At 38.6% G+C, this 114,342-nt stretch carries 103 protein-coding genes, 18 tRNA genes, 2 pseudogenes and 1 riboswitch (1 of these 124 only partly in view); of the genes and pseudogenes, 77 read left to right on the top strand and 46 right to left on the bottom strand.

Features of this window, described 5'->3' with window-relative positions:
• The first annotated feature begins 72 nt into the window (after nucleotides 1–72).
• From NSR00_RS09605 to NSR00_RS09530, 16 genes are all read left to right on the top strand, one after another.
• A tRNA-Asn gene (locus tag NSR00_RS09605) sits at nucleotides 73–147 on the top strand.
• Between the two features lie 3 nt (nucleotides 148–150).
• Nucleotides 151–242, top strand: a tRNA-Ser gene (locus NSR00_RS09600).
• 13 nt (nucleotides 243–255) lie between these two features.
• Nucleotides 256–330, top strand: a tRNA-Glu gene (locus NSR00_RS09595).
• 1 nt (nucleotide 331) lies between these two features.
• Nucleotides 332–407, top strand: a tRNA-Val gene (locus NSR00_RS09590).
• Between the two features lie 108 nt (nucleotides 408–515).
• Nucleotides 516–592: transfer RNA gene (locus NSR00_RS09585), tRNA-Met, on the top strand.
• A 2-nt stretch (nucleotides 593–594) separates the two neighbouring features.
• Nucleotides 595–670: transfer RNA gene (locus tag NSR00_RS09580), tRNA-Asp, on the top strand.
• Between the two features lie 5 nt (nucleotides 671–675).
• Nucleotides 676–751 (top strand) — tRNA-Phe (locus NSR00_RS09575).
• Between the two features lie 16 nt (nucleotides 752–767).
• Nucleotides 768–840 (top strand) — tRNA-Thr (locus NSR00_RS09570).
• Nucleotides 841–852: 12 nt separating this feature from the next.
• Nucleotides 853–937, top strand: a tRNA-Tyr gene (locus NSR00_RS09565).
• A gap of 4 nt (nucleotides 938–941) precedes the next feature.
• A tRNA-Trp gene (locus NSR00_RS09560) sits at nucleotides 942–1,015 on the top strand.
• Between the two features lie 11 nt (nucleotides 1,016–1,026).
• A tRNA-His gene (locus tag NSR00_RS09555) sits at nucleotides 1,027–1,102 on the top strand.
• A 12-nt stretch (nucleotides 1,103–1,114) separates the two neighbouring features.
• Nucleotides 1,115–1,189: transfer RNA gene (locus tag NSR00_RS09550), tRNA-Gln, on the top strand.
• A gap of 16 nt (nucleotides 1,190–1,205) precedes the next feature.
• Nucleotides 1,206–1,280: transfer RNA gene (locus tag NSR00_RS09545), tRNA-Gly, on the top strand.
• A 5-nt stretch (nucleotides 1,281–1,285) separates the two neighbouring features.
• Nucleotides 1,286–1,359: transfer RNA gene (locus NSR00_RS09540), tRNA-Cys, on the top strand.
• A 9-nt stretch (nucleotides 1,360–1,368) separates the two neighbouring features.
• Nucleotides 1,369–1,457 (top strand) — tRNA-Leu (locus NSR00_RS09535).
• A gap of 26 nt (nucleotides 1,458–1,483) precedes the next feature.
• Nucleotides 1,484–1,567: transfer RNA gene (locus tag NSR00_RS09530), tRNA-Leu, on the top strand.
• Nucleotides 1,568–2,084: 517 nt separating this feature from the next.
• Here NSR00_RS09530 and NSR00_RS09525 read toward each other — a convergent pair.
• Nucleotides 2,085–3,755: a glycerol-3-phosphate dehydrogenase/oxidase gene (locus NSR00_RS09525; protein WP_340788338.1), complete on the bottom strand. Its 1,671-nt coding sequence runs from the start codon at nucleotides 3,753–3,755 to the stop codon at nucleotides 2,085–2,087.
• A gap of 396 nt (nucleotides 3,756–4,151) precedes the next feature.
• Nucleotides 4,152–4,712 carry a glycerol-3-phosphate responsive antiterminator gene (locus NSR00_RS09520; protein WP_063387204.1) on the bottom strand — a complete coding sequence of 187 codons (561 nt, stop codon included), beginning with the start codon at nucleotides 4,710–4,712 and terminating at the stop codon, nucleotides 4,152–4,154.
• A gap of 368 nt (nucleotides 4,713–5,080) precedes the next feature.
• Between NSR00_RS09520 and NSR00_RS09515 the strand changes: the two genes are divergently transcribed.
• From NSR00_RS09515 to NSR00_RS09435, 17 genes and pseudogenes are all read left to right on the top strand, one after another.
• A complete protein-coding gene (locus tag NSR00_RS09515) occupies nucleotides 5,081–7,126 on the top strand; it encodes a sigma 54-interacting transcriptional regulator (RefSeq protein WP_066250993.1) in 2,046 nt (681 codons plus the stop codon).
• A gap of 115 nt (nucleotides 7,127–7,241) precedes the next feature.
• Nucleotides 7,242–8,237 (top strand): dihydroxyacetone kinase subunit DhaK, encoded by a 996-nt coding sequence (dhaK, locus tag NSR00_RS09510; RefSeq protein ID WP_117017387.1) that lies wholly within the window; start codon nucleotides 7,242–7,244, stop codon nucleotides 8,235–8,237.
• 54 nt (nucleotides 8,238–8,291) lie between these two features.
• The gene (gene dhaL, locus NSR00_RS09505) at nucleotides 8,292–8,921 is read left to right on the top strand and encodes a dihydroxyacetone kinase subunit DhaL (RefSeq protein WP_117017386.1); all 630 of its coding nucleotides are present in this window, start codon (nucleotides 8,292–8,294) and stop codon (nucleotides 8,919–8,921) included.
• A complete protein-coding gene (dhaM, locus tag NSR00_RS09500; RefSeq protein WP_063387208.1) occupies nucleotides 8,918–9,310 on the top strand; it encodes a dihydroxyacetone kinase phosphoryl donor subunit DhaM in 393 nt (130 codons plus the stop codon). Before dhaL ends, dhaM begins: the two co-directional genes overlap by 4 nt.
• A gap of 24 nt (nucleotides 9,311–9,334) precedes the next feature.
• Entirely contained in the window at nucleotides 9,335–9,598 is a 264-nt protein-coding gene (locus NSR00_RS09495; protein WP_066250986.1) for an HPr family phosphocarrier protein, read from the top strand.
• 294 nt (nucleotides 9,599–9,892) lie between these two features.
• A complete protein-coding gene (locus tag NSR00_RS09490; RefSeq protein WP_340788333.1) occupies nucleotides 9,893–10,720 on the top strand; it encodes an MIP/aquaporin family protein in 828 nt (275 codons plus the stop codon).
• Nucleotides 10,721–10,755: 35 nt separating this feature from the next.
• Nucleotides 10,756–12,246, top strand: coding sequence for a glycerol kinase GlpK (gene glpK / locus NSR00_RS09485; RefSeq protein ID WP_311066448.1), 1,491 nt, complete (start codon nucleotides 10,756–10,758; stop codon nucleotides 12,244–12,246).
• A gap of 399 nt (nucleotides 12,247–12,645) precedes the next feature.
• The gene (gene tnpA / locus NSR00_RS09480) at nucleotides 12,646–13,062 is read left to right on the top strand and encodes an IS200/IS605 family transposase (protein ID WP_094246129.1); all 417 of its coding nucleotides are present in this window, start codon (nucleotides 12,646–12,648) and stop codon (nucleotides 13,060–13,062) included.
• A complete protein-coding gene (locus tag NSR00_RS09475) occupies nucleotides 13,063–14,343 on the top strand; it encodes an RNA-guided endonuclease InsQ/TnpB family protein (protein ID WP_340786889.1) in 1,281 nt (426 codons plus the stop codon). It abuts the gene before it with no gap.
• Nucleotides 14,344–14,400: 57 nt separating this feature from the next.
• Complete coding sequence (locus NSR00_RS09470; protein WP_340788329.1) at nucleotides 14,401–14,724, top strand: hypothetical protein; 324 nt, start codon at nucleotides 14,401–14,403, stop codon at nucleotides 14,722–14,724.
• Between the two features lie 372 nt (nucleotides 14,725–15,096).
• Nucleotides 15,097–15,761, top strand: a pseudogene (locus NSR00_RS09465) (LysE family translocator).
• A gap of 182 nt (nucleotides 15,762–15,943) precedes the next feature.
• Nucleotides 15,944–17,170, top strand: coding sequence for an IS110 family transposase (locus tag NSR00_RS09460; RefSeq protein WP_044897903.1), 1,227 nt, complete (start codon nucleotides 15,944–15,946; stop codon nucleotides 17,168–17,170).
• Between the two features lie 835 nt (nucleotides 17,171–18,005).
• Nucleotides 18,006–18,440, top strand: a complete 435-nt coding sequence (locus tag NSR00_RS09455) for an RrF2 family transcriptional regulator (RefSeq protein WP_063387215.1) — start codon at nucleotides 18,006–18,008, stop codon at nucleotides 18,438–18,440.
• Between the two features lie 82 nt (nucleotides 18,441–18,522).
• The gene (gene mnmA / locus NSR00_RS09450; protein WP_082829590.1) at nucleotides 18,523–19,635 is read left to right on the top strand and encodes a tRNA 2-thiouridine(34) synthase MnmA; all 1,113 of its coding nucleotides are present in this window, start codon (nucleotides 18,523–18,525) and stop codon (nucleotides 19,633–19,635) included.
• A gap of 139 nt (nucleotides 19,636–19,774) precedes the next feature.
• The gene (locus NSR00_RS09445; protein ID WP_340788325.1) at nucleotides 19,775–20,719 is read left to right on the top strand and encodes an LLM class oxidoreductase; all 945 of its coding nucleotides are present in this window, start codon (nucleotides 19,775–19,777) and stop codon (nucleotides 20,717–20,719) included.
• A 43-nt stretch (nucleotides 20,720–20,762) separates the two neighbouring features.
• The gene (locus NSR00_RS09440) at nucleotides 20,763–21,407 is read left to right on the top strand and encodes an SDR family oxidoreductase (RefSeq protein ID WP_340788322.1); all 645 of its coding nucleotides are present in this window, start codon (nucleotides 20,763–20,765) and stop codon (nucleotides 21,405–21,407) included.
• 234 nt (nucleotides 21,408–21,641) lie between these two features.
• Nucleotides 21,642–22,295: a sugar phosphate isomerase/epimerase family protein gene (locus tag NSR00_RS09435; protein WP_340788320.1), complete on the top strand. Its 654-nt coding sequence runs from the start codon at nucleotides 21,642–21,644 to the stop codon at nucleotides 22,293–22,295.
• 119 nt (nucleotides 22,296–22,414) lie between these two features.
• Here the strand turns inward: NSR00_RS09435 and NSR00_RS09430 are convergent, their stop codons facing one another.
• From NSR00_RS09430 to efeO, 4 genes are read right to left on the bottom strand one after another with little or no spacing between them, the layout of a single operon-like run.
• Nucleotides 22,415–24,028, bottom strand: a complete 1,614-nt coding sequence (locus tag NSR00_RS09430; RefSeq protein ID WP_340788317.1) for an FTR1 family iron permease — start codon at nucleotides 24,026–24,028, stop codon at nucleotides 22,415–22,417.
• The gene (locus NSR00_RS09425; RefSeq protein ID WP_340788316.1) at nucleotides 23,967–24,173 is read right to left on the bottom strand and encodes a hypothetical protein; all 207 of its coding nucleotides are present in this window, start codon (nucleotides 24,171–24,173) and stop codon (nucleotides 23,967–23,969) included. Before NSR00_RS09425 ends, NSR00_RS09430 begins: the two co-directional genes overlap by 62 nt.
• 32 nt (nucleotides 24,174–24,205) lie before the next feature.
• Nucleotides 24,206–25,504, bottom strand: coding sequence for an iron uptake transporter deferrochelatase/peroxidase subunit (gene efeB, locus NSR00_RS09420; protein ID WP_340788315.1), 1,299 nt, complete (start codon nucleotides 25,502–25,504; stop codon nucleotides 24,206–24,208).
• Between the two features lie 3 nt (nucleotides 25,505–25,507).
• Nucleotides 25,508–26,359 carry an iron uptake system protein EfeO gene (efeO, locus tag NSR00_RS09415; RefSeq protein WP_340788314.1) on the bottom strand — a complete coding sequence of 284 codons (852 nt, stop codon included), beginning with the start codon at nucleotides 26,357–26,359 and terminating at the stop codon, nucleotides 25,508–25,510.
• Nucleotides 26,360–26,896: 537 nt separating this feature from the next.
• On the opposite strand from efeO, the gene NSR00_RS09410 reads away from it, so the two are divergent.
• The 4 genes from NSR00_RS09410 (at nucleotide 26,897) to NSR00_RS09395 (ending at nucleotide 32,248) form a co-directional block, all read left to right on the top strand.
• Nucleotides 26,897–28,747 (top strand): sigma-54-dependent Fis family transcriptional regulator, encoded by a 1,851-nt coding sequence (locus NSR00_RS09410; RefSeq protein ID WP_340788311.1) that lies wholly within the window; start codon nucleotides 26,897–26,899, stop codon nucleotides 28,745–28,747.
• 154 nt (nucleotides 28,748–28,901) lie between these two features.
• The gene (locus NSR00_RS09405) at nucleotides 28,902–29,894 is read left to right on the top strand and encodes a thiamine pyrophosphate-dependent dehydrogenase E1 component subunit alpha (protein WP_063387224.1); all 993 of its coding nucleotides are present in this window, start codon (nucleotides 28,902–28,904) and stop codon (nucleotides 29,892–29,894) included.
• A 26-nt stretch (nucleotides 29,895–29,920) separates the two neighbouring features.
• Nucleotides 29,921–30,955, top strand: a complete 1,035-nt coding sequence (locus tag NSR00_RS09400) for an alpha-ketoacid dehydrogenase subunit beta (RefSeq protein ID WP_063387225.1) — start codon at nucleotides 29,921–29,923, stop codon at nucleotides 30,953–30,955.
• 75 nt (nucleotides 30,956–31,030) lie between these two features.
• Entirely contained in the window at nucleotides 31,031–32,248 is a 1,218-nt protein-coding gene (locus NSR00_RS09395) for a dihydrolipoamide acetyltransferase family protein (protein ID WP_340788308.1), read from the top strand.
• A 151-nt stretch (nucleotides 32,249–32,399) separates the two neighbouring features.
• Here NSR00_RS09395 and NSR00_RS09390 read toward each other — a convergent pair whose 3' ends face one another.
• From NSR00_RS09390 to NSR00_RS18070, 7 genes are all read right to left on the bottom strand, one after another.
• Entirely contained in the window at nucleotides 32,400–33,842 is a 1,443-nt protein-coding gene (locus NSR00_RS09390; RefSeq protein ID WP_063387227.1) for a sigma-54-dependent transcriptional regulator, read from the bottom strand.
• 18 nt (nucleotides 33,843–33,860) lie between these two features.
• Complete coding sequence (locus tag NSR00_RS09385; RefSeq protein ID WP_340788306.1) at nucleotides 33,861–35,510, bottom strand: sensor histidine kinase; 1,650 nt, start codon at nucleotides 35,508–35,510, stop codon at nucleotides 33,861–33,863.
• Nucleotides 35,511–35,512: 2 nt separating this feature from the next.
• Nucleotides 35,513–36,661, bottom strand: coding sequence for an iron-containing alcohol dehydrogenase (locus NSR00_RS09380; protein WP_063387229.1), 1,149 nt, complete (start codon nucleotides 36,659–36,661; stop codon nucleotides 35,513–35,515).
• A gap of 259 nt (nucleotides 36,662–36,920) precedes the next feature.
• Entirely contained in the window at nucleotides 36,921–38,408 is a 1,488-nt protein-coding gene (locus NSR00_RS09375) for an aldehyde dehydrogenase family protein (protein ID WP_063387230.1), read from the bottom strand.
• Between the two features lie 2 nt (nucleotides 38,409–38,410).
• Nucleotides 38,411–39,430 carry an alcohol dehydrogenase AdhP gene (gene adhP, locus NSR00_RS09370; RefSeq protein WP_063387231.1) on the bottom strand — a complete coding sequence of 340 codons (1,020 nt, stop codon included), beginning with the start codon at nucleotides 39,428–39,430 and terminating at the stop codon, nucleotides 38,411–38,413.
• A 296-nt stretch (nucleotides 39,431–39,726) separates the two neighbouring features.
• Nucleotides 39,727–40,875 carry a ribulokinase gene (locus NSR00_RS09365; RefSeq protein WP_445659563.1) on the bottom strand — a complete coding sequence of 383 codons (1,149 nt, stop codon included), beginning with the start codon at nucleotides 40,873–40,875 and terminating at the stop codon, nucleotides 39,727–39,729.
• Nucleotides 40,876–40,917: 42 nt separating this feature from the next.
• Nucleotides 40,918–41,352, bottom strand: a complete 435-nt coding sequence (locus NSR00_RS18070; RefSeq protein ID WP_445659562.1) for an FGGY family carbohydrate kinase — start codon at nucleotides 41,350–41,352, stop codon at nucleotides 40,918–40,920.
• A 207-nt stretch (nucleotides 41,353–41,559) separates the two neighbouring features.
• Between NSR00_RS18070 and NSR00_RS09360 the strand changes: the two genes are divergently transcribed.
• The 3 genes from NSR00_RS09360 to NSR00_RS09350 all read left to right on the top strand — a co-directional run bounded on the left by NSR00_RS09360 (nucleotide 41,560) and on the right by NSR00_RS09350 (nucleotide 44,761).
• A complete protein-coding gene (locus NSR00_RS09360; RefSeq protein WP_117016928.1) occupies nucleotides 41,560–42,648 on the top strand; it encodes an alcohol dehydrogenase catalytic domain-containing protein in 1,089 nt (362 codons plus the stop codon).
• A 19-nt stretch (nucleotides 42,649–42,667) separates the two neighbouring features.
• Complete coding sequence (locus NSR00_RS09355; RefSeq protein WP_340788303.1) at nucleotides 42,668–43,906, top strand: MFS transporter; 1,239 nt, start codon at nucleotides 42,668–42,670, stop codon at nucleotides 43,904–43,906.
• A 90-nt stretch (nucleotides 43,907–43,996) separates the two neighbouring features.
• Complete coding sequence (locus tag NSR00_RS09350; RefSeq protein WP_066250948.1) at nucleotides 43,997–44,761, top strand: DeoR/GlpR family DNA-binding transcription regulator; 765 nt, start codon at nucleotides 43,997–43,999, stop codon at nucleotides 44,759–44,761.
• A gap of 163 nt (nucleotides 44,762–44,924) precedes the next feature.
• On the opposite strand, the gene ssuE is transcribed toward NSR00_RS09350, so the two are convergent.
• The 4 genes from ssuE to NSR00_RS09330 all read right to left on the bottom strand — a co-directional run bounded on the left by ssuE (nucleotide 44,925) and on the right by NSR00_RS09330 (nucleotide 46,889).
• Entirely contained in the window at nucleotides 44,925–45,464 is a 540-nt protein-coding gene (ssuE, locus tag NSR00_RS09345) for an NADPH-dependent FMN reductase (RefSeq protein ID WP_340788301.1), read from the bottom strand.
• A 279-nt stretch (nucleotides 45,465–45,743) separates the two neighbouring features.
• Nucleotides 45,744–45,992 (bottom strand): hypothetical protein, encoded by a 249-nt coding sequence (locus NSR00_RS09340; RefSeq protein ID WP_340788299.1) that lies wholly within the window; start codon nucleotides 45,990–45,992, stop codon nucleotides 45,744–45,746.
• Between the two features lie 47 nt (nucleotides 45,993–46,039).
• Complete coding sequence (locus tag NSR00_RS09335) at nucleotides 46,040–46,504, bottom strand: class I SAM-dependent methyltransferase (protein WP_340788297.1); 465 nt, start codon at nucleotides 46,502–46,504, stop codon at nucleotides 46,040–46,042.
• 76 nt (nucleotides 46,505–46,580) lie between these two features.
• The gene (locus NSR00_RS09330) at nucleotides 46,581–46,889 is read right to left on the bottom strand and encodes a hypothetical protein (RefSeq protein WP_340788295.1); all 309 of its coding nucleotides are present in this window, start codon (nucleotides 46,887–46,889) and stop codon (nucleotides 46,581–46,583) included.
• 362 nt (nucleotides 46,890–47,251) lie between these two features.
• On the opposite strand from NSR00_RS09330, the gene NSR00_RS09325 reads away from it, so the two are divergent.
• The 3 genes from NSR00_RS09325 to NSR00_RS09315 all read left to right on the top strand — a co-directional run bounded on the left by NSR00_RS09325 (nucleotide 47,252) and on the right by NSR00_RS09315 (nucleotide 51,156).
• Entirely contained in the window at nucleotides 47,252–47,644 is a 393-nt protein-coding gene (locus NSR00_RS09325) for a VOC family protein (RefSeq protein WP_063387239.1), read from the top strand.
• Between the two features lie 87 nt (nucleotides 47,645–47,731).
• A complete protein-coding gene (gene trpB / locus NSR00_RS09320) occupies nucleotides 47,732–48,895 on the top strand; it encodes a tryptophan synthase subunit beta (RefSeq protein WP_340788291.1) in 1,164 nt (387 codons plus the stop codon).
• A 2,187-nt stretch (nucleotides 48,896–51,082) separates the two neighbouring features.
• Nucleotides 51,083–51,156: transfer RNA gene (locus tag NSR00_RS09315), tRNA-Gly, on the top strand.
• A 119-nt stretch (nucleotides 51,157–51,275) separates the two neighbouring features.
• Here NSR00_RS09315 and NSR00_RS09310 read toward each other — a convergent pair.
• Nucleotides 51,276–51,941: a B3/B4 domain-containing protein gene (locus NSR00_RS09310; RefSeq protein ID WP_063387241.1), complete on the bottom strand. Its 666-nt coding sequence runs from the start codon at nucleotides 51,939–51,941 to the stop codon at nucleotides 51,276–51,278.
• 82 nt (nucleotides 51,942–52,023) lie between these two features.
• Here NSR00_RS09310 and queG point away from each other — a divergent pair, with 82 nt between their 5' ends.
• Genes queG through trmL form a run of 3 tightly spaced genes read left to right on the top strand, consistent with a single transcriptional unit; the run spans nucleotide 52,024 to nucleotide 54,624 of the window.
• The gene (queG, locus tag NSR00_RS09305; protein WP_063387242.1) at nucleotides 52,024–53,157 is read left to right on the top strand and encodes a tRNA epoxyqueuosine(34) reductase QueG; all 1,134 of its coding nucleotides are present in this window, start codon (nucleotides 52,024–52,026) and stop codon (nucleotides 53,155–53,157) included.
• Nucleotides 53,158–53,197: 40 nt separating this feature from the next.
• On the top strand, nucleotides 53,198–54,118 hold the full coding sequence (locus NSR00_RS09300) for an amidase domain-containing protein (RefSeq protein ID WP_186439328.1): 921 nt from the start codon (nucleotides 53,198–53,200) through the stop codon (nucleotides 54,116–54,118).
• A 32-nt stretch (nucleotides 54,119–54,150) separates the two neighbouring features.
• Nucleotides 54,151–54,624, top strand: coding sequence for a tRNA (uridine(34)/cytosine(34)/5-carboxymethylaminomethyluridine(34)-2'-O)-methyltransferase TrmL (gene trmL / locus NSR00_RS09295; protein ID WP_063387243.1), 474 nt, complete (start codon nucleotides 54,151–54,153; stop codon nucleotides 54,622–54,624).
• Nucleotides 54,625–54,812: 188 nt separating this feature from the next.
• On the opposite strand, the gene NSR00_RS09290 is transcribed toward trmL, so the two are convergent.
• Entirely contained in the window at nucleotides 54,813–55,925 is a 1,113-nt protein-coding gene (locus NSR00_RS09290) for a glycerol dehydrogenase (RefSeq protein ID WP_144597056.1), read from the bottom strand.
• Between the two features lie 449 nt (nucleotides 55,926–56,374).
• On the opposite strand from NSR00_RS09290, the gene NSR00_RS09285 reads away from it, so the two are divergent.
• Both NSR00_RS09285 and yhbH read left to right on the top strand, forming a co-directional pair.
• Nucleotides 56,375–58,270 (top strand): PrkA family serine protein kinase, encoded by a 1,896-nt coding sequence (locus NSR00_RS09285; RefSeq protein ID WP_063387245.1) that lies wholly within the window; start codon nucleotides 56,375–56,377, stop codon nucleotides 58,268–58,270.
• A gap of 199 nt (nucleotides 58,271–58,469) precedes the next feature.
• The gene (gene yhbH, locus NSR00_RS09280; protein ID WP_327856423.1) at nucleotides 58,470–59,636 is read left to right on the top strand and encodes a sporulation protein YhbH; all 1,167 of its coding nucleotides are present in this window, start codon (nucleotides 58,470–58,472) and stop codon (nucleotides 59,634–59,636) included.
• A gap of 269 nt (nucleotides 59,637–59,905) precedes the next feature.
• Here the strand turns inward: yhbH and yidC are convergent, their stop codons facing one another.
• Entirely contained in the window at nucleotides 59,906–60,682 is a 777-nt protein-coding gene (gene yidC, locus NSR00_RS09275; protein WP_340788281.1) for a membrane protein insertase YidC, read from the bottom strand.
• 480 nt (nucleotides 60,683–61,162) lie between these two features.
• Here yidC and NSR00_RS09270 point away from each other — a divergent pair, with 480 nt between their 5' ends.
• The 3 genes from NSR00_RS09270 to NSR00_RS09260 are packed head-to-tail and all read left to right on the top strand — an operon-like array spanning nucleotide 61,163 to nucleotide 64,361.
• Nucleotides 61,163–61,723, top strand: coding sequence for a biotin transporter BioY (locus tag NSR00_RS09270; protein ID WP_340788279.1), 561 nt, complete (start codon nucleotides 61,163–61,165; stop codon nucleotides 61,721–61,723).
• A gap of 11 nt (nucleotides 61,724–61,734) precedes the next feature.
• On the top strand, nucleotides 61,735–63,216 hold the full coding sequence (locus NSR00_RS09265; RefSeq protein WP_340788277.1) for an AMP-binding protein: 1,482 nt from the start codon (nucleotides 61,735–61,737) through the stop codon (nucleotides 63,214–63,216).
• Entirely contained in the window at nucleotides 63,213–64,361 is a 1,149-nt protein-coding gene (locus NSR00_RS09260) for a thiolase family protein (RefSeq protein ID WP_340788275.1), read from the top strand. Before NSR00_RS09265 ends, NSR00_RS09260 begins: the two co-directional genes overlap by 4 nt.
• 201 nt (nucleotides 64,362–64,562) lie before the next feature.
• On the opposite strand, the gene NSR00_RS09255 is transcribed toward NSR00_RS09260, so the two are convergent.
• On the bottom strand, nucleotides 64,563–65,180 hold the full coding sequence (locus NSR00_RS09255) for a DedA family protein (RefSeq protein WP_066250903.1): 618 nt from the start codon (nucleotides 65,178–65,180) through the stop codon (nucleotides 64,563–64,565).
• A 99-nt stretch (nucleotides 65,181–65,279) separates the two neighbouring features.
• The gene (locus tag NSR00_RS09250) at nucleotides 65,280–65,519 is read right to left on the bottom strand and encodes a hypothetical protein (RefSeq protein WP_144597064.1); all 240 of its coding nucleotides are present in this window, start codon (nucleotides 65,517–65,519) and stop codon (nucleotides 65,280–65,282) included.
• A gap of 196 nt (nucleotides 65,520–65,715) precedes the next feature.
• On the opposite strand from NSR00_RS09250, the gene NSR00_RS09245 reads away from it, so the two are divergent.
• Nucleotides 65,716–66,291: an NAD(P)H-dependent oxidoreductase gene (locus NSR00_RS09245; RefSeq protein WP_144597066.1), complete on the top strand. Its 576-nt coding sequence runs from the start codon at nucleotides 65,716–65,718 to the stop codon at nucleotides 66,289–66,291.
• Between the two features lie 81 nt (nucleotides 66,292–66,372).
• Entirely contained in the window at nucleotides 66,373–67,197 is an 825-nt protein-coding gene (locus NSR00_RS09240) for an aldo/keto reductase (protein ID WP_094244595.1), read from the top strand.
• A 1,083-nt stretch (nucleotides 67,198–68,280) separates the two neighbouring features.
• Here the strand turns inward: NSR00_RS09240 and NSR00_RS09235 are convergent.
• Both NSR00_RS09235 and NSR00_RS09230 read right to left on the bottom strand, forming a co-directional pair.
• Nucleotides 68,281–68,754 (bottom strand): thioredoxin family protein, encoded by a 474-nt coding sequence (locus NSR00_RS09235; RefSeq protein ID WP_094244596.1) that lies wholly within the window; start codon nucleotides 68,752–68,754, stop codon nucleotides 68,281–68,283.
• Nucleotides 68,755–69,053: 299 nt separating this feature from the next.
• Nucleotides 69,054–69,473: a disulfide oxidoreductase gene (locus NSR00_RS09230; RefSeq protein ID WP_063387257.1), complete on the bottom strand. Its 420-nt coding sequence runs from the start codon at nucleotides 69,471–69,473 to the stop codon at nucleotides 69,054–69,056.
• 158 nt (nucleotides 69,474–69,631) lie between these two features.
• Between NSR00_RS09230 and NSR00_RS09225 the strand changes: the two genes are divergently transcribed.
• On the top strand, nucleotides 69,632–70,054 hold the full coding sequence (locus tag NSR00_RS09225) for a CBS domain-containing protein (protein ID WP_063387258.1): 423 nt from the start codon (nucleotides 69,632–69,634) through the stop codon (nucleotides 70,052–70,054).
• Between the two features lie 296 nt (nucleotides 70,055–70,350).
• Nucleotides 70,351–72,099: a phospho-sugar mutase gene (locus NSR00_RS09220; RefSeq protein WP_340788270.1), complete on the top strand. Its 1,749-nt coding sequence runs from the start codon at nucleotides 70,351–70,353 to the stop codon at nucleotides 72,097–72,099.
• Nucleotides 72,100–72,441: 342 nt separating this feature from the next.
• Here the strand turns inward: NSR00_RS09220 and NSR00_RS09215 are convergent, their stop codons facing one another.
• Together NSR00_RS09215 and NSR00_RS09210 are read right to left on the bottom strand one after the other, a co-directional pair.
• On the bottom strand, nucleotides 72,442–72,687 hold the full coding sequence (locus NSR00_RS09215) for a YhdB family protein (RefSeq protein ID WP_063387261.1): 246 nt from the start codon (nucleotides 72,685–72,687) through the stop codon (nucleotides 72,442–72,444).
• Between the two features lie 155 nt (nucleotides 72,688–72,842).
• The gene (locus tag NSR00_RS09210) at nucleotides 72,843–73,280 is read right to left on the bottom strand and encodes an Rrf2 family transcriptional regulator (RefSeq protein WP_063387262.1); all 438 of its coding nucleotides are present in this window, start codon (nucleotides 73,278–73,280) and stop codon (nucleotides 72,843–72,845) included.
• A gap of 179 nt (nucleotides 73,281–73,459) precedes the next feature.
• Here NSR00_RS09210 and hmpA point away from each other — a divergent pair, with 179 nt between their 5' ends.
• Together hmpA and NSR00_RS09200 are read left to right on the top strand one after the other, a co-directional pair.
• Nucleotides 73,460–74,680, top strand: a complete 1,221-nt coding sequence (gene hmpA, locus NSR00_RS09205) for an NO-inducible flavohemoprotein (RefSeq protein ID WP_340788269.1) — start codon at nucleotides 73,460–73,462, stop codon at nucleotides 74,678–74,680.
• A gap of 233 nt (nucleotides 74,681–74,913) precedes the next feature.
• The gene (locus NSR00_RS09200) at nucleotides 74,914–76,329 is read left to right on the top strand and encodes a SpoVR family protein (protein WP_340788267.1); all 1,416 of its coding nucleotides are present in this window, start codon (nucleotides 74,914–74,916) and stop codon (nucleotides 76,327–76,329) included.
• Between the two features lie 73 nt (nucleotides 76,330–76,402).
• Here the strand turns inward: NSR00_RS09200 and NSR00_RS09195 are convergent, their stop codons facing one another.
• From NSR00_RS09195 to NSR00_RS09185, 3 genes are read right to left on the bottom strand one after another with little or no spacing between them, the layout of a single operon-like run.
• Nucleotides 76,403–77,092, bottom strand: a complete 690-nt coding sequence (locus tag NSR00_RS09195) for a TerC family protein (RefSeq protein WP_063387265.1) — start codon at nucleotides 77,090–77,092, stop codon at nucleotides 76,403–76,405.
• A 52-nt stretch (nucleotides 77,093–77,144) separates the two neighbouring features.
• On the bottom strand, nucleotides 77,145–77,420 hold the full coding sequence (locus NSR00_RS09190; protein WP_340788265.1) for a YkvA family protein: 276 nt from the start codon (nucleotides 77,418–77,420) through the stop codon (nucleotides 77,145–77,147).
• Nucleotides 77,383–77,826 carry a sporulation protein gene (locus tag NSR00_RS09185; RefSeq protein ID WP_340788263.1) on the bottom strand — a complete coding sequence of 148 codons (444 nt, stop codon included), beginning with the start codon at nucleotides 77,824–77,826 and terminating at the stop codon, nucleotides 77,383–77,385. The genes NSR00_RS09190 and NSR00_RS09185 overlap by 38 nt, the downstream gene beginning before the upstream one ends.
• A gap of 170 nt (nucleotides 77,827–77,996) precedes the next feature.
• Here NSR00_RS09185 and NSR00_RS09180 point away from each other — a divergent pair, with 170 nt between their 5' ends.
• The 3 genes from NSR00_RS09180 to NSR00_RS09170 all read left to right on the top strand — a co-directional run bounded on the left by NSR00_RS09180 (nucleotide 77,997) and on the right by NSR00_RS09170 (nucleotide 82,020).
• Nucleotides 77,997–79,247, top strand: a complete 1,251-nt coding sequence (locus NSR00_RS09180; RefSeq protein WP_340788261.1) for an IS4 family transposase — start codon at nucleotides 77,997–77,999, stop codon at nucleotides 79,245–79,247.
• Between the two features lie 511 nt (nucleotides 79,248–79,758).
• Nucleotides 79,759–80,787: a sporulation integral membrane protein YtvI gene (gene ytvI / locus NSR00_RS09175; RefSeq protein ID WP_063387477.1), complete on the top strand. Its 1,029-nt coding sequence runs from the start codon at nucleotides 79,759–79,761 to the stop codon at nucleotides 80,785–80,787.
• 141 nt (nucleotides 80,788–80,928) lie between these two features.
• Nucleotides 80,929–82,020, top strand: coding sequence for an AI-2E family transporter (locus NSR00_RS09170; protein WP_340788260.1), 1,092 nt, complete (start codon nucleotides 80,929–80,931; stop codon nucleotides 82,018–82,020).
• 75 nt (nucleotides 82,021–82,095) lie between these two features.
• Here the strand turns inward: NSR00_RS09170 and NSR00_RS09165 are convergent.
• The 8 genes and pseudogenes from NSR00_RS09165 to NSR00_RS09130 form a co-directional block, all read right to left on the bottom strand.
• Nucleotides 82,096–82,169: transfer RNA gene (locus NSR00_RS09165), tRNA-Pro, on the bottom strand.
• A gap of 60 nt (nucleotides 82,170–82,229) precedes the next feature.
• The gene (crcB, locus tag NSR00_RS09160) at nucleotides 82,230–82,592 is read right to left on the bottom strand and encodes a fluoride efflux transporter CrcB (RefSeq protein ID WP_063387269.1); all 363 of its coding nucleotides are present in this window, start codon (nucleotides 82,590–82,592) and stop codon (nucleotides 82,230–82,232) included.
• 12 nt (nucleotides 82,593–82,604) lie between these two features.
• A complete protein-coding gene (crcB, locus tag NSR00_RS09155; protein WP_339230243.1) occupies nucleotides 82,605–83,012 on the bottom strand; it encodes a fluoride efflux transporter CrcB in 408 nt (135 codons plus the stop codon).
• A gap of 86 nt (nucleotides 83,013–83,098) precedes the next feature.
• On the bottom strand, nucleotides 83,099–83,389 hold the full coding sequence (locus NSR00_RS09150; RefSeq protein WP_340788257.1) for a hypothetical protein: 291 nt from the start codon (nucleotides 83,387–83,389) through the stop codon (nucleotides 83,099–83,101).
• A gap of 186 nt (nucleotides 83,390–83,575) precedes the next feature.
• A complete protein-coding gene (locus tag NSR00_RS09145; RefSeq protein WP_063387272.1) occupies nucleotides 83,576–84,619 on the bottom strand; it encodes a ribonucleotide-diphosphate reductase subunit beta in 1,044 nt (347 codons plus the stop codon).
• Nucleotides 84,620–84,631: 12 nt separating this feature from the next.
• Nucleotides 84,632–86,896, bottom strand: coding sequence for a ribonucleoside-diphosphate reductase subunit alpha (locus tag NSR00_RS09140; protein WP_340788253.1), 2,265 nt, complete (start codon nucleotides 86,894–86,896; stop codon nucleotides 84,632–84,634).
• Between the two features lie 136 nt (nucleotides 86,897–87,032).
• Nucleotides 87,033–87,211, bottom strand: a riboswitch (cobalamin riboswitch).
• Nucleotides 87,212–87,344: 133 nt separating this feature from the next.
• The gene (locus tag NSR00_RS09135) at nucleotides 87,345–87,785 is read right to left on the bottom strand and encodes an Hsp20/alpha crystallin family protein (RefSeq protein ID WP_340788250.1); all 441 of its coding nucleotides are present in this window, start codon (nucleotides 87,783–87,785) and stop codon (nucleotides 87,345–87,347) included.
• Nucleotides 87,786–88,450: 665 nt separating this feature from the next.
• Nucleotides 88,451–89,582 (bottom strand): annotated as a pseudogene (locus NSR00_RS09130) (IS256 family transposase).
• A 305-nt stretch (nucleotides 89,583–89,887) separates the two neighbouring features.
• Between NSR00_RS09130 and NSR00_RS09125 the strand changes: the two are divergent.
• Genes NSR00_RS09125 through NSR00_RS09115 form a run of 3 tightly spaced genes read left to right on the top strand, consistent with a single transcriptional unit; the run spans nucleotide 89,888 to nucleotide 91,296 of the window.
• Complete coding sequence (locus NSR00_RS09125; RefSeq protein WP_340788248.1) at nucleotides 89,888–90,328, top strand: TnpV protein; 441 nt, start codon at nucleotides 89,888–89,890, stop codon at nucleotides 90,326–90,328.
• Nucleotides 90,256–90,801, top strand: coding sequence for a hypothetical protein (locus NSR00_RS09120; RefSeq protein ID WP_340788246.1), 546 nt, complete (start codon nucleotides 90,256–90,258; stop codon nucleotides 90,799–90,801). The genes NSR00_RS09125 and NSR00_RS09120 overlap by 73 nt, the downstream gene beginning before the upstream one ends.
• 42 nt (nucleotides 90,802–90,843) lie before the next feature.
• The gene (locus NSR00_RS09115; RefSeq protein WP_340788244.1) at nucleotides 90,844–91,296 is read left to right on the top strand and encodes an N-6 DNA methylase; all 453 of its coding nucleotides are present in this window, start codon (nucleotides 90,844–90,846) and stop codon (nucleotides 91,294–91,296) included.
• A gap of 258 nt (nucleotides 91,297–91,554) precedes the next feature.
• On the opposite strand, the gene NSR00_RS09110 is transcribed toward NSR00_RS09115, so the two are convergent.
• The 3 genes from NSR00_RS09110 to NSR00_RS09100 form a co-directional block, all read right to left on the bottom strand.
• Entirely contained in the window at nucleotides 91,555–92,844 is a 1,290-nt protein-coding gene (locus NSR00_RS09110) for a globin-coupled sensor protein (protein ID WP_130158449.1), read from the bottom strand.
• A gap of 708 nt (nucleotides 92,845–93,552) precedes the next feature.
• The gene (locus tag NSR00_RS09105; RefSeq protein WP_063387284.1) at nucleotides 93,553–93,759 is read right to left on the bottom strand and encodes a DUF1657 domain-containing protein; all 207 of its coding nucleotides are present in this window, start codon (nucleotides 93,757–93,759) and stop codon (nucleotides 93,553–93,555) included.
• Between the two features lie 75 nt (nucleotides 93,760–93,834).
• A complete protein-coding gene (locus NSR00_RS09100) occupies nucleotides 93,835–94,050 on the bottom strand; it encodes an alpha/beta-type small acid-soluble spore protein (protein ID WP_063387285.1) in 216 nt (71 codons plus the stop codon).
• Between the two features lie 249 nt (nucleotides 94,051–94,299).
• Here NSR00_RS09100 and NSR00_RS09095 point away from each other — a divergent pair, with 249 nt between their 5' ends.
• On the top strand, nucleotides 94,300–94,545 hold the full coding sequence (locus NSR00_RS09095) for a hypothetical protein (RefSeq protein WP_063387286.1): 246 nt from the start codon (nucleotides 94,300–94,302) through the stop codon (nucleotides 94,543–94,545).
• A 324-nt stretch (nucleotides 94,546–94,869) separates the two neighbouring features.
• Here the strand turns inward: NSR00_RS09095 and NSR00_RS09090 are convergent, their stop codons facing one another.
• From NSR00_RS09090 to NSR00_RS09070, 5 genes are all read right to left on the bottom strand, one after another.
• Nucleotides 94,870–95,067 (bottom strand): hypothetical protein, encoded by a 198-nt coding sequence (locus tag NSR00_RS09090; RefSeq protein ID WP_063387287.1) that lies wholly within the window; start codon nucleotides 95,065–95,067, stop codon nucleotides 94,870–94,872.
• A 126-nt stretch (nucleotides 95,068–95,193) separates the two neighbouring features.
• Nucleotides 95,194–96,237, bottom strand: a complete 1,044-nt coding sequence (locus NSR00_RS09085; protein WP_340788241.1) for a YheC/YheD family endospore coat-associated protein — start codon at nucleotides 96,235–96,237, stop codon at nucleotides 95,194–95,196.
• Nucleotides 96,227–97,579, bottom strand: coding sequence for a YheC/YheD family endospore coat-associated protein (locus tag NSR00_RS09080; protein WP_340788239.1), 1,353 nt, complete (start codon nucleotides 97,577–97,579; stop codon nucleotides 96,227–96,229). Before NSR00_RS09080 ends, NSR00_RS09085 begins: the two co-directional genes overlap by 11 nt.
• Nucleotides 97,563–98,672, bottom strand: coding sequence for a YheC/YheD family endospore coat-associated protein (locus tag NSR00_RS09075; RefSeq protein WP_340788235.1), 1,110 nt, complete (start codon nucleotides 98,670–98,672; stop codon nucleotides 97,563–97,565). Before NSR00_RS09075 ends, NSR00_RS09080 begins: the two co-directional genes overlap by 17 nt.
• 53 nt (nucleotides 98,673–98,725) lie before the next feature.
• Complete coding sequence (locus tag NSR00_RS09070) at nucleotides 98,726–100,087, bottom strand: YheC/YheD family endospore coat-associated protein (protein ID WP_082829491.1); 1,362 nt, start codon at nucleotides 100,085–100,087, stop codon at nucleotides 98,726–98,728.
• Between the two features lie 120 nt (nucleotides 100,088–100,207).
• Between NSR00_RS09070 and NSR00_RS09065 the strand changes: the two genes are divergently transcribed.
• The 11 genes from NSR00_RS09065 to NSR00_RS09015 all read left to right on the top strand — a co-directional run bounded on the left by NSR00_RS09065 (nucleotide 100,208) and on the right by NSR00_RS09015 (nucleotide 111,280).
• Complete coding sequence (locus tag NSR00_RS09065) at nucleotides 100,208–101,335, top strand: DUF445 domain-containing protein (protein ID WP_340788232.1); 1,128 nt, start codon at nucleotides 100,208–100,210, stop codon at nucleotides 101,333–101,335.
• Between the two features lie 107 nt (nucleotides 101,336–101,442).
• A complete protein-coding gene (locus NSR00_RS09060; protein WP_340788229.1) occupies nucleotides 101,443–103,068 on the top strand; it encodes a spore germination protein in 1,626 nt (541 codons plus the stop codon).
• A gap of 24 nt (nucleotides 103,069–103,092) precedes the next feature.
• A complete protein-coding gene (locus tag NSR00_RS09055) occupies nucleotides 103,093–103,326 on the top strand; it encodes a hypothetical protein (RefSeq protein WP_066248956.1) in 234 nt (77 codons plus the stop codon).
• A gap of 15 nt (nucleotides 103,327–103,341) precedes the next feature.
• Nucleotides 103,342–104,451: a GerAB/ArcD/ProY family transporter gene (locus NSR00_RS09050; RefSeq protein WP_340788226.1), complete on the top strand. Its 1,110-nt coding sequence runs from the start codon at nucleotides 103,342–103,344 to the stop codon at nucleotides 104,449–104,451.
• Nucleotides 104,448–105,650 carry a Ger(x)C family spore germination protein gene (locus tag NSR00_RS09045; protein ID WP_340788223.1) on the top strand — a complete coding sequence of 401 codons (1,203 nt, stop codon included), beginning with the start codon at nucleotides 104,448–104,450 and terminating at the stop codon, nucleotides 105,648–105,650. Before NSR00_RS09050 ends, NSR00_RS09045 begins: the two co-directional genes overlap by 4 nt.
• 122 nt (nucleotides 105,651–105,772) lie before the next feature.
• A complete protein-coding gene (locus NSR00_RS09040) occupies nucleotides 105,773–106,123 on the top strand; it encodes a YlbF family regulator (protein ID WP_066248950.1) in 351 nt (116 codons plus the stop codon).
• A 179-nt stretch (nucleotides 106,124–106,302) separates the two neighbouring features.
• Nucleotides 106,303–106,719, top strand: coding sequence for a GreA/GreB family elongation factor (locus NSR00_RS09035; protein WP_063387297.1), 417 nt, complete (start codon nucleotides 106,303–106,305; stop codon nucleotides 106,717–106,719).
• Between the two features lie 176 nt (nucleotides 106,720–106,895).
• On the top strand, nucleotides 106,896–108,125 hold the full coding sequence (locus NSR00_RS09030; protein ID WP_340788220.1) for an ROK family transcriptional regulator: 1,230 nt from the start codon (nucleotides 106,896–106,898) through the stop codon (nucleotides 108,123–108,125).
• A gap of 95 nt (nucleotides 108,126–108,220) precedes the next feature.
• Nucleotides 108,221–109,084 carry a Cof-type HAD-IIB family hydrolase gene (locus NSR00_RS09025; RefSeq protein ID WP_311066420.1) on the top strand — a complete coding sequence of 288 codons (864 nt, stop codon included), beginning with the start codon at nucleotides 108,221–108,223 and terminating at the stop codon, nucleotides 109,082–109,084.
• 97 nt (nucleotides 109,085–109,181) lie between these two features.
• Nucleotides 109,182–110,675 carry a coproporphyrinogen III oxidase gene (locus NSR00_RS09020; RefSeq protein WP_130158840.1) on the top strand — a complete coding sequence of 498 codons (1,494 nt, stop codon included), beginning with the start codon at nucleotides 109,182–109,184 and terminating at the stop codon, nucleotides 110,673–110,675.
• 368 nt (nucleotides 110,676–111,043) lie between these two features.
• Complete coding sequence (locus NSR00_RS09015; protein ID WP_340788216.1) at nucleotides 111,044–111,280, top strand: hypothetical protein; 237 nt, start codon at nucleotides 111,044–111,046, stop codon at nucleotides 111,278–111,280.
• Nucleotides 111,281–111,429: 149 nt separating this feature from the next.
• On the opposite strand, the gene NSR00_RS09010 is transcribed toward NSR00_RS09015, so the two are convergent.
• The gene (locus NSR00_RS09010) at nucleotides 111,430–111,615 is read right to left on the bottom strand and encodes a YhzD family protein (RefSeq protein WP_066248936.1); all 186 of its coding nucleotides are present in this window, start codon (nucleotides 111,613–111,615) and stop codon (nucleotides 111,430–111,432) included.
• 180 nt (nucleotides 111,616–111,795) lie between these two features.
• On the opposite strand from NSR00_RS09010, the gene NSR00_RS09005 reads away from it, so the two are divergent.
• Together NSR00_RS09005 and NSR00_RS09000 are read left to right on the top strand one after the other, a co-directional pair.
• A complete protein-coding gene (locus NSR00_RS09005) occupies nucleotides 111,796–113,034 on the top strand; it encodes a metallophosphoesterase family protein (RefSeq protein WP_165381992.1) in 1,239 nt (412 codons plus the stop codon).
• A 13-nt stretch (nucleotides 113,035–113,047) separates the two neighbouring features.
• A protein-coding gene (locus NSR00_RS09000; RefSeq protein ID WP_340788214.1) for an ATP-binding protein crosses the window boundary here: on the top strand, nucleotides 113,048–114,342 show its start. Its footprint extends 1,684 nt past the window's final position; 1,295 of the gene's 2,979 nt are visible here — the first part of the coding sequence; it begins with the start codon at nucleotides 113,048–113,050; the stop codon falls past the right edge of the window.

Raw genomic sequence — 114,342 nt, 5'->3', positions numbered from 1 at the left:
TTCAATTTGATTCAGCCTATAGAAAATGAGGCATTCTACATAATAGTAATATCAGCTAGTCTTCTTTTACATTCCGCAGTAGCTCAGTGGTAGAGCATTCGGCTGTTAACCGAACGGTCGCAGGTTCGAATCCTGCCTGCGGAGCCATTTGGAGAGCTGTCCGAGTGGTCGAAGGAGCACGATTGGAAATCGTGTAGACGGTCAACGCCGTCTCAAGGGTTCGAATCCCTTGCTCTCCGCCAGAATGAAATTTTTGGCCCGTTGGTCAAGTGGTTAAGACACCGCCCTTTCACGGCGGTAACACGGGTTCGAATCCCGTACGGGTCACCATGGAGGATTAGCTCAGCTGGGAGAGCACTTGCCTTACAAGCAAGGGGTCGGCGGTTCGATCCCGTCATCCTCCACCATGTACATAGTAAATAAAATGAATATTAATGAATTTCGGCGCTAGGGCCACAGCATGTTATGATATGTATACATAATTTTTGTGTGAAGAGTGTTTATTGTTTTATCGGCGCGGGGTGGAGCAGTCCGGTAGCTCGTCGGGCTCATAACCCGAAGGTCGCAGGTTCAAATCCTGCCCCCGCAACCAATGGTCCCGTAGTGTAGCGGTTAACATGCCTGCCTGTCACGCAGGAGATCGCGGGTTCGATTCCCGTCGGGACCGCCATAAAAGGCTCGGTAGCTCAGTCGGTAGAGCAAAGGACTGAAAATCCTTGTGTCGGCGGTTCGATTCCGTCCCGAGCCACCATTATATGTATACATATGCCGGTGTAGCTCAATTGGTAGAGCAACTGACTTGTAATCAGTAGGTTGGGGGTTCGATTCCTCTCGCCGGCATTTTTTACAATCGGAGGGGTAGCGAAGTGGCTAAACGCGGCGGACTGTAAATCCGCTCCCTTAGGGTTCGGCGGTTCGAATCCGTCCCCCTCCACCATGATAGGGGCATAGTTTAACGGTAGAACAGAGGTCTCCAAAACCTCCGGTGTGGGTTCGATTCCTACTGCCCCTGCCATTTATAAGATGGCGACTGTGGCGAAGTGGTTAACGCACCAGATTGTGGCTCTGGCATTCGTGGGTTCGATTCCCATCAGTCGCCCCATATTAATATCATTGGGCTATAGCCAAGCGGTAAGGCAACGGACTTTGACTCCGTGATGCGCTGGTTCGAATCCAGCTAGCCCAGCCACCTTTTAAATTTAAGTGCGGAAGTAGTTCAGTGGTAGAACACCACCTTGCCAAGGTGGGGGTCGCGGGTTCGAATCCCGTCTTCCGCTCCAATAATGGCGGCATAGCCAAGTGGTAAGGCAGAGGTCTGCAAAACCTTTATCCCCGGTTCGAATCCGGGTGCCGCCTCCATTATTACAAGCCGGGGTGGCGGAATTGGCAGACGCACAGGACTTAAAATCCTGCGGTAGGTGACTACCGTACCGGTTCAAGTCCGGTCCTCGGCACCAGTGAGGAATTGCATCAATATCATTACGCCGATGTGGCGGAACTGGCAGACGCGCACGACTCAAAATCGTGTTCCCTTGCGGGAGTGTGGGTTCGACTCCCACCATCGGCATCATACATTGATTTATCAACCTTTCTCGTATAAAACGAGAATTTTTTTATGCCTACATTTTTAAAAAATCAAGCGTAAAATTTTTAAATCTGTAAATTTAAGGCACGAACAAAAAATTTTTTCGTGCTTTTTATATTGGCTCTATACTAAATGTTGGGGTAAAGAATTTCATTAAAATTAGGTTCTATGTCAATTGTTGGGGTGCACTGGATGTGAAATGCTTGATACAACTGTTATAAGTTAGACCTTGCATTACTTTGCGATATCCACTTCTTAAAAACTTTTTACATAATAAGCTTTCTTTAATATGATTTTTTGTATTTACGAATTTAAGAAATAACTGGTGCAAAGTTAAACACCACCATTATCGAAAAAAATCCCCTCATAAGTAAACAGTAAATTGATGAATATTTACTGTCTCCTTATAGGGGGATGCTGTCAAAATTCGGCTACTTTTTCCTTTTCGTTCAAATAACCGGATAATAAAAGCCTTTGCTGTCATTATATATTTTGTCTATTATTGTTTTTCATCAACAGGCGTGACGGCGTCGTGCAGATATGTTTCTAATTCTTTGCGATAACGGTTTTGCTCCTCTTCTGTCCACTCCAAGTTTTTCGCCATATATTGAATAACGGATTCCTCCCATTGGTGAACTGAATGAATTTCAAAAAATAACGATCCCGTTCTCCGGATAAAGAAGTCCTCCGGTTTTACGACCATCTCTTCTTCCAAACCATATTGAAGCTGGGCTAAAACATCAATCGGTAATTGAAACTCATCTCTTACTTTCTTTAAATCAACTGCCAGTTCAAACACCCGGTCTACATTCGTTCCATATAATCGGACCAATCTTTCCGATTGTTTTCTGCTAAATCCCAATTTTTCTCCCTGTTCAACTTTTTTAGTTACGAACGATTCAAAATTTGTTGAACCTCCGAAATTTCCTCCGGAAATCGGCAGGTTTTTCGTTCTGCAAGGGGAAAATGCTTCGTTTTCTTCCTCTTTTAATAATTTGGCAACAAGATCAACGATCGTTTCTGCCATTTTACGGTATCCTGTTAATTTTCCGCCGGCAATGGTAATAATACCTGAATCAGACGTCCAAATTTCATCTTTGCGTGATATTTCAGAAGGACTTTTTCCTTCTTCATGGATTAATGGTCTGAGCCCGGCCCAGCTTGATTCAATATCTTCCACGGTGATATGGACCGTTGGGAACATATAATTAATGGCCTTAATAAGATAATCTCGATCTTCAACAGTCATTTTAGGATGTGCAATATCCCCATCATAGAAAGTATCTGTTGTGCCAACGTAAGTTTTTCCATCACGCGGAATGGCAAACACCATTCGTCCATCAGGTGTATCAAAATAGATCGCTTGTTTTAATGGGAATCGGCTTTGGTCAAAAACAAGGTGAATTCCTTTTGACAAAATCAAATGTTTTCCTTTTAAAGAGTGATCTTTTTCCCGTAACGTATCGACCCAAGGGCCTGTTGCATTTATAATTTTCTTTGCGAACACTTGATATGATTCTCCTGTTAATTGATCAACAACTTTTACACCTACGGCTTTGCCTTGTTCATAAATAAATTCGTCTACCTTTGCATAGTTAATCGCTTTTGCACCGAATTCGACTGCCTTTTTCATAACTTCAATCGTCAAGCGGGCATCGTCAGTTCGATATTCGACATAATATCCTCCGCCTAATAATCCATCTTGCTTTAATAAAGGTTCTTTATCAATAGTTTGCTTCGCATTCAACATCGTTCTTCGTTCGCTTTTCTTCACGTCAGCAAGGTAATCGTAAATTTTCAGTCCAATGGATGTGCTCCATTTACCGAATGTTCCTCCTTTATAAATCGGAAGAAGCATCCATTCAGGTGTAGTTACATGCGGGCCATTTTCATAGACGATCGCGCGTTCTTTCCCAACTTCAGCGACTAACTTCACTTCCAGCTGTTTTAAATAACGGAGGCCTCCGTGCACAAGCTTCGTGGAACGGCTTGAGGTTCCTGCGGCAAAATCCTGCATCTCAAATAAAACTGTTTTCATTCCACGTGTTGTTGCATCAAGTGCAATTCCTGCACCTGTAATACCACCGCCAATAATGATGACATCAAACTGTTTTCCATCGACGTCTTTTAATATTTCTTGTCTTTGATAAGCAAATACATTTTTGTTCATTTGTTATTCCTCCTGTGATCCGTCAAAAGTCCTAAAAAAAGAGACCACATACACACTACGCTTCTTCTACAGACGTAATGCTATGTGGTCTCTCCTTGTCTCCAACCGAATATTAACTTTGAATGTATTATAGCATATTCTTCATCTTCTGAAAATTCTTTTGTATGCGAATTTAAAATTCAAAGCTTTTCCCCATAATGAACTTTTCTTTATTCAGTTGATGAAGAATCAGTGTTTGAAAACGCTATTGACACCATCGCACAAGCCATTTTTTTCATTCAATTGATGAAGATGGCTTGCGTCTTTCATGTCTTCTACAGCGTTTCTGAAACTGAATGTCTAAAACTGCCGCCAAAACCTAAAGCATCGAAAAATTGGGTAGGCATTCAAAATAAATTATGACTGTTCAAATTCTTTCCATAATTGCTTATTGGATGTTGTCACGGCTGCAGCACCAGCTTGTAAAGCATTGTTGACATCGTCAATACTGCGGATAAATCCACCAGCAAAGATCGGGATTTGAATTCGTTGATGAATTTCAGCAATAATGTTCGGCATGGCGCCAGGTAAAACCTCAATCACATCGGGTTTTGTTTTTTCTAATAAGGAATAGCTTTTTTCTAAAGCGTTTGAGTCAATGAGAAAAACTCGTTGAATGGCCAATACGCCTTTTTGTTTCGCTTTCAAAACGACACTTGCTTTTGTCGAAAGCAGTCCATAGGGCTTGAAGGACTGGCATAAATATTCGGTTGCGTATTCATCATTTTTAAGACCATGTATTAAATCAACATGCAATAACAAGTTTTTACAATGCTGCTTAGAAATATTGACGATATTTTTCAACTGGGCAATATGGACATCTAATAACACACCATATGCATAGGAACTCTGAAGAAAAATTTCAAAATCCTTCATATTGCGAATCGCTGGAATAATTTTTTGATCTTTATATTCCATTGTTCGTTCCACCTTTTTTATTATTGGCAAAAAATCAGTGTGAATTCAGCTTTCAAACTTAATTGAAACAGAGAAGAGGTCTTTGCTTCAAGTCTCTAGAAAAAAAGAAATCCACAACAAAACACCCCTTCATCCAAACGACTAAAGGGAATTGATGTGGATCTCCTTCTCTCCGCTACAATTTATTAACTTATTAATATTGTACCATAAACAAAAGCGCTGTCAAAGCAATGAGAACATCCACGCATGATCGTTTACAGGGTGAAAAAAATTTTTTAATCGTGAGATTCATAACTACTATCTATTTCAAAAAAATTTCCAGTAATCCTGTTAACAAGTATATTAAAATGGAAAAAGGAGGGGATTTCATGTTCATTAAATTAACAGTTTACAAAAAGAACGGTCTTCATGTCCGGATGGCAGCAGCTTTTATTTCGCTGCTTCAAAATCTCATACAAAATAAAGAGATATTAAAAAAGACGTACGTTCTCTATCAGGATAAAAAAGTTCAAGTGAATAATCTATTATCTTTAGTGTCCTTAAAGATTGGACAAGGAGAGGAATTTATCCTGCATTTTGAAGAAAAAATAGACGATCAAATCGTCCAGCAGATAAAAGATTTTTTTGAACAAACGGATCTTGAAGATTCCCAGCAAGCAGAAACAGATCGACTTCTCATGGAAAATTCCATTACCCTTCATGAGGCCATATCTGCTTTACCGAATGGAATCGTCGTTGTGAATAGCGACAATATCATCACTTATGTCAATGCAGCTGCAGCAAAACTTTTGGAAAAAGATCCTCATGAGCTTATCAATCAACGCGCTGACGAAGTGATTCCCCATTCAAGATTGCATGAAGTACTGAAGACAGGAAAAATGGAATTATCCAAAAAGCAAGAAATCAACCATCATACATTGTTAACAACCCGTTCGCCAATTATTTTTAATGGAAAAACGATTGGGGCTGTTGCTATTTTTCAAGATATATCTACCATTGAGAAAATCAGTAAAGAATTGAATGAAGTAAAAGAGCTGCAGCAGCGACTAAATCTTGTTTTAAAATCTGTCTCAGATTTAATCGGATTAACAGATAAAAATGGAAATTTTATATACAAAAATGATGAAATGGATGTTTTGTTAAAAAAATTAAACAGTGTCCCAAACATTCAATCAATAATCGGGCAACATGAATGGGAAAATATTAAAAGCACTCAAAATCAGATTATGAAACTAATTCAAGTAAACCAACAATCTAGTTATATTACAAAAATAAATCCTATTTTCGTTGACGATGAATTTCGCGGAACAGTTGCCACCATGACTCCATTCGATGATATTAAAAAGCTCCTCGAAAAAATTGATCTAATGGAGCAAAGAACGAAATATTTGGAAATGGAGCTGTCCAAACATCAAGGATTTGATGAAGCATTTCATAAGATCATAGGAAACAGTGAGACATTAAAAGATTCCTTAACAATCGCCGCAAAGGTTGCAAAAACAAATTCGACAGTGATTATTACAGGAGAAAGCGGAACAGGGAAAGAACTTGTTGCTAAGGCCATTCATGAAGCAAGCGACAGAAAGAATAACCTATTTATTCGAGTGAATTGTGCAGCCATCCCTCCTCAATTAATGGAGAGCGAATTATTTGGTTATGAAAAGGGAGCCTTTACAGGAGCGTATAAAACACATCGAGGAAAATTTGAACTCGCTAATAAAGGTACGATTTTTTTAGATGAAATCGGTGATTTAAGTTTGGATTTACAAGCAAAAATTTTACGTGTACTGCAGGAAAGGGAAGTGGAAAGAATTGGCGGATATGCGCCCATTCAGCTTGATGTTAGGGTAATTGCCGCGACTCACCGTGATCTCAAAAAAATGGTAGATGAGGGCAGTTTTCGCGAGGATCTTTATTATCGGTTGAATGTTGTACCAATTCATCTGCCGCCTTTAAGGGCAAGAAAAGAAGATATTCCGCTTTTGGTGGAGGCGTTTCGAAAACAATTGAATGCTAGATTGGGAAAAAATATCAAAGGGTATGAAAAAGGATTTATGGAAGCATTGTGCAGTTACCATTGGCCAGGAAATATTAGAGAATTACAAAATGTAATTGAACGGTTATTTAATCTCGCAGATGAAGAAATTTTGCGATGCAAGGATTTACCTTACTACATCTCGAACCCTCAATGTCAAGAAAATAAAAAAATAATGCAGAAACAGAGTATCAATTTTGGCAACGAAGTGCTGACCTTCAAAGAATATGAAAAACAAATTTTTTCGTTTGCTTGTCAATATTACCCAAGCTATAACCAATTAGCGAAAGCGCTTGGGATCACTCATAAAACGGCAGCTAAAAAAATAAGAGAATATGGATTGGAGCATTTAGTTGGGAAAAAGTATCAAATGGATTGATATTTTTTCCCAATGAACTCGCCATAAAAATATGAAAACGCATCCGTAAAGCGCTTTCGTTGTTGGCATCATTTTTGCATTAATAAAAAGTGCAAAGTTAAGAGGAGGTATGTCTATGAAAAAATTAATCAATGATCCTAATCAAGTAGTTGAAGACATGTTAGCAGGGATGGTGGCGGCTCATTCTAATCGAATGAAGAGATTGCCAAATACAAACGTAATCGTAAGAAAAGATGCACCTATTCAAGGAAAAGTTGGCTTGGTTAGCGGTGGAGGAAGCGGTCATGAGCCTTCACATGCTGGTTATGTAGGTAAAGGCATGCTAGACGGAGCGGTATGTGGAGAAGTGTTCACTTCCCCAACCCCAGATCAAATTTTTGAGGCGATTCAAGCGGTTGATAGCGGAAATGGGGTGTTATTGATTATTAAAAATTACACTGGCGACATTATGAATTTTGAAATGGCTGCCGAAATGGCTGAAGCAGAAGGAATCAACGTAGCAAAAGTGGTTGTGAATGATGATGTAGCTGTGGAGGATAGTACATATACGACAGGCCGGCGGGGAATAGCAGGTACGGTTTTTGTTCATAAAATTGCCGGTGCATTAGCGGAAAAGGGTGCAACGCTAAAAGAAGTAGAAGCAGTAGCTAAGAAAGTTGTGGAAAATGTGCGGTCAATGGGAATGGCCTTAACTCCATGCACTGTTCCAGCAGCAGGAAAACCTGGCTTCGAGCTCGGAGAAAATGAAATCGAAATTGGAATGGGGATTCACGGAGAACCTGGCATTGAAAAAACACAAATCCAGCCAGCGGATGAAATCGCACAAATACTTCTTGAAAAAATTTTAGATGACTTAAAACTTGAGGAAAACGACAAGGTTGCGGTCATGATTAACGGTCTAGGTGCAACACCATTAATGGAATTATATATTATGAACAAAAAAGTCTCTGAGGTCCTAAAGGATAAGAACATTTATATACATGAAACGTTTGTTGGCGAATTTATGACATCGCTTGAAATGGCTGGCTGCTCTATTTCGTTATTAAAATTAGACGATCAACTCATTGAGTTGTTAGACGCACAAGCGGATACAATCGCATTCAAAAAATAGCAATCTCGCTTTCTTGCAGTCTGTCTATAGAAGGAATATGAGGAGAGATGATCAATGACATTTGACGTTGAACAGGCTAAAAAATGGATCATAACTTTTAACGATAAAATTCAGGAAAATAAGGAGTATTTAACGGAGCTGGATCAAGCAATTGGCGATGGAGACCATGGATTAAATATGGCACGAGGATTTCAGGAAACCGTCAAGAAAATTACAGAAGGCAAATATGATGATCTTGGTTCTTTGTTTAAAGATGTTGGTATGACTTTAATTGCTAAAGTAGGCGGAGCTTCAGGTCCGTTATATGGAACAGCTTTCATGAAAGCTTCTCTTGCTTTAAAGGGTAAAAAAGAAGTTGATATAAAGGCTTTAGTTGAGGCATTAGCAGCATCATTGGATGGGTTAAAAGTTAGGGGAAAGGCACAAGTAGGAGATAAAACGATGATCGATGTTTGGGAGCCAGTCATTGAGTATATGAAAAATCGTGAAACGATTCATTCTAAAGAGCTTACTGATTTATCTAAAGAGAAGATGGACGACACAAAAGAGCTTGAGGCAAAGAAAGGCCGTGCGGCTTATTTAGGAAAGCGTTCTATTGGTCATATTGATCCTGGGGCAGCTTCATCGTATTTATTGTTTGCTTCCTTAGCTGAATTGCTCGAAGAAGGAGAGGTGGCCCAATGAAATATGTAAGTCTTGTCTTAATTTCACACAGCTATGAAATTGTAAGCGGCCTAAAAAAGCTTCTGAATCAAGTTCAACCTGAAGTATCTGTAGCCATCGCTGGAGGGGTTGAAGGAGATATCGGAACAAATGCATTAGACATTAAGGAAGCAATTGAATCAGTCTATTCTGAGAAAGGCGTTGTCGTTTTGTTTGATTTAGGGAGTGCACTCATTAATGCTGAAATGGCTATTGAGATGCTAGAGAACAATGAAAACATTATAATAGCCGATGCTCCTCTCGTAGAAGGAGCTTATGCAGCGGTCGTTGAGGCTGGTTTGGGAAGCTCGATTGAAGAGGTCGTTCGAGCTGGCGAGAGTGCAAAGGAACTTGTCAAAATCAATGACTAGCGAGAAAAATTAGGAGTGAACTCAATGATCGAAAAAGAGATTACAGTGACCATTGAAAATGGTCTGCATGCCAGACCAGCAGCAGATTTTGTGAAAAAAGTAAACCAGTATAAAAGCAAGGTTGAGTTAATGATCGGCGACAGAAGGATTAACGCGAAAAGTATTCTTCAGCTTATGAGCGTTGCCATAATGGAGGGACAGACGATCAAAGTGATGACTGATGGAGAAGATGAGAAAGACGCATTAGCGTTTATTGATTTTTTTCTCCAATCAGGTAAAGAATCGTAATCAAGCCTTTGCTTTTGAATTGTTGCAAAATTCATATTAGGTTCATGGGTCCCATTTCCTTTAACTTACTTCAAAACAAATAATATCATAATTCAAAAAAAGTGATTGACAACGCTTTCTTTTTGTAATAATCTGAAATCAAGTTAATATTTGTGATGGAGAAATGGAGATCCACAGTAATTCCCTGTATGCAGCCTGCATACTAAGGGGGAATTTGCTGCGGATCTTTTTTATTGACCAAAATTGTAGTCTTTTCGCAAGAGAAAAAAATATATGAAAAAGGAGGAAACTTTGATGTCTGCATTTTTAGGTGAGCTAATTGGCACCATGATTTTGATTGTTTTTGGGGGTGGAGTTGTCGGCGGTGTTGTACTTAAAAAATCAAAAGCTGAAAATTCAGGCTGGATTGTTATTACGATGGGATGGGGTCTTGCCGTAGCGATGGCGGCATATGCTGTAGGTCAATTTAGCGGAGCCCATCTTAATCCGGCTGTAACCATCGGATTAGCTGCAATCGGTTCTTTCCCATGGAGTGATGTACCGACCTATATTATTGCCCAAATGATTGGCGCATTTATCGGTGCTGTGATCGTTTATTTGCACTATTTGCCCCACTGGAAAGCAACCGATGACCAAGGTGCAAAATTAGCCGTATTCTCAACAGATCCTGCAATCAAAAATCCTGCAGCGAATCTTTTAAGTGAAGTCATTGGTACATTCATTTTGTTGCTTGGATTGTTGGCACTTGGAGCGAATAAATTTGCAGAAGGAATGAACCCGTTCATCGTTGGATTTCTCATCGTTGCAATAGGTCTCTCCTTAGGCGGAACTACGGGTTACGCCATCAATCCTGCCCGTGATTTAGGTCCGAGAATTGCTCATTTTATTCTGCCGATTCCAGGTAAAGGAAGCTCTAACTGGGGTTATGCTTGGATTCCTGTTGTAGGGCCGATTATTGGGGGAACGTATGGAGCGTTATTTTATAAATGGGCTTTTGAAGGAGTCAGTACCTCTGCTTTTTGGATTTTCACAATTGTTGTAGCAGTTATCGTTGTGGCAGCGCTAGTAAGCAATAAAGAACAAAGCTTGAATGTCTATAAGAAAACGAAAGCAACACTTTAAGTTTATAATTTTAATAAAAAAATGAGGTGAAGAAAATGGAAACATATGTTTTAGCTCTAGACCAAGGAACGACAAGTTCACGTGCGATCATTTTTAATAAAAAAGGGGAAATCGTTCATATTTCACAAAAAGAATTTGCGCAATATTTTCCTAAACCAGGCTGGGTAGAGCATAATGCCAATGAAATTTGGGGTTCCATCTTATCCGTCATCGCCACTTCCTTGTCTGAGTCAGGAATAAAACCTGAGCAAATTGCAGGCATCGGAATTACGAACCAACGCGAAACAACGGTTGTTTGGGATAAAAACACAGGTCAGCCGGTATATAATGCCATTGTTTGGCAATCACGGCAAACGGTAGATATTTGTGAGGAGTTAAAGGCGAAGGGATTAAATGATACATTTCGTGAAAAGACAGGTCTGTTAATTGATGCATACTTTTCAGGAACAAAAGTCAAATGGATATTAGATCATGTTGAAGGGGCTAGAGAAAAAGCGGAAAGAGGAGAGCTTTTATTCGGAACAATTGATACTTGGTTAATTTGGAAGCTCTCGGGTGGAAAGGCGCATGTGACGGATTATTCAAATGCTTCAAGAACATTAATGTTCAATATTCATGAGCTGAAATGGGATGATGAACTGTTAGAAATTTTAACTGTGCCTAAATCCATGCTTCCGGAAGTACGTCCATCTTCAGAAATTTATGCACATACAGTTCCGTATCATTTCTTTGGGCAAGAAGTTCCGATTTCTGGAGCGGCTGGGGATCAGCAAGCAGCACTATTCGGTCAGGCTTGTTTTGAAGAAGGCATGGCGAAAAATACGTACGGTACGGGCTGCTTTATGCTTATGAACACGGGCGAAAAAGCTGTTGCTTCTAACCACGGACTATTAACAACGATTGCTTGGGGATTAAACGGAAAAGTGGAATATGCTTTAGAAGGAAGTATTTTTGTTGCAGGATCTGCCATTCAATGGTTAAGAGATGGACTTCGTATGTTAAAAAATGCTGCTGATAGCGAACAATATGCAGAACGTGTAGAATCCACAGACGGTGTATATGTAGTACCGGCGTTTGTCGGGCTAGGAACACCGTATTGGGACAGCGATGTTAGAGGAGCTATATTTGGTTTGACACGGGGAACGCAAAAAGAACACTTTGTTCGTGCAACTTTAGAGTCCCTTGCCTATCAAACAAAAGATGTGCTGACTGCTATGGAAGCGGATTCGGGTATTTCCTTGAAAACCTTGCGTGTAGATGGCGGGGCAGTAAAAAATAATTTTCTAATGCAATTCCAGAGCGATTTGTTAGGTGTCCCTGTTGAACGTCCTGTTGTCAATGAAACTACTGCTCTTGGAGCGGCTTATTTAGCCGGCTTGGCAGTAGGATATTGGAAAGATCAATCAGAGATCGCGACACAATGGAACATTGACCGTACATTCGAACCATCTATGAATGAAGAAAAACGTAACAAATTATATGAAGGCTGGCAAAAAGCTGTAAAAGCTGCGATGGCTTTTAAATAAGGTTCTATGTCAATTGTTGGAGTGCACTTGATATGAAGTGCACTTTTTTTATGTATGGAAGGTAGATCAGTGAGCATTATTCCTTATTTCTGAGACGATCAAAGTTGCGGAAAAACCATAAAAAATTTTTTCTCGGTATAAGTTATTCATCTCAAAGTGTATTCAGCTTACTCTAACTTACGGATATAATTTTATATGAAGTATAGTATAGTATAGTTATTCTAAATTCTTTAGTATACTTCAATGAAAAAGGAATCCAAAGTTAGGATAGACAAGCGAGAATCTTCCCCTTTTTAAAGGGGAGATGAATCGCTTTTTTTATATTTTATAAAGACTATATGTGGTTTATTAAAGATTGAAATAATTGGTTTTTTTGTATATTTTTGATATACTATATGTATGAAGAAAACAAATTTAATTCACGCAAGAACTTGTGTTTATAATGTTAATTATCATATTGTATGGTCTGTGAAATATCGAAAGAAGGTTTTGACACAAGAGGTTGAGTTATATCTCAAGAAAATTTTTAAAGAGATTGCAGAAGAAAAAGGTTTTCTGTTGCAGATGGTAGAGGTGGGTGAACAAGATCATATTCATGTATTTGTATCAGCTCATCCAAAAATAGCACCTTCTTATATTGTCAAAATGTTAAAAGGGATTTCAGGGAGAAAAATTTTTCTGCAATTTCCTGAAATCAAACAAAAATTATGGAAAGGAGTATTATGGAACTCTAGTTATTATATTGAAACCGTTGGCTCTATTAGTGAGGATGTCATAAAACGCTATATTGCTAACCAAAAGAAAGGTGGTGACTAAATGAAAAAGGTATCGTATTTCACCTATAAAGCGAATCGAACCAATCAAATCATCTTATATCACTTGTGTTATGCCAGTCGTAAGTTATGGAATGTGGGGAACTATGAAAAACGGAATTGGTCGAAAGAACAAGGTGTACCGTTCCCGAATTGGTATGAACAGAAAAAACGATTAAAAACACATTTTTGGTATAAACAATTACCTGCTCAATCAGCACAAGAGGTCTTAAAAGTCTTGCAAGAAGCGTGGGTGTCTTTTTTCAAACTAAAGGAAAGCAATGGAATAGATAATCCACAACCACCACGATTCAAACATCAAAACTTTAATGTCCGTTTTCTAAATAACAGTTTCAAATTGGTGGAGAACAATACCAAAATTCGTTTACCCATTCCAAAGGCTCAAAAAGCCTTTTTAAAAGAAACGTATGGATTGGAAGAAAGTTATCTTTATATCCCGATTCCGAAACATATCGAAATCGAAAAGATAAAACTGATGGAAGTGAAACCCATCAGTCGAAAAGAATATACGATTTATCTGATTCAAGAATACAAAGATGTACCATTGAAACAAAAGAATAGCACGAAATTTTTATCGATTGACTTAGGGATTGCCAATGCGATGACTTGTTATGATTATCAAGGAAAAGCACACATCATTTCAGGAAGGCAATGGCTATCCGTTGAACGCTACTTTCATAAACAAATCGCCCATTTTCAAGCGATTGGTTTCGCTCAACAATGTGCTAAAGGAATACAATACCCGAAACCTTCCAGACGTGTGTTACAACTTTATCAAAAGAAAAGAAAACAAGTGCATCACATGTTGCATTGTATGACAAGAAAAGTGATTGATATTGCTCTGCAACAAGGAGTCGAAACGATTGTGATTGGTGACATTACAGGTATACGAGAACAAGCGAAATTCAACAAGAAAACGAATCAAAAATTGCATGGTTTTCCGTATGCGAAAATCATTCAAATGATACGGTATAAAGCGCAGGAGCAAGGAATAGATGTTCGTTTATTAACCGAAGAATACACCTCTCAAGCATGTTCAGTATGCCAAATGTTCCCTTGTGAAGAAAACGCAAAGCCGAGTAATCGGATTCATCGAGGGTTATATGTATGTAACGACTGTCATACAACCATCAATGCGGATGTGAATGGTGCTATCAATATCAGCAAAAAGTATCTGAAAGAGATTAAGGCTTTATCTCAATCAGTAGTGGTGTTGGACACGCCGACTGTGTATACGTTTAACGGACAACAGTTCGTTGCGTAGAACAGGAAGCTCGTCATTTCAATGACGAGTAGTTCACATTACAGAAGACCAAGTGTTTTGGATGATTTTCCAAATTTAAAGGAAATAGAGGATGAAAATTCATTTGAAGGCGCGGAGAATTATATCCACACTGTAATAATTTCAGAGGAAAAATTAGAAGAAAATATTGTCGGTCGAATTATTGAAGTAATTGAAGGATTAGTGGAGCATAAGCCAAATTGTGACAATAACAATTCATTTTATATTAGTAAATTTCCTGATCATTTTGAGGCTGGTGCACATTTAATAGAATATATTAAACCTATTTTAAATAAGATGAATTTTGGAATTGATCTAACATATATCACTGATAAACATTTCAATTATTTAACTCAAGAATAATTTTTTCATTAAAAGTAAAAGCGGTATCAAAAATGGAGATCTACTTTTAACTTCTGCTGAACTCGGGGGAACGAAAGTAAGGAGTCCGGAGAAGCTAAAGGCAGAGCGATAACCCCGCCTTCTTGTACTAAAATTTAAGTTCGGCATTGGATGTATCAAGGATTCCTGCTGAATGTAGGAATCCCTTTTTGACACGATTCCGCACTAGAAAATCTGATTAAGTATTTCTCAAAGTATCCCTTGTGAAATAGTTGAACATGAGAAAATAAATTTGATGGCTAAAAAAGGATAAAACATGTGGTAAAATAGTGAAAATTAAAAATTAGAGGAGCGTCGGCTGTTAGTGAATTAAGTGGAAAAGGGGCTGTACAGATGTTTGGAATAACTGGTTACGGAATTTATTTACTTATGGCCATATTTATGAATTTAACCCCTGGCACTGACACTATGTATATTATTAGCAGAAGTATATCACAAGGCAGAAAAGCAGGTATTTACTCTGTACTTGGAATTTTAACGGGTTCTCTTTCATCCACACTTTATTAGCTGCTTTTGGTTTGTCTATTATTTTAGCAAAATCTATTGTATTATTTACTGCAATTAAAATAATGGGTGCTGTTTATTTGGTTTATCTTGGTATAAAAATGTTGTTTCAACATTCATCCCTAGCATTTGAAGCTTCAGCATTACAGCATTTAGAATTCAAAAAGATCTATATGCAGGGAGTTATAACCAATGTTACAAATCCAAAAGTGGCGTTATTCTTTATTTCTTTTCTCCCGCAATTTATTATGACAGACAATCCTTACGGTCCCATTCCCTTTATGATTTTAGGAATTTCGTTTATTATTACAGGCACTCTTTGGTGTTTAATCGTTGCATATTTTGCTTCATTCGCAACCGAAAAACTAAGGGAAAACACAAAAATAGCAAACCTATTAAACAAATTATCGGGGATTATTTTTATAGGATTAGACCCCCATGCCGCAAAAGCGGCACCAGCAGATGATGAAAATAGTTCGTCCATGTATACTTAATCTTAGGCTGGCCAGCGAGGTCGTCTTACCTTGGTGCCATGAGCCCGTTAATTAGACAGACCCCGACGACCTGGTGCACCACAGACTGTTGCTCCCTGGGGAAGCACGCGGGATAGAATGACGTGTATGGTCGTTGCACCGCCAGCCTGTGTTTATTACATGTTAGGCATGGGGGAACGAACATGGACATTATCCATACTCATGTTTGTGGATTAGACGTTCATAAGAAGAACGTCGTCGCTTGTATTATTACTCCGGATCATCAAGAGATCCGCACGTTTTCTACCATGACTGAAGACTTGCTTATGCTTGTAGACTGGATCAAGGCGCATGGCGTCACTCACGTGGCCATGGAAAGTACAGGTTCCTACTGGAAGCCAATTTATAACCTGTTGGAGATGGAAGACATCAAGATTTTAGTGGTCAATGCCAAACATATCAAAAATGTGCCTGGTCGCAAAACAGATGTAAAGGATGCCGAGTGGATCGCTGGACTCTTACGCCATGGATTGCTACAAGGTAGTTACATCCCTGACCGCCAGCAACGGGAGTTGAGGGAACTCATCCGTTATCGTCGCAGCCTGATTGAAGAGCGGGCTCGCGAAATCAACCGCATCCAGAAGGTACTGGAAGGGGCTAACATCAAACTCTCCTCGGTGGCGACCAATGTGCTGGGCAAATCGGGTCGAGCCATGATCGAGGCTTTAATTAATGGTGAAACTGACCCCGATGTGCTATCCGAACTGGCTCAGCGCCGTCTCAAACGGAAGAAAGAGGAGTTGAAAAAGGCCCTGAAGGGCCTCATCGGCCCTCATCAACGCCTGATGCTTAAAACCCAGCTTGAGCATATTGATCACTTAGATGCCTTGATTGAAGAACTGGATGCTGAAATCAAGGAGCGGATGCGCCCTTTTGAAGATGACCTGGAGCGGTTAGATACGATCCCCGGCGTTGGTCGGCGCACAGCGGAGCATATTTTGGCTGAGATTGGCCCTGACATGACACAGTTTCCTTCGGCAGCTCACTTGTGTTCATGGGCAGGAGTCGCCCCAGGGAATAACGAAAGTGCCGGAAAACGAAAGTCAGGGAAAACCCGCAAGGGAAACCAGAAGCTTCGTAGCACCCTGGTGGAAGCCGCCCGTGCCGCTGCTAGGTCCAAACACACCTATCTATCCAGCCAGTACCACCGTATTGCTGCACGCCGGGGGGCCAATCGTGCAGCGGTTGCGGTCGCTCATAGCATCCTGACTATTGTCTACCATCTCCTCAAAAAGAAGCAGACTTACATCGAACTTGGTCCACATTACTACGAAGAACGCAAGCGCCATCAAGTCGCCAGACAAGCGATTCGGAAGTTGGAAACACTAGGGTTTAAGGTCATGGTAGAGCCGTCAAATCAAACAGCGTAGTTAACCGAAACAGTAACCATCAGGTGCATAAACATGACTTATTCCAGCAAATACCAATCTGCTGGTGTTAACACCCCCTGGATTTTTTGTGCTTTTTTCATGGACTTAAATTTTCGGGATAGGAATAAAATTATTTCAAACGAAAGCGTCTCAATAAATTTAGACGGGGTTTGCACAAGCAAAAGTATAAACTAGGCGAAAACCGCATGGAAATTCCGTAATTTTTGCACCAGATTGGAAGCAGATTACTCGGACTTATGCAAGATAAAACTTTCCGTACTTATGGAACTCTAAATACCGCCAACTGGATAAGCGTGGAAAAAATAAAATGAAAGCTCTCTGCTCCTCTTTGAGATTCACCTTTTCAAAGAGGAGTATTTGTTTTGATAGTATTCTTTCTTAACTAGCAGGTTGCTCTCTGATGTCAGTCTATATAGACACAATGAGCAGATAATTGTATAGTAAATCTATCGATCATGTCTATAATGAAATAGCAAAAGGTTTCTGCCAATGTGAAGATTTTTTACAAAGAATTTTTTAATCGTTGCGCTACATGTAAACACTGTACATGACTAACTTTGATCGTTTGGAAATGAATCGATGCTCTGGCAAAGCTTCAGCAATCGCAGCTCATATAGTTGAATGGAATCATGATTAAAATGCTAATTTTTGTTTTTTTCTAATGAGCTTTATATCGCTTATTATCATTACTACTCGACACTAAATTTAGGCCAATGATCCGAATTTTTTTATTTGCGGCTGATGAAAAGAAGTAATTTTAAGTTGACAATATAAACTGTAATCATTATTATTACACTTAGGAGGAAGGTTCAATATGAATAGCGATTTTTCGATTGCCGTTCACTGCGTTGCGTATCTGGCTGAAAAGCAAAATCAGCGAGTAACCAGTGAAGACATTTCTCAAAGTGTTTCTGTCCACCCAGTAAGATTAAGAAAAATTTTAAGCATATTAAGAAAAGAAAATATAATTGCTTCTAAAGAAGGGGCAAAGGGCGGATTTTCGTTAAACGCTCAGCCTGAACAAATTACGTTAGACAAAATTTTTAGAATCACTAGTGAGGAAACGCTTGTGCCGAAATGTCCCGATTCCAATGACAACTGTATAATAGGCAAACATCTGTCAGATGTACTCATTCGTATTTTTCATAATGCAGAAGAACATTTTTTAAACTATTTAAAAGGTGTGACGGTTCAAGATATCATTAATGAAATTCATAATAATAGCTCAAAAAGTTCGTTTCATGCCTGAAACAAAATAGTTTGTTGCGGCAAAAATTTTTTTTAAATAAAACTGTAATCAAAAACGTTTCAGTTTAAGGAGGTGAATGATGATGAAGAAAAAACGAGTAGTCGTCGGAATGTCTGGAGGAGTGGATTCCTCTGTAGCTGCTTACCTTCTTAAAAAAGAAGGGTACGACGTCATCGGGGTATTTATGAAAAACTGGGATGATACGAATGATGATGGTGTATGTACGGCAGCTGAGGATTATGAAGATGTTAAACGAGTTGCCAACCAACTCGGGATTCCTTACTATGGCGTCAACTTTGAAAAAGAATATTGGGATCGTGTATTTACGTATTTCATGGATGAGCTGAAGCGAGGCCGAACACCGAATCCAGATGTAATATGCAATACTGAAATTAAATTTAAAGCGTTTGTTGACTATGCTCTTTCACTTGATGCGGATTATATCGCAACGGGTCATTACGCAAGAATCAACAGAGAAAATGGCCAAATCACCTTGCTGCGTGGAAAAGATGCGAATAAAGATCAAACGTATTTTCTTAGCCAGCTAACGTCGGACCATTTGTCTAAAGTTCTGTTCCCGCTGGGTGAGTTAACGAAGGGTGAGGTGCGAAAAATCGCCCAAGAATTGAACCTTATTACCGCCAATAAAAAAGATAGTACCGGAATCTGTTTTATTGGAGAACGAAATTTCAAAAACTTTTTAAAGAATTTTTTGCCGGCACAGCCTGGAGAAATTCGTTCGCTTGATGGAGAAGTGCTCGGTACTCATGATGGTTTAATGTATTACACAATCGGCCAACGAAAAGGGCTTGGCATCGGCGGCAAAGGAACAGGAGAACCTTGGTATGTCGTCGATAAAGATTTAGACAACAATGTTTTACTTGTTGCTCAAGGCAAAGACCATCCGGCATTGTTCTCTACTGGACTGATTGCATCTAACCTGAACTTGATAAATGGGGATGTTCGTCTTAGTACGTTTGCATGTACAGCTAAATTCCGCTACCGTCAAGAGGATCAAAAGGTGCGTGTCCATATTCGTCCGGATGGAACGGTGTTTGTAGAATTTGAAAAACCAGTTAAGGCTGTGACACCAGGGCAAGTAGCGGTATTTTATGAAGGTGAGATTTGTCTTGGCAGCGCCATTATTGACAAAGTGATAAAAGACGATGCTGCTATTGCCGCGGCTGCATCATAAAAAGTTCGTTACAGATATAATATATGTTTTTGTACAAATTATAAATATTGTTCATATCTGTAAAACAAATTATTTTAAACAGGGCCTTTCCTTTATATTTTATATACGGCCCACCTTTTCTTTAGGAGTGGTAAAAACAATGGAAAAATTTAAGAATCATAAAGGGTATTCACGCATGTATCAAGAGAACAAACTGACTTTAGGGCTGTTCTTTCCGATTGAATCGTATATGGGAGACGTCCCTGAGATGAATATCGAAAAGCAAATGAAGCTGGCAAAACGAGCAGAAGAGCTGAATTTCGCTTCATTGTTTGTGAGAGATGTGCCGCTGCGCGATCCAAATTTCGGAGATGTTGGACAAATGTATGATCCGTTTACGTATTTAGGGTATGTTGCGGCTCACACCGATAAGATTGCTTTAGCAACTGGAAGCATTATTTTAACGCTGCGTCACCCACTTCATGTGGCAAAAGCGGCAGCTTCTGTAGACAGATTATCTGGTGAAAGACTCATTCTCGGCGTCGCAACTGGTGACCGTCCAATCGAGTTTCCAGCATTTTCTGTGAATCCAGAAGAACGGAGCGAATTATTCCGAGAATCAGTAGCTGCTATAAGAAAGGTTTGGCGTGACCATTTTCCGACGATTAACACGACACGAGTGCATATGACAAGTGGAGATATGCTGCCAAAACCAAAATTGTCAGATATACCATTAATGGTAACAGGTCAAAGTGGACAATCTCCTGAATGGATTGCTGAACATAGTGATGGATGGATATACTATCCGCGTGGAATTAAGTTTCAAAAAGCATTAATCGATAATTGGCGTTCGCTAACAGAAGAATTTAAGCCATTTTCCCAATCTCTTTACATTGACTTAACGGAAGATCCAAATCATGTACCAATTCCGATACATCTTGGATTCCGTACGGGACGAAATTTCGTAATCGAATTTCTTGGAGCTTTACAGGATGCAGGTGTGAACCATGTCATCATCAACTTAAAATATGGACAGCGTCCAGTCGAAGAAGTGATTGAAGAATTAGGCGAGTATGTGCTTCCACATTTCCCTGCTTTAACATGATAAGAAAATTTAAAAACCATCAATATGAGAAAGGATGGATATGATGAAAGTTTTGGTCATTGGAGCCAACGGGCAAGTAGGACAACAAGTAGTAAATATGCTTCATGCGCATGAACAGCATTCTGTTCGTGCAATGGTTCGAAAGCAAGAGCAATTGGAGGATTTTCAGAAAAAAGGAATTGAAGCGGTGCTCGCTGATTTGGAAGGCACTGTCGATGAAATTGCCGAAGCGGCCAAAGGCTGCGATGCGATCGTATTTTCAGCTGGTTCAGGGGGACACACAGGGGCTGATAAAACATTGCTGATAGATTTAGACGGCGCTGTAAAAGCCATGGAGGCTGCTGAAAAAATCGGAATTGAACGTTTTGTTATCGTGAGCTCATTCCAAGCCCATAATCGTCAGAACTGGCCGGAAAACCTTAAGCCATATTATGTAGCCAAACATTATGCCGACAGTGTGTTGATGAATAGCGGCCTAAATTATACGATTATTCGTCCTGGTTATCTAAAGAATGAAAAAGGTACAGGACTGGTTACCGCAGCCGAAAACTTACCTGTTGGTTACATTCCTCGGGAGGATGTAGCAAGAACGATTGTTCAAGCTCTTGATGAACCAAATACGTATAGAAAAGCATTCGATTTAATGTCAGGAGATAAAGAAATTAGCGAAGCGTTGAAATCACTGTAATGTACCGTTCAATGGAAAAGAAAGGGAGAAATTAGAAAATGGCTTACCCTTTTTACGCAATGGATTTTGCTTTCTATAATTCAATGGGTATTTATAGTTTTGAAGCTAGATGTGAAATGTTAAAGGAAATAGGCTATGACGCAACCCATTTATCCGTCTGGCACGGAGAGCGATGGAGAGATGTAGAAAAGCTCAAAAACGTTAAAGGAGAAATATGGGCTGGACGTCGCAGGCGTGTACGTTGTGTTAGATCTTTCACTAGGCGAGGACCATCCAAGAAATGCAGGCATTTTAAAGATGCTGGAGATTATGGAAGGGTGCAGCACGGTTGAGCTGGCGATTCAATCTGTCGGAGAGCATATCCGCCCTTCAGATCCAAAAGGGGACGACATCGCAGTAAAATGGCTGGAAAAAGCATTGAAGATTGCCGAACGAAGAAATATTAACATTTTGCTTTACACGCATCTATCCTTCTGGATTGAACGCCATGAAGATGCAGTGAGACTATGCAAACGCCTGAATCATTCTAATCTTGGAATTGTCTTTTGCGGCTACCATTGGTATGCGGCAGATGGAACAAATCTAAAAGGAACGATTCAAGCGGTAGCTCCTTACTTAAAACAAGTAAACATGTCCGGCAGCAGCCGCAATCCGCACGGTTTTGGCGGAGTGGCAACAATCGAGCCTTTGGATGTTGGGGAGTTAGATAATTTTGCGTTGCTTGGACAGTTAAAAAAGATCGGTTATAACGGAATGATCGGCTACTTAGGTTGGAGTGAAGGCGGCGACGCTTATAGTAAGCTGAGACGTTCACTCAATGCGTTCCGTGATATGGAGCGTAGAGTTGAGGCACACCCGCACTGGGCGGATTTAAAATTAACTCCATAATGAAAAATATTGAGGTGCTAGTCGAACAATAATAAAGTTCAACTAGCACCTCGTGCATTCAGCCAATGTACTGCGGTATTCACCGAAGTACATTTTTTTATTGAAGCTTTTAAGATCCTTTATTTTTCAACAACTGCCTTTTCATTTACAGCCGTTTTTTTCACATACATTGTTACGCCGATGATGATAAGAATAAGAAGCAGCTGCGGCACTACTGTTTCAATCGTCGGATAGAAACCGATTGGTTCAATATAAGGAACATTCGGCAATGAATGTGTTGGCAGCGTGTTTGCTATCTGCATGGCATGAATACTGATTCCGAGCATTTTGAATGATAATACATAAATAAGCAGCGTTGCGCCCATAAAGAACGGCCGGACGGGAATCGCTGAACTAAAGCGGATGATAATAAACCCGAGGATCACTAAGATCGCCATGGCGATAGCGATTCCTAAAATTAACTGGCTGATTTCCATCGACGGAGCCATTCCGGCATAGAAAATAATTGTTTCGGCACCTTCGCGAAAAATTGAGAGAAAACTTAGCAAGGCCATGGAAAACAAGCTTCCTTTTGCCAATGCGTGTCCGAGATGCTCTTTAATATATTGATTCCAGTGGGCGATATTTGACTTTTTGTGAAGCCAAGCGCCAACCGTCAGCATCATTACAACAGCAGTGATGCCGACGATTCCTTCGATCGATTCGCGGCTTCCGGCAACAGTTATTTTGGAGAAAAACATGTTCATGACAACAGCTAGAATAGCACTAGAAATGATGCCGCATAAAACGCCGATCCAAATCCAACCTTGTTTGTCGGCATGATTCGTTTTCTTCAAAAATGAAAGCAAACCGGCGATGATTAAAAGAGCTTCAAATCCTTCACGCAGTAAAATAAGCATAGCATCTATATACGTATAGCTTGTTTTGGCTGCGATGAGCTGAAGGGAATCATACAATTCACTAATCATCGTTTGAGCTTTTTCTACGTTTTTATTGTCAGACTGCAATAAACTGATTGCGGAGGGAATTTCAGTTTCCATGCGATTGTATAGGGAGTAGTCTTTTGTCCGAACCTCCCCTTCAACTACCGGCCATATAAGCAATATTTTGTTTAAATGTTCTGATGCCTCGGATGGGTTATGATCTTTTAGCGACTGTACGCTTTTTTCCAATAAATCTGTTACATCACTTAATGTGTATTCATTTCCAGCGGATTTCCCCGCATTTTTTCCGCTTAAAAAATTTTCAATAGAAGCTGTCAGATCCTTGAGGCTCTTTAAAGCCTTCTCTTGATCAGGCGGAGTTTGCGTCAGTGAAATTCTTAACAAAGCAAGCTGTGTTTCAATTTCGCCATACGAAACAACGCTTTCGGTACGAACAATGTTCTCGTTTGCCGTCCAAGTGGAAAGTAATTGCTGATATTTCATGGCCGCCTGATCAAAATTATTGTTTTGAATCATTTTTTCGATTTCATCAATAAATTGATACATCTGTTTTAGCTTTTCTTTTTCTTTTTGCGGATCTGTCGGATTTTGTTCTTCTTCGTACGAAGTAAGCGCTTTTGATAAAGCGGACAAATTTTCACTTATTTTCGTAGCATCTTTTTCAGATTGAGCCAGGGCGTTTTTCGCATTTTTTAACTGTTTATCGACTTCAGCTGTTTTTTTGCTATCAACAGCTTTTACTTCGTTCCATTGCCTGTGAGAATTGTTCCAAATTGTCCTGTACGACATCCCAGTTCGCTTCCTTTGTTTTCATGATGGCATCGCCTATCAAAACATATAAATCATCAAGGTTCTCTGCGGCTACGGCTTTATTTGAGAAAATACCCATTGTGAAAAGAATTGCGAAGGCAATAAGCCCTAATTTTTTATACATCAGCTTCAACTCCTATGAAAGAGAGAAAGGGATTATGAAAATAACGTTTCTCCAATATATCCGCCTTTTTTTACTCCAGGAAAACAGGCAAATACGGCACTTCCTCGATGGACGATATATTCGTTTAATTCATCCATTTGCGAAAGCCGCTTTTGAATTGGGATAAATTGCTTGCTTATGCTGCGCTGAAAGCTGATAAACAATAATCCGGCATCAAATGTTCCAGTTTTTGCATCTATTCCATCCGCATATGAATAAGAACGGCGCAAAATTTTCTGTTTTCCGTCACCGTGAGCGACTCGAACATGGGCGGTCATTGGAATGTAGTATTCTCCGTTTTCATCCTTCTTTTCAAAATCCGGCGGATCGAACTCATTTTTTTGCCCAAGGTATGCACCTGAATCCCGATATCTGCCAAACGTATTTTCTTGTTCCTTTAAAGTAGTCCGATCCCAAACTTCGATAAACATTTGAATCCGCCTTACTACTAAATACGTTCCGTTCACGAGCCAATCAGGTCCGTCACCGGGCTGCACCCAAACGTATTGATTCATTTCAGCAGAATTTTTCACATTTGGATTCACTGTTCCATCCTTAAAGCCAAATAAATTTCGCGGCGTTTCCTTTTTCGGACTCGCTTGCTTTGTACGCTGGAAACCGGCCTGTGCCCAGCGAAGAACCGCTTTGCCGCGGGCAATTCTCGCTAAATTTCTAACCGCATGGAAGGCAACCTGCAAATCATCCGAGCATGCTTGAATACAAAGATCTCCGCCTGTCCACTGCTCTTCCAATGAATCAAGCGGAAACTTCGGCAGTTCTTTTAGTTCATCCGGCTGCTTTTTTTGCAAACCAAATCTATCCTTGTTGTTTTTTGTAAAAAGCGTCGGGCCGACGCCGAAAGTAATGGTTAAATTTGACGCATTAAGTCCTGCAGCTTCCCCCGTATCATCTGGAGGAAGGTATTTATTATTAGCTGGATCTCCAACCGATTTGCCTTCTGTCATAGCTGCGGCAGCCTTCGTCCATTCTTTAAAAAGCTGAATAGGCTCGTTTCTGCCTTCAGCCGTCACGTCAAATGCAGCAAAATAAATGTGGTTTTGCACTTCAGTTGCAATGCCTGCCTGATGTTTTCCGTAAAACGGAACAACCGCATTTGTATTTTCTTTTTTTTGAGAGGTCGGCAACACGTCAGCCAATGCTAGCGCTCCACCAATGCCGGATGCACCGATTAGCACGCCGACTCCTCCGATGCCCGCAGCCTTCAACACATCTCGTCTTGATACGTTCTTGTTAAAGACAGATGTCGTTTCTTTTTTATCAGGTTCAGACATTGGTTATCCCTCCAGTACAACCCCTAGTTTAGAAAGAGGCTCTGCCAGTTCATTGATCGATTGGCTCAATTCTTTTACTTGATCCTTGGTCAGATCAGTATATGAAATATACCCGTCGCCTTTTTTATATTTGTCAAGAAGTGCATAAACTGCTTGAAACCGCTGTTCGATTTCCTTAGCGAGCGCCTCATCCTTTTCCTTAAGGGCAGGGCTCATTAATTCATAAATCTTTTCAGCACCCTCAACATTGGCAACAAAATCGTATAAATCTGTATGGGAATAACGATCCTCTTCCCCTGTAACTTTTGATGTTGAAACTTCATTTAAAAGGTCGACTGCGCCGGTGATCAAAAGATCGGGTGTCACATCAACAGTTTCAACTTTTGCGCGCAAAAGCTTCACATCTTTTATAAGCTGCTCAGCATATTTTTCATAGCCTTTCGTTGTATTTTCAACCCAGAGTCCCTTTTCAATCCGGTGATAACCTCCCCACTCTGCATCAGGGACATCACCTTCACGAGCGTCAATTTTCGGATCGAGTTCTGCAAACGCTTCAGCAATTGGTTCAGAACGCTCATAGTGCATGCGAGCCGGCGCATAAAGTTCTTTTGCTTTTTCCACATCCCCAGCGATCACTGCATTGGCAAACTCTTCTGTCTTTTTAACAAATTCATCTATTTCAGCGATCGCAAACGTGCGATAATCTGTAGATATTTGATTTAAATCAACTTGGGAGCTTTCTTTCGCTGTCTCTTTTTTTGCCGGTTCCGTTGTTGAACTTTCATTTGATTGGGAACAGCTAAACAACAAACTGCTTGATAAAAATAATATGACAGGCAATTTATAGCGCTTCATGCGATCAACAACAACCCCTCAAATTAATGATTTTCATTCTCAATTATATTGAGAATGAAAATCAACTTCAATAGTTTTTTCCTGTTACTAGAACTTAAAGGTGAAAATTGTATGTCAATATTGCTCGCTAGATACGCCTATACGTTTTACTGCATGAAAATATTGAATGACTAACATCCTCGAAATGCAAATGTTAAGATACTTCCAGAATTTCAGTTTTTCAGTTTCATATATTTGATTATGACGAAAAATCATTTAATCAATGTTTGGTCAACACAACGTTTCATTGTTTTCACCGCATCATAATAATCTGATTTTGACAATGAAAAGTTCCATGGCTGTCGCTTGGATCGTTTTCATTTTCACGATGACCTATGAAGCGTTTATCTAAAAAACTTTTCCAGACAAGTCGCTATCTAAAATAAAAAACTGTTCAACAGTAAAAGCTTTAATTCAACGATTAGCGTATTTTAAAAGGAATTTTGCATAAAAAGTCGAATGTTCATATTGGTGGAAAATGTGGGAAGGAGGAGAAAAATGAGTATCGTTGATCCTTTGAAACACGAAATTTGGCGCCGTTTTGTTCGGGAGGGAGTATTGGATCATGGGAGGATGAATAAAAGAATTGAAGAGTCATGGTATATTTGCCGCCGACAAAATGTCGATCCTTACGATGGAAAAGGAAGGATTGTGCTCGATTCGCAGCTGTTGACGGAAAGAAGGAAAAAGAATCAAAGATTGCTTCAAATTGCTGCTCCGATATTAGAACATTTGGAAAAAGTGTTTCAAGAAACGAAATCAATTCTTCTTCTCGCTGATAGTAACGGATACATTTTGTATATGAACGGCCATAAACAGGCCATGAACAAGGCAGAAACAATCAAATTTATTGAGGGGGTGAAGTGGACTGAAGATGAGGTGGGGACGAACGCAATTGGAACAACATTGAGGATTCGTGAACCTATTACGGTTACTGGGTTAGAGCATTACTCTCTTGCTTCTCAGCAGTGGGTATGTTCAGCCACGCCGATCTATGACGAAAAAAAAGAACTTGTCGGAATTATCGACTTATCTTACCCCATCGACTGCTCTCAATTTTCCAACCATGCCTTAGCCACTGTTGTCGCTGCAGCGTATACGATTGAACAACAATTTCACATGAGAAAAAAGGACGATATGTTGGAGTTGCTTAAATATTCATCGAAAGTGAAAAATCCTCATTTCCCTTCAATGATATGTGATGATCAAGGGAAGATTGTATGGATCAACCATTGTTTACGTTCTTCCTTCGCGAGCATGATGGATCAACCGCTTGAAGAAATTTGTGATAAAAATTGGCGAATCAAAACGAAGACTCCTATTTTTTCTTCCATTTACCATGATTTGATTGGCTATGAAGTTACCCTGCAGAAGACGAATCATCATGAAGCTTTTCCATTTCCTACAACAATTTATCACTTTGAAGGAGTAGTTGGAAAAAGCTTATCATTTCAAAATCTTCTGAAGATCTGTGAAAAAGTTGCAAAAACGGAGTCGACTGTTTGTATCATGGGAGAAACAGGAACAGGAAAAGAACTCATTGCTCGTTCGATTCATCAAAATAGCGTGAGAAAAAATGAGCCGTTTGTTGCAGTAAATTGCGGAGCTATTCCAAAGGAATTGATCGGCAGCGAGTTATTTGGTTACGTTGACGGAGCATTTACAGGAGCCAAACGGACGGGACATAAAGGGAAATTTGTTCAGGCTGACGGCGGAACCATTTTTCTTGATGAAATCGGCGAAATACCGTCGGAAATGCAAGTAGCGCTTTTAAGAGTGCTTCAGGAAAAAGAAGTTGTACCGATTGGCGGGGAAAAGCCCGTTCCTGTTGATATAAGAGTCATAACTGCAACACATCGCAATTTATACAAATTAGTAAAGGAAGGAAAGCTGCGTGAAGATTTATTTTACCGCATTTATGTATGCACGCTTAACGTTCCGCCATTAAGAGAGCGTAAAGAAGATATCCCATTCTTTATTGAGTATTATTGTCAAAAAAATGATTGGCTCATTTCTTTTCCAGATGATGTCATACAGTTGTTTTCAGCTTATCACTGGCCCGGAAATATAAGGGAGCTGTTTAACGTGCTCGAGCGTATACGAGTGGAATATGGAGACCGTATTCCATCCATTTCCCACTTGAAATCCATGCTGATTGCTTGGGAGCAAGAACAGGAAAATTCCGAAACATTCCATAAAGGTAATTTGTCGTATCGGGATCAGCTAGAAAGAGAACGCATTCTAAATATGTTGAAGAAAACAAATGGAAATATTGGTGAGGCGGCTGCTGCGTTAAATATCTCTCGAAGTACACTGTATCGCAAATTAAAAAAATATAAATTGAGCTAATTTGCGACAAAACGATAAAAATTAGGACAAAATGAGATGAAAAAAATATTTTTTATAAAGCGCTTACAAAGAATGTTGATTTGTAAGCATTTTTTTATTGGCATGATAGTTGCAAATGAAAAAAGTGAAGCCAATCAAATAGGAGGTTATCTTTATGACGATTGCCAAATCAACATCTACTCCCATTACACAAGAAAAAGCAAAATGGATATTTCAGAAAATGCATGAAATTCGCCAGTTTGAGGACAAGGTTCATGAAATTTTCAGCAAAGGAGTGCTGCCTGGCTTTGTCCATTTATATGCTGGCGAGGAAGCGGTCGCTGTAGGAATTTGCGCGCATTTAGATGACAAAGATTATATCACAAGTACGCATCGCGGACATGGACATTGCATTGCCAAAGGCTGTGATTTGAACGGAATGATGTCTGAAATTTACGGAAAGGCAACAGGATTGTGCAACGGAAAAGGAGGATCGATGCATATTGCCGATGTTGAAAAAGGAATGCTTGGGGCCAACGGAATTGTCGGCGGGGGGTTCCCGCTAGCTGTTGGGGCAGGCCTGACAGCAAAATTGAAGAAGTCGGGAGCGGTTGCAGTTTGTTTTTTCGGAGACGGCGCGAACAATCATGGAACATTTCATGAAGGTATTAATCTTGCAGCTATATGGAAATTGCCTGTTGTTTTTGTGGCGGAAAACAACGGATATGCAGAAGCGACCCCATTTGAATATGCATCCAGCTGTAAAAACATTGCGGATCGGGCTCAAGCCTATAATATCCCGGGAGAAGTGGTCGACGGCAAAGATGTGGTAGCTGTATATGAGGCGGCAGAAAGAGCAGTTGCACGAGCTCGAAATGGAGAGGGCCCGACATTAATTGAATGTAAGACATATCGGAATTACGGACATTTTGAAGGTGACGCCCAGACTTACAAATCTGCGGAAGAAAAACAAAAGCATTTACAGGAGAATGATGCAATTGCAAAATTCCGCCATTACATTCTTTCCAATCAATTAATATCCGAACAAGAATTATTAAATATCGAACAACAGGTAACAAAAGCGGTTGAGGAGGCGGTACATTTTGCTGAAAAAAGCCCGTTTCCGTCTGCTGAGGATCTTTTAAAGGACGTTTATGTATCTTATTAAATCAAAGGAGTTAGGAGGAACGAAAAATGGCAAGAAAAATTTCTTTTTCTGGTGCGGTCAATGAAGCTATGAAGCTGGCAATGCGCAAAGATCAAAATGTTATTTTACTTGGAGAAGACGTTGCAGGAGGAGCGAATGTGGATCATTTGCAGGACGATGAAGCTTGGGGAGGAGTAATGGGGGTTACGAAAGGTCTTGTTCAAGAGTTTGGAAGAGAAAGAGTGTTGGATACGCCTATTGCGGAGGCCGGCTATATTGGTGCAGCAGTTACCGCCGCAGCAACAGGACTAAGACCGATTGCCGAATTAATGTTTAACGATTTTATCGGCAGCTGCTTAGATGAAGTTATGAACCAAGCGGCAAAACTTCGTTATATGTTCGGAGGCAAGGCGAAGGTGCCTGTAACGATACGAACAATGCACGGTGCCGGCTTTCGAGCGGCGGCGCAGCATTCCCAAAGCCTGTATGCCCTTTTTACCCATATACCCGGTTTAAAAGTCGTTGTTCCTTCTACACCGGCGGATGCGAAGGGACTGTTGCTTACCTCCATCTTTGACGATGATCCCGTTATCTTTTTTGAAGATAAAACACTTTATAACCTGAAAGGAGAAGTAGAGGAAGGATTTTATACGATCCCGTTTGGAAAAGCGGATATCAAGCGGGAAGGCAGCGATTTGACCATCGTAGCGATAGGGAAGCAAGTGCACACGGCCTTGAAGGCTGCCGACATATTAAAAACGAGAGGAGTCGAAACGGAGGTAATTGATCCGAGAACACTGTCCCCGCTTGATGAAGAAACGATTTTATCTTCTGTATCGAAGACAGGCCGGTTAATTGTCATTGATGAGGCAAATCCTCGCTGCAGTGCAGCTGCTGACATTTCCGCTCTTGTAGCAGATAAAGGATTTGATTATCTGGATGGACCAATTAAGCTGATTACGGCTCCGCATTGTCCGGTTCCTTTTTCGCCTGCGCTGGAGGATCTTTACTTGCCGACACCGGAAAAAGTGCTTAAGGCAGCGGCTGAAATAATTGGAGACGAAGCGATCGTGACCGCATAAAAAGCTGTGCGTGTTGATGAATGGAGACATCAACACGCATAGCATTTCTAGTATTCATCAAAGGAGAGATGAAACATGACAGTTGAAATTATCATGCCAAAGCTGGGAATGAGCATGGAAGAAGGAACGGTAGTAGAGTGGTTAAAGAAAAAGGGCGATCCAGTAAAAAAAGGAGAACCAGTTGTGGTGATCAGCTCTGATAAGATTGAAAAGGATATCGAAGCACCGCAAGATGGCGTGTTATTAGAGATTGCTGCCGAGCAGGATGAAACAGTGGAAGTAGGAAAAGCCATTGGCTATATCGGTCAAGAAGGGGAGGTAATCAACAACATAACGAACGATGCTGCCCAAGAAGTGGCGACAACCATTTTGAAAGAAGAAAGCTTATCTTCTCAAACAACAATTCGCGTTTCACCTGCCGCCCGAAAACTAGCACGTGAAGCCGGGATTGATTTGAGCAGTATTTCGGGTTCAGGGCCAAAAGGAAGAATTACAAGAGCGGACGTTGAAAAAGCGATTCAATCGAAAAAAGCATCCCCCCATTTAGAACCTGAACAAGAAGTAGTAATCTCGACAAATAAGCCGGCGGAAAAGCAAGAAGATATTGCAGTAAAAACTGTCACTGGCATGCGTAAAGTGATTGCATCAAGGATGTTTACAAGTCTGCATCAGACAGCACAGCTGACGATTCATATGAAAGCCGATGTGACCTCTTTATTTGAACTGCAAGAAAAGATTAAAAGCGAACTGCAGGATGAGCAGAATTTAAAATTGACTATTACTGACTTTGTAGCCAAGGCGGTCATTCTGTCGCTGCGAAATCAAAAGCAAATGAACAGTTTGTATGAAAATGGGCAGATTCAAACGTATGATTCAGTGCATTTAGGCATTGCTGTTGCACTGGAGAACGGGCTCGTTGTGCCGGTTTTGCGCCATGCCGACAAGCTTTCCTTAAACGAAATTTCGAAAAATATCAAGGAACTAAGTAAGAAGGCAAGAGAAGGAAATGTAAGCAGCGAAGAAATGAGCGGCTCGACCTTTACGATCACCAGTTTAGGGGCTTACGGCGTTGAATTTTTCACCCCGATTTTGAATCCTCCGGAAGTGGGCATTCTCGGAGTAGGAACAGCTGCGGATACGGCAGTATTTTCAGGAGATACCATTCAAAAGAGAAAAATTTTGCCGCTCAGCTTAACGTTTGACCATCAAGTAATTGATGGAGCTCCGGCAAGCCAATTTCTCGGGCTGGTGAAAAAATATTTAGAAAAGCCGTATCAGCTTTTATGGCTGTGAGTTTTCGGCTTTCAAGCTTGCTTGATTTTTTCACTATAAAAGTAATGCGTTAATAAAACAAGCGGATCTTTCATGATCCGCTTGTTTTAGCTTACGGGCAGCATTTAATTCTCATTCACAATAATTTTTATTTATTTAAAAAGTGCTTAATTTAAATTTTCCCTTTTTCATTAAGCAAATATCGTAGCTGCCGAGTTGTAATGTTTAGTGCTTCTGCTGTTTTTTTTCGATCTCCTGTATGTTTTTTAAGTGATTTGAGGACAAATGATCGGCCAATTTGTTTTTCTAATTCTTTAATGGAATCCAATACTTGTTCAAGGTCGATGTCATCTTGCTGCTTCCATAACGATAAAATATGTTTCGTCCAATTCGATAAATAAGCTTCTAAATCATCATGAACTGTGCTAGCTTTTGGAAATTTTGTTAGTTGGAAGCTGAAGCTGGTTTTTAATTTGTCGGGTAAATATTTTGGCGTAATTATGTCTGTCTCTCCATCTGCCAATGTTGCGGCTCTTTTGACAATGTTAAATAGCTCTCTTACATTTCCCGGCCAGTTATAGTTTTTCATTAGTTCAATGCTTTCATCTGAGAATGTAAGATGTGAAGCGTTTATCTTTTTTAGAAAATAATCCAAAAACAGCGGGAGATCTTCTATTCTGTTTCGCAGTGGGGGAATTCTTAATTTCACTACATCTAAACGATACAATAAATCTTCTCGAAACGTTTTTTCTTGGACAGCCTCGGCCAAATTTTTATTCGTGGCCGCAATGATCCGTGTATTCGTTTTACGGATCGATTCACCGCCTACTCTGAAATATTCCCCCGTCTCTAGTACTCTTAGCAGCTGTACTTGAATGGCCTGGCTTGCTTCACCAATTTCATCTAAAAACAGTGTACCGTTATTGGCTATTTCAAATATTCCTTTTTTCTGTTTAATGGCTCCAGTAAAAGCACCTTTTTCATGCCCGAATAATTCACTCTCCAATAACGTTTCGGAAACAGCTCCGCAATTTATTCGGACAAATGGTTGATCGTATCTTAAGCTCATGTTGTGAATAAAATGGGCAAGCACCTCTTTGCCTGTTCCTGTTTCTCCTTCAATTAATACATTTATGTTTTTCTTAGCAATTTTTTCCGCCAGCTTGACTAATTCATTCATCTTTTTATTGTTGCCGATAATAAATCCAATCGTATCGGCCAGTTTGTCGGTGTTTGCTGGTGAAGAAAATTTCTCGCTATTTAATAAATCTTCTAATGTTTTCTCTAATTGGCTTATATCATCGAACGGTTTTTCAATATAATCATTTGCACCATTCTTAATGGCCTCTACAGCCGTTTTCACTGTGCTGTATCCTGTCATAATGACAGCTTTACAGGAAGGATGAGCTGTTTTTAATTGCTTAAGCAAATGAAGACCATCTGTACCAGGCAGCTTTACATCAATTAGTGCTAAATCAAAGGAATGGAGCGAAATTAAGTTGGAAAAATCTTCAGCATTCAAACCTACCTTTACATCATATCCTTTTTCTTCTAAAAGATGTCGAAAAAAGTTTCCTACTTCACGTTCGTCGTCTATTACTAGTACCTTTTTCATTGCAAATCATCTCCCTTTCTATTCGTGTCTAACTGGGAGCTTTAAAATAAATTCACTGCCTTCTCCGTATTTACTGTTCACGACAATTGTACCGCCGTGTGTTTCAGCGATCCCTAAACTAACGGACAACCCTAGTCCAGTGCCTTTTCCTGGACTTTTCGTGGTAAAAAAAGGATTAAATATTTCCTGCAAATGCTGGTTTTGAATTCCGATTCCATTATCTGTTATGGACAGTGTGATCCATTTTTTGTTGTCTTCAATTATTTCTTTTGTTTCAATCTTGATGATCTTCTTCGGTATATTTTTTTCTTCCAAGGCATCCTTTGCATTAATTAACAAGTTTAAAATGATCTGTCCGATTTGCTGAATATTTCCTTTCACATGATCTATATGCTCAGCCAGTTCTTTTTGAATGATGATATTTTGTTGCTTAAACTGGTCGCTAAAAATTCCTAATACTTGTTCCACCGCTTCATTGATAGAGCATTCTTCAAACACATATTCATCTTGACGAGAAAAAGTAAGTAAATTTTGGATAATGGATTTACACCTTTTTCCACATAAATATATGTCTGATAAAAGTTTGTAGGAGCGGTCGTCCTGTTTGAATGATCTTAATAAAAGCTGAGAATTGCCAAGGATAGCTGTTAAAGGGCTGTTCAGTTCATGTGCGATTCCGGCTGCCATTTCTCCAATAGCCGCTAATTTTCCAGACTGAATTAGTTGAGCCTCCATCTTTCGTTTTTCTGTAATATCGATAATGTAGATGATATATGAATAAACCTCATGCCTCCTATTAAAGATCGGAAATGAGCGGAATTCAAAGACGTGATTTTTTAAATGAAACTCATCAATAATATTTTCTTTGACTGAGAGATATTTTTCCTGAGTAGCTTCCTTTTTATCGATTTCTAATAACTTGTGTATATTCTGTCCGATAAGATCGGTTTTAAAATATTCTTTTGCAGAATCATTCGATTTTAATATATTTCCTTCTAAATCTGTAATAAACATCATATCTGATACCGCACGAAACGTTTCTTCCCATTCTTTTTTGGCTGTTAAGACTTTATGATAAAGACGGACATTTTCGATGCAAACGGCAATTTGATCGGATAGCTGCTGAAAAAACGCAAGGTCCGATTCATCGAAATGATTGATTTTTTTGCTTCCAATGCTTAAAAGACCGATAGCCGCTTCTTTGCTTACGAGGGGAATGACTAAGACGCTTTGAATACCTAATGATTGATACGCCTTTTTTTCAATGAAATAATGAAGATCATTATTCATTTGGTAAAAAATTTTTTGTGACGACTCAATTGCCTGCCAATATAAAGAATCTTTTTTTGGAAAAACAAATCCAATAGGAAAATATAAAGAATTGGGAGGATATACATTTGTTAGCGTAAGCTTATCATGTTCATATAAAGATAAGCTGATTCGTTCAAGCGGAAAAAAAACTTTTAGCTTTTCAAATATATTTTTGAGCATTTCATCTATTGACATATCGATATTGAAGCTTCTATTTACCTCATTTATCACCTCTAGCTGCATGTTTTTCTTTTTGAGCTCTTCAACCATGATTTTCAATTCATTATAGTAGCTTTTTTTAGAAGACTGGACGCCAGTCAGCTTGCTGATCATTTCTTCCCGATCTTTTAGCAACATTTCTACCAAGCCTTTCTGAAAAGTTCTTCAATAATTTCGACAGTGACATCCCTTGGATTTGTGATCATACATGCATCATTTAAAGCAGTTAAGCTCATTTGAGGAATTTCTTCTTTTTTTACATGAATTTCAGAAAGCCTTTGCGGAGCTCCAACATCTTGAATTAATTCCTTCACAAGGTCAATCGCCTTTTTGGCTGCTTCCATTTTCGATATGTCGCAATCATTTAATCCAAGGAGATACGCAATATCTGCAAATTTTTGAGGATTTGCTAAATAATTAAATTCCATGACATGAGGCAATAAAATAGAATTCACATCGCCATGCAAAATAGGATATCTGCCACCAACTGCATGAGACATGGCATGAACAGCTCCTAAAATGGCATTGGAAAAGGCAATTCCAGCTTGTAAACTTGCCATTGCCATATTGGTTTTCGCCTCTTTATTTAATTTAGAGGCGACAGAAGGCCGTAAATATTTAGCGACAAGCGATATAGAATTTTTGGCATGAACATCAGTTAGCGGTGTTGCGGCCAAACTAATATACGATTCAATCCCATGTGTTAAAACGTCGATTCCTGTTGAAGCAGTTAAATGGGAACTTTTTGTCACGAGTGTTTCAGGGTCAATAATAGCAATATCTGGTATTAATGATTTTGAAATAATGGTCATCTTTTTCTGTTTTTCTGTATTTAAAATAATAGAAAATTGTGAAACCTCTGATCCCGAGCCGGCTGTAGTAGGAATCATGATTTGAGGCGGGAGGGGATGCTTAATTTTGTCGACGCCTTCATAATCATGAATGACTCCGCCATTTGTCGCTAACAGAGCAATAGCTTTGGCTGCATCAATAGCGCTGCCTCCGCCAATCCCGATCACCGAATCGCATCCATATTTAAGATATATATTTCGCCCTTTATCCACTTCTGTATCCTTTGGATTAACCGTAATATCAATGAATGTCTCGTATTTTAAACCGGCTTTCACGCAGCTATCAATGACTACATCCAGCCAGCCGGCCTCCGAAATACCGCGATCACTGACGATGAGCACGTTGGATGCGCCCAAACGTAAACAGCAGTTGCCGACTTCAGAAATGGAACCGTTTCCAAATATTATCTCCGGCATGACAAATTTATGAATGTTCATTATGTCCCCCCTTTAACATTGACAGTTTTTCCATAAATACATAATTCCATATAAAAATAAAAAAATCCTTTTAATATGTAAAAGGTAAACAAAATATGTAAGTGGCAAGCAACAATTCATTGCTTACCACAACATATTGAAAGTAGCCGGCATCCGCCAGCTACTTTCAGACAAAAATACGAAATCAAGTAGAGAAAAACGATTTGTTTTTCTCTACTTGAATTATTTAGGGGCCTATCGAGCACTCCCCTATTTTGTATTAATTCTGGGCAATCCAGACGCTTTTCACTTCTGTATAGTTGTCTAATGCATAGGATCCCATTTCTCTTCCTATGCCGGATTCTTTATATCCGCCGAACGGACTTGCAGCATCAAAGACGTTGTAACAGTTTACCCAAACTGTTCCAGCACGGAGCTTGTTAGCAATGTAATGAGCTTTTGTAACATCGCGCGTCCAAACGCCTGCTGCTAATCCATAATTTGTATCGTTTGCACGTTCAATCAACTCGTCTATATCTTCATATGGCAAAGCAGCGATTACCGGTCCGAATATTTCTTCTTTTGAAATGGTCATAGAATCTTCAACGTTGGCAAAAATAGTCGGCTCTACAAAATACCCTTGTTCGGAAGGTTTTTGTCCTCCTGTTAAAAGTTCAGCACCTTCTTCCAGCCCTTTTTCAATATATCCAAGGACTCGGTTTTGCTGCTCGGAAGAAACAAGCGGTCCCATTTCTGTATCTGCTTTTAGTCCAAATCCTTGTTTAATAGATTTTGCATGGGATACCATATCAGCCACAACATTGTCATACTGTTTCTTCTGAATGAAGACGCGGCTGCCTGCACAACAAACTTGTCCTTGGTTGAACATGACGCCATTTAAAGCACCCGGAATTGCTTTTGAAAAATCAGCATCAGGCAAAATGATGTTCGGTGATTTACCGCCTAGTTCTAACGTAACGCGTTTAAGAGATTTCGAAGCGTTTGCCATAATTAATTTTCCGACTTCAGTTGAACCTGTGAAGGCAATTTTATCAACTTGTGGATGTTTGACTAATGCATCACCTGCTGTTTCACCAAATCCGGGAACAATATTGACAACACCGGCAGGAAAACCGGCTTCTTCAATAAGTTCAGCTAAATATAAAGCTGAAAGAGGTGTTTGTTCAGCTGGCTTTAATACAACTGTACAACCGGTTGCAAGCGCGGCGCCAAGCTTCCACATTGCCATGAGCAATGGAAAGTTCCAAGGAATAATTTGCCCTACGACGCCAACTGGTTCATGACGTGTATAGTTAAAATACGGTCCATTGACTGGAATTGTTTGTCCGACAATTTTCGTAGACCATCCAGCATAATAACGCATGTGTTCAATTGCCAACGGTACGTCGGCATTGATTGTTTCACGAATTGGTTTCCCATTATCCAATGTTTCTAGCTGAGCCAGTTCTTCTTTATTTTCCTCCATTAAATCCGCCAGTTTATACATGAGCCTGCTTCTTTCTGCTGCGCTCATTCTTGACCACGGTCCTCGGTCAAACGCTTCTCTGGCTGCCTTCACAGCGCGGTCGATATCTTCAGCATCTCCTTCATAAACTGTTGCCAATCTTTCTCCCGTTGCAGGGTTAGGAGTGTCAAATGTTTTTCCTGAAGCGCTTTCAACAAAGCTGCCGTTTATATACATTTTTTTCTTACCGGATAAAAACTTTTCAACTTTTTCTTTTAATTTAGGGGCTGCAATTGAGCTCATCATCAATCCTCCTTCAATTTTAGTACGATACGACCGTTGATTTTTCCTTTTTCCATTCTTTCAAATACTTCATTTATTTCTTCTAATTCAGCGGTTTCAACAATTGGACGGACTTTTCCGCGAGCAGCAAAATCTAATGCTTCCTGCATGTCCTTTCTTGTACCGACGATGGAACCTTTAACGGAAACGCCGTTTAATACTGTATCGAAGATCGGAATAGGCAGATCAGCATTTGGCAGACCGACAACAACTAATGTGCCTCCCCGTTTCACTGACTGATAGGCCTGTTCAAATGCTTTTTTATTCACCGCTACACTAATAGCAGCATGAACTCCGCCAACTTGATCATGTATCGCTTTGACAGGATCTTCTTTTAAACCGTTGATTGCAATATCTGCACCTAAATCCTTGGCTAATTTTGATTTTTCATCACTGATATCAACAGCTACCACATTAAGTCCCATCGCTTTGGCGTATTGTAATGCAATATGACCAAGTCCTCCAATACCGTAAATGGCCACCCATTCACCTGGCCGAGCACCTGATACTTTCAACGCTTTATATGTCGTTACGCCTGCACATAAAATTGGCGCTACTTCAACTGGATCTAAGTTATCAGGAATTTTCGCCACATAATCTGCGGGAGCTTTACAGTATTCCGCATATCCGCCATCAACGGAATATCCGCCATTCAATTGATGCGGGCAAAGTGTTTCTTGACCAGTTAAACAATATTCACATTCACCACATGCAGAATATAACCATGGGATGCCGACGCGATCTCCCACTTTTATTGATTTAACTCCCTTTGCGACTTCTACAACAATTCCGACTCCTTCATGCCCCGGAATTAACGGCAATTTCGGTTTAACCGGCCAGTCACCATGGGCTGCATGTAAATCCGTATGGCACACACCGCATGCTTCGATCTTAACTAAAACTTCACCTTCCTCTAGTTTGGGTCTTTCCACCTCTTTAATTTCAAGTGCTTTTTTAAATTCGTTAACTACTGCTGCTTTCACTCAAATCAACCCCTTTCATTTTTTTCGACTTTATATCATGCAAGAACCGTACCAAAATTGAAAGCGCTTAATTTGCGGAATATTAGAAAAATACAAAATAGATTTTTGCCGAATTTTTGGCAGACTTGAACAAAATATTGGCAGAATTGTTGCGTGAAAAGAAAAAGCAGGTTGTTCGAGTGGGAAACCTGCTAAAAATATAGTGTTCAGTTTTTGCTCAAGCATGAATGATCATATTGCTTTCGGCACTGACGATATGCTTCCATGCAGATATTTTTTGGGGCGACATGTTCGGATTAAAGAGATTTTAAATCCTTCATCCAACTTTTTTTCGTAATTCCGAAATAATTGTGTAATTGCTGATATATTTGAAATAATTTTTTATATTTTTCTACATGGCTGAGAATTGGTTTGTAAGTTTTCAAAATTGGTTGTTTCATCTTTTCAACAGCCTCTTCTACGCTATCATATCCTCCATTTTCCTTGCCAGCTGCAACAGAGCCAAGAATGGCAGCGCCAACTGCAGGGGTATAATCGCTGGCTGAAACAATAATCTCTTTATTTAAAACGTCTGCATATATTTGCATGAGTAAATCATTTTTTTGGGGCAAACCACCGCAAGCAAATATTTCATTAATTTTTAATCCTGCTTGTTCATAATTTGAAATAATGATTTTTGCGCCAAATGCTGTAGCTTCCATATATGCTCTATAGATATCCTCAGGTTTGGAAGCGAGGGTCAGTCCTACAATCATTCCTGAAAGATCTGCATCTGAAAGTATAGATCGGTTTCCATTATGCCAATCTAATGCAATGAGACCAGATTGACCAGGCTCTAGGTGAGATGCCTTTTTTTCCAGTAAATCAAATACTGAAATTCCTTGTTCTTTCGCTTCTTTCATCAATGATTCCGGAACTTGTTTTGCAAACCAGCCAAATAAATCGCCTACAGCGGATTGTCCGGCTTCGTATGCATATAATCTTGGGATAATAGAATTTTTTACTACTCCCGAAATACCCGGTATATGAATTTCTTTTTTGCTCAGCATAATATGGCAAGTGGACGTCCCCATTACCATTGTCAATTGATGCGGTTTGGATGAACCGACTCCTAATACTGCGGAATGAGCATCGATAATGGCAACGGCGACAGGCAGATTTTTCGGCAATCCTAAAAGACTTGACATTTCATCAGTGAGGACCCCAGCTTTTTCACCAATATATCCAATTTTACCTTTTAACTTTGAAGAAACAATGTTTTTAAATTCAGGATGGAGCTTTTCGAAAAATTGCACGGGAAAACCGCTGTTTTCATTCCAAAAAGCTTTGAAGCCTAACGAGCAATTGCTTCTGACAACTTTCCCTGTTAACTGTGAAACAATCCAATCTCCTGCTTCCAAAAATAAGCTAGCTTTTTCATACACTTCACGATCTTTGCAAACCATTCTGTTGAAATGTTGTAGCCGTAATTTTTTAGCCAGCTTTCTTTATGTGAAGAAGCTAATTTGAACATTTCTTCTGTTTCTTTTTTCGGTCCATGATGCTTCCATAATTTTACCCACGCATGGGGATTGTTTTGAAATTCCTTGTGAAAACATAATGGTTTTTCCTTTTTCATCTACTGCGACCATAGTAGATGAGGTGAAATCAATGCCAATACCAATAATTTGTGAAGAGCTGATATTTGCATCTTTTATAGCATGAGGAATTCCTTTCATAATGACTTCTAAATAGTCGCCCGGATGCTGAAGAGCATAATCCCTGGGTAATCTCGTCCCATCGTTCGTCGGAAGCATCTCTGTAATCACTCCATGCGCATATGGAATGACACATTGTCCTTTAATAGACCCATCGTCAATGTTTACTATTAAAACTCTCCCAGATTCAGTACCGAAATCAATTCCAATAGTATATTTTTCCATACCAACCACTCCATGAAAATGCTTTCATTGTACTGATTATATTAAACTAATAAAATAAAATTTACAAGCAAAAAATTAATATAATCGAGCAAAAATAAACATATTTTTGTTCATTTATATTGACAATTTAAACAATATCGGATTATATTCATTATAAACAATCAAAAACAAGCAAGAAAGAACATAAATGAACATGGAGGATTAAGGATGACAGATGTGATTCATTCAAAGGCTTATAGGTTAATAGAGCCTGGAAAATTTAAAGAAACAATTATTGAACATAAAGTAAAGGAAGGTGAAGTAGTCGTCCAGCCTATTTTAGCCAGTATTTGTCATGCAGACTTAAGATACTATACCGGCAAAAGAAGAAAAGAAGCTCTTAACCAAAAGCTTCCGATGGCATTATTTCATGAAGGGATTGGAGAAGTAGTCATTTCAAAAGATGAGTTTATACAAGTTGGACAAAAGGTTGCAATTGTGCCAAGCATCCCTGGTTACAGATTAGAACAAAAGAAAAAAGAAGATTGTTGTGAATCCTGCAGGAGAAATGTCGCAGATAACTATTGTAAAACTGGAGTGTTTTTAGGAAGCGGATATGATGGCATTGGTCAGGAGTTTTTAGTATTGCCAAGCGAAAATGTTGTACCAATTCCAGAAAAGCTGAAAGATGAGATTGCTGTATTAGCAGAGTTATGCTCAGTTTCACTGCATGCACTGAATCATTTGAAAGAAGAAGATTTTCATAAAGGGAAAATTGCTGTGTTCGGCGATGGACCAGTAGGATATTTAACAGCCGCAATGCTATATCATTATTTTCATATTCCTAAAAGCCAGCTATTAGTGTTTGGAGCAGTGGAAGAAAAACTGAATCAGTTTGATTTTGCCACTGTACACTTAGTTAACGATTTTCCTTTTTTAGAAGCTAAAGGGGTGACAGTTGCAATTGAATGCACAGGTGGCAAGTTTAGCGAAAGCGCTATCAACCAAGCGATTGATTTATTGGAGCCTGAAGGCAAATTGATTTTAATGGGGGTGACAGAGCAGCGTGTACCAATTAATACAAGAGATGTATTAGAAAAAGGGTTGCAGCTTTACGGAAGTTCCAGAAGTTCAAGTGAAGATTTTAAAACTTTGATGCAAGCATTTCTAAATGAAGATTATCAGAAAACTCTCTCTAAGTTGATACCGGAAAAAAGCATAGCAATCCGAAACGCAGAAGATTTAAAAAAGGCAATGGATGAAGCTGCTGAACATAAAGGGTGGAAAAAAACATATTTATCTTTTTCATGGAACTAAATAAAAGGGGTGTAAAATAATGACACAAGTAACTGGAGTGAAATGGACTGAAAAATTAGGTATACCTTCTTCGATTGCATGGGGTTATTTAGGGATTTTAATTTTCATGATGGGAGATGGACTGGAAATTGGCTGGCTAAGTCCTTGGTTAATTGATCAAGGATTTACAGTTCAGCAAACTAGCCTATTGTTTTCGGCTTATGGGGTGACAGTCGCTGTTTCTTCGTGGCTGTCCGGAGTATTAGTTGAAGCGCTTGGTACAAAAAGAACGATGTGGCTAGGGGTGTTATTTTATATACTGGGAACAATTGGATTTTTGAGTTGTGGGCTGCCGAATTTGAATATTTGGTGGATGGTTCCGTTTTATGCATTAAGGGGCTTGGGATACCCGCTGTTTGCATACTCTTTCCTAGTATGGATTGCTTACCGTGCCGATCAGGAGCGTCTCGGAACAGCTGTCGGCTGGTTTTGGTTTGTATTTACAGGAGGTTTAAATGTTTTAGGGGCTTATTATTCCGTAGTTGCAATCAAATTATTTGGGCACTATACTACGTTGTGGTCATCAATCTTTTGGGTCGTATTAGGGGCGATAATCGCATTAATAGTTAATAAAGACAAATTAGAACCAAATCAAGGAAGTTCTGCAAAAGAAAAATTATATGAGCTAATAAAAGGTGTCACAATTGTCAAGGAAGAGCCGAAAGTATTATTAGGCGGCATTGTTCGTGTCATTAATACTACTGCGCAGTTTGCATTTCCTGTTTTTTTGCCTACTTATCTTGCTGGACACGGAATTCCAACATCTACATGGTTGGCTATTTGGGGGACAATTTTTACAAGCAATATTTTATTTAATCTATTTTTTGGATATATAGGGGATAAAATTGGCTGGCGCAATACCATCATGTATTTTGGCGGTATTGGCTGCGGAGTTACTACTTTAGCTATATATGATTTTCCAGAGTGGTTTAATGGTAATATTTGGATCGTTGGCTTAGTAGCCATTTTATGGGGCGGATTGTTAGCGGGATATGTTCCGTTGTCTGCTTTAGTACCTTCGTTGGTGAAAGAGGACAAAGGAGCTGCAATGTCTGTTCTAAATTTAGGCGCTGGTTTGCCTGTTTTTGTTGGTCCTGCTATCGTTGGCCTGTTAATTGGTTCAATAGGAAATGCAGGAGTTATTTGGGTGCTGGCAATACTTTATTTTGTAAGCGCTATATTAACCAAATTTATTACATTGCCTGAAGAAACGAAATAACAAGATCTGAAAAAACATAGTCGATTGAATTCCTAAAGAAAAGAGAATAATATAAGAATAGAAAAATTTAAATTGTTAGGAAGTTCGACTATGTTAGCTCTTGAAAGGCAAAAAAAAATAGTAGAATACGTAAAGGAAAAGAAATTTGCTACTGTGGCTGAATTGGCTGTATATTTTCATGTCCATGAGGCAACGATTCGAAGAGATTTGTCGCTATTAGAATCAGAGGGAAAATTGAGAAGGACCCATGGCGGCGTTGTCATTGAGGAAGATAAAGTAAAATCGGAGCCGTCTTTTCAGGATCGGGAAACCGTTCAGTTCGAGGAAAAACGAAGAATTGGCATGCGTGCTGCACAGTTTATACAAGATGGCGAAAATATTATACTAGACTCAGGAACAACGACCGTTCATATTGCTGAAGCGATATTAGATAGAAAAAACATAACAGTGATTACAAACGATATAAATGTTGCGGCAAAGTTGCGTTTTTCAAATGGGATTAAAGTTATTGTAACAGGTGGTACGCTATATCCGGAAAGCTATATGTTAAATGGACTCATTGCTGATGAAGTGTTAGGCAATCTCCATGTGGACAAAGCATTCATCGGAACGCCAGCCCTTCATCACAAATTTGGCCTTACTCATTTTGATGAACAGATTGCTGCAACGAAGCGTTCTATGATAAAAGCTGCGAAGAGCGTCTATGTTGTAACGGATCATACGAAAGTAGGAAGGATTGCTTTGCATACTGTTGCCAGTCCAAATCAAATTGATGCGGTAATTATAGGCTCTGAATTAAGTGAGATTGAAATCAAAAAATGGGAAAATAGTGGCGTTAATCTTCATCTTGTATAAAGGAAAATTCAATATTTTACTCAAAATGCTTTCATTTTTCATTAACAATAATAATGAAAAAAGCAGATTGCACCGTACGGGCAGTCTGCTTTTAATTTACTAGCGGCAATTTTGCGAAATCAAGAACGAACAAAAAAACCTCTGAGTTTCGATTAGGAGCTGATCATGCTTTTTGTCCATTTAAAGCATTCGCAAATTCCTCTACTGCTGCGTCCAATCTTTGCACCAGCTCTTCAGACAAGCTGTATTGTTCATTTTCTTCTCTGGTTACCCAGGCATCAACGGCATAAACGCCTCCTAGAATAAATCTGCCTCCCATTGTGGATAACACTGGTTTTAGCGCATAATCTATAGATAGAAGGTGAGCCAATGTGCCACCGATAAACAACGGAAGTATTGTTTTGCCCAAAAGCCCTTTTTGCGGAAGTAGGTCAAGGTATGTTTTCAATACGCCTGTATAAGCTGCTTTATACACTGGGCTTGCGATGATAATTCCGTCAGCTTGTTCCACTTTTTGGTTGGCGTTCAGAATCGCCTCGCTGTCAAATTTTGCTTTGATTAAATCTTCCGCAGGCAGCTGTGCTACTTGAATGTAATCAATCTCAATTCCTTTTTGCTGCAATTGCTGTTCAGCATATTGGATTAATCCATTTAATCTTGATGATGGAAACGGACTTCCATTGATAATTACAACTTTGCTCATGTACTACTATGCTCCTTTCTACGATTCTAAAAAAACATATAAATCTTATTGAAATAGTTCGCTTTATGCTATCATCATTTTTATATTCTGTCAATATATGGAGGCTCTTAGCTGTTATTCTAATAGCCTTTAATTTGAGCATAAATCAAGAGAAAATAAGAAGCAACTTTAAGCTCTTGGAGATTTAGCTTTTTCCAAAATTTTTTTGAGAAAATTACATATTGTTCACTTTCTTTTAGATTCAACAATTCGCGAAGATATGAGACGCCTCTTTACGTGTTATTCTTTAATCCCGATGACACGAATTCGCTTATAATCGGCAAACCAGATGCCATTTTTATATATGACGTTTTTCAAGTTGTTTTCCACGTTTGTGAAGATAAGATTTTTTGTTTCGTTTGTCAAACTGTTAAACAGGCTGCCAGCGAACATTTCTATCCAATTTTTTACCCCATTCTCCCCATGTAATGGCGTTGGACGGTCAAAATGCTGGGCGAACACGACACGGAACCCCACTTCTTCCATCAACGATGAATATTCACCAATGCTTGGGAAATACCAAGGAAATTGGTCTGCTAATTCCTCCATGCCCAATTTATTGAATTATTTCGGATGGCATCGGTAATTATTTTGACATTGCCTTTGCCTCCGAATTCCGCTACAAAACGGCCGTTCTCCTTTAAGGCCTGGTATATATTGATTAACGCCTGTTTTGGCGGCTTGATCCAGTGAAGAACTGCATTGGAGAAAACGGCATCAAACTCGTTGCGGTATCCAAGATTTAGAACATCCTTCACCTCAAAGGTTAAACCGGGGTATTTTGCTTTAGCCTGATTAATCATATTTTCTGATTTATCAATTCCGACGACGTCAACTCCTAATTCGTAAAGCTTCCAGGCTAAATCTCCCGTACCGCAGCCGAGGTCAAGAATACGTTCACCTTTTTTTGGCTCCAACAGATCAAGCAAATGCTCTCCAAATTTGGAAACAAATGAATGTTTTGCATCATACAAAGCTGCATTCCAACTGTCTTTTTTCATGTGATAGGATCCCTTCTTTCATTTGTAGTAAAAATATGGGGGAATTTTGCAAAATGCATTTCAATGGAACATTTGCTTATTTTTGGCCATTTCTAAACGGTTCCAGTACTTCATCCACCCATTGACGAAATTTTTCATACGCTTCCTCATTTGTTTGAACATTATCTACGAACACACCTTTGAATTTATCATAATAATGTTCTTTATTTACAAATAATTGTTGAAATTCTTCCTCTTTTAAATCATCAAAAAATAAATCCATTGTACCATCAGTTCTTTCCCAGGCAATTCCTTCGATGAAAGGGGAAAATTCATCTTTAAAGTTGTCTACATGTAAATGATTCCCGGTGTAATTTTTCGAATGAAAGTAGTCATTCTTCTTCATGAGTGTGTCCTCCAAATTGATTTTTACATAATTTGAATATTTTGCTAAGTATCTCGTTAAGAAAGATTACACAATATAACAAGATGTTTCTTGTTTACCAATTTGAAGAGCAATTTCGGAGCAGGTAACCTGCATCACGCTGTGCTTTTTAACTCCATTTTATATTTTAGAATATTTCAATTGTTTCTAGTAATGCTCTATTTCAAAAAAGATTGTAGCTTGGCCCTAGGAAAATGCGATGTTGAATCATTACACAGAAACAGGAGGCACTCCTCTTCTTAAAAACAAGGTGTCATTCCCTTATGGTAAAATGGACGAGAAGAATGTTTATCCCTACAATCTGGCAAAGGCGGGTAAAAAAGATGAAAAAAATAATCCCTCATATTTATTTGCATAACTGTAAGGAAGCGTTGCAATATTATCAGCAAGTATTTGGAGGAGAACTTAAAAATGTAGAGACATCCGATGGAAAAGAAATGTTTAAAGGCCACGAAGGAAAATATATTCATGCCGAGCTGCATATTAACGAATCCTGTGTACTTTATTTTGCCGATGTTTTCTCACCGGTGACGAAGGGGAACAATATATGGCTGACATTGGATTTGGAATCAGAAGATGAAATAAATTCAATTTTTACAACATTAGCGAAAGACGGACAGGTCAAAATGGAATTGCAAGATACTTTTTGGAATTCAAAATATGGTGTGGTAATCGATAAATTCGGTGTAGTTTGGGAGCTAAACTATGCAAAATAATAAGCGGCAGAAATTCTAAAAATAAGTGTTTGATTTGAACATGTTTTGCTATAATTGAATAAAAGTTTAGAGGAGATGAGTAAGAAGATGAGTCAGCAAACAGTTGAGAAGGGTTATTTTGGCCAATTTGGAGGAAGCTTTGTTCCAAAGGATTTGCAAAGAGCATTGGACATACTGGAAGAGAATTTCGAAAAATTTAAAAACGATTCAACGTTTAATGAAGAATTGGCATATTATTTAAGAGAATATGTCGGTAGAGAAAATCCGCTGACATATGCGAAAAATTTCACAGAAGCGCTCGGGGGCGCGAAAGTTTATTTAAAACGTGAAGATTTAAATCATACCGGAGCACATAAAATCAATAATGCAATTGGACAGATCTTGCTTGCCAAACGGATGGGGGCTACTAGAATCATTGCAGAAACGGGTGCTGGACAGCACGGTGTTGCAACAGCAACCGCGTGTGCGATGTTTGGAATGGAATGCACCATCTATATGGGCAAGCTCGATACAGAGCGGCAGGCATTAAATGTGTTTCGGATGGAGCTGCTTGGTGCAAAGGTAGTACCGGTTGAAAAAGGACAAGGACGTTTGAAGGATGCGGTGGATGCAGCTTTAGCTGATTATGTGGAAAATTACCAAAGCACGTTTTACTTGCTTGGATCTGCTGTCGGCCCGCATCCGTATCCAACAATTGTCAAGCATTTTCAATCGGTTATTAGTGAAGAGTCGAAAAAGCAGATTCTTGAAAAAGAAGGGAAGCTTCCAACAGCTGTGATTGCTTGTGCAGGAGGAGGAAGCAATGCAATCGGAGCTTTTGCGCATTATCTGGACGAACCAAACGTAAGATTAATAGGAGTGGAGCCGGAAGAGGCACCAACGCTTACGAAAGGTGTTCCAGCTGTTATTCACGGATTTAAATGCTTAACTTTGCTTGACGAAAATAATGATCCAATGCCGACTTACTCTATTGCAGCAGGGCTTGATTATCCTGGAATTGGTCCAGAGCACAGCTATTTGAAGGAAACCGGACGGGCAGAATATGTTACGGTGTCTGGAAAAGAGGCTTTGGAAGCTTTTCAGCAATTATCTAAGCTAGAAGGAATCATCCCTGCTCTTGAAAGTTCACATGCTGTAGCATATGCGATGAAACTTGCCCCGCAGCTAAGCAAGGAGGATATTGTGATCGTTAATCTCTCCGGCAGGGGGGATAAGGATGTCGAGCAAGTGTTTGAAATGTTGAAAAAATAAGGTAAAAATCGGCGTTTTTGAACGTCGATTTTTTACTTGTGCGCCCGGCATGGGTGTAATCTATAGGGTGAAAGTCCCGAGCTGCGAAGGCAGAAGTAGCAGTTAGCTTAACGCAAGGGTGTCCGTGGTGACGCGGAATCTGAAGGAAGCGAGCGGCAAACTTCCGGTCTGAGGAACACGAACTTCATATGAGGCTAGGTATCACTGGGTGAGTTTGCAAGACAAAACAAAGCCCTTTCTGCCGAAGGTGATACAGAGTAAATGAAGCAGATGGATGGAAGGAAAGATTACACTCTTACCCGGGGAGGTCTGGCGGATATGTGAAGTACTCTTCATAACCTACTTAGTGATAAGTAGCTGAACCGTCAGAAGTCAGCAGAGGTCATAGTATTAGTTGGTCTAGAACAACTAAGAAGGACCGAACAATTAAGAGAGAATAGCCCTTGGCATTCAGTGTGTCATGATGAACACAGAAAACGTAGTACCTCACTTGAGGGAGGAAGCGGTGAATCCCGTGGGAGACCTCTTGGAGGGTGGAGTGACCACTGGCATAAAGAGAACAGCTATTCACGGAAGTTATAAAGACTTGCGTCAATTATCTTAATTGAACCGCCGTATACGGAACCGTACGTACGGTGGTGTGAGAGGTCGGGGGTTAGTCACCCCCTCCTACTCGATTCTTTTAACGATTCATCATCTGAATTTTTAGAAGAGCAAGTTGTTTATAGTAATATAAAAAAGGCAGATTTTTGATCCACCGGATAAGCGTATATTTATCTTTGAAAAAATCCTTGACAGCTCTGAAATGGGCAAGGTATGGGAGCTGTAGTCACGAAAGTGCTATAGAAAGTTAAAAAATATGGGATAAGTGCGTTCATCACATTTTTCAATGAATCAAAATGGTGTAGTTTTTGAGGTATAGTTACTCTGATTTTATAGGAATCTTCTCAGCTCTTAGTATTTTATGTTGGTTGATAAATTTAGTTTGCGAAGGAATGACTGAGGGGTTCAATCTAACTGTTATCTAAGCTTGCCATGATTTCGGAGTTTACATTTAAACGCTGGACATTTACCACCAGCTTTGTAAATATATGAACAAAATAAGAAAAACTGTTGATTTAATGCTTTTTTCAGCGGTATAGGGCGTTAAATGGACAGCTTTGTATCTATTTTGTTCACAATTTCGACAAAAACATAAAAAAATGTCGTTTTTTTTACATTTTTCCATTGCACCGTCATTTTCGCTTTGCTATAATAAAACCCGTCATTGCATTACGGCTACCACAAGCGATGCTTCGATGAATAAGCATCGAGTTGCCTCGACGCATCTGCTTCCTCGATAAGCTGGAAGAGGAAGAGGCATGGCAAGTGCGTGTTTTTCGTCTTGATAGAAAAGAAATAATGTATGCGGGTGTAGTTTAGTGGTAAAACCTCAGCCACGAGCGATGCTTCGATGAATAAGCATCGAGTTGCCTCGACGCATTTACTTCTTCGAATAAGCTGGAAGAGGAAGAGGCATGGCAAATGCGTGTTTTTCGACTTAATAAAAAAGAAATAATGTATGCGGGTGTAGTTTAGTGGTAAAACCTCAGCCACGAGCGATGCTTCGATGAATAAGCATCGAGTTGCCTCGACGCATCTACTTCCTCGAATAAGCTGGAAGAGGAAGAGGCATGACAAATGCGTGTTTTTCATCTTAATAGAAAAGAGATAATGTATGCGGGTGTAGTTTAGTGGTAAAACCTCAGCCACGAGCGATGCTTCAATGAATAAGCATCGAGTTGCCTCGACGCATCTACTTCCTCGAATAAGCTGGAAGAGGAAGAGGCATGACAAATGCGTGTTTTTCATCTTAATAGAAAAGAGATAATGTATGCGGGTGTAGTTTAGTGGTAAAACCTCAGCCACGAGCGATGCTTCAATGAATAAGCATCGAGTTGCCTCGACGCATCTACTTCCTCGAATAAGCTGGAAGAGGAAGAGGCATGACAAATGCGTGTTTTTCATCTTAATAGAAAAGAGATAATGTATGCGGGTGTAGTTTAGTGGTAAAACCTCAGCCACGAGCGATGCTTCAATGAATAAGCATCGAGTTGCCTCGACGCATCTACTTCCTCGAATAAGCTGGAAGAGGAAGAGGCATGACAAATGCGTGTTTTTCATCTTAATAGAAAAGAGATAATGTATGCGGGTGTAGTTTAGTGGTAAAACCTCAGCCTTCCAAGCTGATGTCGTGGGTTCGATTCCCATCACCCGCTCCATACATATCATTCATCAACGCAGTGTTTCGTTTTTATAAGCAAACGAAGCATTGCGTTTTTTCATTATAGAAATTTTGTATATGGCTGCCATGCCATTAAAAGAAAGAAAAGGGAGAGGCTTAAGCGAAAATTTGTTGGCGAGCATCTCCACCGTGAATTTGAACAAACATGTTGGCCATCGCTTCAAGTAATTTTTTTGCTTCTTCTGTCCGCATCGATGGCTTTAAATAAACGATATGTAAAGCGCTTGTTGTTGAAAGCTGTACTGCTGTTCGCTTGGAATCAACATAGGGGCTTCCGAAAGGTCCGTTTGCATCACAGGTTACTAGTTTATTTTCCAAATTTACTTGGCGGCCGTTGATGGCATCATATGAATCGCCATTTTCACCGATTTTTAACGTAATAGATCCTTTTATTTTGTTTCGGTCGTAGATGCCTAACGGAATTTCATATTTCAAGGAGAAAAAATTATTTAAGTCAACGGCTGAATGGATAGACTGTAAGTATTGCTGTTTTTGAACGCGGCGAAAAAGAGCCTCATTGGATGGGCGGTATCGATTAGGATCAGTGCCAACACGCTTAAAGACTTCCCGCCATTCTCGAATGCCGTCTAATTCAGCTGCATTTTTATTTTCTAGATCGAAAAAAATAGATTCTTGAAAGAAACGAAGTCTCCCTTTTAACATTTGGGGGGATTCGGATACTTGAATATGATCATACTCAATTAAGCCTATTTTAAAGTGAGGAATTCGTTGTTTGACCTCTTCAGCAATAAAAAATTCCATTGATTTCCCTCCTATTTTCAGCCATTTTATCTTAACATAGTTTATATATTTTTTGAAATAAAAACAAAGGGGGTGGAGCGGTGTGGATTTCGCAGTTCTCAAACAAGAAATTATTGAATACAGCAAGCAAATTGGAATCGATAAAATCGGTTTTGCGAGTGCTGATGTTTTTGAAACATTGAAGGAGCGGTTAATTGTACAGCAGCAGTTAGGATATCAGTCAGGATTCGAGGAGCCTGATATCGAAAAGCGGACAAATCCTGAGCTGCTCCTTCCAAAAGCAAAATCGATTATCTCTATAGCGTTGGCATATCCTTCAAAAATGAAAAATGCTCCCAGAAGTACAAAAAAAGAGCGGCGCGGTTTATTTTGCAGGGCTTCATGGGGGACAGACTATCACGTGATTCTAAAAGATCGGTTGAAAAAGCTGGAAAGATTTATTTTAGAAAAAGTGGACGGAGCACAGGTTAAATCGATGGTCGATACGGGGGAGCTGTCGGATCGGGCCGTAGCAGAGCGAGCCGGTATCGGATGGAGCGGAAAAAACTGCATGATTATTACACCGGAATTCGGCTCTTATGTATATTTGGGCGAAATGATTACAAATATTCCTTTTCCTCCCGACAGCCCCATTGAAGACCGATGCGGATCCTGCAACATATGTGTCGATTCATGTCCGACTGGTGCGCTCGTACAAGGCGGGCAGCTCGATTCAAAGAAATGTATTGCTTTTTTAACGCAAACAAAAGGGTTTCTGCCTGATGAATATCGTGGGAAAATCGGAAACAGGCTTTACGGCTGTGACACTTGTCAGCTTGTTTGTCCGGAAAATAAAGGAAAGGATTTCCATATCCATTCTGAAATGGAACCGGATCCTGAAATTGCAAAGCCAAAATTAAAGCCGCTTCTTCATATTTCAAACCGCGAGTTTAAAGAAAAATTCGGCCATATAGCTGGTTCATGGAGAGGAAAAAAACCGATTCAGCGAAATGCGATCATCGCTTTAGCCCATTATAAAGATAGAACGGCTTTGCCTGACTTAATTAAACTGATGCACGAAGATTCAAGACCGATTATTCGGGGAACCGCCGCATGGGCGATTGGAAGGATAGGAGATCAATCAGTGCTTTTTGAATTGGAAAAAGCTCTGGAAAAAGAACAAGATGAAGAAGTAAAGAATGAAATTGTCAAAGGAATTGAAATGTTGAAAGCATGATTTTAATTGTCACCATCATACGTATATAGAAGAAACGAAAATGGTGGTGACAAATGTGGACGTACAGGCTGTTTATCGAAAAATAAATGAAAAGCTGCAATTTTTAGTGAACAAATCTGTCAATCACAATCGGCAGCAATCTTCAGAGCTTGAATGGTGTGAAAAGAAAAAAGAGCTGGCAGCAAAACGAAAAGCGGAAATAGTGAAAGCGACTTGTCTCATAAAATGGCCGAAACAGATCGAAGATGAGGCAACCGTTGTAGATTATTTATGTGATTACAGGCTTCTTTATAAGCAGGGTGATTTTTTATATATAGAAGAAATTGGGGAAGAGCGGGTAGCGAAGTTTTCCAATAAAGGTCATTTAATATCTGATGAAGTTAAACTAAAAGACTGTTTTCATAAAGATGAAGAGGATGATTGGTCAAACGAAGAGTGGCATGGAAAAGATGAACGGGTTTCTTTTCAATATGATCGGTTGAAAAGCGTCCAATATGCGGAACGGTGGTGGAACAGCAGAAATCCGAATTATCCTTATTTTGACGTAAATTGTACAAATTATGTTTCCCAATGTTTACGTGCCGGTGATGCGCCGATGAGAGGCTACCCGAACCGGTCATCAGGATGGTGGCTTGCGAATAATAATTGGAGCTACAGCTGGTCTGTAGCTCATGCGCTGATGCTGTATTTGTCCACATCAAAAACAGGACTTAGAGCGGAAGAAGTTTCGTCTCCTGAGCTGCTTAAGCCCGGGGATGTGATTTGTTATGATTTTCAAGGCGACGGCAGATTTGACCATTCAACATTTGTTGTTGCAAAAGATAAAAGCGATATGCCGCTTGTCAATGCCCAAACATCCAACAGCCGAATGAGATATTGGTCGTACGAAGACTCAACTGCCTATACAGAAAACATTCAATATAAATTTTTTCATATCATTGATGATAATGAGGATTCTTAAAAATGTTATAATAGTTTTCGAGGTGAATCATTGTGGCATTACACGTTGTTTTATTTCAACCAGAAATCCCTGCAAATACTGGAAACATTGCTAGAACTTGTGCAGCGACTAATACAGCCCTTCATTTAATTCGTCCTTTAGGTTTTTCAACGGATGATAAAATGCTTCGACGCGCAGGGCTTGATTATTGGGAATTTGTAAACATTCATTATTATGATTCTCTTGACCATTTTTTTCAGCAAAACCAGAACGGGGATTTCTACTATATAACTAAATTTGGAAAACGATATTATACGAGCTATGATTTTAGTGATCCTTCCAAAGAGATTTTCTTCATTTTTGGACGTGAAACAACAGGACTTCCAAAAGAATTGCTTGCAGAAAATGAAGATCGGTGTTTGCGCATTCCAATGACGGAAAACGTTCGGGCATTAAATTTGTCGAACACTGCCGCTATTTTAGTGTATGAGGCGCTAAGACAGCAAAGCTTTCATGGATTATCTTAAACACTTTTAGTTTTGGGCTTCTTTCGGATTGTAAATATACATTATTTTTGGCGGTTATTAAAGGAAGTATGAGAAGGAGCGGACTACCATAAGGTTAAAAAAGCAAATACAAAGGCCAGAGCTGTCAAAGCGCCTGGCCTTTTTTGCAGTCAACAAGGTATCCCATGAAGAAATGCCAATTCAAAACGTTATTTGCGGTGTTTTTCTTTATATGCTTTCGCATATTGATCAGCAGCAAAAATCGCATCTGCTACATCATCAGCTGTCACATTGAATGCATTATGGATTGTTTCCCCTTCTGCGGTTGCTGCTTTAGCGACTTTTAGTATATCTTCGCGCGAAGCATCTTTTAATTTAATGTCCTCCAACGTGACTGGCAAATCAAGGCTCAAATAAAGCTCAATATAGCGTTCAATTTCTTGTTGTGAATGTTCTTCGAGAGCGAGCTGGACAAGAGTACCAAATGCCACTTTCTCTCCGTGTGTCAAATGATGTATTTCGCCTTCTAACGCGGTAAATCCGTTATGAATAGCATGAGCCGCTGCCAAACCGCCGCTTTCAAAACCTAGTCCGCTAAGGAGCGTGTTTGCTTCGACGACCGCTTCTAACGCAGGGGTGACGACTTTTGCTTTTACTGATTCATAGGCAAGCTTCCCGTACTTGAATAAAGTTTGTTCACATTTTTCTGCAATTGCTTCAGCTGCAATTGTAGGGATACCGCCCGCCATCGTTTTTCCTCCGGATTTTATAACACTGCGTGCTTCCACCCAAGTTGCAAGTGCATCAGCGATTCCAGAGGCAAGTAAACGTGGCGGAGCATTGGCGATAATTTTCGTATCGACAAGTACAAGATCTGGATTCTTTTTATAAAAACGGTAGCTTTCAAATACGCCGTCATCAGAATATATAACAGAAAGAGCACTAGTTGGCGCATCAGTTGAAGCAGCTGTCGGCACAATCACTATATAAGCATCTAATTCATCCGCTACCGCTTTTGCGGTGTCTAACGTTTTTCCTCCACCAACGCCGATTACAATAGCAGCTTCTGCTTTTCTTGCAATATTCGCGATTCTTTCTACCTCGTTTCTTGAAGCTTCTCCGCTAAAAACTACTTCTTCGGCTGCAATATTTCCTTTTTTTAATTCGTTTACTATTGTATGCCCAGCTATTTTCCAAACTATTTCATCAGCTATCACGACTGTCTTGTTTCCAATTCCTTCAAGATAATTCGCGATTTTTGTAATGACATTTTTACCTTGAACATATTTTGCAGGGCTGATAAATACTCTTTCTGCCGCCATTATTAGCACCCCTTTTATGTTTTGGAGTTATTTTCATGGAACTAACACAAGCCGAAATTCCCTACCTGCTTTACCGCTTCACAAAATTACCGGGAGGACTACTTGTGAACAAATCATCAATATGCACAAAATTATTTTTTGTTGACACCAGGTTTATCGTTGTATCCTGCCGTGAAAATAGCAACTAAAAATGCGATGCAGACACCTAAAACTAAAGCAGTTTTCATGAAAAAGATCCCTCCTTCATATGTACAACGTAATCAAAAATTACTAGTTTTATTATACATTAACATTCCCAACGAGTGAAAGAATTTCCCTAAGGTTTGTCATTTTGTCAAAATTTTTTAACTCATTTTTAAACATTAAGCTAATCAAAAAGCATCTTTAAGGACATCCTCGCATAAATTGTATTAATCTGGTGCTCAAACCAACGATGGAGGAGGTCCCTGATGGATATTTTGAAAAAAATCGAAAAGCATAGAGAAATGGAAGAGCGCTTAAAATGGGAAGGCACCTTCGCTGAATATTTGGAAATATTAAAAGAAAAACCATGGATAGCCCAATCCGCCCACTCTCGCGTTTATAATATGATAAAAGATGCAGGGATTGAGGAGATTAATGGCCGAAAACGATATAAATTTTTCAACCAGGAAATTTTCGGACTGGACGAAGCATTGGAACGGCTTGTGGAAGAATATTTTCATCCCGCTGCTAAGCGGCTGGATGTAAGAAAAAGAATTCTGTTGTTAATGGGTCCTGTCAGCGGCGGGAAATCTACACTTGTCACTTTGTTAAAAAGGGGATTAGAAGAATATTCGAAAACCGATAGAGGTGCAGTTTATGCAATTAAAGGCTGCCCGATGCATGAAGATCCTTTGCACTTAATTCCGCACCATCTTCGCGACGACTTTTATAAAGAATACGGCATTCGAATTGAAGGCAATTTATCTCCACTTAATATGATGCGCCTTGAAGAAGAATACGGCGGAAGAATTGAGGATGTTTTAGTTGAACGAATTTTTTTCTCAGAAGACAAACGGGTAGGAATCGGCACATTCAGTCCGTCTGATCCAAAATCGCAGGATATTGCCGATTTAACGGGAAGTATAGATTTTTCTACAATTGCTGAATACGGCTCAGAATCCGATCCGAGGGCTTATCGATTTGATGGAGAGCTTAACAAGGCAAACAGAGGAATGATGGAATTTCAAGAGATGTTGAAATGTGATGAAAAATTTTTATGGCATCTGCTATCTCTAACTCAGGAAGGAAATTTTAAAGCGGGCCGATTCGCGCTCATTTCAGCTGATGAGCTCATAGTCGCTCACACGAATGAAACAGAATATCGTTCATTTATTTCAAACAAAAAAAATGAGGCTCTCCATTCGCGAATTATCGTCATGCCGATCCCGTATAATTTAAAGGTTTCCGATGAAGAAAGAATTTACGAAAAAATGATTAAAGAAAGCGATGTATCCGATGTTCATATCGCTCCGCATACATTGAGAGTAGCGGCAATGTTTACTATTTTAACCCGTTTAAAGGAGCCGAAGAGATCGGATATCGATCTTGTGAAAAAGATGCGGCTTTACGACGGAGAATTGGTTGAAGGGTTTAATGCTGTAGATGTGGAAGAGCTAAAAAAGGAATATCCGGAAGAAGGAATGAGCGGCATCGATCCTCGTTACGTCATCAATCGGATTTCTTCTACCATTATTCGGAAAGAAGTGCCTTCTATCAATGCGTTAGATGTACTTCGTTCGTTAAAAGAAGGTTTATATCAGCATCCTTCGATTTCAGAAGAAGACCGTGAGCGTTATTTGAATTTCATTTCCATCGCGCGGAAAGAATACGATGAAATTGCGAAAAAAGAGGTTCAAAAGGCGTTTGTCTATTCTTATGAAGAATCGGCAAAAACTTTAATGGACAACTATTTAGATAATGTTGAAGCGTATTGCAATAAAAGCAAAATCCGCGATCCGCTGACAGGCGAGGAAATGAATCCGGATGAAAAATTGATGCGTTCGATTGAGGAGCAAATCGGCATCTCAGAAAATGCAAAAAAAGCTTTCCGAGAAGAAATTTTGATTCGCATTTCAGCATATGCAAGAAAAGGGAAACGTTTTGACTACAATTCCCATGAACGGTTGCGCGAAGCTATTCAGAAAAAATTGTTTGCTGATTTGAAGGACGTTGTGAAAATTACAACGTCAACTAAAACGCCTGACGAACAGCAATTAAAGAAAATTAACGAGGTTGTAGCGAGACTCATTGATGAATATGGATACAATTCAACATCTGCCAATGAACTTCTTCGCTATGTAGGCAGTTTACTAAATCGTTGACAATTGAATCTGGTTTCGTTCATGATTCGCCCGAATGGGCGCTATTTTTTTCAAAATTTCTAATCAAAAAAGGTGTGCAACAGCATGTCAATTTTGGAAGATTCGAGCATATGATAGAATAATCTTTTATTTGTCCAAACGAGCCCATTCGTTTGAATATAATAAAAGAATTGCCAAGTTTTTTAAGGGAGGGAAAAAAATGACATCCAAAGGGAACCATCACTTTGTTGTTTCTAGAGAGGATTGGTCCCTCCATCGTAAAGGCCATGATGACCAAGTTCGCCATCAAGAAAAAGTGCAAGAAGCGATTCGCAATAATCTCCCTGATCTTATTTCAGAAGAAAGTATCATCATGTCAAACGGAAAAAATGTAGTGAAAATTCCGATACGGTCGCTTGATGAATATAAAATTCGATATAACTATGACAAAAACAAGCATGTCGGCCAAGGAAAGGGAGACAGTAAAATTGGCGATGTCGTTGCGAGGGATGGCACAAATGATGCACAAGCAGCTGGGAAAGGCGAAGGCGCTGGAGATTTGCCTGGAGAGGACTATTATGAAGCTGAAGTGTCGATTATGGACTTGGAAAAAGCGTTCTTTCAGGAACTTGAACTTCCAGATTTACAGCAAAAAGAAATGGATGAGAATATTGCTGAAAAAATAGAATTTAACGATGTTCGCCGTACAGGCCTTATGGGAAACATTGATAAAAAACGGACAATGCTTTCGGCATTTAAACGAAATGCGATGGCAGGAAAACGAAGTTTTTATCCGATATATCCGGAAGATTTGAAATTTAAAACTTGGAACGAAGTGGAAAAACCAGAGTCAAAAGCTGTTGTGCTTGCAATGATGGATACGAGCGGTTCTATGGGAATATGGGAAAAATACATGGCGAGAAGTTTCTTCTTTTGGATGATTAGATTTTTAAGATCGAAATACGAAACGGTAGATATTGAATTTATTGCCCATCATACGGAGGCAAAAGTTGTCACTGAGGATGAATTTTTTTCAAAAGGTGAAAGCGGAGGCACCATTTGTTCTTCTGCCTATCGAAAAGCATTAGCACTTATTGAAGAAAAATACCCGCCTTCCCGGTACAATATTTATCCGTTCCATTTTTCCGATGGAGATAATTTAACTTCAGATAACAGCCGATGCGTGAAGCTTGTCGAAGAACTAATGAAAATTTGCAACATCTTTTGTTACGGCGAGGTTAACCAGTACAACAGATACTCCACCTTAATGTCTGCTTATAAAAACATCAACAATCCGAAATTCCGCTATTTTGTGTTAAAGCAAAAAGCAGATGTGTTTCATGCGATGAAAACTTTTTTTAAAAAACAAGAAAGTAAAATCGGCTAAGTGTGAAAAGGGAACCTGACATAGGTTCCTTCTTTTGTTTGGCAGTTTCTAGTAACAGTTGTTCAAAAAGATTTTTTGAAGGAAAATTTCAGCAGATTCATTTGCATGTTGGAGAGAAGATAAGCACAAAGATTTTCACAGTCCCCTTCAATCAAAAAAATTTCTTCCTGCGCTAGATAGATGATTTTACTGTCTAACGCAAGAGGAAAGATCAATTCGCTAGTTTATTCATATTGTTCGCAAAAGGTATTTTTGTACGGCTACTGATTCTACTGTTCAGAGTTCTTGCCTTTTTCTTTTTCTATTGGTTTATAGTAGAGCTTTTGCGCAAGTAATGTTTGCAGAATAAGGAATGATCCGCTTACTGTCCAGTAAAGAGGCAAGGCAGCTGGTGAAGCAAAAGATGCTGTTCCTATCATTAGCGGCGACAGCATTCCCATCATTTTCATCGGTCCTTGCAATTGATCTTCAGGTACCGTTCTAATGGAAACTTTAAATTGCACATAATAAATAGCTGCAGCACAAAGCGTCAAAATAAGGTCAGGTGTTCCGAGGTTAAACCATAAAAATGAATGTGTTGCAATTTCTTTCGAACCGCGAATGGCATAATACAGCCCCATGATGATCGGCATTTGAATAATAATGGGAAGGCAGCCCATTTTCAATGGATTGATGTCGTGCTTTCGATAGAAATCCATCATTTCCTTTTGAATTTTTTGTTGTTCTGCTTGATCATTCGCCTTTTTAAACCTTTCTTGCAGCTCCTTCATCTCCGGCATGACTTTCTCCATTTTCAATTTCATATTTTGCTGGTCTTTATATTGGCGAAGCATGAACGGCATAAGAATCAACCGAATCAAGACCGTAATTAAAATAATCGCGATTCCATAGCTGCCGTGAAACCAGTCCGCAAAAGTTTTAATAATAATTGAAAAAGGTTCAACGAATGTTTGATGGAAAAAGCCTGATTGATTTGAGCTGCCAGTGCTGCATCCAGTTAGTGCAACAAAAGTGATCATGACTACGATATACAAAATATTTCGCATCTTTTTCCTCCTTATAAATAAACAAAATGTGTCTCCAACAGGGAAGGAAAAAGATGATCCTCCTTATCGTCCGGTCCCTCTTTCCGCTTTCTTTTCTTTATAAGAAATGAAAGAAAAAGGAAAGTGAAATACGGGATCTCTCTTGAAATGCTGTCAAAAAAGCTGTTTTTGAACTGTTCAAATTTCGCTTTGGCAGAAATTTGATAACCAGTACGGACATAACGATGAAAAAAGTTTAGCCCGATCTGTATGCAGATCTGCAGTGAAAGGGCGATGATTAATGTATCAAAAGTCAGCTCTAGTTCGGGCACAAGAGTCACCTCAATAGCAATTATAAAGATATTGTATCGTGAACAAGCCTAATTGTCATTTCTTTATGAAAAAACATTTTAATGTAAACTTAAATAAATTTTAGGTTTACAAAAATCGTTATTTCAACTATTATGTGATTATAAAATTTTTTCGAAAGGAGTTGTTTATATGAAGTTATATGATATGGTATTAGTATCAATGTTCGCGGCTGTTGTTGCTGTGCTCGGCCTCATACCGCCGATTGCGCTTCCGTTCACGCCAGTGCCAATCACCGCTCAAACATTGGGTGTGATGCTGGCAGGGGCAATATTAGGATCCAAACGAGGATTTATCAGTTTATTGTTGTTTGTATTACTTGTAGGAGCCGGAGCACCGATTCTTGCTGGCGGAAGAGGCGGACTGGCAGTATTATTTGGTCCGAGCGGTGGATATATTTTATCTTGGCCTTTTGCATCCTTTATAATCGGTTTTTTAGTTGAAAAGAATTTTGAAAAATTAGCATTTTGGAAAGTGTTAGTATTTAATATAATTGGAGGCATTTTATTTGTTTATTTATGCGGCATTTGCTATTTGTCTTGGATTGCCAATATGAATTGGATAAGTGCGAGCATACCGGCGTTGGCTTATATTCCAGGAGATTTAACAAAAGCGGTGATTTCAGCATTTTTGGCAGTAAGAATTCAAAAATCGTATCCATTGATTAAAGCTCGTAATAAACAGGCTGCTTAAGGGGTGAGCTGATGGGGATCGGGAGAAACATTAGTCAATTTGCATACGAACATCCTCAAAAACCGGCAATTAAACAAATAAATGGAGAGACAGTTACATATTATGAACTGTACGAAAATATAAAAAAAATACAAACAGCTTTCGTTCGATTGACAAACAAAAAAAATATAAAAGTTGGCATATTAATGGGAAACACTTCAGAATTTTTAGAAGTGTTTTTTGCCGTTATTACACTTGGCGGGATTGCTGTTCCTTTTGATCCAAAATGGAGAAAGCGCGATATCCGGCATGTATTGGAAAGCGGCCAGCTGGATGTATGCATTGGAAGCCGCGATTTTTTGGAGCGGACCGGAATAAAGCAGGAGAACGTCATGTTAATTGACGAAATAAAAAAAGATGTCCAAACGGATCATCACGAGAAGTGGGAAGAGTTTGATGAAGAATTGTTTTATCTCGGCTTTACTTCAGGTTCAACTGGAAAACCGAAAGGATATATGAGAAATCATAAATCCTGGCTGGAAAGCTTTAATGTCGGAGAACAAATTTTTGGATATGGAAAAAATGATGTCATCCTTGCTCCCGGTCCTTTATGTCATTCGTTGTCCCTGTTTGCGGCTGTTCACGCCTTACATATCGGGGCGACTTTTTATTTGCTCCCGGCTTTTTCTCAAAAGGAAACATTTAATATTTTGTTAAAGAGAGAGGCAACTGTATTTTATGGTGTTCCAACGATGATTCAAGCTTTGCTTCAAATGAAGAAAAATGAAGAGAAATGCATAATGAACAATGTAACAATCATTTCGTCTGGTGCAAAGCTTTCTTATGAAGCTAGAAAGCAGTTAAAAGAAATGTTTCCGAACGGACAGTTGTTTGAGTTTTATGGCGCATCAGAATTAAGCTTTGTCAGTTATGTCGATGATGAAATTTTTAAAAAAGCGCCAAAAAGTGTCGGCATTCCTTTTCCAGGTGTGGAAGTAGCAATCAGAAAAAAAGATGGATCGGAAGCATCCTTTAATGAAGTTGGGGAAGTAGTCGTACGTAGCGATTTATTATTTTCAGGGTATTTCAACAACCCGATTGAAACAAAAAATGTATTGAAGGATGACGGTGCATCAATTGGTGATTTAGGGTACTTAGACGAGAACGGTTTTCTAACGATCGTTGGGCGCGAGAAAAATATGTTCATCAGCGGCGGTTTAAATATTTATCCGGAAGAAATTGAAAAAGTTTTGAAGGAACGGGATGAGGTTGAGGAAGCGGTTGTTATTGGAGTAGAGGACGATTATTGGGGGCAAAAGCCGGTTGCATTTATTAAATGGAAAGAGACAGCTCAGCATAGAAGCTTCAATGCATTAAAGCGCTATTGCCGATCTGAGCTCCCGTTATATAAATGCCCGCGAACGTTTTATGAAGTGGACGAGTTCCCTTATACATCCAGCGGAAAGATTGCGCGAAAAGAACTTGAATTCATTGTGAAAGGGGAAGAAAAATGACGATCCCTGTCATTGTTATGGCAAAAAGAACGGCTATTGGAAAAATGGGGGGAATGTTTAAAAACGTCCGCCCTGAACAACTGGCTGCTGCAGTCATCAAAGCGGTTGTAGACGAGAGCGGAATTGATCCGCAGGAAATTGATGAAGTTATTTTAGGAAATGCGGTCGGTCCAGGAGGAAATATCGCTAGACTCTCACTCCTTTTAGCGGGGCTTCCCGATCAAGTTCCGGGTATTACTGTTGATCGCCAATGCGGATCAGGATTGGAAGCGGTGAATCTCGCTTGCCGGCTTGTCCAATCAGGAGCCGGCGACATTTATATTGCCGGAGGAGTCGAAAGTACAAGCCTTGCCCCTTGGAAAATTGAAAAACCTTTATCTTTATATGAAATGAAGCCACCTAAGATCTATACGAGAGCACGGTTTTCGCCGGAGTCGTTCGGTGATCCTGAAATGGGGGAAGCGGCGGAAAATGTTGCGGAAGCGTTTCAAATTTCAAGGGAAGAGCAGGACTTGTTTGCATACAGCAGCCATCAAAAAGCGGTTCAAGCGATGGAGAATGACAGATTCAGCAGTGAAATTGTCCCTGTAAATGGCATGGATCGTGATGAATGTCCAAGGAAAAGGTTGAGCTTGGAAAGGCTTCGTGCCATGAAGCCGATATTTAAAGAAAATGGCACAGTGACTGTTGGAAATTCTTGTCCATTGAATGACGGGGCTTGTGCCGTCCTTGTCATGTCTGAAAAAAAATGCCGAGAGCTTGGGCTTCTGCCCGTTCTGAAATTTGTCGATTGTACAAGTGCAGGTGTCGATCCGAACCTTTTAGGCATTGGTCCTGTTCCAGCAGTGCAACAGCTGCTGAAACGAACCGGCTTCCAAATGGAGGATATCGATTTAATCGAATTTAATGAAGCTTTTGCCTCTCAAGTATTGGCTTCTGTTAAGCAATTAAACATCCCATTGGAAAAGCTGAATGTGGGAGGAGGGGCTATTGCCATCGGACATCCTTATGGTGCTTCAGGCGCTATTCTTGTTGCAAGGCTTTGCACAGAAATGAAAAGATTGAGAGGCAAACGGGCAATCGCAACATTAGGAATCGCAGGTGGTCTGGGCCTCGCTACATTGTTTGAATTGTATGACGCATAAAACAAATCATTGGAAAGCGCGTTTTCGAAGCAGCTTTCCAATATCCTTTCATTCGGCCAGACAAGTGGAAATAATCGCTTATCAGCGATGAATGGAATAGCTAAGCCTCAATCATCATTGCGAGCGGTATTTGTTTGATTGAGGCGAGCCAAAAGTATAAAAAACGCGCATATATTATTTTTCAGCGCTTCAGGCAAAGCGTTATGATTTGGAGCGTCGGAATCGAAAAAAATACCAAATGATGATTGCAGCAAATACAAGAACGGCGATCACAGCATAAATGATTTTCGAATAAATATCTATGTATTCGGTAATGAGAGGCCAAGCTTCTCCTAATCCCGCGCCAACCGATACGAGAAATATATTCCATACGAGAGAACCGATCGTAGTGAAAATCAAAAATAAAACGAAATTCATGTTGGACATTCCAGCAGGAATGGAAATTAAGCTTCGCAATAACGGAATAACTCGGCAAAATAACACAGTCCATATGCCGTAACGATCAAACCAATTGTCTGCTTTATGTATATCCTCTTTTGAAATTTTCAATATGTATCCCCAACGGTCAACAATTTTTTCCAACCTCTCAACATCCAGCAACAGACCGACGCCGTATAAAATGATTGCACCGACAACGGAGCCGCAAGTTGCCGCCAAAATAACTCCTGGAACTGTCAGGTTCGAATAAGTGGTCATAAAACCGCCAAAAGGAAGGACAATTTCGGACGGAATCGGTGGAAAAATGTTTTCTAGCGCAATAATTAAAAAAATCCCGAGGTAGCCATATTGTTCCATAAAATCTGTAATCCAGTTTTCCATTCAAGTTCCTCCTATAAAGAACAAATTCTCTATATATTATACTAAAGAAATTGTCCTAAATGATCAAAAATAAAAATCCAGCCAATTGACTGGATGTCCCTAAAGAAGTATATAAAGCTGATAAAGTACAAGTAGAACGGTGGACACAATGAAAATGTTTTTGGCTACTATTTGTTTTTTCTGTTTGTCAATGATTTTCAATTCTTTTTTATTTACTTTCGAGTGATTGGCTGTAATCCATTGTTTTACTTCCCTTTTGTTTTGACAGGTCGCTAAATACGTTTCTCCATTTTTTCCAGTTGCATGAATAATAAAACGGCAAGTTTTTTTTGTACTCAAATAGTATTCCCAACCTTTTAAAAAAGATTTAGATTACTGTTATTTTACCAAGTTCCAACTAACTTTCAACCTTATTTTAAGATTATTTTCCTTTTCAAAAATTATGAAAAATGAAAGGGGATTCATTATTTTCTGTCGTGCATGAAGATCAACAAGAACTTTCATACTAAAAGTAACATCGTCTGGAGGTAGTTTTATGAATACACTGATTATTTACGCCCATCCTAATCCCAACAGTTTTAATTATGCGATCTTGCAGACTACTGTACAAAAACTTCAGCAGAAACAGCATGAAATTAGAATTCGGGATTTGTATGAAATGAATTTTAATCCTGTCTTAAAAGAGGATTACTTTACAAAACAAAATCCAGCCGTATCCAAAGCGATACAAGAGGAACAAATGCATTTTTCGTGGGCGAAACAATTAATTTTTATTTATCCGACATGGTGGAACGGCATGCCCGCTATTTTAAAAGGATATATCGAAAAAATATTCACGAATGGCTTCGCTTTTACGTTTACGGATGAAGGGGCAAAAGGGCTTTTGCAAAATAAAAGAGCGATTATTTTTCAAACAACATCTCATCCGGAAAATTATTTAAAGCCATATCAGTTAATTGCATCAATGGAGACAATCGTTGATGTCGGTATTTTAAATTTTTGCGGGATTGAAACAATCACTCATAAGTTTTTTTATTCAGTTCCTTATGTCGATGAAAATACAAAAAAGGCGATGCTAAAGGAAGTAGAAGATATAGTTGAAATGATTTAATCTTTTCGAAATATTCACTTTTTGATAAGGATCATGCATAATAGAAATGATGCACCAAAACTAGAAAGGGAGTGGAGTTGGTTGGTCAAAAGCTTGCAAGATACGGTGACTTTACATAATGGTGTTAAAATGCCGTGGTTTGGTTTAGGCGTATATAAAGTCAATGAAGGGGAAGAAGTAATTCAAGCTGTAAAATCAGCAATTAAAGCGGGCTACCGCAGCATAGATACGGCGGCATATTATAAAAATGAAGAGGGAGTCGGAATTGCGATAAAAGAATCGGGAATACCGAGAGAAGAACTATTTATCACAACAAAAGTTTGGAATGACGATCAAGGCTACGACTCTACATTAAAAGCGTTTGATGACAGCCTAAATCGATTAGGATTAGACTATTTGGATCTATATTTAATCCACTGGCCAGTTTCAGGAAAATATAAAGAAACATGGAAGGCATTAGAACGGTTGTATAAAGACGGAAGAGTTCGGGCGATTGGAGTCTGCAACTTCCATGTTCACCATTTAGAGGATTTATTGCAAAGTGCGGAGATTAAACCGATGGTTAATCAGGTGGAATTTCATCCAAGATTAACACAGGAGGAACTTAGAAAATATTGCAAAGAGCAAAACATTCAATTTGAAGCTTGGTCCCCGCTTATGAGAGGTGGGCTTCTCGATAATGAAACTTTAGCCGAGATTGCTGAAAAATACAATAAAACGATCGCACAGGTGATTCTCCGTTGGGATCTTCAACATGAGGTCGTGACAATTCCAAAATCGACAAAAGAGCATCGAATTATTGAAAATGCTTCTATTTTCGATTTTGAACTATCTCAAGAAGATATGGAAAAAATCGATTCCCTCAATAAAAATGAGCGGATAGGTCCTGATCCTGATACTTTTTAAAAGGTAAGAAATAAGAAATCGGTAATACTACAAGCCTTTCCTATATGATGTTCAGCAGCTTTTGAAAGGTGAAAAAATGCTTCAGCTTCAATGGAAATACATTTGTGAGCTTGAAGAAGAAATATGTTTGGAAATCTTTCCGGATAAATTGATTATTTTGCGATAGTGATTTGCAAATCATTCATCATTTTGCTGGAGCCAAGCGTATGAAGACGATTTATTGCAGTATGAACAAAATTTCTAAATATTGGAGCTACGGATATTCTGTCCGCTTTTCTTGTTAAGACTGACAAAATTTGATTATTCAAAAAGCCGCTTTTGAAATAAAAGCGGCTTTAACTTGTGCGCCCGGCATGGGTGTAATCTATAGGGTGAAAGTCCCGAGCTGCGAAGGCAGAAGTAGCAGTTAGCTTAACGCAAGGGTGTCCGTGGTGACGCGGAATCTGAAGGAAGCGAGCGGCAAACTTTAAGGTCTCTCGGAACACGAACTTCATATGAGGCTAGGTATCACTGGGTGAGTTTGCAAGACAAAACAAAGCCCTTTCTGCCGAAGGTGATACAGAGTAAATGAAGCAGATGGATGGAAGGAAAGATTACACTCTTACCCGGGGAGGTCTGGCTGGCACGCCAAGTAACCTTGGTAACCTATCTAGTGATAGATAGCTGAACAGTCAGAAGTCAGCAGAGGTCATAGTATTAGTTGGTCTAGAACAACTAAGAAGGACCGAACAATTAAGAGAGAATAGCCCTTGGCATTCAGTGAGTCATGATGAACACAGAAAACGTAGTACCTCACTTGAGGGAGGAAGCGGTGAATCCCGTGGGAGATCTCTTGGAGGGTGGAGTGACCACTGGCATAAAGAGAACAGCTATTCACGGAAGTTATAAAGACTTGCGTCAATTATCTTAATTGAACCGCCGTATACGGAACCGTACGTACGGTGGTGTGAGAGGACGGGAGTTAATCGCTCCCTCCTACTCGATTCTAGTGCAAGTCTTTGTTTTTCTCCGCCAGACAATTGTTCCATATTGCCAAGCAGGCATTTACAGCTTCCATGTTTGTCATGAAAAGACAGGTTTTCCTTATTCTGATTTTGTCCAATTTTCCAGCGCTTCTCGAAAAACGCTTTTTTCCTGTGAACCGACGATACGATCGGCTTCTTTTCCGTTTACATAATGGACAAGCGTTGGAGTTGCATCAATTTTATACTCGTCCCAGCCCTCTTCAAACTCAAGAAGGTTGTATTGGTAGATATCCACATTTAATTCTTTTGCCAAAGGCATTAAGATCGGTGTTGTGTTTTTACAGTGCGGGCAGGTAGAACTGAAAAAATAGACAATGACATCTTCTTGATTATTTAATTTTGTTTCTAGCTCATCCGGAAGTATGATGTTTTGATAATTTGGATCATCCAGCAGCTTGACGGTTTCAGGATGCAGGCTCGACTTTTTGTACGGATTTCCTTCCGCCTTTTGCTTATTTTGTAAATTTGTTACAATTGCCAGTGCCGCGAACAGTACAATAATGATTCCGCCGAATATAAGCAGTTTTTTCATATAATTTGGCGAGAAGACCCCGTAATTTTAAAAATTTTGGGGAAAGTATCGCCGTTATTCACTCCTTTCGTTCCTTTGAACTAAAAAATGTAAACCGATTTTCATAAATGACGGGAATGACGGCAGCCGCAAAAAATAAATGTTTATCTTTCTAAGACCTCATGAACTTGCCGGATTGCGATTAAGTCTTAATATGGGTAAAAAAACATAATTGAAAGCTATAAATCCAAAGGTTTTGTTTGCTGGTCTATAGAATTTGCATCATTCGCCTCTTGAAAAATCTGAAAATAACGGAAACGTTATCCTTTCTGCCGTAAAATGAAAAAGCTTGTGAGGAAAATAATTGAAAAGCCAATTAAAGCCAAGAAAGGAATTGTAACGAATCCAAACCAATTAATGTAGTCGCTTGTACAAGGAACTCTTCCGCATGCGAGGCTATGTTCCCCTAAAAAAGGAATTTTTTGTATAGAATAATGGTAAATGGAAATCATACCTCCCATAATGGACAAAGTTAAGGAATAGCTTGCAATTTTGTAATCCTTTTTTACTACAGCTATTCCAAGTATAACAACGAGCGGGTACATAAATATCCTTTGAAACCAGCACAATTTACATGGTTCGAAATGCATGATCTCAGAAAAATACAGGCTTCCTAAGGTAGAAATTAAAGAAGCGATCCAGCCTATCAACAGCAAATTGTCTTTTCGCTTATCATCCATCCAACTAACCTCTCTGTTTTCTTTCTAAAGGCATTATAATACATTTCCCCTGAATTAAAAATGATTTTGCGATGAAATCAATAAAACATCAGCTAAGAATTATTATCATTCATAAATTTTTACATATTGTTCAAACTATCAACGAAAGGAGTGAGACTATGGATAAAATTCGCGATATCATGTCTTCTAATGTCATTTCCGTTTCATCAAATCAAACTGTTCAGGAAGCTGCTCAGTTAATGAGACAGCATAATGTTGGTGCGATCCCTGTTGCAGATAATGGACAATTAAAAGGAATTATTACAGACCGTGATATTACGCTTCGCTCAACAGCTCAGGGCAAAAACGAAAGCACAACCGTTGCAGAAGTTATGTCGACAAACCCTGTATGCTGTAGTCCAGACGCGAGTCTGCAAGAAGCTGCCCAAATCATGGCACAAAATCAAATTCGCCGGTTGCCTGTAGTGGAAAATAATCAAGTTGTCGGCATGGTCGCATTAGGAGATTTAGCAACAAATAAGACTTCTGATGAAGCGGCAGGAGAAGCATTAACAAACATTTCTGAAAAAGATCTTCAATAACCCCTCTTGCAATCCCGGGATGGGAGTGCGTTGCTGAAAAAAGAGCGTCCGTTTGGCGCTCTTTTTTCCGTTCAGTGGCAAAGAGCTTTGTCGCTCGGTTTGTTTTTTTTCAAATGATACAAATATTACATAAATTTATAAATAACTGGAGATATGGAAAGACGATCATTTGCGAAAAATATGTAAAAGCTGTTTCGAATAGTTCTAAAAATAGGGATGATCATCTCATTTCCATAAAATTTGTGATAAAATATTTCAGGAGAGAAAAAGAAGGGGAACTGGAGGGGTGTTAAGTTATGGCGAAATGGAAAGAAAATTATCAACGATGGATATCGAAAGAAGATTTAGATCAAGAGCTAAAACAGCAATTACTAGAAAAAGCAGACATTGAACTCGAATTAGAGGACTGCTTTTATAAAAGCTTAGAGTTTGGTACAGGAGGAATGCGGGGAGAAATTGGCCCAGGCACAAATCGGATGAACATTTATACAATCCGCAAGGCTTCTGAGGGATTGGCAAGATATATTGAATCTTTTGGAGAAGAAGCCAAAAGACGCGGCGTGGTAATTGCTTACGATTCCCGCCACAAATCGCCGCAATTTGCTATGGAAACGGCAAAAACTATCGCAACGCATGGTATTCAAACTTATGTATTTGATGAATTAAGGCCAACTCCTGAATTATCTTTTGCTGTCCGTTATTTAAACGCATTTTCAGGTGTTGTAATAACGGCAAGCCATAACCCGCCGGAATATAATGGATTTAAAGTTTACGGAGAGGATGGAGGTCAGATTCCTCCAAAAATAGCTGATGAAATCATCAAAAAAGTGAATGAAGTTGAAAATGAATTAGAAGTTGCTGTTGAAAATGAAGATATTTTAAAACAAAAAGGTTTGATTAAAATCATTGGAGCGGAAATAGACGAAGCATATAATGAAAAGATCAAAACGATTTCACTGAATCCTAATTTGGCAAAAGAAGTAGATGTAAAGGTCGTTTTTACACCGCTGCATGGTACAGCCAATAAACCAGTTCGACGAGCTCTTCAATCATTAGGCTATCAAAATGTAACCGTCGTCAAAGAGCAGGAGCTTCCAGATCCAAATTTTTCGACAGTGGCTTCGCCGAATCCTGAGGAGCATGCAGCGTTTGAGCTAGCGATAAGAGAAGGGAAACGCATTGATGCTGATATTTTAATCGGAACTGACCCTGATGCTGACCGTTTAGGAGTTGCTGTCAAAAATGACAAAGGCGAATACATTGTGTTAACAGGAAACCAAACGGGTGCGATTTTGCTCAACTATATCCTTTCTGAGAAAAAGAAAAAAGGATTGCTGCCTGAAAATGGCGTTGTTCTAAAAACGATTGTTACGTCGGAAATAGGCCGCGCAATAGCGGAGGAATATGGACTAAAAACAATTGATACGCTTACCGGGTTTAAATTTATCGGGGAAAAAATTAAAGAATTTGAACAAACGAAACAATACAAATTTCAATTCGGTTATGAGGAAAGCTACGGATATTTAATTGGCGATTTTGTCAGAGACAAAGATGCCGTTCAAGCGGCCGTTTTAGCTGTTGAAGTATGTGCATTTTATAAGAAAAAAGGGCTCACACTTTATGACGGATTAATGGAAATTTTCAATCGATACGGGTATTACAGAGAAGGGTTAAAATCGTTAACCTTAAAAGGTAAGGACGGAGCAGAACAGATTAAGCGAATTTTAGAATCTTTCCGCCAAAATCCGCTTGCTGAAATTGCAGGTAAAACGGTTACGATTATCGAGGATTATTTAACAAGTGAACGTACATTGCTTCAATCGAACAAAAAGGAAACAATTGATTTGCCAAAATCAAATGTATTGAAATATTTCCTTGAAGACGGATCTTGGTTCTGTTTGCGGCCTTCGGGAACCGAGCCGAAAGTGAAATTTTATTTTGCTGTTCAGGCCGATTCACTGAATAATAGTGAAAAGGCATTGGAAGAATTAATAAATGCCGTAATGGAAAAAGTAAATGATATTCTGACAGTTAAAAAAGCTTAACTCCATTTCGATTGAGATCCCTTCAGTCTGTCCAATAAGTCTTAAAAATAAGAGCGAGGGAGAAAAACAAGACGTTTTTCCACCCTCGCTTTTTCGTTTACGCTCTTAAAAAAGCGAGCTAATTCCCGAGTTTTGGCAAAGTTGATAGCCGATTATAGCAGCGGATCAATAGCCATGAAAAAAGGCTCCTGAAAAAACGGGCTTTCGGCAAAAACGATCGCCGCTTTTAACATTGAAGCAATAACTTAAACGACTAAAACAGAAAGAAAAAGCAACCCCATTTTTCAGAAATAACTTTTCTGAAAAAAGGTTGCTTAAACTATTGAGTCACCTTTCTGGAAACTATTTCAGCGCGATTTCCGGTTCAACCTCTGTTACGTTTTCTAATGCATGGTCAATATAACGAAGTAAAGCATATAGTTTATGCTCAATAATTTGATAATCGTGTTCAAAATTATAAGCGTGTAAAAAATGCTCAATTTTTTTGGAAAGAAAATCGTCGTTTGTGCGCACCATTAAAATAATCAAATTGTCCCATTGCGAACGGTGCGTGTAATATAATGCTTTGTCGTAATCCATTTTATTCATAATTAACATCCCTCCCTAAAAGGAGTTATGTTTATTGTATGAATAAATCGGTTTTTTGTACCGTTGCAAATGTTGGACATAACAACAGCCGTTTCTTTCAAAACAAATGTATAAATGCCTCATTCAAAAAACGAAAGACCATTTAAGGCTTTTTTCTACTTCACATTAAACAAATGCTTCAATTCGTTTTGATTTATGATTAAATCAGCGAGTGTGTACTGATCCAGCACTTGTAAATAAGCTTGCAAGGCTTGCTGGAAAACATGGCGCAGCCTGCAGGCGGATGTGATCACACATTCGCTGTTTTTTTCATTAAAACATTCGACAAGATGGAAATCTTCTTCAGTTTTTCTAACCACATCGCCAATATTTATTTCGGATGCAGGACGTGCTAAACGGAAACCGCCATTTCGTCCTCGAATCGTTTCAATATACCCGTTTTTCCCAAGCTGGTAAATGACCTTCATTAAATGGTTTTTTGAAATGCCGTACACATCCGCAATTTCTTTAATATTGGATAATTCCTCTCGGTTTTTCGTGCCAATGTAAATGAGCACACGGAGCGAATAGTCAGTATAGTTTGTAAGACGCATTGGCCTCCCTCTCTTTGTCCGTACTAGCTCCATTATACACTGATGGATAATTTAGGTTCAAAAATGTGACATCTTTTCAAAAGATGTATTTAAAATATTTCTTTTAAGACGAAGATCAACTATTTTAAAGATATATATAAAATACATCTTTTTTTAAAAAAACAAAGGAGTGCAAATTTATGTTATCCGAACGTACTATTGAAATTATAAAGTCCACCGTGCCTGTTTTAGCTAAGCAAGGAACAGAAATCACAAGTCATTTTTATAAACGAACGCTTTCCAATCATCCGGAGTTATTAAATATTTTTAATCATACAAACCAACAGAAAGGAAGACAGCAAACAGCGCTAGCAACCACACTTTATGCTGCTGCCGAGCGCATTGATCAATTGGAGACGATTTTGCCAGCTGTGAAGCAAATTGCTCATAAACACAGAAGCTTAGGGGTTAAAAAAGAACACTATCCAATTGTCGGCGAAAATTTATTAGCAGCTATGAAAGAAGTGTTAGGCGATTTAGCAACAGATGAAATTATTTCTGCGTGGGAAGAAGCTTATAACGAAATTGCAAACGTATTTATCGAATTGGAGCAACGAATGTATGCTGACGCTGAAAATATGGAAGGTGGCTGGAAAGACTTTAAGCCGTTTGTTGTTGTAGATAAAGTAAAAGAAAGCTCTGTTATTACATCGTTTTACCTAAAACCGAAAGATAATGCTGTATTGCCATCATTCCTGCCCGGACAATATGTTACCGTAAAAGTAAAAATAGACGGCCATCAATATTTACTGAATCGTCAATACAGCTTATCAGACGCTCCTGGCAAAGAATATTTTCGAATTTCTGTTAAACGTGAGGCAGAACCGGATCAACCAAAAGGGGTCGTATCGAATTACCTGCACGATGATGTTCAAATTGGCGATGAGCTTAATATTAGCGTGCCTGCTGGCGATTTTACATTGGATGTCACGCAAAACTCGCCGGTTGTTTTCATCAGCGGCGGTGTTGGAGTAACGCCAATTATGAGCATGCTGAATACAATAGCAAAAGAAAATCCTTCTAGACCGGTTCGTTTTGTTCACTCTGCTAAAAATGAAGATGTTCATGCTTTTCGTTTGGAAGTAAAAGAGTTAATGAACAGGTTGCCAAATGGAACATCCTTTATTTGTTATACGGAGCCGTCACGTCAAGAAAGCGCCAATCATACAGGTTATATGACTAAAGACATTCTTAAGCAATTCTTATCTGAAAATGCAGATTATTTTATTTGCGGCCCTGTGCCATTTATGAAAGCAGTCATTAATGATTTAAAGGAGCTGGGGGTTGCTTCCGAAAATATTCATTACGAATTTTTTGGCCCAGCTTTACAAATTGCGCAGCCTGAAGGTTCGACCATTTAATGTAGTTTTTCCAAAAAAGTTTTTAATATTTGGTGCCGTGAGAAGGCACCATTTTTTTATAAGATTGTGTATTTTTGAACAGGAATGTCTCCCTTTTTAGCTTTTCGTTTGGTGACAGGCAGTTCAAGATGTGAAATGGAAATAGTGCAATCTGACACAACGTTCAAAATGTTTTTCATCATCTCCCGTTTGTTTTCATAAATTGTTGTAAGGAAAAAGAAGGGGGATGAACAATGAACAAGGAGGATCATAAAGTTCTTCAATATGCAATTGAAGAAATAACAGAAATCGCAAAGGGGTTTGGTCTTGATTTTTATCCGATGAGATATGAAATTTGTCCAGCTGATATTATTTATACATTTGGTGCATATGGAATGCCGACTCGTTTCTCCCATTGGAGCTTTGGAAAGCAATTTTATAAAATGAAGCTCCATTATGATTTAGGTCTTAGTAAAATTTATGAACTGGTGATTAACTCAAATCCTTGTTATGCCTTTTTGCTTGATACTAATTCTCTTATTCAAAATAAACTAATTGTTGCACATGTCCTCGCGCATTGTGATTTTTTTAAAAACAATATTCGCTTTAGTAATACGAAACGGGATATGGTCGAAAGCATGGCGGCAACAGCGGAAAGAATCAAGAAATATGAACTTTTATATGGAAAAAGAGAAGTGGAAAAATTTTTAGACGCGGTTTTATCCATCCAAGAACATATTGATCCGTCTTTAGTTCGGACAAAACTTTCTTGGAGCTTGGATGATGTTGATGAGGAAGAAGAGCATAAGGCATACAAAACACCGTATGATGATCTCTGGTCTTTAGGAGAAAAAAAAGAAAAAAGTGAACAGACAATCAAGAAAAAGAAAAAATTCCCTCCCAAACCGGAGAAAGACGTGCTTTTGTTTATCGAAGAGTATAGCCGGGAGCTTGAAGACTGGCAGCGTGATATTTTAACAATGATGCGAGAGGAAATGCTATACTTTTGGCCTCAGCTTGAAACAAAAATAATGAATGAAGGCTGGGCGACGTATTGGCACCAGCGGATCATGAGAGAGCTGGATTTGACCTCTGATGAAGCAATTGAATATGCTAAATTAAATGCGGGTGTCGTACAGCCGTCAAGAACGAGCATTAACCCTTATTATTTAGGTTTAAAAATATTTGAGGATATCGAAGAAAGGTATAACAATCCGACCGAGGAAATGAAAAAGCGGGGAATTCAACCCGGTTCGGGCAGGGAAAAGCTGTTTGAGGTGCGGGAAATTGAATCGGATATTTCATTTCTTCGCAACTATTTAACAAAAGATCTTGTTATGCGGGAAGACATGTACTTATTTCAAAAACAAGGCAAAGACTATAAAATTGTTGATAAAGATTGGGAAAAAGTGCGGGATCAGCTCGTAAGCATGCGGGTGAATGGCGGTTTTCCGTACATTACGGTAATGGATGGGGATTATATGAAAAACGGCGAACTATATTTAAAACATTGGTATGAAGGGATTGAACTTGATATTAAGTACCTTGAAAAGGTGCTTCCATACATTTATCAGCTTTGGGGGAGAGGTGTCCATTTAGAAACGATTATTGAGGATAAACCTGTTTTATTTAATTTTGACGGCCGGAATGTCCACCGAAAATATTTGTAATGATGGGGCAAGATTGTCTTGCCCCACGGAATTTGTTTTTAGGCTTTAGGAAAAACGGTGTCAGCATCATTTTTTAAGATGCTTCTTCTTTTGCTTCCACAGGGGAAGCTTTTTTCTTTTTTAAATATCCGGCAAAAATAACGCCTGCAACAAGAATAATCGTTAATCCCCATTTTAGAAGCGGGTTTTCTTCAAAGAAGCCTTTTAGAAATTTTTCATCTACGATCATTTTGGCTGCTGTAAAGGCAATAACGGCAGCCCCAATTGTCACGATAACTGGGAACCGTTCAATCCATTTGATGATGAGCGTGCTGCCCCACACAACGATTGGAATGGAAATTAACAATCCGATTATGACTAAAAGGAACGATCCGTGCGCGGCACCGGCAACCGCTAAAACATTATCAAGCCCCATTAAAGCGTCTGCTACAATGATCGTTTTCATAGCGGACCAAAAGCTATTCCCGGTATCGACGTTATGCTCTTTTTTATCGATGAGAAGTTTATAGGCAATCCAAAGGAGAAGAACTCCGCCGACTAATAGCAGTCCAGGGATTTTTAAAAGCCAAACAACCGCAAGCGTCGCAATTGCCCGAATAAAAATCGCTCCAAAAGTCCCCCATATAATGACCTTTTTTTGTTGATGCTTCGGCACATTTCTAGCTGCTAAACCGATTAGAATGGCATTATCACCAGCTAAAACAAGGTCAATGATAACAATCGAAAGTAATGCTGAAAAAAACTCAGGTGAGAATAGTTCCAATATTTATCACTCCTCAAATATTTTATACTCATTTCGATGTTTTTATCCTTTGTTATGCAAGACAATATTTTTCCTGTAACTCCTTCGGAGCCATTTTGATCATTTGCTGTATGATAAAAGTAAATATAACGACATCATCCACAATTCCAATTAAGGACAGGAAATCTGGGATTGCATCGAACGGCAACAGGAAATATCCAATTATGAAAGCGATCGAGAATAGCTTTTTTTTCCTATTCACCTCCTTCGATAAGAAAAATTCAAATATAAAAGGGAAAAATGAACGAAAGTTATAAATGAACCGAATACTTTTCCATATTTTTCTCATCGTTTTCCCCTCCACTAGGTTTATTTTTTAAAATTTGTATTGTGTCATGATCCAGACTATCGATTCCTTCTTCAAACACTAGTGTTGTTTTAAAACGGTATGTTAAACTGTCTGTTGTTGCGGGAAGATTTGGTAAAACAAATTCAAAAGGAATTTTTGCGCAATCAGCTGGATCGATTATGTCAGGAGCGAATAACGTAATGGAGGCGATTGATTGCTGATCAGCCTGATTGTTTATTTTCATAAGATCACATTGCAGCTGCTTAATCTTTTGAGGTATAGTGCCTCCTTTAATGTAGAGCGTGCCTGTTACTTTTTCTCCTGGCGAATACGTTTCTTTATCCAGTACGAGATCGACTGTTGCAGAGCCTATTCCGATTTTGGACATATATTTTCTAAGCAGCAACTCAAATCAACCTCCCAAAAATTGTTTTAAGATCAGTAGCATTGCATTAAGTTAATTTTAATTTGTCAAGCCCAATTTTATGTTAAATTTCATCTTTTTGGATATAAAAAAACTCCTTATAATTAGGATTGGCAGTCCTATCCAAATCCTAAGAATAAGGAGAAACCATTATGGATAAGAATACCACAGAATCCACAATAAATGAACTATTTAAAGAGATCGATCCAATAACTTTTTCAAAACTAATTAATGTGATTGACGTTGACAAATACATTAAAAAATTAACGGTGTATAAGTTTTTACAACTTTGTATCATCGCTCAGATAAATGAATTGGAAAGCTTAACAAAATTGGCCAAACATTTGAAAGACAAGGAAGAGTTGCAGACATATCTGGAATTTGATGCAATTAGTACTTCGCAACTTTCTCGCAAATTAGGCCAATTATCCCCTCAACTGTTTGAAAAAGTATTTAAATATCTGGTCTTAAAGATCCAAGGGCAAATGAAAAATGCCCCGATCATCCGAAACATTGGTCGTCTTCTGGTCATTGATTCTACCACGATGAGCATGAGTTTGAGCCAATATCCATGGGCAACTTTTCGTAAGACAAAGGCTGGTGTTCGACTCCATTTAAAGGTTGTTGTAACGAAGGATATCACTGTTCCGAATCAAGGGATTATCTTACCCGCGAAACATGCCGATCGCACACAGATGGACGAACTCATTGAAATCGATCCAAATGCGATTTACTTGTTTGATCGAGGGTATGTCGATTACAAACAGTTCGACCGCTTATGCCGAGAAGGGGTGCGATTCATTACCCGGCTTAAAAAGAACGCAGAGATTGAAGTTTTATCGGAACGGATTCCCAATCCAGAACGTTTGATTTATAGGGATCAGATTGTCATTTTAGGAAATGACCGTAATCATACCAAAATGACTCATCCTCTCCGATTGATCGAAACGGTCGACAGCGAAGGGAATCCCGTGATCATCATAACCAATTGCTTTGATCTTTCTGCGGAAGAGATTGCAGATTTATACCGATATCGCTGGAAGATAGAGACCTTCTTTAAATGGATGAAACAGCACCTTAAGATAAAAAGATTTTATGGAAAAAGTCAAAATGCCGTTTACAATCAAATTTGGATCGCCCTAATCACCTATTGCTTACAGGCCATGCTCCAATTAAAAGTGAATCACGATGGTCCTTTATTAGAGATCAAGCGAACTTTACAGAATCTGCTTTTTAAAGGTTTTGACTGTTTTGTTCGCTCCCTTTTTAAAAAGCCAATTCGAACGTCCAACGGTCGGAAAAAATACCATTGGGAAAAAGATTTTGAAACCATCGTGTACCAATTTGAAGAAGGGGAGGTGGAACACCTAGACGATTTAGTTTATGATCCAATGTTTCTGTAATATATTACCAAATTGTGGAAATGGACTGCCGATTAAGACGTCATTGTCCTTTTAAGCTTGCTTAGAAAGATTGTATGTCTGAATATTCAGTTACATGAAATAACTGGAATTTTTATTGAGCTTGACAAACATTAAATTTTTTTATGCAACGCTACTGTTTTAAGATGCAAAAAGACCTTTGCCATTTTTATGGCAAAGGTCTCGCTAACAACATTCCAGTTGTTCAATAAAGCCGGTGGATAGCTCCACGAAATGACGACTTTATTGTTAAGCTACTCCCCTTTGGGAATTTTTATTCTTATTCCGTTTTTCTAATTTGATTATATTGGTCAATTTGCATTTTGTCTAGTATTTTTTTACTGAAGTAAATGTGTTTTGCAAAATGTCGGAACAAATAACAATTTTTAAAAATAATAAGGAATTTCAATAGTTCAAATGGAAAATCCGCGATATAATAAGGATAACATGATGATTTTGAGTATAGAATAGATAGGAGAATGATGTATTGAAAATGAAAAAGTATCTTCCGCTTATCATCATTGGTATTGCCATTCTTATACTAATCCCGTTTAGCATCCCGATATTGCTTGCGCTGCTTACAGCTCTTGTACTTGAAAAGCCTATCAGCATTCTCCAAAATCGATTTAAAATAAAAAGACCTTATGCAGTTTTGCTCATTTTTGTTGTTTTTTTACTCTTATTATGTATTCTAGGCTTTGGTTTGATAAACTTTATATATACAAACTTTGTGAGTTTTATAGAAAATATCCCTTTATATGTTAGAAAATTCAATCATGATTTTATTAATCCTCTTCTTGATACGTGGGAAAATTATTCCGCTTCCCTTCCAGAAGGTGTCATGACGTCTATTGAAATTTCCATTAATAATTCTGTCAATGCAGTTGACGGACTTGTGAAGCAATTGATGGAATCGCTCATATTATTTGTTTCCGGCATTCCTGGCTTTTTCATTGAAGCGCTGATTTATTTGATTGCTCTTTATTTAATCAGTTTAGATCTGCCGAAAATATGGGCTTCGCTCGAGACCATGCTGACAGAAAAAACGAGAAATAAAATAAAATATGTTGTGAATGATCTTTACAAAGCAGGCTTCGGCTTTATTAAAGCGCAAGTTATCTTAAGTTTGCTGACATTTATACTAGCTTATATTGGGTTGGTGCTGCTTCGTGTAGATTATAGCTTGATTTTGGCAATCATTATCGTGGTTGTTGACATCCTTCCAATATTGGGAACAGGATCGGTACTGGTTCCTTGGGCTATTTATGCATTTAGCCAGGGGCAAACCAATCTCGGAATAGGATTAGTTGTCTTATTTCTTGTGATCACTGTCGTCAGACGTGCTGTTGAACCGAAAATTATGTCGACCAACATGGGAATAAGCCCTCTTGCCGCCTTGATCAGCATGTTCATTGGACTAAAGATGCTCGGTATATTAGGTTTATTTTTAGGTCCTGTTGTTGTGATTTTGTTTGAAACATTGCGAAGAGCAAACATTATAAAGCTTAACATAAAAATTTAAAAAGGTTTTCCTTAAATTTGAGCGGAAAATTTGGATTAGAAGCAATAGGAGGATTGAAAAAAATTGCTTAGAATATGTAAATACATGATATTCTAAATATTGGAACGAATGTTGCAAAATTGGATGCGGGAGGCAAGCATTTTGTTTAAATCAAAACTTCATTTTTGGACGTTAGAAATACTTTTGATCATTTTGATCTTATATTTCAGCACAAAAATATCTTTTCTTTTTGAGCCCATTGTGATCTTTATAACTACTTTGTTTTTTCCTATAATTATTTCTGGTTTTCTTTACTTTTTGTTTGCTCCGATTATTGGCTTACTTGAAAAGCGAAAAATTCCAAGAGTGCTGGCCATTTTGATTTTGTATATCGTGTTTATCGGCGGAATTTCGATCGCCATCGGATTGGTAGGTCCTACGATTGTTAAGCAGTTTAATGATTTAATTCGAAACATTCCTTTTTATATAACAAAAACGAGAGAAATCATTGAAAACCTCTATCAAACAAGCTGGTTCCAATGGGTATTGACGCAAGATTATTTTTCCATTGAAAAAATTGAGAGCACCATTACGCAATATGCATCGAGAATTACAAATAATATTACGAATGGCGTTCAGTCCGTTTTCAGCGTTATCACAAACATAACACTCATTATTGTCACGGTGCCGTTCATTTTATTTTATATGATCAAGGACGGACATAAGCTGCCGCACCAGGTCGTAAAGTTTTTTCCGAGCGATTTCCGCGATGAAGTTATGATTATCTTAAAGGAAACAGGCGAAACCTTATCTACCTATATTCAAGGACAAATGCTTGTTTCCATGTTTGTCGGGCTCTTTACGTTTATAGGATACTTAATTATTGATCTGCCATATGCTTTGCTGCTTGGAATAACTGTGGCAATCACCAATATTATTCCGTATGTAGGTCCGTTTATTGGAGCTGCTCCAGCCGTTATTGTCGGCTTGCTTGATTCGCCTTTTAAAGCACTTCTTGCGATTATTGTCGTGACAATTGTTCAGCAAATTGATGGGAATGTGATTTCTCCGTTTATTATCGGCAAGAGGCTTGATACACATCCGTTGACCATTATTATTTTGTTGCTTGTTGCAGGAAATATCGCGGGAATTTTGGGGATGATTTTGGCTGTTCCAACATATGCTGTAACCAAAACGGTTGTGATTAACTTATATAAATTAATTAAACTGAGGAAAGGGATTAAAAAGACGTAATTCAAAATATAAGCCGCTTGAAAAAGCTCAAGCGGCGTTTTTGGTTTTAAATGATGATTTAGGAGATTTACAGAGTCGGGATGACAGGATTCGAACCTGCGACCCCCAGCACCCCATGCTGGTGCTCTACCAAGCTGAGCTACATCCCGCTGGACAATCTGTATTATAAAGAAAAAATCAAACCATGACAATATGATTCAAATAAGTTTTTAAAATATAGCGCCTAGTTGGAAGCCGAGAAAGGCAAACAAAAGACCGAACGCATAGCTTGAAAGAAAATAGCAAATGGACACTGTTTTTTGTTTTTCTGTTAACAGCTGTTTATTTTCAAGCTGAAACGTAGAAAAGGTGGTAAAGGCTCCTAAACATCCCGTTCCAAATAACAGTAGATATGCTTCTGAAATATTCATGCCGATCAAAAGGCCGAGCAGGAAAGATCCGCTGACATTGATAATAAATGTCGCGACAGGGAACTTCATATTGCTTTTCTTTTTAATCCAATTGGTGACGATCAAGCGGGCATTAGCTCCTAAAAAACCTCCGATTCCTACAACGATAAAGTTGAAAAGCATTACTCTTCACTCCTATTCATGATCGGCCGTTCGTGCGATGTGCTGGGAAAGCATTTTTCGGCCAAGATGATAACCAGACGAAACAAATAAATAACCGCCTATTAAGCTTGACAATGTATACATAATGGCTGTTTCCCATTTATCGGCAATCATCAATTGAATGTTCTCAAAACTAAAAGTTGAAAATGTAGTGAATGACCCGATTAAGCCAGTACCGATCGCTGCGGCAAAATGGGGAGGAAATCCTTTTATTTTAAATACATATTCAGTCAACCATCCTAAAAGAAAACTTCCAGCCAAATTGGCTAAAAGTGTCGCTGCTGGGAAAGATCCTGTCCAAAAGCTGGAAGTCCATAGGCCGACACTGTATCGAAGGCAGGCACCTGCTATCCCGCCCAAACCGACTAATAAATAAATCATTATATTCACCTCGCAATGGTGGAAAACAACATAGCTCTTTTTAGCCAATATGATTTTCTTAATCTTCGTGAAAACTATATTTCTTTTTAGGGCATCGCCTTTGTAATTGCTTCTATAATGAACGCAATACAAGCTAAAAAGATGGTCAGTAAAGTTGAATATAACAATATGTTTCTGATGACGACAGCAGCTTTGTCGCATCTGCTGAAAGTTTGAAAAGCAAAATATACAAAGATGGCTAATAGAATCGAGGCAAACCAACTTATAAAGCCTGTTTTTGTAGCTAGTTTTTGCCAATCAAACATCCAAAAATATAGAATAGCGAAATGAATTGTTACTAACAAAATTGACATTATGATCAAGGTTGATTTTAACATAGATCCCCTCCGCACATATTATACCATGGCATGGAAAAATGGGATGCTTAGGTTCCCAAAAAGATAAGCTCTTTTAAAAGAAAGTAGTTGCTTATCGAAAAATTCATTCATAGCATTCCTTTTGGTTTGGCAGCAGATAAAAAAACGGGCAGTCTCTGCTGCCCGTTATCATGAGAACGTAAATTTTTACAGCTCATCAAAGCCGTTATCAATTGTGTTGACTTTTGTATATTGTCTCGATTTTTGTTCAAAGAAGTCTGATTTTCCTAAGTCCACTTCTTCGTAAGCACGTATCCATTTCAAAGGATTTGTCCGATAGCCTTCAAAAGGACGTTCGAATCCCAGCTGATTGGCACGGAAATTCGCATAAAATTTAATATAGCTCTCCACATCTTTTAAATGCAGGCCTTCAATGTCATTGCCGATAATTACACCGGCCCATTCGATTTCCAGCTCGGCTGCTTTCATAAATGTTTTCGAAACGAATTGTTTCAGTTCATCTGTATCATATTCAGGATATTGCTTCAGCACCGCTTTGAAAATTTTTTCAAACAAACCTACGTGTATTTGTTCATCACGGTTAATGTAGTTAATCATCGTGCTAGTGGCTACCATCTTTTGGTTTCTGGCTAAATTATAAAAGAATGCGAAACCGGAATAGAAAAATAAACCTTCCAGTATGACATCAAAGACGATCGATTTCAACAAATTCTCCACATTCGGATTTTCTGCAAATGCTTTATACCCGTTGGTGACAAATTCATTTCGCTTCCTTAAAACCGGTTCGTTCCGCCAATATTCAAATACTTCATCCTGTACGTTTTTAGGCACGATGCTTGAAAGAATATACGAATATGAATGGTTATGAATCACTTCCTGCTGAGCGAGCAAGATCATTAAGGCGTTTATGCTCGAGTCTGTAATATAATCAGCAACTTTTCCGGCATAATCGGTTTGAATGCTGTCTAATAAAGCTAAGAGGCCGATAATTTTTAAAAATGCGTCCTGTTCTCTTTCTGAAAGCTCAGGAAATTGCTTCACATCTTGAGCCATATTAATTTCAAAAGGTGTCCAAAAGTTTGCGAGCATCCGTTTATATTTTGGATATGCCCATGGGTAGGCGACATCATCCCAATTGAGCACGTTGGAACATTTTCCGTTCACTATTGCTGTTGAACGGTTTGGTGCATCAGGATCCATAATAACTCGTTTCGTTAATGTTTGCTCCATATTAATTCCTCCTTAACTTGCACATGATTCACATTCATAAATGTCGCTTGATGTCGAACGGACATAATACGTTGTTTTTAATCCGGATTTCCAAGCTGTCAAATGAAGCTCCAGCAATTCTTTCGCTTTAATCGTGTTTAGGACGTAAAAGTTGAAGGAAATGGACTGGTCAATATGTTTCTGGCGCACCGCATTTTGTTTAATGCTCCATGTTTGGTCGATCAAATAAGCGGATTTATAATACCAAGTCGTTTTCGCATTTAAGTCGGGTACTGTAACTGGAATTTTGTAGTCTTTCTTTTCCTCTGAATAAACTTTTTGGAAAATTGGATCGATGCTTGCTGTGCTTCCGGCTATAATGGAGGTCGATGCGTTCGGTGCGACCGCCATTAAATAGCTGTTGCGAATCCCAAAAGTCTGCACTTTTTCCTTTAATTCCTGCCATTTTTTTGACGTATAACCGCGGATTTCAAAATATCGCCCTGTATCCCACTCCGAGCCTTTAAAGAGAGGGTATGCGCCTTTTTCTTTTGCGAGCTCCATACTCGACTGAATGGTTAAATACGCAATTTTTTCATATAATTGGTCGACAAATTGGACTGCCTCGTCGCTTTCCCATGTAATTTCCTTTAGTGCAAATAAATGATGCATGCCAAACGTTCCAAGACCGATTGCACGGTATTTTTCATTTGTAAGCTTCGCCTGTAATACCGGAATGTTATTTAAATCGATAACGTTGTCCAGCATCCGCACTTGAATAGGGATTAAACGTTCCAGAACGTTGTCTGGGACAGCCCGTGCCAAGTTGATGGAAGAAAGGTTGCAGACGACGAAATCGCCGGGCTTTTTCACAATGACAATTTTTCCATCTTCAACATATTGTTCTTCAACAGTAGTAGCACTTTGATTTTGCGCAATTTCTGTGCATAAATTGCTGCAATAAATCATGCCGGCATGCTTGTTTGCGTTTTTTCGATTCACTTCATCCCGATAAAACATAAAAGGCGTTCCCGTTTCAAGCTGGCTGATCATAATCCGTTTCATTATTTCAATCGCAGGCACTTTTTCTTTAGATAAGGAAGGATGATTCACGCACTCAAAATATTTTTCCCGAAAGCTGCCGTTACCTTTTTCTTCATCATAATAATCTTCCAGACTGAATCCCATGACTTTGCGAACTTCGTGGGGATCGAACAAATACCAGTCCCCGCGCTTTTCAACTTGCTCCATAAATAGGTCAGGAATGCATACACCTGTAAATAAATCATGGGTGCGCAGCCGTTCATCTCCGTTATTTAATTTTGCATCTAGGAAGGCGAAAATATCTTTATGCCAAACATCCAAATAAACGGCAATTGCTCCTTTTCTTTGGCCGAGCTGGTCGACGCTCACTGCCGTATTATTTAATTGCTTCATCCAAGGAATGACACCTGATGAAACTCCTTTGAACCCCCGGATATCGCTTCCGCGGCTTCTGATTTTCCCTAAATAAACTCCAATGCCTCCGCCGCTTTTAGAAACATTGGCAATATCAGTGTTCGAATCATAAATGCCTTGAAGGCTGTCGTCTACCGTATCAATAAAGCAGCTTGAAAGCTGACCGACTGATTTTCCTGCATTAGCCAATGTCGGTGTTGCAACCGTCATATATAAATGGCTCAATGCCCAATACGCTTCCTTTACAAGATGCAAACGTTTGGACGGATGCTCGTTGATCATTAACGTCATAGCGATGATCATAAAACGTTCCTGTGGAAGCTCAAATGTTCGTTTATGAAAATCTTTAGCTAAATACCGGTCGTAAAGAGTCCTTAATCCGATGTATGTAAACAGCTTGTCCTTCTCAGGATCAATGGCATTTCCCAGCTCCATAATTTCCTCTTTTGAATAATGCTCTAGCAAAAGAGGGCTGTAGATTCCAAGATCGGTTAATGTTTCGATTAACAAATAAAAATCGCCGTAGCCCGGTTGGTTGTAATTTCTGTTTTGGCTCGCTTCATAGTAAATTTTTTCAAGAAATACGTGTGCAGCTAAAAAAGTCCAATCCGGCTCACTTTCCGAAATGTTTGCTAAAGCTTCAATAATCAGCAGGTTTGTAAATTTTTCAAGATCATCAATCTGCTGGTATTGTAGGGTTGTCGACACTCTCTCGCTGTATTCATGAAAGGAAAGGGTTGGAAACTTTTTTTCAAGCTGCCTTAGATAAAGCTCCCAATCGCTCCTGTTAAAATGATTTTGAAAAACCTCGCATAGATTTAATGCTTTCGTAATATTCATCAAACATCCTCCTTATCAAAATAAAAAACCGCTCAGGAAGCTGAGCGGATCAAACGATGATTAAAAGGGAGGCAGTTTACAAGGCGAAACTACTCCATTCAAACCATCGTTTCATCTTCCCAACCCCCGAAGAATTAGAAACGTTCAGACAAAGGCAGGTCTCCTGACTCGTGCTTCATCCTACTTTGAATCCTTCCCATACGAAACGTACAGTGGATTATTCATTTCGTAGCACTCACAGTTGCGGGGACAGTTCCGGATTCTCACCGGATTCCCTTTTAAGCTGAAAACAGCACCTTTGTCGTTAGGTTTTCAATATATAGTATTTAATTGTTCTTGATTACACAATATATAGATTTTTGATGTTATATATTCATCATAATCGTACTTGGCGAAAATTGCAATAAAAAAGTGAGGCTGATTGAAATTTTGCAACCTCACGAAACAATTAATGAAACTGAATATCAATTTTCTTTTTGCTGTTTTCGATTTGTTTTGGAATACGGATTTCCAAAACGCCATTTTTATATGTCGCGCTCACTTCTTCTTCTTTTACATTTGCCGGCAATGCAACAGCGCGGTGAAACCGCCCTACAAACCGTTCGCGTCTATGCATTTCTTCTTCCTTTACTTCTTTGCTTCTTTGAATTGTGCCGCTGATCGTAAGAACGTTGCGATCAAGATGAATGTCAACGTCTTCCTTTTTTTCAAGGCCGGGCAAATCACATGTAACAATTACTTCATTAGCTGTTTCATGAATATCAAGCCGGGGGGTATTCATAGTCTCAAAGTTTTCAAAAAAATGCGGAAAGCTTTCAGAAAAAATGCGGTTCATATTTCGTCTAAATTGATTAATCTCAGAAAAAGGATCGTAGGGAATGAGAGCCATATGATTGTTCCTCCTTTAATTTATTTACAGAAAATATTATTTGTGTTGAGAAGAGAAATATACATATAGCAAAGTTTAAATTACTGTTTTTAATCATAAAAATATAAATAAGTCCGCTGCATCCAAATCGTTTCTTGTTTGTTGCTTTTAAAAGCACAACCTAGCAAAACTTGGTGAACGAATGGACAGCATATTGTTGTTATTAGACAAGAGTTTACATACGAAGAAAATTAAGTAAGCTGCTAATTGCAGCCATGCTGGGAATTAACAGATCTAGCTGGATAAATTTACAATGATTGAAAACTGCTGTTGGACAACTTTATAAATTTAAAAATTATTCTTTGTTGCATATGTTACTGATAGTGGTAAAAAACTTAAAACAAAAATAATTAGAGTAGATGATAATTATTTAGTTGTATTTGTGAAAAATATTCCGGAAGGATTCATTGTATTATCTACAACAATTTTTCCAAAATACATTCACCCAGAAATTGAAGTAAGTAATGATGGTACTGTCAAGAATTTTGTGTAATGTAAGATAGATAGGGCATCTCTGAAATGGATTTAGAATAGAGAGGGCCTGTTTCTTCCACACAGGAGACTGAATATTCAGTCTCCTGTGTGGAAAGGGAGATCCCATCATCTTATCGATTTACATTATTTGGTTAATCATAACGTTCTTCAAACATTCGCTGGAGGGCTTCATGAGTTTCGGAAAATCCTCGCAACTTTCGCCCTGCCCATTTCTCATTAAAGTCTTGGATGGTCAAATACATGACTTTTTCCGCGGCTTCTAAACTGCTCAAACTGTTCATCGGCTTTAGACGTTTCCGAATCTCCTTGATCGTTCGTTCGATGGCATTGGTCGGATACTGCTTGGATCATTCATAAAGGTAAGAAGGACATCCAACTCATTTCCCCACGATTGCACTCTCGGATACTTGCTCGACCATTTTGACTCAAACTGGTGAAACATCTCCAGTGCAATTTTTTTATTCGGAGATCGATAAATGAGTTTCAAATCTTCCGCCATTTCGAATTGGTCTTTTTTCCGTACACGACTGAGTGTGTTACGGACTTTGTGAACGACACAACGCTGCACATCGGCTTTCGGATAAATAGCTTTAAAGGCTTCTTCCAGCCCCGTTAGTTCATCGAATACGCCCAGAAGCACTTCCTTTACGCCTCTGTTATATAGTTGTTGGAGAATCTCCTGCCATCCATAGGCGCTTTCCTTTCCTCCTACGAAAAAATCAAGAATTTCCCGATATCCTTCTTCGTTTACACCTAACAACACATACATGACCTCTTTTTCTACCGTATCTCGACGAAGTTTTACGTACAACCCATCCAAATATAAGACGGAATAACGCTTATGTAGAGGACGAGTGTGCCATTTCTCGATGTATTCCTTCACGACATCGGTCATACGACTGATCGTTGCAGGAGAATAAGCATTCCAAAAATTCGTTCAATAAACTTGCCAATCTCCCGCGCACTCATGCCACTTTGATACATCTTGATGACAGCTTCTCCGAGCCAGCCGGTATGACGTTGGTAAGGGGGAAACAGCTGCGTTTGAAATTCCCCGTTTCAGTCTCTTGGGACCAAAAGACCTTCAATCCGGCCATATTGCGTATCTAGATTTCGTTGATAGTAACCGTTTCTCATATTCGACGTTCCAGCCTGTTCCATTTCGAGGAAATGTTTTATTTCTTCACGCATGATGAGTTCTAATTGGCGAATCGCACTTTCCAGTTGATTGATCCAGTCTACATTCGATATACTTTTAGACATAGGTAGGGTTCTCCTTTCTCTGGAATGTGTTTTTGTCCAAATCAGAGATACCCTACCTTTTTTCTTTTGGTCTAGCAAAATACTTTACACAAAATTTTATACATCATCTATTAGTTGCTGAAACCATGAGTAATTACACCAACATTTCAACTAAGATTCAAGAATTTGAAAAACAGTCCCTAGAAAGAACAAATAAAAACTTGCGGGAAAATGTTGCCGCAAGTTATAATACAAGCACAGAAAAAGAACGGCTTAGAAGCGAAAATGAAGCCTCTAAAAGGCATATTAAAGGGGTAATGAAGAAAATGAAAAAAGTGACTCTGGGAGAAAAGGAATATTACGTGGAGAACGGGATATACACTCCAGTAGCGAAGGAATCGAGTTTCGAGAAAGAGGGCGGGACTTATCGCTTAGAGGGAGAGGGGGAATATCTAATTCCCAACTTGGAGTTAACAATGAACGAAAAGCCGATAGGAAAGTATGGCAGCCTAAGGAGAAAACATCTGATGGAAAACAACATGATACTCTACGAGAGTCTATCGATTCAAGGTCAGCTTCATCAACATCTAGTCGACATCAACGAGCAAGCGAACAAGCGAATGGAAATAATGACGAAAAAGTTGATGGAACAATACGGAGTGACAGAGGAACTCAAAGCCGAAGATCAGATGAAATGGATCCAAGAAGTGAACAATATCCGGGCGATGGCAGAAGAAGTCATCTTACGGGAAATGATTTACGTATAGATGAAAAAGAAGAAGAACAATTGAGTTTATTCCCAGTAGCAGTGGAGGAAAATCCCACTGCTTTTTCTATTACGGAAAAAGAAATCAATAAAACAGCAGTGGAACAAAATGCCACTGCTGTTTCTATTTCTAAAAATTTTCACATTACCAATAATGAATTAGGTGCTGCAGGTCCTAAAACCAAATTTAATTGGAATATAGAAGCTATTAAGACTTTGAAGAAGATAGAAGCAGAAAATAGATTAGCCACTCCTGAAGAACAAGAAGTATTATCGCGTTATGTTGGATGGGGAGGGCTATCTTCGGCTTTTGATAAAGATAATGAAGCATGGGCAAATGAATATATTGAATTAAAGGAATTGTTAACTGATGCAGAATATGCAAGTGCTAGAGAATCTACTTTAAACTCGCATTATACTTCTCCGGTTATTATTAAAGCTATGTATCAGGCTCTTGAAAATATGGGATTTTAAAAAGGAAATATTTTGGAATTTTCTTGCGGGATTGGAAATTTCATGGGCCTTTTACCGGAAACTTTATCAGACAGTGTTTTTTATGGTGTTGAATTAGATGATTTATCCGGTCGGATCGCTAAACAGTTATATCAAAAAGCTAATATTACTATTGACGGATTTGAAAATACTGATTTTCCTGATTACTTCTTTGATGTTGCCATAGGTAATGTACCTTTTGGTCAATATCAAGTAGCTGATTCTCGTTATGATAAATATGGTTTTCTTATTCATGATGATTTCTTTGCCAAAACATTAGATAAAGTACGTCTTGGTGGTATTATTGCTCTCATTACCTCGAAAGGTACAATGGATAAAGAGAATGAAGAAGTACGCAAATATATTGCACAAAGAGCTGATTTAATAGGTGCAATTCGACTTCCTAATAACGCATTTAAGAACGCAGGAACAGAAGTTACCGCAGATATTATTTTCTTACAAAAAAGAAATCACTGAATAATGCTGATATCCAGCATAAATATCTTGGGGTATAAAAAAATCAACACATACTATTTGTTGGGATACTATGTTCAATATATGAACATGTATCCTCATTTTTTAACCTTCAAGCGATCAATTGGATCTCCTTTTACGACTCAACTATTTTAGCGGATAAAGGCTGTTCAGCTTTTTGAAGATTCATCCAAATAAATAATCAACCCATTTTTCCTGAATGGGAAAAATGGGTTTTGTCGCCAGCTTGAAAAAGGACCTTTATATATGATTGGCCAGCTTTTTTAAATGTTCTGAAGTCTCATTGATTTGCGCAATGAAATTTGTTATATCATCAATGATTTCAGCAAAGTTTTCGAGTTCATTTTTCGTCTTTTCAGTTTGTTCTTTATTTTTGTCGAAGGCATACAAAATATTGTCGAAGAATTGGTTCATCTCTTTCATTCTTTGCGAACCATTGCCTGTAAGCTCTGTTACTTCCACAATAGATGAAGCGATATCGTTAATTTTCGCTCTGATTTCCTCAATTAAATTGGAAACGCCAAGCACGGAATTTTTTGTTTCTTCCGCCAGCTTTCTCACTTCACTAGCAACAACAGCGAATCCTTTCCCGTATTCCCCTGCACGCGCTGATTCAATTGCGGCATTTAGAGCCAGCAAGTTAGTTTGTTCAGCAATAGAAGTAACAATCGAGACGACATGATTAATTTTTTCAGAAGTTTGTTCAAGCGACTTTATTTTTAAAGCAATATCATCTGTCCGTTCTTTTATATTGACCATTAAACCGGAGTGAAAATTCAAGTCTTCTCTCCTTGAACTGACTTCTGCTTCGGTTGATGCCGCTGTTTCAAAACGATCAACTGCAATTAAGGCAAATTGTTTGGATCGTTCGTTAATTTTTTGTATAGCTGAATTGGCTGATTCAATAAGATCAGCAAGACGAATGGAGGTTTGGGCGATGTTTTCATGAAGCTCCTGTTTTTCCTTTTCGATTTTTTGCCGTCTTTTTAAATACTCTTCATTATATGCTTCCAACACAATTTGCTGTTCAAAGTTTAACATTTTTGCAATGGTGACCACCGCTTTATGATAATCTTCCTTCGATGGACACGCTTTCGCAACAACGGAAAAAATTGATTTCTGTAATTGCTGGAATGAACTCATGTACCAAATCGTATCTAATCCAATGCGGACGTGGGCTACAGCAATCCGCTTCATTCTTGTTATATCTTCATCTGTTAAGGATCCGCTAAACATAAGCAGCACATGTTTTTTCAATCTTTCCTTCTGCTTTTCGATCGAGCTGTATTTATTAATTAAGTCAATCAAAAATTGTTCTTGATGGAGAGCATCATAAAATGCATCGATAATAAACTTTATGTTTTCTTCAATCGCATCTTTTAATATAAGAGTACAAATAAGATCATCCTTTGTTAGGCCAACCATCGCTAATTGTCTTTGATATTTTTCATCAGTCACTTCAAGTTTTACTTGTTGAAGATCTACTTGTTTTTCAAAAAGTGATGGAACTTGTTTTCTTTTTTTAAACATTGGTTGATTTCCCCTTCAAAATTCATTATTAGTGTCCACTGTATATATCGGCAGCTAAATAATAATTTTTTCGATTATTTTTTAATTTTTATTCTAATTTGTTAAATTTTATATTCAAAAATGAATGATGTTTTATAAAGGCGAAGATTTTAGTATGGTGTAAAACTCATATTCGCCGAAAAGCACATTCCGAGCAAATAACCTGTAGATGATGTTGCAACTGGCGGCATGAATCAAGAATTTTTTTATAATCGACAAAATGCGCGTGCAGTCAAGACTTCCATGATGACGCTTTCTTTAACAAAATGATCTTCAGTTTTTATTCCCTTCCCCCCAATATTTAGATATTTTAGCAAAAAGATGGAATATCTACCATAATTTTTTTGTTTTTTGAATATTAATTCGATTGTTTGGCAGTCTATCACAGTGTGATGATCTAACGGATATCTAAGGTTTTTATAGACGATTTATTACTGCAATTGTTTTTAGAAAGATCAGATTTTAAATGCTTATAACAACTGCTCGAACGAAAGGGGGAAACACGACACTTCGTGAGTGGATTTGAAAGTTGAAGAGAGGTGCGATTTTCCTGTAATGGAATGAAGCTTGGAAGGATTAGAATTAACAGAAATAGAAAGAGGAAGCTGAATTGGAAGGGTTCAAGCACAAAATGGGAAATATCAGGAGAGTGAATGGTCCCCTCCTGATTTATAGCTGTTTAAATTGCGGCTCTTCGTTTTGAATGTAATTTAGCCTCGCTTTTAAATGGTCAAGCACTTCCTGTTGTTGTTTTGCAAGGTTTTGGTATAACTGCTTAGCTTGTTGATCTTCTGTTTCCAGTGCGAAGCTATGTAAGTTCGCAACCGCACTTTCACAGCTTGAAATAGTTTCCATCAATTTTGTACCAACTGTCATTTGAAAAACCTCCTTATTCTCAAATAAAAGGAGACACGGGTAGTGCCTCCATAGCCATGAATATAAATTTTTTAGTTATTGTTGTTGGAAACCGCCAATTTGTTGTTGAGCAAGTGCAACTAAACGCTTTGTGATTTCTCCACCAACAGATCCATTGGCACGGGAAGTTGTGTCTGGTCCGAGATTTACTCCGAATTCTGTTGCGATTTCGTATTTCATTTGTTCAAGCGCTTGTTGTGCACCAGGAACTAAAAGTTGGTTTGAGTTGTTGCTGCGGTTTTGTTGAGCCATAATTTTCAACTCCTTGTGAAATTTTTTTTGGCTGGGTTAGCTGGATTTGCACCAGCGTGAATCAAAAGATTCACTGCCAAACTCGGCTTAACCCACCGGGATGTATGCTGTTCATTAAGTAGTATGAGTAGGATGTAAAAATCTATTCGAAATGAGAAATGGTAATTTCTGTTTTGTGTCGTTACTCTGTAAATCAGACGAGAAAGGGAACATTATACATAAATCAACAACAAATAAAGGAGTTTTCACATGCGAGCCTGTCCGTTATGCAATGGATTTCAGCAACTTCATAAGTATTGTTCCAAATGCGGAGGCATTTTATTGGATGCAGGGAAAATTACTGACTATTTAGATGACTACAGTGCTTATATGGAAATGGACTTGATGAAGCTTTTAGATGGAAAAAGAGATTCACTAAAAAATCATCAATGCATACATCTTTTATATTGCAGCCAATGCCATGAAGGAGAGCATGCAATCATTCAGGAAACATAACGAAAGGGGCTTTTAAGCTTTAAGCTCTGAATTCTTTTACAGCTAAAATTTAACGGATTTCCGAAAGAAGTCTCCCATCCTCAAGGAATGTGCAGGGCGTAGCCCAATGAGTAGGTGGGAGATGAATTTCGGTTGGCGTTAGCCAACGAATAGGATAGAATATGGGTAGAACGGACACCTTCGGAACGAAGGGAAGCGTAAAGGGTTCTTGTGTGTGGCTTACCGTTCAGCGAACACACACAAGTCGCTTGAAGCCCCAACCTCTAAGCGAAGCGTAGGTGGTGGGTAGTTCACAAAGCCTGATGTGTTTTTCAAACATCAGGCTTACTTTCCGTTATTTTTCTCTATGTCAAATGGCGGTTCTTCTTCCTCGAGGTCCCTTGCTTCTTCAATATTGGTCGCATTGTAACGGTAGTGAACAGATCCTCCTGAAAGACCTTCATTAATCATTCTGTCAATGTCCATAAACGATTGATCACGACCTTCATATAGCGAATCTTTTACTTCCTTATCCTTATCCATAACCGTATTACCCTCCTTATTCACTGGAATTATTCATTAGGTTGCTCAGGAAAAGGTAAAATTATAAAAAGAATGTATGATATCATGGATGATTACAAAAATTTGTGGCTTGTGCATCCGTTTTTATCAAGTTTTTTTGAAATCGATTCGATTTTTTGCTAAATGATGGAACAATTTGCTTAGATGGACAATTCCGTTTTGGAATATGTCTTTTTCATCGAACACCATCGGTTTCGAATTAACCTCATAAATAAAAATATTTCCTTTTGTATCAATTCCAGCATCAATAGAAAATTCCCCAATGAATTGAAAACATTGAGAGAGTGTGCTGCCAATTTCATGGCAAATAATTTCCAGTTTTTTTGTATCGACACGGTTTTTGACAAAGGAGAAGGGAAGGATAGTGCCTCCATGTACTACATGTGTTGTAATGTTTTTAGATGCGCGCACGCCAATTCCCGAAATAACATATTGGTTTTGACTGTAATGAACGAGAATGCGCAAGTCGTATTTCTGACTGTTAATCTGATCGGAGATGATCTCCTGCTGCATCATATACGGCTCGTTTAAAATGAAATGTTTTATTTCTTTCCAAATATTTTCCAATGAAAATTCATTTTTTATAGAATTTACCGTTTTGATAATGTAGTTATGTTTGGATTCGGCTGTTATTTTAATGATTCCTTTCCCTTGGCTTTGTCCAACAGGCTTTAAATAAACGGAGGGGTATTTTTCAAAAAATGTATAAAAATCTTGTTTCGATGTTACTAATTGCGATTCAGGTATGACAGGAAGAAGGTGCTTATTTTTTTGCAAACAAGTAATGACATCCCATTTATTAAAAAAATGTCTGTTGAAATAAGGGATGTTTTTTTTGTTTAAAGAGCGGAAAACGAAATCTGTTTTTTGAACTGTATCGCGAAACGGATAGCGATTATAGACAACATCTGGATATAGAAACTTTTTTTTCAACCAGCGATTTTCGTTCGGTTCATATATATAGCCGACGATCGATTTTTCTTTCATGCCAGAAGGTGTAAAAACAAAGCTTGAACTGTACTGCTCAGCCAAATGTCTTTGTATAGCTTTAAATAACGAAATGTTTCCATAAAAAGAACCGCTTCGATCGTTATCACCAGCTAAAATTCCGACGAGCATTTCATGGGGCATCATAGATCTCCTCAGTTGAAATTGTTTTTTTCATTAAATATTCGGCATATTGGAATGGAAAGCGCAATGTTAGCCGGTCTTCTTGCTGCAAATCTTTATGCATAAAAATGGAGCGGCCAGGCTTCGAGTTCGCTTCAAATAGCCATATGTTCCCGTTATTGTCGATGCCGAAATCAAAACCGATTTCTCCGATTTCACCGTCCATTTTGCGATCAATTGCCTTGCTAATAGAAAGGGCCGCGGTGGAAAGTGAACGGTAAATGTCCTCTTTATTCAACGGCAATGATAATTCATGCAAAGATTTTATTGTTCCTCCGTTTTTTACGTGTGTTGTAGGATTTCCCTTTCCCGCCAATTTCGCAGCGATTGCACTGACAAGCCAGATTCCGTTTTCGTTCTTGTTTGTGTGCACACGGAAATCGACAGGATTTCCATTCGATTGAAGAAGAGAAATGCCTTGTTGAGCAATATATTGATCTAATGATCGCTGTGTAAAAAAACGCTGCAAAAAGCCTTCAATAGAAGAGAACAGCTTCAACTGGCCTTTTCCGTTCTCATCATAATAGCAGCAAAGAATTGATCCATTTTTCCGATTTTTCACCAGCTTAAATATTCCTAGGCCAAGGCTTCCGTTTTCAGGTTTTAAATAAATCGTTTGAAAGCGGTTAATCAGCTGTTCAATTGTTTTTATGGACGGAGCATGATATGTCTCTGGCAAGTAATGCCTTACTGTCCCATCTTTGGATAAAATATGATGGACATCCCATTTGTTGAAAAAGCCTGAGTTGAAAAGCGGAATTGAGCGCATAAATAAGTTTTTTTTCGCAGACTGAAAGTAGTCTGAGTTTTCTACCTTCCGATTTGGAAGACGATCATAGATGACATTTGGAAATGGAACGGTTATTTTTACCCATCCGGATTCATTGAATGAATAGCCTTCAATCATCTCTAAATCCCAATGAATTTGATGTATCCCAAATACAAAACAAAAAGCGCCTGTTGAACAGCCGTTGACCACTAATTTTGAAAAAAATATCGATCTGTCGCCTAATGGGCGCAAAAGGGATTTATAAAAACCTGCTGTGAAAATGCCGACAACGGGGCCTAAAAATAGCGTTTCACTATGGACTAAAGCTTTGATCCTAATATTTTTAGGTAAAAGCAGAGATTCGGCAATATCTTTTGAAATATAAATGCTTTGGCTGTCTTCGTGATGGAGAATAGAACGGCACGCTATTTTCCGTTTGCCGAAAGAGATCGATTCGATCGTTACATGGGAAAAAGAGCTAGGAAGCAAAACGGTTTGGTTTAGGTGGTCTGCCTGTTTAATTTGATAAATCATTTATTTCCACCCCGGTTTGTAGAGAGTGTTGCAAGTAGCGGGCATAGCGGACAGGAGCTTCGTACAGAACTGTTTTTCTCGCAGGATCTGTTTTTAAAACGACATTTCTCCCTGGTTTAGAATTAATATCTAGAATCCATATCGTTTCATTTTGCAAATCAATGCCGATGTCCACACCAAGCTCAAATAAAGGAGCAAAATTTTTTTCAATTTTTTGCGGAAGATGGTGAGCAAGCTGTTCGATTTGGTTATAAATATGGTTCAATCGCTGCCTTTGAATATCTTTTTCCCATTGTTCAAGGGAAACGACAGAACCGCCTTTTGACAAGTTGGATACATACGTATGTTTTTGACCGATTCGAATTCCTTTTCCTTGCATAATCCATTGACCGAACTCGTTTTTTTGAAATAAAATGCGTAAGTCAAATGGACGCTGCTGTTTGTCCTTTAAAGGGAGCAATCGTTGAAGAATGTATGAGTCAACTTGTCTCTTTGCAAGAAATGGTTTTAATTGATTGAAATGTTTCAAACGGACGATCCTTTGATTCGCTCCAATGAAAAAGTATAGAAATAGCGTTTCCTTTTCTTTTTTAATTACAAGCACTCCTTTTCCTGAACTGCCGTGAATTGGTTTTAAGATACATTCCTCATATGATTGCAAAAATGTATAAACTTGATCGGGATGTTGGAAATATTCTGTTTCAGGAAGATATTGATAAATGAATGGATCAGTTTTTAATGTTTTATATTGTTTCCATTTATCTGGGAATCCGTAGCCTAGAAAAGAAACATTTTGTTGTATTTTTAATTTTTGAACGGCTTTTTTGTTTTGAATGGAAGCAGCATCTTTGCCATAAAAACAGCGGTCATAAATATAATGTGGAAGTTGAAAAGTACTTCGCTCCCATTTATTAGATGTTAAATTGAATGTAAATCCCGTTAACGTACCATTTGCGAATTGTACGTCCAACGGGCGAAACATAATACATTTCATATTCAATTTTTTTGCCGCTTTTGAAATATTTTTAAAATAGGCTGCTTCATGAAAATATTTATTGACTAAAAATCCGAAAGACAAAAGAGGTTCTGCCACAAATATCCGCCTGCCTCCGTTTATCTATATTTACCCAATTATTATATGAATCGTTATGAAACATCATAACCGCTTATCAAGAAACAATAACGGATGATTGCTTTGGCAGACGGACGAATGGAAGGATTGAGAGAGTATTCAATATTTTTGGATGGCTTTGTATTGACTTCTAAAATCCATGGTTTCTGATCCTCACTTACAGCCATATCAATTCCAAATTCCCCGTATTCTCCCTCCACGTTCATTTCAACTGTTTTGGCGGCTTCCAGTGCTATTTCCGAAAGAATGCTGCAAAGATGTAAACAAGTGCTTTTGTCAAAAATGTCAGATAAGATTTTTTTTATTTTATACAGCTCACCGCCTTTAGCTAAATTGCTAACAAATTGATCTTTAGCGGAAAGGCGGGCGACAGAAGAGGTTATTTTCCAGCCCTGATGATTGATTTTATGGCATAGAAACCTGAAATCAAGCGGTCGATTATCCAATTTGATTGTGTCGATTGTCTGCTGAATAATATGCGGTTCTCTTTTGAGATATGGAAAGAGATGTTTATACATTTCCTGAAAGGAATGAAAAATAATTGGCTGCTCGCTTTTACCGGGATGGGTAAAGTATATTTCGAAAAGATCGTTTTTATTTTTCAAGCGAATAATTCTTCTCCCTTGACTGCCGTTAATCGGTTTAATAAATACGTCTTGAAAATCATTTACAAACACTTGCAAATCTGATTTTTTTGTTAAAAGCATCGTTTTTGGAAGGTAGGGAAGAAGATGCTGGTTGGACGCAAAAATTTTATGAATTTCCCATTTGTTTAAGTAGCGGTGGTTAAACACCGGTATATCGTTTGCAGCTGCAAATTGCAAAAACTTCAAATATTTTTGAGAATACTCTAATTTTCTTGATCGAATCCGATTATAAATCACGTCAGGACAAGGAATGGTTTCCTTTTTCCAATTTTGATGAGATAAATGAAACCCTTTCTTCTGATTTTGCTGCAGATCAGTTAATGTTGAAATACAAAAAAATGCGCCAATTTCCGCACAGTAATTCGCCATCTCTTTACAAAAATCATCAATATTTCCAAACTGGATTTTTTCATCGTCCTGAATAGAATCAATCAATACACAAATGACCGGTCCAAGTTTGAAGGTGTTGGTGAATTTATCATACTGAAGACGAAGCGTTAAAGATTTTATAGGAAGATGAAGAGCGTTGTAAATCTCTTCACTGGCATAAAGAACGATTTTTTCGTTTCGGATGAAGGAGGCTTTTGTTTTAACTGTTTCTTGGCCGCAATGTAAGGAAAACGTTTGGATCAGTGGAAGGGTCAAAGCTTTTTGCAAAGAATCGCTTATTTCCATATAGAAACCGTTTTTTTCTTCGAGTGGAATCATTAAAATTTTTGTTTCTGCCATTTGAATTACCCCGTTTGCTTACAAATGTTAACCGATTTATAATATTAACTTAGGTAAATCATGCTATGATATCGTATGTCTGGCAGTTGATCTTGTGAATAAACAGTGAGGAAGATGCAAATGGAATTTATATTAACATCAGCTATGATGGTCGTAATTAGTGCATTTATTGGCGGTGTTACGAATTACATTGCCATTAAAATGCTTTTTCGCCCATATAGACCAATCTATTTGTTTGGAAAAAAGCTTCCCTTTACGCCAGGCCTTATTCCGAAACGACGGAATGAGCTGGCTAGGCAGCTAGGAAAAATGGTGATCGAGCATTTAGTTACACCAGAAGGAATCAAAAAGAAAATGGAGGAGGTCTCCTTCCAGCAGAAAATACAATCATTCCTGCTTCAATCGATAGATGCTTGGCTTGCCAAACAAAAAACGTTAGCGGAATTTATGGATAAATATGGAATGTCCGAATACAAGGAAATGATTTCCGCTCGACTTGAACGAGCGATTGAAAAAAGCATACTTCATTTTTTCAATACAGATCAAAAAGTCAGTCATTTTTTGCCGCAAGAATGGAAGAAGAACATCGAATTGCAAATTCCTAGTCTTGCAGAATGGATTGCAATGAAAGGCGTTCAATATGTTGAAAGTGATGAAGGGAAACAAGCGCTGCAAAGAATGATCGATGACTTTCTTCAACAAAAAGGAACGTTTGGCGGCATGATTCAAATGTTTTTAGGAAACTTGAATATCGCAGATAAAATTCAATTAGAAGCAGCAAAGTTTTTTCGTCATCAAGGGACGATTGATCTGATTTCTTCCATTCTTTTTAAAGAATGGAGCCGATTGCTTGATATGTCGGTTTCTGAGGTTACAAGCAGGATGGACAAAGAAAAGACAAGCTTGTCCATTGCAAAACTTATTTCGGAAAAAATACGTATCTACGAAACATTGGATAAACCAATTTCAGAGCTTATCCAGCCGTATAAACAAGCAATTATGGAAAAAATGCTGCCAGCTGTCATTTCCAGCTCTGTTCTTTATTTGCAAAACAGTGTGGAACAGATTATGAAAGCCTTCGATATCGATGAAATTGTGACGGCACAGGTAGAATCCTTCTCGGTTGAACGTCTCGAAGAAGTTGTACTGACTATTTCCAAAAGGGAATTTAAAATGATTACCTACTTAGGCGCTCTCCTTGGTGGTATAATCGGGTTCGTACAATCGATTATCATTCTGTTTATTTAATCCCATGAAAACAGGCAAACCGCCTGCTTCATGGGATTTTTTACATATTAAAAGAACAATTGGGCACTTTACAAGTAAAAGGTTCAAAAACGTTAGGGGGATTCGGCATGAGCTTTTTAAAATTTTTTAAGAAATCGATCGATAAAAAGTCATTTGAACAGCTATTAGCAGACAAGGAAAAGCAAGATAGCAGCGAGCAACCGCAAAGCAAAGAAACGATCAAACGCAGCTTGCATGAAAACTTAAAAAAAATTAGAGAAGCATTTGGCAACAGCAGCGACATTGTTACAAGGGAAATAAGAATAGGAAGACAAGGGGAAATCCGCGTCGGGATTATTTATACGGACGGTTTGATTAACAGTGAAGCGAATCATAATTTTGTTATGGAATCGTTAATGTTTGAATTGAGAAGAAATGAAGTGGATCTGAAAGATCTGGCAGGTTTGACGCTGCTCAATTATATAAAAGAAATGGTCTTGACCGTCGGTTCGATTGAAGATGTGCATGATTTCAACGTTATCACGAATGCTGTTCTGTCTGGAAAAGTTGTTTTATTATTCGATGGATACGAACAAGGCTTTGCCGTTGAAATGAAAGGCGGAAAGGAGAGGGGAGTCCAAGAGACAACAACTGAAACAACTATTCGCGGTCCTCGGGAAGGATTTACGGAAAATTTGCGTGTCAATACTTCCCTTATTCGCAGAAAGATAAAAGACCACCGTTTATGGATTGAATCAAAAAAAGTCGGAAAAGTAACAAAAACGGAAGTCAGCATTATGTATATTAAAGGGATTGTGAGAGAAGAAGTGGTGCAGGAGGTCAGAAGCAGAATTGAACAAATTGATATTGATGGAATATTAGAGAGCGGTTATATCGAAGAGCTGATTCAAGATGACTCATACACGCCATTTCCAACTATTTATAATACGGAACGTCCTGATATCGTGGCAGGACATCTTCTCGAAGGCCGCGTAGCCATTTTAGTGGACGGCACTCCTTTCGTTTTAACTGTACCGTCAATTTTTGTGCAATTTCTGCAATCCCCTGAAGATTATTATCAACGCGCAGATATAAGTTCATTAATTCGTTTGCTCCGTTTTTTCGGTTTTTTCACTGCGCTCCTTGCACCGTCTCTTTATGTTGCTGTTACAACTTTTCATCAGGAAATGCTGCCGACACAGCTTTTGATCAGTCTTGCCGCCCAAAGGGAAGGCGTTCCGTTTCCCGCATTTATTGAAGCATTTCTAATGGAAATTATGTTTGAAATTTTAAGGGAAGCAGGACTTCGAATGCCAAGAGCTATCGGACAAGCCGTTTCAATTGTTGGAACATTAGTTGTCGGGACGGCAGCAGTAGACGCGGGAATTGTTTCCGCCGCATTGGTAATTGTTGTAGCATTTACAGCTATCTCAAGTTTTTTGGTCAGCTCGTATGACCTAGCGATCACCGTGCGGATGTTACGATTTGTTTTTATGGGGCTTGCCGCATCTTTCGGTTTGTTCGGAATTATCCTTGGATTGGTGGCGCTAGTTCTTCATTTGAGCAGTCTTCGTTCATTTGGCGTCCCTTATTTAAGTCCAATGGCTCCGTTTACGCTGGCAGATCAAAAGGACGTTTTAATTCGTCTGCCCCGCCGTCTGCTTATTTTTCGACCACGACTTTTTAGTTCACAGCAAAATACGAAAAGAGAGAAATCACTTTTTCAAAACGAAAATCAACGAAAGAAGAAATAGATTACCTAAAGGGGTATTAAATGAATGTGGAACATAATCGGCATTCTTTTCGTTTCTGCATGTATTTTTATAATCGAAGCTCTGCTGCTATTAAAACATAAGCTCTGGAAGGATTTTATTGTGTTTATCATTTTTCTTTTTTTAGGAACAGGATTAAGTATTGCCAGATGCATTAATTTTCCTATTCCAAATCCGATTGAATTGCTCACATGGATCTACCAGCCGCTAAGCGAAGCAGTGAACAAAATATTTCAATAAGAGGTTGGTGAAGGTATGTTAGACAACGGGAAAATAACAGCAAATCAATATAAAATGTTAGTTTTATTATTTACGATTGGAAGTTCAATTCTCGTTGCTCCTACTGCATTAGTGAATGATGCGAAACAGGATGCTTGGATAGCAACCATTTTTACGGTCATCATCTCCATTCTTTTAGTGTTTATGTACATTAAAATATATTCAATTTTTCCAAATATGACTCTTGTAGAAATATGCGAGCTTTTGCTCGGAAAATGGATTGGAAAATTCGCGGTTGCATTATTTCTCATGTATGCTTTTATTTTATCCGGTGCATTGCTCAGGGAAATCGGCGACTTTACAACTACTCATATGATGCCTGATACACCGATCGATGCTATCCATATTGTTTTTATGGGAGTCGTTGTTATGGCAACCCTTTTAGGATTAGAAGTGATTGGACGTTCTTCAGAAATCATTTCATTATGGCTATTCATCCTTTTAACAATCTATTTCATCGCGATTTTGCCTCAAATCAAAATAGGTAACCTGCAACCGATATTGGGTGAAGGAATGAAACCGATTTTATTTGGGTTTTATCATTTTTTTAGTCTGTCGTATTTAGAATTAATCGTTTTTTTAATGATTGCTCCCTTTGTCAATCATCAAAAAGGAGCAGAAAAAGGATTTTTAGTAGGCGTTATAATTGGAGGAATCCTGCTTACATTTGTTGTCATGTTTACCATTCTTGTTTTAGGTGTCGAAAATACAGCCAGACAAATATATCCGAGCTATGCCCTGGCAAGAAAAATTGAAATAGGAAAATTTTTTCAACGCGTAGAGGTTATTATGGCGGGAATTTGGTTTTTATCTATTTTTTATAAGCTAACCATCAGTTTTTATGCTTTTGTTTTAGGTCTCTCTCAACTATTTAAAATAAAAGATTATCGTTCGATTACTCTTCCTATTTCTATGATGCTGATTGTGTATGCGATCGCCTTCCATCCGAACATCGTTCACTTTTTTGAGTTTGTACATAATATTTGGCCTTTGTACTCTTTAACGATCGGGTTTCTTTTTCCTCTCATCCTGTTGGGTACAGCTCTAATGAAAAAACGTCAGCGTCATGTGAGGGGAAATAGATGAATAAGCGGTTGACAAGTCTTTTATTCATATTGGCGTCCATCATGTTGCTGGCAGGCTGCTGGGATCGGAGGGAGTTAAATGACATCGCAATCGTTTCAGCATTAGGAATAGACAAAGTAGATGATGAATTACTTGTAACGATACAAGTGGTCAACCCGGGACAGGTAGCAACTGTAAAACAAGGGGGAATAACAAAAGCTCCTGTTAGAACATTCCAGACGAAAGCGCGTACATTGTCTGAGGCGATGAGAAAAGTGACAACTTTCTCGCCAAGAGCCGTTTATTCAAGTCATCTCCGCATGCTGATTATTGGAGAGGATTTAGCAAAAGAAGGAATGGGGGAAATTGTTGATTATGTAGTAAGGGGGAAAGAATTTCGGACAGATTTTTATCTCTCTATCGCTAAAAACACTAGAGCTGAAAACATTTTAAAAGTACTTAGCCAGCTGGAGACAATTCCTGCACATAGTTTAAGTTCTTCATTAAAGTTATCTGAAAAATCATGGGGGCCTATCGAAACAATAGAAATCAATCAATTTGTCAACGAGTTAGTTTATAAAGGCATTGAACCTCATGTGATAGGTGTAGAAATAATAGGCAATCCTGAAGCTGGAGAAAAAATAGAAAATGTTGAAAAAACAAAAGCTGATGCGTATCTCAAATTTGGCAGTGTAGCTATCATGAGGAAAGATAAGTTAGTTGACTGGTTAACGGAGAAGGAAAGCAATGGTCTCCATTATGCATTAGGAAAAGTGCAAAGAGCAGTCATTAATGTGCCATGCAAAGAGAAGAAGGTGGCAATTGAAACGATCCGAACAAACAGCAAGATTCAAACAAAAGTTGACGGTCATCAGTTTAAAGGCACCGTTCAGTTGCATATAGATGGGTCGGTAGCCGAAGTTCAATGCGAACGAATGGATTTGGAGAAAATAGAAACGATAAACCTTCTGCAGAAAAAAGCTGAGGAAAAGGTTAAAAAAGATATTCTGACAGCTATTCAAGCTTCCCAGAAAAAATATGAAGTAGATATTTTTGGATTTGGAGAAGCCCTTCATCGCAGCCATCCGTCGATTTGGCATAAAGTTAAAAAAGATTGGCATGCTCATTTTAAAGACATACCGGTTCATGTGGATGTTGACGTAAAGCTAAGGAGAATCGGCACAATTAATAACTCTCCTCTTCATGAAATGAAACCGTAGCTTCCCAAACTTCCAAAAAAAATTCCTCCAGGGTGTAAGGGAATTTTAAAACTTTTTTGACAGGCGGCCTTGTCATCCTTTATATTAGCTAAAAGGGCTCGCGGAGCGAGGAGGGATTAGGAGTGTCTAATATTTTATATAATTCCGCGTACGATTTGAAAAAAGCATTAGAACAAAGCAAGGAATATATTCAATTAAAAAAATTGTATGATGATGTCCAACACGATGAATCAGCGAAAAACATTTTCCACAACTTTCGCAGCACTCAATTAAACCTGCATGAAAAACAAGTAACCGGAAAAGAAATTACTGAAGAAGAAATTATTCATGCAGAAAAATGCGTTCAATTAGTACAGCAAAACGGCAAGATTGCTGCATTGTTGAAAGCAGAGGAAAGCATGAATATGCTTTTACAGAGGATAACCAGCATTATTTTGGAGCCGCTTGATGAGCTTTATAAAAAAAGTGAATAGTAAAAGAAATGAATATCAAATCAAGGATTTTATTGAAAAAAATAAAATATTTGGTAGTCTAGAGTGAGATGTACTTTTTGTGCATCTCTTTTTTCATTTTCAAAATTGGAGGGAACAGATCATGAATCAAAGACTCATTTTCCATTTTTTTATTAAAGAAAAAGGAGGTGGCATATTTTATGAGCCATAGTACGCTATCCAGCTTAAAAACGGCATTGCGAGAACAATTAACGCTTTTTCAGAAACAACAAAATGACAGAACTTCTCCAATCGGCCGATTTTATATGAATAACCAAAAAAAGTTTTTGCAATATGTAAGGGAATTGGAACAGCTTTTTAATCAAGAAGATGAAGACATTTTCACAAAAGTTTTTATTGGGGCGACAGTGAAAATTGTATATTTGGAAGAAGAGGATGAAGAAACATATACAATCTGTTTTCCTGAAGAAGCTGATCCTGATCAAGGGAAAATTTCATTTTTATCTCCCATCGGTAATCAGCTGCTGCTTGAAATGAGAGGAAATTCGATTGATTTAGACATACCTGGAGGAAAAACAGCTGTTAAAATTTCTGAAATCCATTATTTAGAAAAATAAATTATGAAAAAATGAAAGGGGAAAAATCCCCTTTCATACTCTTAATTCATTTCCTCTTTCAGCATCGAGCTGTAGGAATTTCTAATAAAATATTACTTGCGAAAACCTTGATTCATTGAGATACTAAAATGTAAGGGTTTACATTACGAGCCTCTGTATATTTCGGGGTGGTTGTCATGAAAGATGAAAAAATTGTCGGCAGTTTCCAATTAATGAAATCATTGAATAAATCTTTAATTCTTAATACAATTCGGACACACGGATCGATTTCAAGATCTGACATTGCGAAAGAAACAAAATTAACACCTCCGACAGTCACAAATATTGTAAATGAATTGTTGGAAGAAGGATTGGTAAAAGAGTGGCAGACCGGATCTTCCAGCGGGGGAAGAAAACCCATTTTGCTGAAAATCAACTCATCAAATTTTTATGTTTTCGGTATTGATATCAGCCCGAGGGAAATCCGATTTGCCATCACGGATTTAAACGCTCAAACACTTTTATATAAAACAATCACGATGAAAGAAGAGATGACGAGTTCACGTTTGTTCCAAATGATTGCTAAACAGCTTTACATTATGATGGATGAAGCTTGTATAGAATTAAAAAAATTTGTAGGAATTGGCATCGGTATTCATGGCAGGATTGACGCAGATGAATGTTCAAGCGGTTTTGCTCCCCAATTGCAGCATCGAAATGTACCGTTAAAAAAAGAGCTTGAAAAAGAATTTCGTCTTCCTGTCAAAATTGAAAATGATGTTCGTGCCATGGCAATAGGCGAAAACTGGTTTGGCAGCGGGGTGGGAATTAGCAATCTTGTATGCATTAAGATCAGTCATGGAGTTGGGGCAGGTTTTATTTTAAATAAGAAGCTGTTTCATGGAACGAACGGACTAGCGGGTGAAATCGGCCATATGTTTATAGAAAGCAGCGGTTTGAAATGTTCGTGTGGGAAAGACGGATGTTTAGAGGCGCTTGTTGGGTCTGAAGGGATTAAACAGCGTACATTAAACAAAATATCGCTTGGGTATAAAACGAAATTAATAGAACGGACAAACGGAATGATAGAAAATGTGAACGGACAACTGATTTATGAGGCTGCATTAGAAGGAGACCTGCTTGCTAAAGACATATTAGAGGAGACTGGCAGGTATTTAGGAATTGCCATCATGAACATTATCCATTTATTCAATCCAGAGCGGATTATTATTGGGGGCGGATTGGCAAAGGCAAAGAATTTTATTTTAACTCCGATTCAAGAAGTGGTTGAACAAAGAGCTTTGACAGAGCAAGCGAAAAAAACAGAAATTGTGTTGTCAAAGCTGGGAGATCAAGCGACGGTCATTGGCGCTGTTGCCCTAGTGCTAAATGAAATGTTTTCTGTTCAATATGAATCGGTGTCATAATGTTTCCCCTTCCTTTAGTACACAAAAGTTCTAATTTGTCTCACAAGGACATATTTTCATAATAGAATTTAACAACAAGAGAAGGGGGACAACACATGCTCTACCGCTTGCTTGCCTTAAATATCGACGGAACGCTCCTCCGTTCAAATGGACGCCTTCAGCATTCTACGAAGGATGCGATAGAATTTGTTCAAAAAAAGGATGTATATATTACTTTGGTGACGAACCGCCATTTTCAATCGGCAAAAAAAGTTGCAAAGGCGCTCAAAATAGACAGCCACTTAATTACTCATGGGGGAGCGTTCATCGGAAACCGTTTAGATGAACCTCTTTATGTGAAGCGAATTTCAGAAGAAAAAACATTTAATATTGTGCAAGTGCTCGAATATTTTAATTGTAATATTCGAATCATTCATGAGCGTTTTTCGATCGGCAACCGGAAAAAAATCTCTTCAAATCTTGTAAGCAAAATGCTATTGAATTCGTCAGATCCGCTTTTTTATCCAATTCAATTTGTAGAATCTCTTGCTGATGCGTTAATTGATGAGCCAGTAGCTGCCCCAAAAATTGATGTATATTTTGATACGAAGGAGGAATTGAAAGAGGCGGAAAAAACGATACTTGATTCTTTTTATGATGTAGATGTGATCGAGGTTCATGACGGAAAAATTGAAATTGTTCCAAAGGGAATATCTAAACTGAATGGCTTGCAGGTACTTGGCAATCATTTAGGCATTAAGCTGGATGAAATGGTCGCAATCGGCGACGGCCTTGACGACTTGGATATGATCCAGCAGGCAGGTTTGGGGGTTGCGATGGGGAATGCTCCGTTTGAAGTAAAACGGGCAGCAGACTGGATCACGAGGTCGAATGATGAACAAGGCGTTTCATATATGGTAAAAGAGCATTTCCGAAAACAATACCCAATTAAATTTTTAAATAAAATTAAAAACAGATAAAAAACATCCGCTTCTTAGGATGTTTTTTTCGTATTGACTGAAAAAATCCCCTTTAGTACACTATAAGGAGTTTTATTCTATTCGACAAGGTGATCACATGCGCATTCAAATCAGCGGCATAAATGATGAACGTTTTATGCGGCCTCTTCAGTTAATATCTAATTTGTTTTTTGAAGAAGCCGAAATTTTTTTAAAACCTTCTGAACATGATATCGAAGCATTATTCAATTTCGAATTCAGACAAAGTGATTTTCGGTTGGCTTGCGAGCTAAAAGCAGAAGGAAAAACGTATGAAGCTTTTTTAGAAAAAAGCTTTACCGCAACAGATGAAAAAGAACAATTCAAACAAATGAAGCAGGCGGTATTGAATGTTTATGTAACAGCTCTTCAACAGTATACGGGAATTACACAAAAATGGGGGATTTTAACAGGTGTCCGACCCACTAAGCTTTTTCATAAAAAGAAGCTTGAAGGAAGAAAAAATGAAGAAATTTATAAACAATTAAAAGAAGATTTGCTCGTATCAAATGAAAAAATTCGCATCATGGAACAAATTGTAGAAAAACAATTAACTGTTGTTCCTGATCTTTACAATTTGACAAAAGAAGTAAGCATTTATATCGGCATTCCTTTTTGCCCGACAAAATGTGCATATTGTACTTTTCCTGCCTATGCTATTGGCGGCAAGCAAGGAAAAGTTGATTCTTTTCTCGGCGGTCTGCATTATGAAATGAGAATGATCGGCGAATGGCTAAAAGAACGAGGCATCAATATTACGACCGTTTATTACGGCGGAGGGACACCGACAAGCATTACGGCAGAAGAAATGGATATGCTTTATGAAGAAATGTATACATCTTTTCCAAATGTTGATCGTATTCGGGAAATCACAGTAGAAGCCGGCAGGCCGGATACAATTACAAGAGAGAAGCTGAATGTTTTAAAAAAATGGAACATAGACAGAATCAGCATTAATCCTCAATCATATATACAGGAAACATTGAAAGCAATCGGAAGACATCATACAGTTGAGGAGACGATTGAAAAATTTCATTTAGCTAGGGAAATGGGCATCAACAACATCAACATGGATTTAATTATTGGACTGCCGGGGGAAGGGTTAAAAGAATTTGAGTTCACCCTTGAGGAGACAGCCAAATTGATGCCTGAATCATTGACTGTCCACACGCTTTCCTTTAAGCGGGCATCGGAAATGACAAAAAACAAAGAAAAATATAAAGTAGCTGAACGAAGCGAAGTAGAAAAAATGATGAATAAAGCGGTTGAATGGACAAAGGCAAATCATTATGAGCCTTATTATTTGTACCGTCAAAAAAATATTTTAGGAAATTTAGAAAATGTCGGATATTCCCGGAAGGGTTATGAGAGTATATACAATATAATCATCATGGAAGAAATGCAAACGATTATCGGATTAGGCTGCGGGGCATCAAGCAAATTGATCGACCCGGTTTCCCGGGAAATCACTCATTTCGCCAATCCGAAAGATCCGAAATCGTATAACGATGGCTTTAAACATTATACAAACGAAAAAATCAAATTGCTAAACGCTCTTTATGGCGAAAATTGATAATTTTACGCTCCACAACGTATCGGGTCGTGTTGAAAGGAGGGCCCGATAGAAAACAGGAGCTTGGGAACGTCGAAAATGGAGAACGATTCCCGTATTTCCCTAAAAACACTTTAGAACAAATTTTAATAGATGAGATCGCGAGACTTAATCATAAAAGCGATTGCGCCATTAGCCTGCAACAAACGTAGCCGGCAGACTTCAGACAAAACATACAAAAGCAAGTAGAGAAATACGAGCTCCTTCTCTACTTGCTTTTATTTTTAGACTTCTTGGACAGCCTCTGATAAATCTGTTTCATCATGTTAGCTTTAAATTAATGGGATGATATTGAAGGGGGCTCTGTGAACAAAATGGGAGATAATAAGATGTTCATCATAATTGGAATAGTCGGTCTTTTAGCTATTACTTTTTCAAATTTAGTTCTTAAACATGATGTCGTCGCGACCATTATTAGCATTGTTGTGATCGGGATTTTAGTGAGCTCCAGAACCAAAATCATCGGCAGTTTTGGAAAGAAAAATGCCCCCCACAAAATGCAGGGGACTAGGAAAAAACTGATTTTAGATGCCCACTACAATTTTTCCACACGGGTAAATGGCTAAAAAGCGTCATATCCATTTAGATATTTTAAATTAGCCTCATAAAATTTGGGGAGCAGGATGAATATAGCGGGCGGCTTATGCCGCGCAGTATTTTTGTTGTGAAAGACTTCCCCTGTCATTGTTTTGTGGACTGTCAATCCTGTTAAGTTTTAGCGATGAAATAAAACAAGCCGGCCAGAAGAAGTAACTAAGCGATGCGCGGTATTTAAACATTGATGCTCCTTCAATATTTCTGAACCGATTTCTTTTGCCTCTTGTTCTGAATTTGCTTCAAACTTTTCATTTAAAAGCAGTTCTCCTTTGTTTGTAAACGCAGTTAAAAAATATGTCGGCATTTCAAACATCCTCCCTTTTTTAAAAAATATATTTCTTTTTCCTGAAAAAAAATCCTTTCAGCTTTTTTTAAAAAATTTTTTGGCAGGGGCCCGGGTACCGGGATGTATTTTTTCACATTAAAATGATATAATATGGAAAAGCAAACGTACGTTCCGGAAACGAGTGAAAAGAGGGAGACTATGACTCGCCGCATAACATTTATACATACGGCAGATTTGCATTTAGATAGTCCGTTCACAGGGCTTGAGCATTTGCCGGAAAGCATCTTTAAAAGAATTCAAGAAAGTACTTTTACGGCATTTGAACGTGTAATTGAACTGGCGGCAAAAGAAAAAGTCGATTTTATACTGATCGCAGGAGATTTGTATGATGACGAAGACCGCAGTTTGAAAGCCCAGTTGAGATTAAAGAAACAGTTTGAACGGCTCAATGAAGAAGGCATCCAAGTTTTTATTATTTTTGGAAATCATGATCATACAGGAGGTAATTGGGTTCATATTCAATGGCCTGAAAACGTTCATATTTTTTCCGATCGTGATGTAGAATGTATACCGTTTGTCCGCGACGGAAAGGTTTTAGCCAACATTTACGGCTACAGCTATCCGACTCGTTCGGTTACAGAAAATATTGTCTATAAATTTCAAAAAAGAAGCGAAGCACCGCTTCATATCGGTCTTCTTCACGGCACCGCATCAGGGACGGAAGGACATGAGCCGTATTGTCCTTTTACGATTCAAAATTTATTGGAAAAAGATTTTGATTATTGGGCTTTAGGACATATACATAAACGGCAAATTTTACATCGTTCCGACCCTCCGATTATTTATCCGGGAAATATTCAAGGCCGCCATAAAAAAGAAACGGGAGAAAAGGGAGTGTATCTTGTAGAATTAGCAGAAGGCGGGAAAAGCGCGTACCGATTTGTGCCGGTATTTGACATACTTTGGAATGAAATCAAGCTCTCTGTAAATGAAATAGCTGCTGTTAGCGAGCTATATGATCATATTCGAGCGGTAAAGGAACAGCAGAGACGAAATGGCTCGGCTCTTTTGACAATTATGCTAGATGGAGCTTCATCATTGTTTTGGGATCTTATGGATCAGGATCATTTGGATGAGCTTGCGCAAATATTGAATGAAGAGGAAGAAGGAAAGAACGAATTCGTTTGGATTGTTTCCATTCAACATCAAATCGTGCCGAGCGACGACTTTTTCTCCTCCTCTTACATTTCGAAAGATTTTGAACAAATTTTGGATCATTTTCATCAATTTGACGAAGCGATGGAGCCTTTATATAAAAATCGTTTATTTCGGCGTTTCTTTCAATCTTTCACAGAAAATGAAAAAGAAGAATTGATAAAAGAAGCGAAAACAATGATTTATTATGAGCTGTTTAAGCAAGAATGGAAGCGGTCGTAAAAAAGGTGATAAGATGAAAATAAAAGAACTGCATATTTATGGCTACGGAAAATTTGCAGATAAAAAAATTTCATTTTCGGATCATGGCATACAAGTCATTTACGGTTTAAATGAAGCCGGAAAATCGACGCTGATGTCTTTTATCCATAGCATGCTGTTCGGATTTCCCGTTAAACAGCATCCGGATAAACGGTTCGAACCGAAAGCGGGCGGAAAATACGGCGGGGCATTAATCATCGAATGTGAAATTTACGGAACAGTAAAAGTGGAACGCGTAAAAGGGAGAGCCGCAGCGGGGGATGTAACTCTTTATTTCCAGGATGGACGGACAGGAGGGGATAAAGAGCTGGCTGAAATTTTAAAAGGAACCGACAGACCAACATATCAAGCGATTTTTTCCTTTGATTTATTCGGGCTGCAAAAAGTGTATGAGCTGAATCGTGAGAAGCTGGGAAAATATTTATTTTTAACAAGTGTATTCGGGTCTGATCAGTTATATCGTTTAGAGGAGAAACTGCAGAGAGAGCAGGAGGATTTGTTTAAACCGAACGGACGAAAACCGTTGCTGAACAGATCGTTAAATGAACTGATGGAGGACTTTGCAGAACTGCAACATGCAAAAGAACAGCAGCGCGCTTACAATTTTTTGATCAAAGAAAGGGACAGCTTAGAGAAGCAGCTGAAGGACTGCCAGAACGAGAAGGTGACGCTGAAAACAGAACAGAAAAAAGTGGAAAAACAAATAGCAGTTCTTCCCCTTTTGGAAAGACGGAAAGAATGCTTGCAGCTGTTAAAAGATTTTCCTGACGGCATTCAATTCCCGGAGGACGGGCTTGTGCGGTTGGAAAAGCTTTCGGCAAGAAGAGACGAAGTTTTAGAACAGCTGGGAAGGGTGCAGGAAAAAGAAAAGGGGATCGAGGATTCCTTATCAGCCTTGAAGATCGACGGCCGTCCAGCTGACGAGACAATATTTGAGGAATTAAAAAGCCAATTTCCCCTCATCCAAAAACAATTAGAAGAACAAAAACTTTTCATTGTTCAACAACAAATGCTGGAAGGACAGATTCATGAGGAGATCATCTATATTTTCGGCCATCAAGATGAAAATGCTATAAAAAAAATCGACACATCTGTTCGCATGAAGGAAAAAATAAAGGATGCTGCGAAGAAATATGAACAATTATTTCAAAGAAAAAAGCTTCTCGATGAACAATATGAGCGTGCCCAATATTCGCTGGAAGAATGTGAGCGCCGCATAAAAGAATACGAATCTTTTCTGCTTGATCCATCTGAAAGGGAAAGATTAAT

The sequence above is a fragment of the Aeribacillus sp. FSL K6-8394 genome, from assembly GCF_038008865.1.
GTDB lineage: Bacteria > Bacillota > Bacilli > Bacillales > Aeribacillaceae > Aeribacillus > Aeribacillus composti.
Note: the sequence above shows the minus strand (reverse complement) of the source record. Positions and strands in the feature narration are given on the sequence as shown.

What these genes read in the sequence shown, in the direction of transcription:
- NSR00_RS09525 (WP_340788338.1), bottom strand. Translation starts at nt 3,755, where the DNA reads ATGAACAAAAATGTATTTGCTTATCAAAGACAAGAAATATTAAAAGAC.
- NSR00_RS09520 (WP_063387204.1), bottom strand. Translation starts at nt 4,712, where the DNA reads ATGGAATATAAAGATCAAAAAATTATTCCAGCGATTCGCAATATGAAG.
- NSR00_RS09515 (WP_066250993.1), top strand. Translation starts at nt 5,081, where the DNA reads ATGTTCATTAAATTAACAGTTTACAAAAAGAACGGTCTTCATGTCCGG.
- dhaK (WP_117017387.1), top strand. Translation starts at nt 7,242, where the DNA reads ATGAAAAAATTAATCAATGATCCTAATCAAGTAGTTGAAGACATGTTA.
- dhaL (WP_117017386.1), top strand. Translation starts at nt 8,292, where the DNA reads ATGACATTTGACGTTGAACAGGCTAAAAAATGGATCATAACTTTTAAC.
- dhaM (WP_063387208.1), top strand. Translation starts at nt 8,918, where the DNA reads ATGAAATATGTAAGTCTTGTCTTAATTTCACACAGCTATGAAATTGTA.
- NSR00_RS09495 (WP_066250986.1), top strand. Translation starts at nt 9,335, where the DNA reads ATGATCGAAAAAGAGATTACAGTGACCATTGAAAATGGTCTGCATGCC.
- NSR00_RS09490 (WP_340788333.1), top strand. Translation starts at nt 9,893, where the DNA reads ATGTCTGCATTTTTAGGTGAGCTAATTGGCACCATGATTTTGATTGTT.
- glpK (WP_311066448.1), top strand. Translation starts at nt 10,756, where the DNA reads ATGGAAACATATGTTTTAGCTCTAGACCAAGGAACGACAAGTTCACGT.
- tnpA (WP_094246129.1), top strand. Translation starts at nt 12,646, where the DNA reads ATGAAGAAAACAAATTTAATTCACGCAAGAACTTGTGTTTATAATGTT.
- NSR00_RS09475 (WP_340786889.1), top strand. Translation starts at nt 13,063, where the DNA reads ATGAAAAAGGTATCGTATTTCACCTATAAAGCGAATCGAACCAATCAA.
- NSR00_RS09460 (WP_044897903.1), top strand. Translation starts at nt 15,944, where the DNA reads ATGGACATTATCCATACTCATGTTTGTGGATTAGACGTTCATAAGAAG.
- NSR00_RS09455 (WP_063387215.1), top strand. Translation starts at nt 18,006, where the DNA reads ATGAATAGCGATTTTTCGATTGCCGTTCACTGCGTTGCGTATCTGGCT.
- mnmA (WP_082829590.1), top strand. Translation starts at nt 18,523, where the DNA reads ATGAAGAAAAAACGAGTAGTCGTCGGAATGTCTGGAGGAGTGGATTCC.
- NSR00_RS09445 (WP_340788325.1), top strand. Translation starts at nt 19,775, where the DNA reads ATGGAAAAATTTAAGAATCATAAAGGGTATTCACGCATGTATCAAGAG.
- NSR00_RS09440 (WP_340788322.1), top strand. Translation starts at nt 20,763, where the DNA reads ATGAAAGTTTTGGTCATTGGAGCCAACGGGCAAGTAGGACAACAAGTA.
- NSR00_RS09430 (WP_340788317.1), bottom strand. Translation starts at nt 24,028, where the DNA reads ATGTCGTACAGGACAATTTGGAACAATTCTCACAGGCAATGGAACGAA.
- NSR00_RS09425 (WP_340788316.1), bottom strand. Translation starts at nt 24,173, where the DNA reads ATGTATAAAAAATTAGGGCTTATTGCCTTCGCAATTCTTTTCACAATG.
- efeB (WP_340788315.1), bottom strand. Translation starts at nt 25,504, where the DNA reads ATGTCTGAACCTGATAAAAAAGAAACGACATCTGTCTTTAACAAGAAC.
- efeO (WP_340788314.1), bottom strand. Translation starts at nt 26,359, where the DNA reads ATGAAGCGCTATAAATTGCCTGTCATATTATTTTTATCAAGCAGTTTG.
- NSR00_RS09410 (WP_340788311.1), top strand. Translation starts at nt 26,897, where the DNA reads ATGAGTATCGTTGATCCTTTGAAACACGAAATTTGGCGCCGTTTTGTT.
- NSR00_RS09405 (WP_063387224.1), top strand. Translation starts at nt 28,902, where the DNA reads ATGACGATTGCCAAATCAACATCTACTCCCATTACACAAGAAAAAGCA.
- NSR00_RS09400 (WP_063387225.1), top strand. Translation starts at nt 29,921, where the DNA reads ATGGCAAGAAAAATTTCTTTTTCTGGTGCGGTCAATGAAGCTATGAAG.
- NSR00_RS09395 (WP_340788308.1), top strand. Translation starts at nt 31,031, where the DNA reads ATGACAGTTGAAATTATCATGCCAAAGCTGGGAATGAGCATGGAAGAA.
- NSR00_RS09390 (WP_063387227.1), bottom strand. Translation starts at nt 33,842, where the DNA reads ATGAAAAAGGTACTAGTAATAGACGACGAACGTGAAGTAGGAAACTTT.
- NSR00_RS09385 (WP_340788306.1), bottom strand. Translation starts at nt 35,510, where the DNA reads ATGTTGCTAAAAGATCGGGAAGAAATGATCAGCAAGCTGACTGGCGTC.
- NSR00_RS09380 (WP_063387229.1), bottom strand. Translation starts at nt 36,661, where the DNA reads ATGAACATTCATAAATTTGTCATGCCGGAGATAATATTTGGAAACGGT.
- NSR00_RS09375 (WP_063387230.1), bottom strand. Translation starts at nt 38,408, where the DNA reads ATGAGCTCAATTGCAGCCCCTAAATTAAAAGAAAAAGTTGAAAAGTTT.
- NSR00_RS09365 (WP_445659563.1), bottom strand. Translation starts at nt 40,875, where the DNA reads ATGGTTTGCAAAGATCGTGAAGTGTATGAAAAAGCTAGCTTATTTTTG.
- NSR00_RS18070 (WP_445659562.1), bottom strand. Translation starts at nt 41,352, where the DNA reads ATGGAAAAATATACTATTGGAATTGATTTCGGTACTGAATCTGGGAGA.
- NSR00_RS09360 (WP_117016928.1), top strand. Translation starts at nt 41,560, where the DNA reads ATGACAGATGTGATTCATTCAAAGGCTTATAGGTTAATAGAGCCTGGA.
- NSR00_RS09355 (WP_340788303.1), top strand. Translation starts at nt 42,668, where the DNA reads ATGACACAAGTAACTGGAGTGAAATGGACTGAAAAATTAGGTATACCT.
- NSR00_RS09350 (WP_066250948.1), top strand. Translation starts at nt 43,997, where the DNA reads ATGTTAGCTCTTGAAAGGCAAAAAAAAATAGTAGAATACGTAAAGGAA.
- ssuE (WP_340788301.1), bottom strand. Translation starts at nt 45,464, where the DNA reads ATGAGCAAAGTTGTAATTATCAATGGAAGTCCGTTTCCATCATCAAGA.
- NSR00_RS09335 (WP_340788297.1), bottom strand. Translation starts at nt 46,504, where the DNA reads ATGAAAAAAGACAGTTGGAATGCAGCTTTGTATGATGCAAAACATTCA.
- NSR00_RS09330 (WP_340788295.1), bottom strand. Translation starts at nt 46,889, where the DNA reads ATGAAGAAGAATGACTACTTTCATTCGAAAAATTACACCGGGAATCAT.
- NSR00_RS09325 (WP_063387239.1), top strand. Translation starts at nt 47,252, where the DNA reads ATGAAAAAAATAATCCCTCATATTTATTTGCATAACTGTAAGGAAGCG.
- trpB (WP_340788291.1), top strand. Translation starts at nt 47,732, where the DNA reads ATGAGTCAGCAAACAGTTGAGAAGGGTTATTTTGGCCAATTTGGAGGA.
- NSR00_RS09310 (WP_063387241.1), bottom strand. Translation starts at nt 51,941, where the DNA reads ATGGAATTTTTTATTGCTGAAGAGGTCAAACAACGAATTCCTCACTTT.
- NSR00_RS09300 (WP_186439328.1), top strand. Translation starts at nt 53,198, where the DNA reads ATGGTGGTGACAAATGTGGACGTACAGGCTGTTTATCGAAAAATAAAT.
- NSR00_RS09290 (WP_144597056.1), bottom strand. Translation starts at nt 55,925, where the DNA reads ATGGCGGCAGAAAGAGTATTTATCAGCCCTGCAAAATATGTTCAAGGT.
- NSR00_RS09285 (WP_063387245.1), top strand. Translation starts at nt 56,375, where the DNA reads ATGGATATTTTGAAAAAAATCGAAAAGCATAGAGAAATGGAAGAGCGC.
- yhbH (WP_327856423.1), top strand. Translation starts at nt 58,470, where the DNA reads ATGACATCCAAAGGGAACCATCACTTTGTTGTTTCTAGAGAGGATTGG.
- yidC (WP_340788281.1), bottom strand. Translation starts at nt 60,682, where the DNA reads ATGCGAAATATTTTGTATATCGTAGTCATGATCACTTTTGTTGCACTA.
- NSR00_RS09270 (WP_340788279.1), top strand. Translation starts at nt 61,163, where the DNA reads ATGAAGTTATATGATATGGTATTAGTATCAATGTTCGCGGCTGTTGTT.
- NSR00_RS09265 (WP_340788277.1), top strand. Translation starts at nt 61,735, where the DNA reads ATGGGGATCGGGAGAAACATTAGTCAATTTGCATACGAACATCCTCAA.
- NSR00_RS09260 (WP_340788275.1), top strand. Translation starts at nt 63,213, where the DNA reads ATGACGATCCCTGTCATTGTTATGGCAAAAAGAACGGCTATTGGAAAA.
- NSR00_RS09255 (WP_066250903.1), bottom strand. Translation starts at nt 65,180, where the DNA reads ATGGAAAACTGGATTACAGATTTTATGGAACAATATGGCTACCTCGGG.
- NSR00_RS09245 (WP_144597066.1), top strand. Translation starts at nt 65,716, where the DNA reads ATGAATACACTGATTATTTACGCCCATCCTAATCCCAACAGTTTTAAT.
- NSR00_RS09235 (WP_094244596.1), bottom strand. Translation starts at nt 68,754, where the DNA reads ATGAAAAAACTGCTTATATTCGGCGGAATCATTATTGTACTGTTCGCG.
- NSR00_RS09230 (WP_063387257.1), bottom strand. Translation starts at nt 69,473, where the DNA reads ATGGATGATAAGCGAAAAGACAATTTGCTGTTGATAGGCTGGATCGCT.
- NSR00_RS09225 (WP_063387258.1), top strand. Translation starts at nt 69,632, where the DNA reads ATGGATAAAATTCGCGATATCATGTCTTCTAATGTCATTTCCGTTTCA.
- NSR00_RS09220 (WP_340788270.1), top strand. Translation starts at nt 70,351, where the DNA reads ATGGCGAAATGGAAAGAAAATTATCAACGATGGATATCGAAAGAAGAT.
- NSR00_RS09215 (WP_063387261.1), bottom strand. Translation starts at nt 72,687, where the DNA reads ATGAATAAAATGGATTACGACAAAGCATTATATTACACGCACCGTTCG.
- NSR00_RS09210 (WP_063387262.1), bottom strand. Translation starts at nt 73,280, where the DNA reads ATGCGTCTTACAAACTATACTGACTATTCGCTCCGTGTGCTCATTTAC.
- hmpA (WP_340788269.1), top strand. Translation starts at nt 73,460, where the DNA reads ATGTTATCCGAACGTACTATTGAAATTATAAAGTCCACCGTGCCTGTT.
- NSR00_RS09200 (WP_340788267.1), top strand. Translation starts at nt 74,914, where the DNA reads ATGAACAAGGAGGATCATAAAGTTCTTCAATATGCAATTGAAGAAATA.
- NSR00_RS09190 (WP_340788265.1), bottom strand. Translation starts at nt 77,420, where the DNA reads ATGAGAAAAATATGGAAAAGTATTCGGTTCATTTATAACTTTCGTTCA.
- NSR00_RS09180 (WP_340788261.1), top strand. Translation starts at nt 77,997, where the DNA reads ATGGATAAGAATACCACAGAATCCACAATAAATGAACTATTTAAAGAG.
- ytvI (WP_063387477.1), top strand. Translation starts at nt 79,759, where the DNA reads ATGAAAAAGTATCTTCCGCTTATCATCATTGGTATTGCCATTCTTATA.
- crcB (WP_063387269.1), bottom strand. Translation starts at nt 82,592, where the DNA reads ATGCTTTTCAACTTTATCGTTGTAGGAATCGGAGGTTTTTTAGGAGCT.
- crcB (WP_339230243.1), bottom strand. Translation starts at nt 83,012, where the DNA reads ATGATTTATTTATTAGTCGGTTTGGGCGGGATAGCAGGTGCCTGCCTT.
- NSR00_RS09150 (WP_340788257.1), bottom strand. Translation starts at nt 83,389, where the DNA reads ATGTTAAAATCAACCTTGATCATAATGTCAATTTTGTTAGTAACAATT.
- NSR00_RS09145 (WP_063387272.1), bottom strand. Translation starts at nt 84,619, where the DNA reads ATGGAGCAAACATTAACGAAACGAGTTATTATGGATCCTGATGCACCA.
- NSR00_RS09140 (WP_340788253.1), bottom strand. Translation starts at nt 86,896, where the DNA reads ATGAATATTACGAAAGCATTAAATCTATGCGAGGTTTTTCAAAATCAT.
- NSR00_RS09135 (WP_340788250.1), bottom strand. Translation starts at nt 87,785, where the DNA reads ATGGCTCTCATTCCCTACGATCCTTTTTCTGAGATTAATCAATTTAGA.
- NSR00_RS09125 (WP_340788248.1), top strand. Translation starts at nt 89,888, where the DNA reads ATGAAAAAAGTGACTCTGGGAGAAAAGGAATATTACGTGGAGAACGGG.
- NSR00_RS09120 (WP_340788246.1), top strand. Translation starts at nt 90,256, where the DNA reads ATGGATCCAAGAAGTGAACAATATCCGGGCGATGGCAGAAGAAGTCAT.
- NSR00_RS09115 (WP_340788244.1), top strand. Translation starts at nt 90,844, where the DNA reads ATGGGCCTTTTACCGGAAACTTTATCAGACAGTGTTTTTTATGGTGTT.
- NSR00_RS09110 (WP_130158449.1), bottom strand. Translation starts at nt 92,844, where the DNA reads ATGTTTAAAAAAAGAAAACAAGTTCCATCACTTTTTGAAAAACAAGTA.
- NSR00_RS09105 (WP_063387284.1), bottom strand. Translation starts at nt 93,759, where the DNA reads ATGACAGTTGGTACAAAATTGATGGAAACTATTTCAAGCTGTGAAAGT.
- NSR00_RS09100 (WP_063387285.1), bottom strand. Translation starts at nt 94,050, where the DNA reads ATGGCTCAACAAAACCGCAGCAACAACTCAAACCAACTTTTAGTTCCT.
- NSR00_RS09095 (WP_063387286.1), top strand. Translation starts at nt 94,300, where the DNA reads ATGCGAGCCTGTCCGTTATGCAATGGATTTCAGCAACTTCATAAGTAT.
- NSR00_RS09090 (WP_063387287.1), bottom strand. Translation starts at nt 95,067, where the DNA reads ATGGATAAGGATAAGGAAGTAAAAGATTCGCTATATGAAGGTCGTGAT.
- NSR00_RS09085 (WP_340788241.1), bottom strand. Translation starts at nt 96,237, where the DNA reads ATGCCCCATGAAATGCTCGTCGGAATTTTAGCTGGTGATAACGATCGA.
- NSR00_RS09080 (WP_340788239.1), bottom strand. Translation starts at nt 97,579, where the DNA reads ATGATTTATCAAATTAAACAGGCAGACCACCTAAACCAAACCGTTTTG.
- NSR00_RS09070 (WP_082829491.1), bottom strand. Translation starts at nt 100,087, where the DNA reads ATGGCAGAAACAAAAATTTTAATGATTCCACTCGAAGAAAAAAACGGT.
- NSR00_RS09065 (WP_340788232.1), top strand. Translation starts at nt 100,208, where the DNA reads ATGGAATTTATATTAACATCAGCTATGATGGTCGTAATTAGTGCATTT.
- NSR00_RS09060 (WP_340788229.1), top strand. Translation starts at nt 101,443, where the DNA reads ATGAGCTTTTTAAAATTTTTTAAGAAATCGATCGATAAAAAGTCATTT.
- NSR00_RS09055 (WP_066248956.1), top strand. Translation starts at nt 103,093, where the DNA reads ATGTGGAACATAATCGGCATTCTTTTCGTTTCTGCATGTATTTTTATA.
- NSR00_RS09050 (WP_340788226.1), top strand. Translation starts at nt 103,342, where the DNA reads ATGTTAGACAACGGGAAAATAACAGCAAATCAATATAAAATGTTAGTT.
- NSR00_RS09045 (WP_340788223.1), top strand. Translation starts at nt 104,448, where the DNA reads ATGAATAAGCGGTTGACAAGTCTTTTATTCATATTGGCGTCCATCATG.
- NSR00_RS09035 (WP_063387297.1), top strand. Translation starts at nt 106,303, where the DNA reads ATGAGCCATAGTACGCTATCCAGCTTAAAAACGGCATTGCGAGAACAA.
- NSR00_RS09030 (WP_340788220.1), top strand. Translation starts at nt 106,896, where the DNA reads ATGAAAGATGAAAAAATTGTCGGCAGTTTCCAATTAATGAAATCATTG.
- NSR00_RS09025 (WP_311066420.1), top strand. Translation starts at nt 108,221, where the DNA reads ATGCTCTACCGCTTGCTTGCCTTAAATATCGACGGAACGCTCCTCCGT.
- NSR00_RS09020 (WP_130158840.1), top strand. Translation starts at nt 109,182, where the DNA reads ATGCGCATTCAAATCAGCGGCATAAATGATGAACGTTTTATGCGGCCT.
- NSR00_RS09015 (WP_340788216.1), top strand. Translation starts at nt 111,044, where the DNA reads ATGTTCATCATAATTGGAATAGTCGGTCTTTTAGCTATTACTTTTTCA.
- NSR00_RS09010 (WP_066248936.1), bottom strand. Translation starts at nt 111,615, where the DNA reads ATGCCGACATATTTTTTAACTGCGTTTACAAACAAAGGAGAACTGCTT.
- NSR00_RS09005 (WP_165381992.1), top strand. Translation starts at nt 111,796, where the DNA reads ATGACTCGCCGCATAACATTTATACATACGGCAGATTTGCATTTAGAT.